We start from the raw sequence: 94,255 nt of genomic DNA on the forward strand, positions 1-94,255 counted from the left end.
CAATTCCCCGACCGACTCCCACTATGACCCAAAGATGAACGGCCGCAACATCTTACACAGTTATCTTGACAGCCCCCATGGTCTTGACAGCCCCCATGGTCAACATCAGCCAGCGCCCGGCCACCGTCGCTGACCGTGCCGTGCCCGGGCATTGGGAGGGAGATCTGATCCTGGGCAGCACTGCCTCGGGCTTAGCGATCGGCACCGTCGTGGAGCGCAGCACCCGGTTTGTGATGCTGCTGCATCTGCCCGACGGACATGGCGCCGAGGCCGTCCAAGAGGCGATCGTGGCCAAGCTGGCCGCGCTGCCCGCGATCCTGCGCAAGACACTGACCTGCGACCAGGGCAAGGAGATGGCCAACCACGCCCAGATCGCCAAGGCCACCGATCTAGATATCTACTTCTGCGATCCGCACTCGCCGCGGCAGCGTGGCACCAACGAGAACACCAACGGGCTGCTGCGTCAGTACTTTGCCAAAGGCACTGACCTGTCGGTGTTTCCGGCCGACTACCTCGACTACGTCGCGGCCAAACTCAACACCCGGCCCCGCCAGACTCTCGGCTGGAAAACCCCGGCCGAGGCCCTCGATGAACTACTCTGCAACCCGTTCAAACCAACAGCTGTTGCATAGAGTCCTTGAAACTGTCCGTCAAAATTCGCGGCCAGGTTACGGTCGCGAAGCGGTGCCGTGACCACCGGTCGTACAGTTAGGCATGTCGCATCCGACGGACCCGGGCCCGCCCACATACCAACCGCCCCCTCCCCAGGGTGGATATCCGCCGCCCTACCCCGGCCGGTACCCGCCGGGGCCCTATACGCCGCCTTACCCGCCAAGTCCTTATCCCGCGCCCTACCCGCCGGGCCCGTACCCGCCGCCGGGCTACGCGCTGCCGCCGCAGGCCCAGACGACCAGCGGATTCGCCGTCGCCTCACTGATTTTCGGTGCGGTCGGGGGAATCCTGCTCAGCGTCATCTTCGGCGTCATCGCGCTGGGCAAGACGAAACCCGGCGGGCAGCGCGGCCGGGGAATGGCCATCGGCGGGCTCGTCCTCTCCGGCGCCTGGGCGGTCGGCATCGCCGTCGTCATCGTGGTGGTCGCCCTGTCGCCGACCAACACGGTCAGCGCGCGCGACATCAAGGTCGGGGACTGCTTCGCCGAGTTGCCCAGGGGCAACCGCATCTCCTCGGTGGACACCACCAGCTGCGACCGGCCCCACGCGGGCGAGGTGGCGGGGATCGTGACCATCCCCGACGGGCCGTTCCCCGGCGAGTCCGGATTCGGTGCCTACGGCAAGGACTGCAAGGACGACCTGGCGTCGTACTCGCCGTCCGCATTGTTGGATCCCGACATCGACCTGGCGATCATGCCGCCCACCCGCGAATCGTGGCAGCGCGGCGACCGCGCCATGGTGTGCGTCGCGACGTTCACCACCAAGCGAACCGGGTCCATCAAGAGCTGAGCGGCCGAAGCGGCTGGTTTTCGCGGATCCCGCGGTACATGCCCCATCGGACGACCCAAGGCATCACCACCCGCTCGACCGACCAGGACGGGAACCGCAACGAATGGCCGGTGGGGAAGAAGACCTCGAGCCCGTTGGGCTGGATGCCCACCAACGAACCCCACCGCCGGCCCGGGGTCCGGAAGGCGCGCAGGTCCCGGCCCGCGAACTCGGCGCGAATGTTGTTCGCTACCAACGCATCTCCACGATTGCGTGCGGAGCTGCGGAGGGGGTCGGTGGCCGCGACGTCCCCGACCGCGAACACGCCCCGATGGCCGGGCACCCGCAGCTGCGGCGTGACGCGAACGAAGCCGCGCTCGTCCAGGAGTTCCGGTGGCAGCCAATCGGTGTTGGGGCGTACCCGGCCGATCGCCCATAGCACCGCGTCGGCGGCAGCCGGGGATTGCCCGGTGCTCCAGTGGACCGGTTCCCCGGTGATTTCCTCACCGCAGAAGCCGTCGGAGATATGGGCGCGATGGCCGGGGTGCACGCCCACGCCCAGGTCGACCAGTCGGTTCCGGATGCGCCGCCACGTCGCCGGGTGATACTCGCCCAGCGCCCGCTCGCCGGGGAAGTAGAGGTCGACCCGCTTGCCCGGCCAGGTGGTCGCGATGTTGACGGCGCTGCTGACCGCGGCCGCTCCGCCACCCACGATGATCACCGAATCCGCGGCGGCCAGCCGGTCATGGGCGGCGCGCAGGTCGGCGCCGATCTCGGTGGGCGACTGCAGGGTCGGGCGCCGCCAGAACCCGTTGCTGACACCCGTCGAGATGACCAGCGCGTCGAACTCCTCGGCCAGGGGGGTGCCGTCGTCGCGCCGGCCCAACACCGTTCGGGCCGCCAGGTCGAGCCCGGTCAGCGTCGCCTGCTCCGTGCGCACGTCGTCCAGGCGGCGGAACTTGTCGAACGGGATCCAGTAGTCGCGGGCCCAGTCCTCGGGGCGGGACAGCCGGACGCCGAGTTCCTGGCCGCTCACCAGCGCGGGTTTGGCGGAGATCCCGACGACGTCGGCGTGCCGGGCCAGGCGGATGGCGGTCAGGACACCGACGTCTCCCAGTCCGGCGACGACGACACGCTTGCGGCTCATGTCCGGATCACGCGCGGCGCGATTCTCTTGTGCGGCAGCGGTTTTCGGTTGGCCAGGCCGGTGCGACGGCATCCATCCGGGCCTCCTTACGCGCGTGGTGGGCAAACTGTAACACGTTCTAGCGACGCGCCATTGGGCGTCGGCCTGCAGGGCGCAGCCCATTAGCATTACCCAGCGGCGGGGTACCGCCACGGCACCGAAAGGAACCGCTCACATGACGACACAGGCCGATGCGCATTACCACAATCCGCAACTGATTCCGCGCCGGCTGCTGCGCGGCGGCCAAGTGCACCACCCGGCCGTCATCGCGGAGGCCCGCAGGCGGGGCCAGGACCTCCAGCTGCGCCTGGCCGACCGGATAACCGCGTTTGCCGGGTCGATGAACTTCGTCTGGCTGCACGCGGCCCTGTTCGGCGTGTGGATGCTGTTCTTGGAACGCAGTCCATGGCCCACCCTGACCCTGGCGGTGTCGCTCGAAGCGATCTTCCTGTCGACCTTCGTGATGATCGGTCAGAACCGTCAGGCGGCGTTCCAGCAGGCCCGGGCCGACCATGACTACCAGATGGAGGACTTGGAGCTGAAGACCAACACCGAGCTCACCCGCGAGATTCACCTCCTCACCCAGGAACTGCACCGGCGCTATATCGGACCGCCGAGTTGACAACGGCTACGACACGCGGCGAAAAGCCTTGCCAGAGCGGGTGGTGGCACGGACAACCGCTCTAATGTGGGGGAGCAAATGTTGGAATTGCAGGCGACGATGCGTCCGCGGGTTGACGCCGCGCTGCGCGCCGCGGCGCGTGCAACCGCACCTCGGCCCGCCGCGGCCAGGCGGGCCGCCAAGGACTTGCAACAAAAGCTCGGGCCGGCGGTCGCGGCCGAGATCCGCTGGGCGTTCACGCCGCCGCGTAACTGGCTGATGGGGGTGGTGGCCAACGTCGTCTTCGCCGCGGCGTGGCTGCTGGTGCAGCCGCTGACGCCGGGCCGCCATCACCATGACTGGGCGGTTCTGGTCGGCACGTACTTTTCCTCGTGGGTCCTCGCGGACGTCACCACCACCAACCTGCTCGGTGCCGACCACTACCGCGTCCAACAGGCGCTGTCCGACGGGGTGCCCTTCTGGCGAGTGCTCCTGATCAAGAACCTGGCACTGCTGACGATCGTGGGGCTGCCGACGTTGCTGACGGCGATGGTCCTCACGCTGTGGTTCCAAACGCCGGGGCGCCTGGCGGTGACCATCCCGACCGTCGCCGTGCCCATCGTGTCCTGGCTGGGCGTCGGGAATTTTTTCTCGGTGCTGCACCCGGTGAGCGTCGAGCCGCTGCTTCGGCGCTGGCGGCAGCGTGGCGATCGTCGCCGCACCGGCGCCTGGATCTTGGCGCTGACGCTGCCCTACGCCCTGTACTACGTCGCCGATCCGATGAACGGCGTCGAGCACCGCCTGCTGTGGACGAAAGTTCCCGCCTTGATCTGGCCGGTGTTCGGGCGGGACACGAAGAGCTTCGTACATCTGGCCATCGCGGTGGCGGTCTGGATCGCGGGAACCGTCGGTGCTCTGGTGTGGGTGCGCAAGCGGGGGGTCCAGATCAGATGAGCCTGAGCTGGCGGAGTCGGGCCCTGCCCGCCGTCATCCGTCTGACGCGGGCCCGCGCATACCGCAGCGCGCAAAGCGCCCGCGATCACATCGATCAGCGCGCGGCGCACCCGCAGTTCTACGGACCCCCGCCGGGGTTGCGCAAGGACGTCAACCTGCACCTGGACCGGGAATCGGTTTGGCCGATCTACACCTTGACAGCGCAGTCGCTGCACGAGCCGCAGCGCACGGTCGTTTACCTGCACGGCGGCGCCTGGGTGAACGAAATCGCTTCACGGCATTGGAAATTGGCGGTACAAATCGCCGCCGACGCGTGCGTCCGAGTGGTCGTGCCGATCTATCCGCTGGCGCCGTTCGCGACCGCGGCCGAGGTGGTCCCCAGGATCGCCGAGCTGGTTGCCGAGAAGGCGATGCCCGACCACAGCGTGTGCCTGGCCGGGGATTCCGCCGGGGGACAGATGGCCCTGTCGGCGGCGTTGCTACTGCGCGACGAGCGCCGCCTGGTCCTGCCCGAAACCGTGCTGATCTCGCCCGTTCTCGATGTGTCGCTGGCCAACCCGTTGATCGATGCGGTCGACGATCCGTGGCTGACGCGGGTGGGACTGCTGGAGTTCGCCAAGCGCTGGTGTGGTGACCTGCCGATGACCGACACGATGGTGAGCCCGCTGAACGCCGATCTGTCCGGCCTGGGACCGCTGACCGTGTTCAGCGGCACCCGCGACATCCTCAACCCCGACGCGCGACTGCTGGCCGAAAAGGCGGCGGCGGCCGGTGTGCAGATCGACTACCACGAACAACCCGGCCTGGTGCACGTTTACCCCCTCACCCCGACGCCCGAAGGCCGCGCCGCGCGAGCGCTCATCGTCGAACGGTTGCGGGCGAACTGAAGTTCATACCGGACAAATTCGGCTCGCCGGTGCAATGATGGGCGTGATCGGCTGAGCCGCAGGTGCATTCATCGCCTTCAGAAGAGAGGGAAACACAATGACCGAACAGCCATCCGCCGGGTGGTACCCGGACCCGAGCGGCCAGCCCGGCCAAATGTATTGGGACGGCCAGCAATGGCACGCCAACGCGCCTGCCGCGGGCGCGGGCGTCGCTCCATACGGTGGCGCGCCGTATGGCGTCGACGCCTACGGACGGCCGCTGTCGGACAAGAGCAAGCTCCTCGCGGGGCTGCTGCAGATCTTCGTAGGCAGTTTCGGCGTCGGCCGCTTCTACCTCGGCTACACCAACGTCGGCATCGCCCAAATCGCGGTGTCCTGGCTGACCTGCGGGATCGGCGCCATCTGGCCGCTGATCGACGGGATCATGATTCTCGTCGGCAAGGTGCCCGACGCGGAGGGACGCACGCTGCGCGACTGAGGCGCACGGCCGGGCCTCGAGCGTGGCCGCGCGTATTCTCGCGTTTGCGGGGGCAGTTCAGTCCACAGGGGAGGATCCGCCGATGACGACGCCCAACCAGCCTGGCTGGTACGACGACCCACGCGACCCCAACGCCCAGCGTTACTGGGACGGCCGGACCTGGACACCGCACCAACAGCGCAAACCCGACGCGCGGGCAGCGCGACCACCGGTCATGCCGCCGCAGCAACCCCCGCCCGCGCCCTCTGCGGCGCCGACCCAGGTCACACCGCTACCGCCCCGGCCGCCCGGGTCTGATCTGCCCTCGGCGGCCCAGACCCGCGCAACGCCGCTGCCCCCGCCGCCGCCTCCACGCGCGTCCGCGCCGACGGCGCCCCCGCGCCCGCCCCTTCCGCCGTCTCAGGCGCCCAATCGGCCGCCCCCGCCGGGATATTCACCATCCGGAGCGCGGCCGGGGCCCGATTTGCCCGCCCAGCCCGGCTCGAACGCACAGTCCGACGGCCTCGCGGCGGTGAGGGACGTGGCGGCCAGGATCTCGGTCCCCGCCTGGATCGTGCTGGGGGGACTGCTCGTCACCGTCATCTCGATATTCCTGCCGTTCGCGACCGTCAGCCTGAAGCTGTTCGGCCGGACTCTGAGTTCGCACGGGGTTGCCGCCGACGGAACGGCGAAGTTCGTCGTCATCCTGCTGGCCGTCGTGGCCGCGTTTTTGGCGTTGCCTGCCGTGTCGGGATCCCGGGTGCCGCCCGCCCGGCTCATTGGGCTCAGCGTGGCGGTCGCCCTGCTGGGTGCCCTGACGTTCGTCTGGTTTCACACCGTGGCCACGAAGAACAACGAGGGCGAAGGCTTCGTCAACGTCACGCCGGCGTTCGGGATGATGGTGTACGCGGCGGCGGTCATCGTCACCGCCGTGGGCGTCGTGTTGCTGTGGATGGAACGGTCGAAGGCGGAACGGGCCTAGAAAGTTCGGGGCGATTCGGTGTCCCGGCCAGCGGTCCTTCGCGCCGCGTCGATGTGACCCGTGTTGTTAATCTGGCGAAATGGACGACAGCGACAAGCGGGTGAAGTCGGCGCTTGCCGCCACCAGTTGGACGCTGCTGGGAATGATGTCCTACGAAGAGGAAGTCTCGGGATACGACCTCAAAAAGTGGATCGATTGGAGTGTCGACCTCTACTACTGGAGTCCGTCCTATAGCCAGATCTACACGGAGCTGAAGAAACTCGAGGGGCTAGGGCTGGTCACGTCGCGCGTCGAGCACGACGAGGGCACCCGCAGCCGCCGGCTTTACAAAATCACCCGGGCGGGGATGGACGCCGTCACCGAGTGGACCAATCACGCACCGGTGGATCCGCCCGTGCTCAAGCACAGCGTGCTGCTGCGAGTCACCTTCGGCCACCTCAGCAATCCGGCTCGGCTGAAGGAACTGCTGCAGGAGCATGTCGCGTTCGCGGAGGCCAGGCACCAGAAGGCGATGGAAGACGCCGAGGGTGCCGAGGCGGAACCGGCCTGGGCGTATTCGGTGATTGCGCTGCGCTGGGCGGCCAAGTACTACGCCGCGGAGCGTGAGTTCGCGCTCGAACTGATGAAGGACATCGACGAGGCCGACACGATCATCCAGAAGGCCGCGAAGAGCGGTTTCGGTAAACCACGGCCCACGCCGGGGTACTGGCGTGAGATCGAGAAGCAGGTCGAGGCCAAGCGCGCGGCTGACTAGCCGGTGCTCGCTGCGTCGAGCGCCGCGATGTAGCCGTAGACCAGCCCCTGCGCGATCGTCGCGCCGGCCCCCGGATACGTCGTGCCAAACGCGTTGGCAGCGGTATTGCCGATCGCGTACAACCCGGCGATCACGCGCCCGTCCTCGCGCAGCACCCGCGCCCGTTCGTCCGCCTTCAGGCCGCCGCAGGTGCCCAGATCGCTGAGCACCATTTTCACGGCATAGAACGGGCCCTTGGTCAGCGGACGCAGGTTGGGGTTCGGGGTTATCGTCGGGTCGCCGTAGTAGCGGTCATAGGCGCTGCGACCCCGACCGAAATCGGGATCCTCTCCGGCGCAGGCGCTTTCGTTGAAGCGAACCATCGTCTGGGCGAACTCCGCCACAGGAACGCCGATCTGCGCGGCCAGGCCGGCGAGGCTGTCGGCCCGCGAGGCGATGCCCGCGTCGTACCACGCCTGCGGGATCGGCATCCGCGGAAACAGTTCCGCGCCAAACACATAGCTGTTGCGGTATTGCTGATCGAAGATGATCCACATCGTTTCGATCGGGCTGCCCGATCGCTCCAGTTCGAGCAACCGTTGACCGAACGTCATGTAATCGGTCGACTCGTTGCAAAAACGGTGGCCGTGTTGGTCCACGATCAGGCAGCCGGGAAGTGACCGCTCGGCGAGCATGACCATGGGTGCCTTACCGGGCAGCGGCGCGACAGCGGGGAACCACCAAGCCTGGTCCATCAAATCGATGTCCGCGCCGAGTTCTTGCGCGGCGCGGATGCCGTCACCGGTGTTGGATTCGGCGCCCAGGCTGAAGTCGGCGCCCAGCGACTCCGACTGGAATTTCCACCGCATCTCCATGCTGTGATCGAAACCCCCGGTGGCCAGCACTACCCCCCGCCGTGCCGTGATTGTCACCTCGCGGCCGTCGTGGCCGACGATCGCGCCGCTCACGCGGCTGCCGTGGCCGTCGAGGCGCATTAGCGTGGTGTTGGTCCACACCGGGATGCCGGCACGCAGCACACCCGCGAACAGCCCGGCCGTCAGGCCCTGGCCACCGGCCGCGTAGCGTCGGCCCAGCAGACGGCCGCCCACGCCCTGTGCCACTCGCTTCGCGAACGTCGGAATGCCCTTACGGGGGACCCGAACCACGAGGTTCATCCAGCGGTAGTCAGCACCCGTCGTCGGGATCGAGACGCCGGCCTCCAGCACACCTGGTCTGAGTCGGGTGCGGTATTCGCCGAGAATCGACGTGTCCAGTGGCCGGCACTCGCAGGTCCGTCCGGCCGCGCTGCCGCCGGGCTTCTCCGGGTGGTAGTCGGAATAGTCGCGGGCCCAGAAGAGCCGCAGCGGCGTCGTGCGGCGCAACATTTCGACCGTCGCGGACACATGAGCGACAAAGCCGGCGGAACGCTCCGCTGGTGCCGACCCATCGACCACCGCGCCCAGATAGGTTGCGGCACGCTCGGCGGTGTCGTTGGCGCCGGCATCGGCCAGCACCGGTCCGGCGGGCAGCCACAGGGCGCCCCCGGACCGGGCGGTCGAGCCGCCCACGTAGGACGACTTCTCGACGATGAGCACCGACAGTCCCAGCTCATGCGCAGCCAGCGCAGCCGACATGCCGGTGCCCGAGCCGATCACCAGCAGGTCGACCACGGTATCGGCGACCGGAAGTCCGGCGGGAATCGTCGTGCTGCGCTGAGTCACGGTGAGAACATATGCCGGGCTGACGCGCCGAAGGAAGAGCCCTCCTGATGAGTGGAACAAGCCGGCCCCATTGCCCGGCCCTTGAGTTGAATAGCGCACATGACTCTGCAGTCCGACGCCGACGAAATTCGGCTCATAGAAGCGCAGGCCACGCCGACGCGGTTCGCCCGCGGTTGGCACTGCCTCGGCCTGGTCAGAGACTTCGGTGACGGCAAGCCGCACGCGGTCAACGCCTTCGGGCAGAAGCTTGTTGTGTTCCGCAGCGGCGACGGCGACATCAACGTCCTCGACGGCTTCTGCAGGCACATGGGCGGTGACCTGTCCCAGGGCGAGGTCAAGGGCAACGAGATAGCGTGCCCGTTCCACGACTGGCGCTGGGGCGGCGACGGGCGATGCAAGCTAGTCCCGTACAGCAGGCGCACTCCCCGGTTGGCCCGTACGCGGGCGTGGCACACGCTGGTGCAGGACGGCATGTTGTTCGTGTGGAACGACCCGGAGCTCAACCCGCCCCCACCCGAGGTCAGCATTGCTCGTATCGAAGGTGCGTCCAGTGACGACTGGACCGACTGGCACTGGTACACCACTGTCGTGAACACCAATTGCCGTGAAATCATTGACAACGTCGTGGACATGGCGCACTTCTTCTATATCCACGGCTCGTTGCCCACGCATTTCAAGAACATCTTCGAAGGACACGTGGCGACGCAGTACATGAACAGTGCGGGCCGCCCGGACCTCGGTGGAACCGAAGGTGCGCGAATGCTCGGTACCACCTCGGTGGCGTCCTACTGGGGCCCGTCCTTCATGATCGACGACCTGACCTATCACTATGCGGACGCCGACCACCACACGGTGCTCATCAATTGCCACTATCCGATCGATGCGAATTCCTTTGTGCTGCAATATGGCATCATCGTCAAAAAATCCGAAGCGTTGCCGGAGGACCTCGCGGTGCAGACCGCGATCAGTCTTGGTGACTTCGTCAAGCTGGGTTTCGAGCAGGATGTGCAGATCTGGCGCCACAAGGCGCGTATCGATAACCCGCTCCTGGTCGAGGAGGACGGCCCGGTCTATCAGCTGCGTCGTTGGTACGAACAGTTTTATGTCGACCTGGCCGACGTGCGGCCGGACATGGTGGACCGCTTCGAATTCGAGCTCGATACCACCCGGCCCTACGAAGCGTGGATGAAACAGGTCGAGGCGAACATGGCCGCCCAGTCATGATGACGCTCGATTCACCCGTCAGCGACGACGACAATCGCCTGGCTGAGATGCCGATGATTCCGGTGGCCTGCCGCGCCTGCGGCGCACAGGTGCTGGCGCGCAAGAGCAGTTGGAACCAGACCAGTGTTCAGTGGACCGCAGACGCGACCGCCCGGTGTGCCGAACGCCTTGACGCGGAACGAATCTCGGCGCCCGGGAGCCGCGGGGTGTTCCTCGCGTGCTCGGCGCTGAGCGAGTCGATTGTCGACGCGGTGCGATGCGGGGCGTTGTCTATCGTCGACGAAACAGTGCGTGCCACAACCTAAATCGGAACTATTTCTTTTCCAGCGTGAACTGGCACAAATCGGTGTAGCCATCGCGGAACAATTCGGCACAACCGGTCAGGTACCTCATGTACCGCTCGTAGACCTCGTCCGACTGGATCGCGATCGCCTCGCTCTTGTGGGCCTCCAGGGCCGCCGCCCACATGTCGAGCGTTCTCTTGTAGTGCGGCCGGAGTCGATGGATCCGGCTGACGCTGAACCCAACCGCCGTGGAATTCTCCTCGACCATTTCCACCGTCGGCAGCCTGCCGCCGGGGAAGATCTCTTCCAGAAGGAATTTGACAAATCGGATATGCCACATCGTCAACGGAAGGTTGCGCTGCCGGATCTGCTCGCGGCTCAACACGACGATCGTATGGAGCAGCATCGTGCCGTCGGCCGGCAGCAGGTTATGGGCCCACTTGAAGAAGGGGACGTGGCGGTCGTAGCCGAAATGCTCGAGCGGGCCGATCGCGACGATCCGGTCCACCGGCTCGTGAAACTGCTCCCAACCCTGCAGCAGCACTCGCTTGGAACGGGGGCTGTCCGATTCAGCGAACAATTTTTCGACATAGGCCACCTGATTCCTGCTCAGGGTCAGGCCGACCACGTTGACGTCGTACTTCTCCAGCGCCCGAAGCATCGCCGAACCCCAACCGCAACCCACGTCGAGGAGCGTCATGCCCGGCTGCAGGCCCAGTTTGCCCAGCGCCAGGTCGATCTTCGCGATCTGGGCCTCTTCCAGGGTCATGTCGTCGCGCTCGAAGTAGGCGCAGGTGTACGTCCGCGTCGGGTCTAGGAATAGCGCGAAGAAGTCGTCGGAAAGGTCGTAGTGAGCCTGTACGTCCTCGAAGTGCGGCCGCAGGCTTTGCGCACTTTGTCGCATGCGTCCTCTCGCAACGGCTCGGGCAGGGAGTCCCTGCAGGCTTCACGCCGGCGCGGGTTCCCCCGCGACTGATCCGCACCATTCGGTAAGGGAGATTACACGTATTGGGCACCGCAGCGAGGTAGCGAAACAGGGCGAATTTTGAATGCGATCGTTGCGCGGCTTTTGATTCTGGGCCCGTGATAATTGGCCGTTGCCATTAGGCCACCGGATCGGCTCCGAATCGACCGGAAGGCACGAGTTCAGGCGTGCGCGCCGCCGTCGATCCGGATTTCCGTGCCGGTGATGAACGCGCCGTCATCGGACGCGACCATGGCGATTACCGATGCCACGGCGCTCGGGTCGCCCAGGATGGGGTTGTCTTTCCCGTGCAGCAGCGGTGTCTGCTTGGCCCAGAGGCCGAGGTCGTACCCCTCGGGCATCTTGTCCAAGGTGCTGAGTGCGAGCGCGGTGGAGACCCCGCCGGGTTGGATGTTTACTGCGCGCAGGCCCTGTTTGGAATATTCGAGCGCCAACGAGTGTGTGAATGACAACACGCCGCCTTTGCTGGCGGCATAGGCCGCCATGTAGGGGTGTGCGAACGACGCCGCGGTAGAGGTGAAGTTGACAACGACGCCGCGACCGGAGTCCAGCAGCGCCGGAAGCGCCTGGCGGGTCATCAGGAAGGTCCCTGTCAGGTTAACCGCCAGGGTGGCGTTCCAGTCGTCCAGCGTGTGCTGGTGGGTGTTGGCGCAGCGCTGGATGGCGGCCGCATTGACGAGCACTTCGAGACCACCGAGTTCGTTCAGCGCCGCATCCACCGCGGCTGTTACCGCGCCCTCGTCGGAAACGTCGAGGACCGCGCTGGTCAGTCGCTTACCGCTGCCCGCATCGTCGGCGGTGGCCGCGGTGCTCGACAGCCCGTCAGCCGAGATGTCGTAGGCCACCACGGTGGCGCCCTCGTCGAGCAACCGGGCCACGGTGGCCTGCCCGATTCCGGAGCCCGCTCCAGTCACGATGACCCGTCTGTCTGCGAAACGATCCATCAGCCAACCCCTTTCGGTCATGCGAGCTGGAAGGCGCTGAGCGGGGCTTCCTCGGGGTAGACCGCCGGGCCGCCAAGGTCGTATGCGGCGTTGAGGGCGCCGACGAACGCCGGATCGTGCAGCGGTTCGCTGGGGATGTCCAGCTTGATGCCCTTGCCCATGAGATCGTCGACCATCATGTCGATTGCCTTGTCGACCGTAAGGTCGTCGGAGCCTTCCATGTTCTTCTTCAGCTCGTCGTAGTCGACGAACACTTCGGCCGACCAGTGCACCAGGAAGCGCAGTTCGTCGGTGTGGTGACGGGCGATCACGTCGTCACCGTTCTTCAGCAACCAATAGTCGGGATCGCTTGGGTCGCCGGTGAACATGGTGTCGAATGCCAGGCCGGCCGGAATTTGTTGGGCCAGTGGACCATTGGCCTCGCCGCGGTGCACCATCATCTCGTTCTGGACCACGATGCCGCGGTTGTTGATTGGCGGCAGGATGCGCTCGGGTTCCTTGAGCGGCCCTTCGGGCCAGTAGGTGAAGCCGCTGCCGGCATCGAGCGAGAACCAGGTGATCACCTGTGCCATCTTGATCAGGTAGTCCTGGAATAGGCCGGACTTGCCCATCACGCTGGTCAGCCAGGTGGGCGCATTCTCGTGCCGGACCCCGCGAAAGCTCGGCGAATCCAGGTGCCCCGGGTCGCGATTGGCGCACGGTCCGTTGATGTTGAACAACATCAGCTGTGGCTTGGCGTATTCGGCTTTCCAGTAGGCCTTGGCGAGATCCAGGAAACGCTCGCTGTAGAAGCAGTCGTGCAGTTGCGGGTAGAGCACCGCACCGTAATTGGCGAGGTAGCCGCGGAAGGTCGGCGTCAGAAACAGATCCAGCGACGGGGTGAATCCTTCGGGGAACATGCCGCTCATCGTCGCCATCAGCTCGTCGGCCGACGCGAAGTGCTGGGCGATGATCAGCTTCCAGGGGCCTTCGGTGCGGACCACGTCGAGCAGACGATCATGCTGGTCGTCGGTGTAGACGTTGTCGATTTCGCGGGGCGGATTGGCCGGCCGCAGCACGTCGGAAAGCTCCATCCGCCGCTCCTCGGTGAGCATCAGCTGTCTCCTTTGCAGTTCTGGATCGACCAATTGTGCGCAGCGTCAGCGCGATGCGGCCGACCGTTGTCCGGTCATCGGGACGTCGAAACGAAGGGGGTGGTTGAACCGTGCCCGCAGCAGCGCGCCGATCTCGGCGATGGCCAGCCGGCCCCGCGCGGTCGCATCGGAGCGCATCAAAAAGCCGTGGTACATGCCGGGATAGCGGGTGCTGGTGGTCTGCACGTCTGCGTCGCGTAGCCGGGCCGCGTACCGCTCGCCCCAGTCCCGGATCGGATCGCAGCCGCCAGTCACCACAATCGCAGGCGGTAGGCCGGACAGATCGGCGGCGTAGGCCGGGACCAGATAGGGATCGGTGGGCGCACCGGCGTCGCCGTCGACGAGCGCGTGCATGTAATCGATGTCGTCGCGCGCGAGTAGCGGTGCATCGGCCAGCGCGCCAACGGAGGACGCGGACATGTCGCGATCCAGCCCCGGATAGAGCAGCACCTGTGCGCAGATCGCGGGTCCGCCGCGGTCCCGGGCGGCCAGCGCGACCCCGGCCGCGAGCGACCCGCCGGCGCTGTCGCCGACCACCGCGAGCCGCTCCCCGTCGACACCCAGTTCGGCGGCATTTCGGGAGACCCATGCGGTTGCCGCGTAGGCATCGTCGAACTGCGCCGGCGGTGGAAACTCCGGGGCCAACCGGTAATCGACGGCCACGACGGTGGCCACCGACGCCGCGGCCAGCTCGCGTGCCAGCGGTTCGAACGAGTAGTTGGAACCCATCACCAGCCCGCCCCCGTGTAGGTAAACCAGCACGGGGCCGCCGGCGTCGGCGGTGGGGTGGTAGATCCGGGCCGGGATGTCGCCCGCCGGACCGGGAATCGCGGTATCGGTGACGACGGCCATTTCTGGCATCGTTTCGGGCAGCGGGGCGGATTCGAGCCCGGCGCGCACCGCGGCCAGCCCGCGTTGTCGCATCGGTGCGACGGGGCCGAACGATGCGACGCGCGCCGCCGCGTCGGGATCCAGTGCGGGCGTTACCATCTCATCGCTTTGTCGTGTCGAAGCGGCTTTCGGTGCGCAGCGCCGGGGGTCGTTGTGAGGCGAGCACATCGGCTCGCTCGGCCATCGCGGCGCCCACCGTGTCGGGGTGGGTGTGTAGGTAGAAGCGTCCGTCTATGGCCTGCCGGAACAACGCCTCGGCGGCGTCCGTCGGGTCCATGGCCGTGCCCTTGAGATCCAGCATCGTGGCGCGTTGCGCCTCGGCGGCGACCACGTCACCGTCGGCGTCGATTCCGCCGGCCGACTCGAAGATGTTGGACGACACGGGACCGGGGAGCACGGCTTGCACGTGAATGTGGTTGGCGTGTCCGGTCGACTCGACTTCCAAGTACAGGCACTCGGTCAATGCCAGCACCGCATGCTTGCTGACGATGTACGGCGCTTGCAACGGAATCGCCACCACCGCCCCCACCGACGCGATGTTCCACACCCACGCCCGCTCGTCGGTCGACATCATCTTCGGCAGGAAAGCGCGCACGCCGTAAAAGACGCCGCCGACGTTGATGTCGATGGTGCGCCGCCAATTGGCTACTGGCGTGTCCCACAGGTAGCCGAGCTGTTCGACCCCGGCGTTGTTGACCAGCAACCGCACCGGGCCGACGTCTCCGTAGACCCGATCGGAAAGGTCCTGCACGGCGTCAGGGTCGCGCACGTCGCAGACGACGTCGACAGCCGCCCCGCCCGCGGCGCGCAGTTCGTCGGCGACCGACGCGGCCGCCGCGCCGTCAATGTCGGCCAGCACCACGGTCATGCCGAGCCGGCTCGCGTGGCGCGCCAAGCCTGCACCGAGGCCGGAGCCGGCCCCGGTTATGACGGCAACCCCGCCGGAAAAAGTTGTTTCGGCGCTCACGAACCCGCGGTGTTGTCGGCGGCCAGCTCCGAGAGCAGCACCGAGTTGGTGGCGTCGAGGACGACGTCCATCTCGGTGAACAGAAGGCCGTTGGCGCCGCGCCGGACGCCGACGTTGACGACCCCGCTGGACACCGCGAATGGCACGAAGTTGGCGATTTGGTTGACGAAGATGTAGAACCGCGCGCGGGTGACGTCACCGTCGGTGCCGGTGCGGTGCACGTTGGTGGCGTGGTGGCGCAATGGGTACGGGCTCTGCCTGCGGTGGTCCGACAGCCATTCCATCACCGCGTCCCGACCATTGAGCTCCGGTGACATCAATTCCTCGAAAAGGCTTGCACCGGAATCGCTTCGGGTCAGATAGTGCACGTCCTCGGCGTAACTGGCCGACATCTCGTCGTAGTGGGCCTCGTCGTAGTGGTACCAGAACCCGGCGATGAACTCCTGCAATTCGGGCAGCGTGATGTCAATGGCCATAGCTTGAGTCAACTCGGCTTGTGCGCCGGTGACAGGCCTGATGCCCGGTCAGTGGAACATGGTGTCGAGTCGGCCGGTGATGGTCGGCTCCTCGTCAGGGCGGCAGGACGGGGCGACAGTGATGCGAGTGTCATCTCGAAGCCCATCCGCAACCCGTATTTCAAGCGGCGGAAGTTGCCGTCCTCCACCCACCGAACGTAGGCGTGTCTGCAGCATTGGATGACAAGTTGGGCTGGCAGCTCGCGGCGAAACGGGTCCGCACCGAGGTCAAACCGCGCGGCAAGAAACTCTGAGATGGGTTCGGCCAGGTTTTGTCCCCAATCAAGCCAGCGCAGTCTGTACTGCGGATCGTTGATCATCAACGCCAGGAACCGGCGGTCTGTCTCGACCTGTCCGCGCTTGGGGACTTCGGTGCTAAACGCCTCCACCAATGTGTCGATGGCATTGCTCGTGGGCGGGGCATGTTGGAGGACTTGAACGCTCAGCCTGCCGAACTCGCGAAACAATGGCATGACGACGTCTTCCTTGACCGGAAAGTGGCGGTGGAAGGTGCGAGGCGCGATGCCGGCCGCCTCAGAAATGCGCTCGACGGTTGCTGAGGTCGAGCCCTCGGACAGGAAGATGTCGCGAGCAGCTATTGCGATGTCCAAGCGGAGCTGCTCCGCGCGCCGTGCGCTCAGCGTCGGCTTGCCGGGCGCACTCACGTCGGACTCCTTTTCCGCGCACGGGCTGAATCGTGCGGGCGCATCGTAACCGAGAGCAATGGCGGACTGTGGCCGACGTGATTCAGGCGGCATGCGGTATCCCACTCAGTGGCCATGTTGAGTGATCCCGTGGTCTCGAGTGTGCCTAACATACTGTTGTCAGATTCTGCCACGCAATACAGAATCTGACAGCAAATCGGCTCCACCGGGTCGCGATCGTCTTGATTCCCGTAGGGGCGCGACATCCGCTACAGAGGAGGAACTCCAATGACCGTGGCAGAAGACGACTTGAACTATGAGGACTACACGCATGACTTCATGGGCAAAGTCGGCAACATTCAGGACTTCTCGAGGGGTTTCCTACTAGGGCTGGCCCGCGTCTTCGAGGACACCCTGAATTTCGTTCCCTACGCTCATGTCACCACCTATGCCCCAAAGGTTGGCATGAACACTGCCATGGACGTGGCCGCGGAGGTGTCACGCGCTGGGATGCGACAGGTGATGCCTATGGGTCGCTTCATCGCACCCCCAGGGTGGGATTGGAAAAATGCCCAGTACCAAGCCATCCCATTCGATGTCCAAACGGAGGACCTCACGAAAGAAGCCCTCATACGGTTGATAAAGACCTACTGGGACCAATACCTCAAGGGACACAACTACTTCATCGATCAATGGACGAAGATCATCCCCGAAGACGAAGTCTGGCTGGGTCTGCCTGACATGTATCAACTAATCATCGATTACGAATACCCCAAGCTGGCCAGGGTGCTCGGAATCGAGCCGGTGCATGTCGTCGACTACCTCAAATTGGCCTGCCTCAGCATCGACGGGACGCTCGGCTACGGCGGTGAGTACATCGTGCACAACCCCGATCACGTGGTCCTCAACATGCGTCGATGTGAAGTGCTGCAGAAATACACCGACGAAGGCCTCTACCCACCGGCACGTGCCTGGATGAACTGCACGTTCGAGCAACGCATTTCCGCACCGTTTTTTCCTGGTTGCAAACTCGACATCAATTTGCCGCCAAAGGATTTCAAGTTCGCCAAGGGCGAGCCGTTCTGCGTGTGGACCTACACGCGCGGTGAGGAAAACCATCGGGCAGCTGCGGCCGCGCCCGACCCCCGGGCCAGCGCGATGAAGAAGATTCCCATCTTCCCGGTCTCGTCCTGACGATTCCGTCGCTGTCAGCCGCGCCTCTATAGGCGACTGGGCTGAAATTGTCCTGAGCCGAAACGTTCTCGCAGCTCCCGCTTCAGCAGCTTGCCGCTCGGATTTTTCGGCAACGAGTCGACGAAAAAGACTCGTTTGGGTGTCTTGAATCCGGCCAGGTGCTCTCGGCAGTGGGCGACGATGTCCTCCTCCGTCAGCGTCGCGCCGTCGCGGGGCACGATGGCGGCGACCACGGCCTCAACCCAGACCGGGTGCGCCAGGGCGAACACCGCAGCCTCTTGAATGCCGCTGTGCCGGTAGAGGACCTCCTCGACCTCGCGGCTGGCAACGTTCTCACCGCCGGTCTTGATCATGTCTTTCTTCCGGTCGACGACGTGCAACAGCCCGTGCTCGTCGTAGAAACCCAAATCGCCCGAGTGGAACCAGCCGCCCCTGAACGCCTCGGCGGTGCGTTCCGGGTCGTCCAGGTAACCCAGCATTAGATGTGGACTGCGGTGCGCGATTTCGCCGACGACGCCGGTAGCGACCGGGACGTTGTCCTCGTCGAGAATCGTCGTCTCCACGTTGGCGACGGGACGCCCGGCCGAACCGGCGTGTGCCCCCTGCTCGTCGGGTCCCAGCGCGGAGGCCAGCGGTGCCATTTCGGTCTGGCCGTAGAAATTCCATAATCTCAGATTGGGCAGGCGTCGCCGCAGCTCGGCCAGCACCTCGACCGGCATCGCCGAGGCGCCGTAGTAGCCCTTGCGCAAGCTCGACAGGTCCACCTGGTCGAACACCGGCGATCGCAGCAGCGAGATCCACACCGTTGGGGGAGCAAAGTAGTTGGTGACCCCGTAGCGCTCGATTGTGCGCAGCACCCTTTCCGGGTCCGGTCGCGGCAGGATGATGCTGGTGGCGCCGAGGTAGACGTCGGTGGCCAGGAAGTTGTCCAACTGCGCGCAGTGATACAGGGGCAGCGAGTGGATCTCGATGTCGTCATGGGCCATCTCGCCGGCGAGGATGGTGCTGACGTACTGCCACATCAGGCTGCGGCTGGTGTGCATGGCGGCCTTCGGATGGGACTCGGTGCCGCTCGTGTACATCAGCCGCACCAGTTGGTCGTCGTCGACGTGCGGGTTGGGCGCTTCGGTGTCGGTGGTCAGCCACCGCGTGAAATCGTCCCAGCCGGACGGGCTGTCGTGCCCGGCGGGCGCCAGAGCCACCCGGGTGCGGACCACGCCGCCCCGCCGCATCGCCTCTTCGGCCGTCGCTACCAAATCCGCTTCGGCAATGAATCCGCTGACCCGACTGTGGCCGAGGATGTAGCCGATCTCCTCGGCGGTCAGCATGAAGTTGACCGGGACGAGGACCACCCCGGCCCGGGTCGTGGCGAACGCCAGCACGGCGTATTGCCAGCAGTTGTGTGACAAAAGCGCGACGCGATCGCCGGGCCCAAAGCCGTTGTTGTGCAACGCCGCCGCGGCACGGTCGACCAGATTGTCGAACTCGGCGAAACTCAGCACGACGTCGCCGTCGATGACCGCGGTCTTGTCCGGATGTCGGCGGGCCGAGCGGCGGGGGATATCTCCGAGCCCGTGGCTGCGCGCCCGCGCGATGATCGCGTCCAGGTCGTGGGACCGCATGCCCGCCACGGTAGGCGCCCATACAGAGTCGCGCGCGGTCGACGTCCCGCTGAGTAGACAGGGACCCGCACATCTGCGCGGACGGCCTCGATACTCGTCGACATGAGCGCTGGTGTCCCCGTCACGACCGAACGCGCCGGACGGGTGGATCTGGATTTGGACGAACTGCGGGCCAACCTGTGCCATGCGGACCCTGGCGTGCTGGTCGCCGTGCTGGCGCAACTGACCGGCGACCCGGCGGTGGTTGACCGGTACGCACCGAAGATCTCTCATGTGCCCGACCCGCCGGAGCAGGCCGGTGTCACCGATCCCGAGACGGCCGCAGCGCTCGTCGATGCGGTGATCGCGGCGCTGCAGTCACCGCGCACCGCCACCGCCGTACCTGCCAATGACCCCGACCTGTTCGCGCGCATCACACCGGTGGCACTTGGGGGAGTGGTTGGCTCCGATTACATCCCGCTGCTGTTGGAGCAGGGCGGGTTCCAGCCGTCACAGCCGGTATTACCGCGAACCGCCAAGCTCCCCGATGGCTTTCGGGTCGCGATTGTCGGCGCGGGCATCGCCGGGCTGACCGCCGCGCTGGAGTTGGCGGATGCCGGCATCGAGTACCAGATCTTCGACCGAAACGACGAAGTGGGAGGCACCTGGTACACCACCACCTACCCGGGCATCGGCGTGGACACGCCTTCTGCGTACTATTCGTTGTCGCGGGATATCAACGGGGATTGGTCCAGTTACTACCCGATGGGCGCGGAGTATCAGTCCTACCTGGTTTCGGTGGCCGACAAGAACAATCTGCGGCAGCGCACCCGGTTCGGTACCGAGGTCGAAGCACTGTGGTGGGACGAAACGAGCCGGCAGTGGCAGATCCACTCGGTGGGCCCCGACGGTGCCCGAGACGTGACGTATGCCAACGTCGTGATCCCGGCCGCCGGCTATCTCAACCGACCCCGTTGGCCGGATTTGACTGGCCGCGAAACGTTCTCGGGAGTTTCGATCCACTCCGCGCAGTGGGATCCCAACCTGGATTTGACGGGTAAGAGGGTCGCCGTCATCGGCGCCGGTTGCACTGCGGTGCAGATCGTCGATGCCTGCGTGGACCAGGTCGCGCACCTGACCGTGTTCCAGCGGCAGCCCCACTGGGTGGCGCCCCGAAGGCGAGCGACCGACGAGGTGCCCGAATACCAGCGCTGGCTGGGCACCCGGCTGCCGTATTACGCGAATTGGATACGGCTCAAATCGTATTGGGGCACGGCGGACAACAACTACCCGGTGATCCTGCATGACCCGGACTGGGCGGCCAAGCACCTGTCGATCTCGCCCGCCAACGACGCGCTGCTGCAGATGTGCCTCGACTACATCGATCGCGTATTCGGCGCCGGCAGCGACCTCGCCCGCAAGGTGACTCCCGACTTCGCTCCCTACGGCAAGCGGATAATCCGCGATCCCGGCGGTTACTACGCTGCGCTGGCACGCGAGCACGTGGACGTTGAGGCCAGCGAGCCCGCTCGGGTCAACGAGGACGGAATCGTGACACCCGATGGCCGACAGATCGATCTCGACGTCATCATCTACGCCACCGGCTACTACCTGGATTTCCTTTCCACCGTGGATATCCGGGGTCGTGACGGTAGGAAGCTCACCGACGAGTGGGGCGACATCCCGCGCGCCTATCGCGGCGGGATGGTGCCCGGCTTCCCGAACATGTTCATTTCCTCGGCGCCCAACTACAGCCCGGGTCACGGGGCCGGCCACAACTTCGGCGTCGAGGTGATGGTGCACTACGTTATGGAATGCCTGCAGTTGATGGCGCTGCGCAAAGCCGCCACCATCGAGGTGACGCGGAGCGCGTACGAGCGCTATGTCGGCGACATCGATGCGACCATGGCTGGCACCGTCTGGTGCCACACCCCCTCCGCCCACACGTACTACCGCTCGGGCGGCGGGCGGATTGTGACCGCTTTCCCATACCGGCTACTCGACTTCTGGCGCGACCATCGTGCTCCGCTCGAAGCGGATCTCACCCTGCGATGAGCCGGTTACTCAGCGGCAAAACGGCTTTGGTGACCGGCAGCAGCCGGGGAATCGGCCGCGCAATCGCCCAGCGCCTGGCCGCCGAAGGCGCCACGGTGGCGGTCACCGCGCGGTCGCACACGCCGTCCTTGTCGGTGCGTGCCGGAACGACCTCCGCGTTCCGGGGCACCATCGCCGAGACGGTTGATCTGATCGGGGCCGCCGGTGGCCAGGCATTCGGCGTCGCCGCCGACCTGGAGGACGCCGAGCAGCGTGACGGATTGGTCGACGCGGTGCTAGACCACACCGGGCGCATCGACATCCTGGTCAACAACGCCGGTTTCGCCGACTACGCGCTGGTCGAGGACATGAGCCTGGAAACGTTCGACCGCACCGTGGAGCACTACCTTCGCGTGCCGTTCGTCCTCACGAAATCTGCTGTGCCGCATATGCGCAAGCAAGGCGCGGGCTGGATCGTCAACATCGGCTCCGTCACCGGCGTGGCGCCGGTGCGACCATATCGGGAATACAACAAGACCTCGGGCGACGTGATCTACGCGGCTATGAAGGCCGGCCTGCACAGGTTTACGCAGGGGGTCGCCGCCGAGCTCCTCGACGCGAACATCGCGGTCAACTGCGTTGGTCCGTCGACAGCCGTGCGTACACCCGGTGCGGCGCAGTTGATTCCGGACGCCTTCCCCACCGAGCCGGTGGAGTACCTGGCCGAAACTGTGCTCGCAATGTGTCACCTGCCGGCGACGGAGCGCACCGGCCTGTTGGCGTTCAGCCTGCACTATCCGTGGTCGCAGCAACTGCCGGTGCACAGCCTCGACGGTAGTGGGTTGCTCCCACCGCTCGAACCGCCGCCGACGGCCAACCCGAATATCCTGCCCGCCGGTCTGTAGCTCACAGCAATCCTGCCGGCGACCCGATTGCAGTGTTGCTTCGGCAGAAACTGTGGCAGACCCGATCACGCACGACGACGTCGGGACATTCGGGATCGAACCATCGGTCCACGTAGGCCCAGTGAATCGGATGCATGAGGTACGCGCCGGTCAGCCCGTTCGGGTCGGTGAAGTGCTGTTCGAACACATGGGTCCAGGCCGACGCGCCGATTGCCGCTTCCACGCGGCTGAGCTGCCAGTCGGTTATCGAGCGTACATACCGAGGCATGAGTCGCAGGTCCGCCTCGAACCGCGCAACGGTCGCCGCGTCGGTACCGGGCACCACGGTCAGCAGCAAGGTGCGATAGACGGTCCCGGGTATCGCTGACCGGCCCGTGCTGGCGGGGCAACCGGAGTAGGTGGCCCCGTTGACGCGACGGACCGCGGGGTCACCGAGGACGTCGTCGAAGAGCGCCGCAACAGAGTCCCATTCGGTCGCATCAGTGAACCGCAGGTGCATGAGGATATCGCCGCCGTTGCGGGCACCCGGGAGCGTCGGTTCCACCAGAACGCGTTCACCGCGTATCTGCGCGGCCGCGCCGCGAAGTGTCGCCAGCACCCGGTCGCGATCTCCCTCGGCGACGTCGAGCAGCCTCGTAACGCTATACATCGCAGAGTCCATCCACGTCGTCCGCGGCCGCTGCGAACGACCGTGATCGATCCTGCACCAATTCGGCAATGCGCGACCACCATTCGCCCAGCGCCGGGTCCGGCCTGCCCTGCCAGGTCATCTCCCACCACGCCGGCACGCTCGGCAGCGTCCAGGTGACGGTCACCGTGTTCGGCTGGTCGTCGAACCAAATGGGCGGGCTGACCAAGACGTCCCGCAGCGTCATCCCGCGATCGCGCGCGCCGGGCGCATACTCCGAGAGGTAGGTGTCGACGAACCGGCGCGCACAGCCCGGCTTGGTGATCACACGGTCGATCACGAAGATTTGGCCGTCTGCCATCACCCGACCGTATGGCACGCAGCGAACGGCGCGCGTTCGGTTCCCGGCCATCGGGATGCGTTAGGCACCTATCGCCGCAACATGTCAGCGAGCGCGGCGGCGGCCTCCTCCCGGGCCCGGTGCGCGAGATCGAGCATCGGCATCGTCATGAAGCCGTGAATGCCGCCGTCATAACGCAATTGGACGGTCGGCACGCCGGCGGCCTGTAACGCCTCCCCGAACATCAGTCCCTCGTCGCGTAGCGGATCGTGCCCGGCGATGACCATCACGGCGGGTGGCAGCCCATCCAGCTCGGCGTTCATGGGTGTTGCATACGGGTGCTCTCGGTCGGCCAGCGACGGCACGTACTGATCCCAATACCACTGCAGCGCTGGCCTCGGGTTGTAGAAACCGTGGCCGAATAACCGATAGGACTCGTTGTGGAAGTTTGCCGCCACAACCGGGTAGATCAGGAACTGGGCAGCCAGCGGGGGATTGCCTCGGTCGCGTGCCATCAGCGCGGTGACGGCGGCCAGGTTGCCACCGGCGCTATCGCCGCCCACCGCCAGGCGGTCGGCTTCGCCGCCGAGGTCGGACGCGTTGCGCGCCGCCCATCGGACGACGGTGTACACATCGTCGGCCGCTGCCGGCCAGCGGTGCTCCGGCGCCAACCGGTAATCCACCGAGATCACCACGGCGAGAACGCGGTTCGCGATGTCACGGCAAAGCGCGTCGTGGCTGTCCAGGTCGCAGAACACGAAACCCCCGCCGTGGGCGTACACAAGAATCGGCAGGCTCGTGTCCCCGATTTCGGGCCGGTAGACGCGGACCGGAATATCGCGGCCGGGCCCGTCGATCATGCAGTCGCGAACCTCGGCGACGGGCTGAGGCTTGGCGGGTGGCACGAACCTGGATCGGATCAGCGCCCGGGCCTCCGCACCGGTCATGGTGTGCACCGGCGGGAAGCCGGCGTCGAGCATCTCGATCACCGGTGCGATCTGCGGATCGAGGGTCACGCGTACTGGAGCGCCGGCCGAACCGGGCGCAACGGCCTCAGCGGCTGCAGCGTCGGCGCGACGCGCTGGGGGCCGTCCTCGACGTTCCGCCAGATGCCCATCGCGGTCATGCGCACGGGCGCGGTCAGTCGCTGGTCGAACATCATGCGGTTCATCGGACCACACACCGAGACGGCGGCCATGACTTCTTGGCCCTCACCCGGGCCCCCGCCGATCGGCGCTGCCACGCAACCGAATCCGAGCAGCGACTCCTCCCGTTCGAAGGCGACCCCGTGGGCGCGCACCTTGGCCAGCTCGACCGCGAGCTGCGCGCCATTGGAAATCGAGTATTTCGTCTTGCGAACCCGCAGATCGAGCTGGGGATCGTCGTCACGGTAGGCCAGGATCGCCTTCCCTACGGCGGTACAGTGCGCGGGCTGGCGACCGCCCACACGGGTGGGTATCCGCTGATCGCCGATCTTGTCCAGGTAGACGACGTCCGCGCCGTCGAGGACCGCCAAGTGCACGACAAGCCCTGTGGCGCGGTGTAATTCGCCGAGCAAGGGGCCGGCCGCCCGCACCAGGCGATCCTGGTGCACGGCCAGCGATCCCAGCTCCACCAGGCGCATGCCCAGCTCGTAATCGCGGCCGCTGCGGCGAAGCCACCGCAGCTGCACCAGGCGCTCTAGCATGCGGTGCGCCGACGACCGCGGCAGGCCGGTGCGGCGCACAATCTGTGCCAGCGTCAGCCGGCCCGGTCCGTCGAATGCGTCGAGGACCAGTGAGATGCGGTCGATGACGGCCGTCGGGGTCTCGACGCTCTTGACGGCTGATGTCATCGGTCCTCCATGTATCTAGCAGGCATATTACTAATAGTCATATAGTTCTAGCACACAGATGTGGCCGCTGTCACGCACGCGGCCGTGAACGTAACGGGACGGCGGAATTTGGCAGGCTTGTTGGGCGGGTGTCGCGACCGCGGCGTGGCGCCAAGCGTTCGAACTGGGTGCCGTTACCTTTATCCGCGGAAGACGTCGAGCGAGCCGACGTGGGCGCGATTGGTCTTCAGCCGTTCCTGCAATTCCCACGTTCCGTCGGAGCGCCGGTGCCACGTGTCCCTGTAGTCGCCGAGCGTGTAAAACCTTGTCGCGGGGTTTGCGTCCGAGCTCAGGTGAACATCGTGGACGTAGGCACGGGTGATCGCGGTGTCGCCGTCGACATCGATGACCACGTTGGCGAGAAGGTGTTGGGTCGGACCGCAATGGTCGAGAAAGCCGCGGATCAGCTCGATCATCGCCGCGCTTCCGCGCAGGCGGCCGGTCCCGAAGTCGCCCTCGGCGTCATCGGCCAAGATCTCGGCGATCGCGGCCCAGTCGCGATCGTCCATCGCGCGGGCGAACTGCTTCAACGCGCGTTCGATGTCACGCTCGTCGAGCAGAATTCGCAGTCGATCGCTGTCCATGGGTCGAGAAGGCTCAGCCCTTGGCGGCCGACCGGCCCGCGCGGCGGCCGTAGAAGCTGCCGTCGCCCAGCGAGATGCCGCTGGCGTAACCCCACGCGGCCAGTCCCGCGGTCGACCGGCCGGCGGCGAAGAGCCCCGGGATGGGCTCGCCGCTGACGTGCAGGACCTCGGCCTCCAATGTGGTCGCCAGCCCGCCCAGCGTGAACCCTCCGGTGTTCTCCCGCAGGTCGATTGCCCCGACCGGGGAACCGATCGGCCTGAGCCACTCGGGCTTCTTGTGCAGGAGTGGATCCTCGCCGCGCGCGGCGCCCTCGTTGTAGGCGGCCACCGTCGCCTGCAGCGAACCGGGGGCCAGGCCCATGTCGCGCTCCAGGTCGGCCACGGTGTCGGCCACCCAGGTCGGCTGGCGCAGCATGAATTTGGGCGACCACGACGCCATCGCCTCCTGCTGCGCGTCGTCGTCGATGATCAGGTACGCGACGTTGTCCTGCTGGTACAGCGTCAGCTGCCCGACCCGGCCCGGGTAGGTGTCCTCGGGGACGTAGCGCTGGCCGCGGCCGTTGACCAGGATGCCGCGCACCAGTTGCTGGGGATCGATGAAGATCGCGACCTCGGTCGCGTCCATGTGGGCCAGATCGGCGCCCAGCGCCTGCGCCATCCGGATCGCCTGCCCGTCGTGCTGCTCGATCGAGGCGGCCGGCCGCCCGGCAATCCGCGGGGCGTACCGCGCCACCATGGCGTCGTTGTAGGCGAAGCTGCCCGTCGCCAGCACCACCCCGCGGCGGGCCCGAACCGTCATCTCGGCGCCGTACTGGCGGGCGCGGAGGCCGACGACCCTGCCATCGGACTCGACGATCAGGCTTTGCACGCGGACGTCGTAGAGCGCCCGCGCGCCGGCCGCCGCGGCCGTCTCGACGAGGGGCTTCATCAGCATGTAGCCCGCGCTGGCTTCGCCCTGCTTCTTGTTCTGCATCTGCGGGACGTGCCCGCGCGGGGCGGGGGAGGCGATGGTGTTGAACGGGTATGCGTTTTCGCCGCCGCTATACATGAGGCCCTGGTCGCCCATCGGCTCCCAGCCGGGCTCGGAGAAAAACTCCGCCTTGAACGGCACCCCGCAGCCGACGAGCCAGTCGAAGTGGGCGACGCTGCCCGCGCAGTAATCGGCGATCCGGTTCTCGTCGGCGCCGGGTCCCATCGCCACGTTGAGGAAGGCGGCCATGTTGTCGACGGAATCGCTGAAGCCGCAAGCCTTTTGCAGCGCGGTGCCGCCGCCGAGGTAGATGAAGCCGCCGGCCATGGCCGCGGCACCGCCCCACGACCCGGTGCGCTCCAAGACCAGCACGTCGGCGCTGGACCGGACCGCCTCGACCGCGGCGGCGGCGCCCGCGACCCCGTAGCCGGCGATGACGACGTCGGCCTCCTGATCCCAGGAGGCGATCGACGATGCCGGGACGGGTGTGACGTCCGCGTCGGGCGTCATAGCCGCATCGCCGCGGGCATCTCGCCGACCCACTGGTGACCCCAGTAGCTGTCCGCGGTGATTTCCTCGGCGGTGTAATACGTTTCGTCGACACGCATGCCGTCGGTGCCGAACTCGATGTCCCAGTCACCCGGCGCGCGGACATAGAACGACACCATCTTGTCGTTGGTGTGGCGCCCCAGCGTGGAGGACAATTGGAACCCCTCGGCGTTGACCCGGTCCAGCGCCTGGCCCACCGCGTCGAGGGTGTCGACCTCGACCATGATGTGAACGACGCGGGGGTCGCGCAGGTGCGCGGCCGGCACGATCGCCAGGCTGTGATGACGCTCGTTGATGCCGAGGAAGCGCACCCGCACCGGACCGAACTCTTTCGGCAACGGCACCCGGAAGGCGCCGCGGGAGCGGAAACCCAGTACCTCGGTGTAGAAGTCGAACAGCGCGTTGGGGTCCATCGCGGGCAGCACGACATGGCCGAGGCCCTGATCGCCGGTGACGAATTTCGCGCCGAACGGCGTGATCACCGGGCTGTGGTCAAGCACCGGGCCGTGGAAAACCTCCAGCGTGTGGCCGGCAGGGTCTTCGAACGCGATCGCCTCTTCGACCCTGCGCTCCTCGGCCTCGTCGACGGAGAGCTGCTTGAACGCGACGCCGGCGCCGTCAAGGGTGGACTTGGTCCGTTGCAGCGCCGCACGATCGCGCACCTCCCAGCCGATGGTGAGCACCCGCTCCGTTTCGCCGGGCACGACGGCGATCCGGGCGGCCCGTTCGTCCATCCGCAGGTACAGCGCCGAGGGGTCGGATCCCTTACCTTCGGCGAAACCTAAGACGTCGAAGGCGAAATGCCGCCAGCGATCGACGTCGTTGGTCGAAATGCTGATGTAGCCAAGGCTTTTGAGGTCGCTCATCGCGTGCTCCTAGTTCGCCGTTAAATCAACGCCCGCAGCGGGCCTTCCGGCGGGTCGATGCCCAGCGAGCTGAGCGCGGACGCGTGATAAGTGGTGCCGGGGACATGGATGGCGTGCATTTGACCGACATGCACGTCTCGCCAGTAGCGTTGCAGTGGCTTGTCCATCCGTGACGCATTGCCGCCCGAACGGGCGAAGATTTCGTCGACCGCCGACACCGCGCGCCAGACCGCACGGACTTGAGTGCGGCGACCGGCCGCGCGGTCCGCGAACGACACCTCCTTGCCGGCGGCGACCATGTCGTAGATGCGGTCGGCGTTGGCGAGCAGTTCCTGGCGGGCGGCGTTGATGTCGGCGGCGGCCTCGCCGACGGCGTACATGACGTACGGGTCGTCCTTGATCGCGGTACCGGTGGCGCCGACTCGCTCCCGCTGATAGTCCAGGTGCGCGGCCAGCGCTCCCTCGGCGATGCCGATGGTCGCCGCGGAGATGCCCAGCGGGAACATCGTCGACCACGGCATCAGATACAGCGGTTCGGTCATGCCGGCCTCACGCTGCGCGGTGCCGTCCATCACCTTGGTCGCGTCCATGGTGCGGTAGGTCGGGACGAACGCGTCCTTGACGATGACGTCCTTGGAACCGGTTCCGCGCAGCCCGACCACATTCCAGGAGTCCTCGACGATTTCGTAATCCTTGCGGGGCAGGATCATGTGCAGCATCTGCGGCGGCATGATTGGGATGCCCTGCTCGTTGCCGAGCATCGCGCCCAGGATGATCCAGTCGCAGTGGTCGGTACCCGAGCTGAACTGCCAGCGGCCGTTGAAGATGTAGCCGCCGTCCACGGGCTTGGCCACGCCCTGCGGCGCGTACGGCGAAGCCATCCAGGTGTCGACGTCGTCGGCCCAGACCTCGGCAGCGACCTTCGGATCGGCATAAGCCAGCTGGTAGGGGTGCACGCCCACCACACCCACGATCCACCCGGCGGCTGGATCCAGGGCCGCCGTGGCCATCACCGTCTCGGCGAACTCGCGGGGGTGGGCCTCGAAACCCTGGTACTTCTTGGTCTGCAGCAACCGGATCAAACCGGCCGCCTTCATGTTCTTCACCGTCTCGTCGGTAAGCCGGCCGATCTGTTCGGCCATGGGCGCCTGCTCACGCAATTGGTCGGCCATTTCTACGACTCGGTCAAGTACCCGCTCGCTCATTTCATCGTCCTAACGTGTGTGGGCTTATGAATGGTTTACCGCAGTCCAGGCACCGACTTGCCGCTGATCCCGATCAGCGGACGAAATTGCGTCATAACCCGGCATAGGTGCCGTTGTCAACGTCGCGGTCGCCGGTCAACGGCCGCGACGACTCCTAGACTTTCGCGAGCAGGCCGGCGTCGATCACGATCTGGGTGCCGGTGATGTAACGCGCCTCGTCGGACGCGAGGAACACGACGGCGTTGCTGACATCGACGGGTTCGACCCAGGGCACCGGTAACAGGTGACGAGCCGGCAGCACCTCGGCGGCGTCCTCCGCCGTCGGATTGTCCAAGTCGGGCCGCAGGCGTCGAAACGTCGCCTCGTTGAGAACCATCGCGGTTCCGACCGCCCCGGGGTGAACGGTGTTGACGCGGATACCCCGCGGTCCGAGCTCGTTGGCGAGCGTGCGTGCGAGCCCTACGACGGCATGCTTGCTGGCCGTGTAGGCGGCTGTGTTGGCCGTGCCCCGAATACCGTTGGTGGAGCTGACAATGACGACGGATCCGCCTCGCTCGCCCCCGTAGCGACCAATATGGGGCACACTGGCCTTGACGGTGTGCCAGACACCGGTGAGGTTGATATCCAGGACCTGCTGCCAGCTTTCGGCGGTGATCTCCCAAGTAGGGGCGCCCGCCGGATGGATTCCCGCATTGGCGACAACCACGTCGATGCGACCGAGTTCGGCGACGGCAGCATCCACCGCGGCCGTCATCGCGCTGAAGTCGCCGACGTCGGCCAGACCCGTCGCGACGCGCACCCCATGCCGTGCGACGGCGCTCGCGGTCTGTTCGAGGTCGGCGGCCGACTCGGGCATGTCCAGCGCGATGACGTCGGCGCCCTCCTCGGCCAACCGCTCACAGTGGCACCGTCCGCTGCCCCGGGCGGCCCCGGTCACCAACGCCACGCGGCCACGCAGACCAGACATCAGGATCCCTTGATCAGTGAAAATCCCTTGTAGCCGGCCTCGGCGACCTCGGTGCAGATGTCGAGATAGACCCCGAAGCCGCCGATGAAAAGCATGAACACGCGCGGCTTCCCGGGGATGTTCGCTCCGAGGTACCACGAGTTGGCCTTGGTAAACAGGGTGGCGTCGGCCCGGCGGGCGCACTCGGTGACCCAGCCATCGACCGCGTCCGGGGTCGCCTCGATCGCGGTGTAGCCGTGGGCGTCGAGGTAGGCGATGCAGTCGGCGATCCAGTTCACGTGGGCCTCGGCGTGCAACACCATGTTCGCCAGCACCGCGGGAGCCCCCGGGCCGCATACCACGAAGAGATTGGGGAACCCGTCGACGCCCAAACCGAGGTAGGTGCGCGGTCCTTCACACCAGTAATCGCGGAGCCGCCTGCCGGCCCGGCCGACGATGTCGATCTTCGCCAGCGCACCGGTCATCGCGTCGAAGCCCGTCGCGAGCACGATCATGTCGACGTCGTAGTGGGCGTCGGTGGTGTTGATCCCGGTCGCGTCGATGGACTCGATCGGTGTGTTACGCACGCTGACCAACTTCACATTGGGGCGATTGAAAGTTTGAAAGTAGTTGGTGTCGGTGCAGATTCGCTTGGTACCGATCGGGTGGTCGTTAGGGATCAGCAGTTCGGCCAGCGACGGGTCGTCGATGACCCCGCGGACCTTCTCTTCGTAGAACTTGCGGGCCTCGTCGTTGGCGGCCGGGTCGACCAACTGGTCCGTGAAGGTCTTGGAGAACAGCACGCCGCCGAGATCCCAGCGCTTCTCGAATGCCGCGCGGCGTTCCTCGGCCGTGGCCTCCATCGTCGGCTTGGGATACGCCACGTGGGGCGAACCGCCGGAGCTGCGCCATGACGCCCGCCGCCGCTTCGCGTAGTTGGCCTTGACCTCGGCCCGGTCGGCATCGGTGAGAGGCCGATTGCCCGCGGGCACGCTGTAATTCGGGGTGCGCTGGAAGACATAGAGCTGGGACGCGGCTTCGGCGATGATCGGGATCGACTGGATGCCAGACGATCCGGTGCCGATGACCGCCACCCGCTTGCCGGCGAAGTCCACCGGCTCGTGGGGCCACGATGCGGTGTGGTGGACATCCCCGGCGAAGGTCTCCAACCCGGGGAAGGAAGGGGTCAGCGCCGCCGACAAGGGGCCGGTTGCCATCAGGCAGAACCGCGCGGTTACCTGCTCGCCGCTATCCGTGGTCACCGTCCAGCGCAGGCTCCGTTCGTCGACTACCGCCGACGTAACGCGAGCGTTCAGCGTCACGTCGCGGCGCAGATCCAGTCGGTCGGCGACCCAGTGGATGTAAGCGAGGATCTCGGCCTGGGTGGCGTACTTCTCCGACCAATCCCACTCCTGCTGCAATTGATCCGAAAACGAGTAGCAATAGTCCACGCTTTCGACGTCGCAGCGGGCGCCGGGATACCGGTTGAAGTACCAGGTACCGCCAATGTCGGGCCCGCTCTCGAACACCCGGACGCTCAACCCCGCCGACCGTAGCTTGTGCAGCGCGTAGAGGCCCGCGAAGCCCGCACCGACGACAACGGCATCTACTTCGGGGGCCATCCGCGGATCACTGGCAGTCTTCACGGGTGTCTACGGTAGGTCGCGGCGGGCACCGTCAGCCGCGATCTCCCGGTGACCGGACGCCGTGATAACGGCCTCCCAACCATCGGAATGACGCCGCCGCCGCTACCGGCCGGCTCGTAAGAATCGCGGTATGCCAGAAGTCGGAAGGCGCGACACTGCCGTGCACGCCGGCGCGCAGGCTGCCACCGTCGAGGTCGCCTTGGACGGCGAGCTCTATCGGTTGCGGTGGCCGCGCGACAAATCCCTCGTGGACACGATGCTCGACGCGCGAATTGACGTGCCACATTCGTGCCGCGAGGGCCATTGCGGCTCGTGCGTGGCGACGGTGCTGTCCGGGAAGGTGGACTTGGTCGGTGGGGATGTTCTCGGACCCCAAGACCGTGCCGAGGGCTTGATCCTCTGCTGCCAGGCGCGCCCGCTCAGTGACCATGTCCGCGTCGAGTTTTAACGCCGCATGACAGGGCGTCTGGCGGGCAAGGTCGCGCTGATCACCGGTGCGGCGCGGGGGATCGGCCGCGCACAGGCGGTGCGGTTCGCGCAGGAGGGCGCCGACATCGTGGCGCTCGACGTGTGCGGACCCATCGATACCGTGGTGGTCCCGCACAGCACAGTCGCCGACCTCGACCGGACGGCTTCGTTAGTCGCGGAGGCCGGTGGTCGGGTGCACACCGAAACGGTCGACGTGCGGGACCTCGCCGCTGTCCAGGTCGCCACCGACCGAGGCGTGCGGCGGTTCGGCGGATTGGACGTGGTGTGCGCGACCGCCGGAATCACGTCACGCGGTATGGCGCTCGAGCTGGATGAAAAAGCCTGGCGCACCATGCTGGACGTCAACCTCACCGGTGTGTGGCACACATGCCGGGCCGGCGCCCCACACCTCATGGCGCGCGGCGCCGGGGCGATGATCCTCACGAATTCAATTGCCGGGTTGCGCGGTCTGGTTGGTGTGGCGCATTACACCGCCGCCAAGCACGGCGTGGTCGGCCTGATGCAGAGCCTGGCCAAAGAACTTGCGCCGCACAACATTCGGGTGAACTGCGTGCACCCCACCAACGTCGACACCCCGCTGATCCAGAACGACGCGGTGCGCGCAGCGTTCCGCCCCGATGTGGACCGGCCGCCGACTCGTGCCGAATTCGCCGAGGCGGCGCGGACCATGAACATGCTTCCGGTTCCGTGGATCGATGCGGTCGACGTGGCCAACGCGGCTTTGTTCCTGGCGTCCGACGAGGCGCGCTACATCACTTCGGTCAGCTTGCCGGTCGACGCCGGCGCCACCCAACGATAGGGGTAATCATGACGGACATCAGCAAATACGGCCCGTGGGCGGTGATTGCCGGCGGCTCGGAAGGGGTCGGTGCCGAGTTCGCCAAGCAATTGGCGGCCGACGGATTCAACCTGGTCCTGATTGCCCGCAAGCCGGCACCCCAGCAGGACACCGCGCGGCAATGCCGCGAGATAGGGGTCGAGGTGCGCGAGCTGGCGGTCGATCTCCTTGACCCCGAAGCAATTTCAGCGATCATGGCCGCGACGACCGATCTCGAGGTCGGCCTGCTGATCTACAACGCGGGCGCGAACACCTGCAGCGAGCCTTTTCTGGATGCCGACCTCGCTGACTTCTCCCGGGTGATCGAACTCAACGTCACCCGGATGCTGCAACTCGTGCAGCACTACGCCCGGCCGATGCGCGAGCGCGGGCGCGGCGGCATCCTGTTGGTCGGCTCGATGGCCGCCACACACGGCTCGATTCGGCAGTCGGTCTACACCGGCGCCAAGGCCTTCAGTCGGCTGTTCGCCGAGAGCTTGTGGCTCGAATTGCGCGAGTTTGGTGTGGACGTGCTCGAACTCGTGCTGGGGGTGACCCGCACGCCGGCCATGGCACGGCTGGGACTGAACTTCGACGTGCCGGGTCTACGGATCTCGGAACCGGTCGATGCGGCCCGCGAGGGACTCGACCACCTGAGCGATGGTCCCGTGTTCATCGCCGGCGGCAACGCCGAGGCGGTACACCAGGGCAGCGGGCCGGACCGCGCCGCGATCGTGTTGGGCGCGCATCGCACCGTGCAGGAACTCCTGGGCCAGAGATGATGCGGCTCGGATTGGCCACCCCGGTGGTGGCCGGGCTGCCTGGTGTCGCAAGCGAGTGGGAGGCGACCGCCTCGGCCGCCGCGCTGGCCAGTATCGCCGAGGCCGCCGACAGGCTCGAGTTCGACTTTCTCACCTGTTCAGAACATGTCGCGGTGCGCTCGCCGATTGCGCTACCCGCGGAGACACCTACTGGGATCCGCTGGCCACGTTGGGATTTATGGCCGCACGGACCACCCGGATACGGTTGACGACATCGCTGGTGGTGCTCGGCTATCATCATCCGTTGGCGATCGCCAAGCAGTACGGCACCTTGGATCGGCTCAGCGGCGGCCGCGTGACACTGGGCGTCGGCGTGGGCTCGATGGCGGCCGAATTCGACTTGCTCGGTGCGCCGTTCACCGATCGCGGCGAACGGGCCGACGACGCGCTGCGCGCCCTCCGGGCATCGCTGTCGCGACCGGAGCCGGTCTACGCTGGCAAGTACTTTTCGTATTCGGGAATCGCGTTGCGGCCGTTCGCGCTTCAATCCCCAATGCCGATCTGGGTGGGCGGCAGGACGCGACGTTCGCTGCGCCGCGCGGTCGAACTGGCGGACGGATGGATGCCGTTCGGACTGGGCCTCGACGATATCGGTCTGATGCTGACGGCCGTCGAGCTTCCCGAACACTTCGATATCGTGCTTGGCACTTGCGGGGCCCTGGATCCCGCTCACGAGCCCGTGCGTGTCCGAGAACACCTGCGCGCGCTGCGTGACGTCGGAGCCACCGCGGTGACATGCTCGGTGCGCGCCCACTCGGCGGCGCACTACGTCGATCAGTTATCAGCCCTACGGGACCTGGTGAAGGATAAGGAAGGAATCGGGTCATGAACGAGATCGACGATCTTGCGGCACGGCTTCGCCATCTCGAGGACGAACGCGACATCTCCCGGCTCATCGCGTCGTACGGCCCGGCCGTAGATGCCGGGGACGCCGACGCCGCCGCGGGACTCTGGGCGACCAACGGCACCTACGACGTCGAGGGCTGGCACATGGACAGCCGGAACGACGTTCATGCGATGGTAAGTTCTGCGTCCCATCAGAATCTGGTGATTAACGGCTGCTGTCACTTCATCGGGCCGAGCGTCGTGACGGTGACCGAAGATTCGGCGGTGGCGGTCGCCGAATCGCTGGTGCTGGTCCGAGATGGGGAGAGCTACCGCGTATGGCGCTCGACGGCAAACCATTTCGAGCTGCAGCGCATCGAGGGGCGCTGGCGGATCACCAAACGCACCAGTCGCGTCCTCAATGGAGATCCAGGAGCGCGCGCTTTGCTGACTGCTGGGCTCGCCGGTGCGGCGGCACCAGCACTGGGTGCGGGGCCAACGTGAGGGTAAGCGGCTTTCGGCCAAAGCCGTCACCTAACGCGCGATCGCGACGGACCCGGCTGATTCAACGGGCGGCCAGTCGTGGCTGATGACAACGAAGCCGGTAGGCCGGCGGGATATGAGTCGCTCGCCGGCTCCGTCCGTCGGCTCATCGATGTTGCCATCCGCACCGAAGTGGACGGTGCCGTCGTTGCGGCGGCAAAAGCGCACATCGATCGCGCGGTAGGGCTATTGAGCGCAGACCTGATGCCCGGCTCATTCGGGGTGCGCCAAGTCGCCGACGGCCAATCGGTGGCGTCAGGAAACGTCGCGATCGGGCTGCGCAATCCCGTCGCACCGCCCCTGGTGATACACCACGACGCGGAAGGCGTTGTGTGGACCGAGGTCACGCTCGGTGCCGCCTACGAGGGTCCGCCCGGTCATGTTCACGGCGGCGTGTGCGCGTTAATACTGGACCACGTCCTCGGTGCAACCGCACATCGCCCGGGACGCCCGGCGTACACCGGCACACTCACCTTGCGTTATCTGCGAGGAACGCCCTTGGGTCTCCTACGTGCGCGAGCGCGCGTGGATCGCATCGACGGCGCAAAGACCTTCGCGGTGGGCGAGATTTCCGACGGCGAGGGAACTACCGTCACCGCTGAGGGCGTGTTCATCACCCCACGATGACGGCCCGTCGAGGCGACATGACAGGTCGGCTCCCGCTGAGCGAAACGTCTAGCGTTCGATAGCTATCGGCTGGGGGGACTATTACGCTTATCGCATTCCCGTCGAGGAGATGAATTCATGGCCGCGCCTGAGACTCTTTCCCGCTACACCGTCATTTCCGCGGATACGCACGCCGGAGCCGACCTCTACGACTACAAGCCTTACCTGCCCCAGGCGTTTCATGACGACTTCGATGCGTGGGCCAAGACCTACGCGAGTCCGTTTGACGATTTGATCATTGCCACGGCGAAGCGCAATTGGGACAACGAGTTGCGCATTTCTGAGATGAACGATGACGGGGTGGCTGCGGAGCTGTTGCTCCCGAACACCGTTCCTCCCTTCTTCCCGACATCTCCCAACATCACCATCTCGTTGCCGCAGACTCGAGACGAGCTCGAACGTCGATGGGCGGGTGTGCAAGCGCACAACCGGTGGCAGGTTGACTTCTGTTCCCTGGCGCCGGTGCGGCGGCGAGGATTGATCCAGGTTTTCCCCAACGATGTGGACGCCGCATTGGACGAAATACGGTGGGGGAACGAGCAGGATTGCTATGGTGGAGTGTTGTTGCCCGCGGTATCGCCAGGCGATCCCAACGTCGCTCCGCTGTTCCACACCCGCTACGAGCCAATTTGGGCATTGTGCAGCGAACTGGATCTCACGATCGTGCAGCACGGGGGTCCAGGAAGTCCGGCGATGCCCATGGATCAGCCGGCATCGAATGCCGTGCTCATCACGGAAATGGCGCTGTGGGCCCAGCGCACCCTTGGGCACCTGATATTGGCCGGGGTGTTCGAACGCCATCCGACATTGCGGTTCGCGCCCACTGAGCAGGGCACCCTTTGGGTGCAACAGCAGCTGATGACCCTGGATTCGATGGTGCCGACGCTGAAGACGGAAGCCGGTAACCGCACCTACGGCATGTTCGGAGGTTCCTCGGTCGATCAGCTAACCCTGACACCAACTCAGTACGTTCAGCGGAACTGCTACCTGGCCAGCGAATTGACCCCCTTCGAATCAGGCATGATCGACTTCATGGGCGCTGACCACATACTTTGGGGAAGCGACTACCCGCACGAAGAGGGCTTCGCCCCGCATTCGAAGCTGGCCATCCGGTGGGCATTGCACGACAGATCCGAAGACGAATGCCGGAAAATTCTCTCCGAGAATGCTCGTCGGCTCTACCGGTTCGACCTCGACGCGCTGGCGCCGATCGCGGCCGAGATCGGCCCGACGGTAGCTGAAGTGCACACGCCTCTTGAGAAGACCGGATATCACGCCCCCGCCGCATTCGGCTACCGCCCGTTCGAGGGAGGGCTCGCGCTGAAGCGCCTCGCTCCCCAACGCCAGTAGACGCGCGGTCGTCTTCGCCGCGCTCGCGAGCGCACCTAGCGGGAGAGGAAAGCTAGCACCACGCTTTCGAACGCCTGCCTGGCCTCGATCATGGCCCAGTGCCCGGAGTTCGGGAAGATGTGCAGCTCTGCGTTGGGGATGGTGCGCATCGGCAGGAGCGCCATGTCGGGTGGGCTCACCCGGTCGTCGCGGCCCCACGTCAGCAGGGTGGGCGCCGCCAGTTTGTGCATGACCGCCCACGGCATCGGCCGGTCGGAGGCGGCCATGCCGGCGTTCATCGCGGCGAACGCCGCCTTCCCGTACATCCGGCGGGCGGCGTCCAGGGCAACGGGATCCGTCGCGAGCGCCCAGCGTTCCTCGATCAGCTCGTCGGTGACCAGCGACTGGTCGTAGACCATAGACTTCAGCCAGTCGACCAGCCGTTGGCGCGTCGGGTCCTCGACGAACTCCTGCAGCAGCCGGATGCCCTCACTGGGACTCGGGCTGAAGATGTTGGTGCCGATGCCGCCGATGGTCACCAGCCGGTCGACGCGATCGGGATTTCCGATGGCGAAGTTGATGCCGACGCCGCCGCCCATCGAGTTGCCGACGATGTGTGTCTTGCCGACGCCCAGCGCGTCCAGGAACGGCCCGACGGTGCCGAACGCCATGACCATCGGGTGGCCGCCGAAGTCGTCGCTGACGCCGAAACCAGGGAATTCCAGGACCAGGCAGCGGTACTGCTCGGCGAATGTCGGCAATATCCCGCGAAAGTTGCGCCAGCCGGTGACCCCGGGACCCGAGCCGTGCAGGAAGAGCAGCGTCGGCGTCGAATCCGGCCCGCAGTCGTAGTAGCGCAATGCGCCCTTCGGAGTTCCGATTTCGCGCAGGTCTTGTTCGACGAGTTCAGAAGTGTTGGCCACGGATGTCACCCTGCCATGCCGCCGCGGCGAGCGGGAGCGGTGTTCCGCCGATCGGTCATCTAAAGTCTCTGGCCATGTCAGGTCGCTTGCTGATCACAGGCGTCGGCGCCAGCGGGCGCTCGTGCGCGGCGCGCGACGAACCCGTCACGCTGCAAGGGGACGCCGGCCGCGGCGGGCTGCGCTATTCGGTGCTGTACGCGGCGCCGTCCCTGCCGTCCGTTGCGGCCGGCGGGCGGGTCGCGGACCTGCTCGACCTGGTCGTCCCGCCCGGCGCGCTGCGCTGGACGATGATCGAGTACGCACCCGGCGCCGAGTTCGCGATGCACCACACGGACACCGTCGATTTCGACGTCGTGCTCGCCGGGTCGGTGGACCTGATCCTCGACGACGGCGCGCACACGCTCGCCGCCGGTGACAGTGCGGTGGTCACGGGCGTCGACCACGCCTGGCGCGCGGGACCGGACGGGTGCCGCCTCGCCGTCCTGACGATCGGCACAGATCTCCCGGCCTGAAACATTAAGCGGCGCAGTCAATCACGGGACGGTCGCCGGCGGCGGGGCGCAATCCATCAATTCCTTCAGCGCCGCGGGAAACGCGTCGGCGAGCTCCCACAGGTCCGAAACGAGGTCTGGGCACGAAATGATGCCGATGCCGAGCCGGCCGTTGAGCGACATGACCGTCACGTTGAGTCCGGCGCCCGCGATGATCGGCCCGAGCGGATACATGGCGTCGATCCGGCACCCCAGAAAGTAGAGCTGTTCCTGCGGGCCGGGCACGTTCGACAACACCAGGTTGTGTGGGGGCTTCTCGGGCAACGGGATTCGCGGCAACAGCTTCATGGCGGCGCCGAACATGGTTTGCCCGGCCACTTGCGTCCAGTCCTGCAGCAGGGTGGGGCCCATCGCGGCGGCATGTTCTTTGGCGCAGGCGTTGGCTTCGGCGATGCTGATCAGTCGCTCGGCCGGGTCGTCGATGTGGGTTTCGAGCCGGCACAGCATCCACGTGGTCTGGTTTCGGCCCGGTCGATCGGACCTGCCGCGCACCGACACCGGCACGCTGGCCACCATCGGGCTGTCCGGCAGTTCGCCCCGCTCAGAAAGGAACTGGCGCAGCGCCCCCGCGCACAGGGCCGTCACGACGTCGTTGATCGTCACGCCGAACCGGTTCTTGACCGTCTTGACGTCGTCGAGGTCCACGGTGGTCAGGGCGACGTTGCGCCGGCGGGTGAACGGGCCGTTGAACGCCGTCGGCGGCGCAGCGAATGGAGCGGCCATGGTGGGCCGGCCGCCCCGGGCGCGCAATACGGTCTGCCCGAGGGTCAGCACGGTCGCCGGCACCACTTTGGCCAACCGCCAGGGCCGCAACGCGGCGCCGATCAACCCCGACGCGGCGATCTGCAGTGGGTTCGCCCCGCCGGTGCGCGCCACCGGGGTGGGCGGCGGCGCGTCGGCCACCCCGCTGCACAGCTGGGCCAGCAGGTTGGCGCCCCCGACCCCGTCGACCACCGCGTGGTGGGCCTTGAGGACGACGGACAGCGCCTCGGTGCCGTGCAGGCCCTCGATGACCCACATCTCCCACAGCGGGCGATCCCGATCGAGGGCCAGGCCCGCGACGTGCCCGCAGATCTCCGCTAACTCCCTCGGCCCACCGGGCGAGGGGAGCGCGACGTGGTGCAGGTGTCGAGAGAGGTCGAAGCTTTCGTCGTCGACCCAGACCGGATGGTCGAAGTTCAGTTGGCTGTCGGCCAGCTTGAGGCGAAATTCGGGCACGGCGTCCACCCGCGCCGCCAGCGCCTCCCGGAACCCCTCGAACGTGTAGCCGCCCGGTTTCGTTTTCGGGTCCAGTTCCACGACACAGCAAACATTCAATGGCTGCGTCGGTGACTCCAGGTACAAAAAGAACGCGTCCAGCCCGCTGAGTCGCTGCATGCCCCGCCCATCTCGTTCGCACGGCCGTGACCCCTGGTCACATGACCGGCGGTCAACCCCGGACCCCGACGGCGCACAGCATCAGAGCAGACCGCAATCTCTTGATGTGATCCCTAATCTGTAGCCGGTTGGCGGCCGTTGGCAAACATCTCGGCGAGACATTTAACGAAATCGCCACCAAGATTCATCTAACCGCCGCGCGGGTCAGCGGGCCATGGTCGAATCCGGGGCCGCCCAGTCGGTCGACACCTTGCGATGCTTGATCAGCCACCGGTCGCCGTCCGGCACGAGCACGTCGCGGTAGCGGCCGAAATGGTCGAGCCCGATCTGGGTGACCACGGTGAAGTAGGACGAGACCTCCGCCCGGTCGGGAGTGAGGCCGGTGAAGAGCACATTGGCGACGTTGTGCCGCACGACGGGCTTGAGGTCGACGTTGCGGGCGACTTTGCCCGTCACGCCGCCGAGGAACGACACGATCTCGGTTCGCCCGCGCAATGGCTCCCGCCCGCGAATCTCGAGGACGCCGTCCGCGCAGAACGTCTCCGCCAGGCCCTCGAGCCGGCCCGCGTCACCCGACCAGTTGTAGCGCGCGAGCGTGTCCCGGATCTGCTCGCGGGCGACCAGTTCCCACGTCTCCACCGTCGCGAGCCTAATCCGCGACAGCCCTGCGCCCCGGGTGCGTTACCTGACGAGATAAGGCCGGAAGCTGCGCTGGGCCGCCGGCGTGACCCCGTTGAGATCGAAGACGGCGATGAGGGCACGCAAGAGGGCGGGGGACCAGTCGTCGAAATGCTGCGCATCCATGCGATCGAGTAACTCGCTGCGCAGGTGCTCGATGCCGGTGGGCTCCTGATGATCGCTCATGTCGTGAACGACGCTAAAAGCGACGTCCGCGGCTTGTACAGCCAACTGGTCAGATTCAAATGTCATTCCTGCCAAATATGAAGCGGGAATGAAACGCCGCGCGCGACGGTATAAGCACGCATGAAACTCAACGACGCCGCGCGCGATCTTATTGGTAAGGGTGCCGACGCCACCTTGGTCACCCTGAATCCCGACGGCAGCCCCCAGGTCAGCGTTGTCTGGGTCGCGCTGCAGTCGACGCCCGACGGGGACGAACTCGTCACCGCGCACCTCGCCGAACACAAGAAGGTGCGCAACGTCCGCAACGACCCCCGCGTCGCCGTCACGATCCTGGCGCTGGACAAGGCGGGCCAGGGCATGCGGCCCTACCTGTCCGTCACCGGTACCGCGCGCATTGTCGAGGGCGGGGCGCCCGAACTCCTGACCGAGCTCAACCCGGTCCTGGGCGACCCGAACATGAAGTTCCCGCCGGACGGCGCGCCGCCGGGATTCCTCACCCGCATCCGCATCGAGAAGGTCGGCGGCATCGGCCCCTGGACGGCCTGACGGCGCCCTGGTCGGCGAGAGTGCATTCAGGGCTTTGGGTGTGCGGTGGCGGTTTTCGGCGTGCACACAGGGCGGGATGTCGGCGATTTTTCCGCCCAGGGCTCACACACGATGCCCACGATTCACACTCAACAACCGAGCACCTCATCTAGCCGGCGTAGCGGCGCAGCAGGCTCCGGGTGCGGGCCCGGCCCTCGTCGGAGGTGTCGAATGCGTAGCCGACGAACTCGTCGACACCCGCCGCGCGCAGTTCGTCGAGGCGTTCCGTAACGGTCGCCTCGTCGCCGATCAGGGCCGCATCCTGCGGGTCGCGGTAGCCCTCGCGATCGAGCATGGCCCGGTATGACGGCAGTTGTCCGTAGAGCACGAACTGCTCGGCGGCTTGGGCGCGCAGCCCGTCGACGTCATCGGTGACCGCGATCGGCAGCGAGGCCGCCACCCGCACCGCGCCCTCCGGGCGGCCGGCCTCGGCGGCCGCATTGCGAAGGGTGGGCCCGACGTGTTCGGCGAGGGTCTTGGGTCCGGTCATCCAGGTCTCCGTCCCCGCGCAGCGCCGACCCGTCAGCCGCAGCAGCTGCGGGCCGAGGGCCGCGATATACACCGGAGGCGTCGGGGCACCGGGAACGCGCACCGATCCGCGGGTGGTCACCGTCTCACCCGTGGCGTTGGCGTCCTTGCCGTCCAGCAAGGGCAGCAGGCCGTCGAGGTATTCGCCGAGTCGGCGCACGGGCTTGTCCCACGGAATCCCCCACATTCCCTCGGTGACCATGCGATGGGTCATGCCCAGCCCGAGGGTGAATCGGCCGCCTGAGATCAAGCTGAGGGTGAGCGCGCGCTGCGCCATCAGCATCGGCTGCTGGTTCTGGATCGGCAGCACACCCGTCGCGACCTCGATCCTGTCCACCTCGCGGAACGCGACCGCAAGGACGGTCAACACGTCTGCCTGCCAAGGCATTTGGGCCACCCAGACCCGCCGGAATCCCTCGTCGCGCAACGTCGCGAGCTCCGACACCAAGTCGTCGACCAGCGACCGCGAGGGGTCGTCGCTGAGAAAGCAATTCACGCTGATTTGCACCCTATGTTCCTCTCTTTCGCCCCCTGAAAGATGCTACTTCCGCTACCGGCAGTAGCGGAATACAGTGGGTGGGTGGCGACCGGCGATGACGGCAGGCACCTGCGCACCTGCCCACTGTGTGAAGCGATGTGCGGCTTGGAAATTCAGGTCGAGGGCGGCAAAGTCACCAGCATTCGCGGCAACCGCGACGACGTCTGGAGCCGTGGGCACCTCTGCCCGAAGGGCGTGTCGCTGGCCGCGGTGCACGAGGACCCGGACCGCATCAGGCACCCGATGATCAAGGTCGACGGGCAGTGGCAGGAGGTCAGCTGGGACGCGGCGTTTCGTCGCTGCACCGAACTGCTCACACCGGTGATCGAAAAGTACGGGATCGGTGCGGTCACCGCCTATACCGGTAACCCACTGGCGCACTCGTTTTCGCTGGCCCGGTATGCCGGCGTGCTGATGGGCATGTCCGGGATGCCGGTCACCTACTCGCCCGGGACCGTCGACCAGTGGCCGAAGAACCTGTCGTCGCATCTGATGTACGGCCTGTGGTGGAACTTCCCCGTGCCCGACATCGAGCGCACCGACCTGATGGTGATCATGGGCGCCAACCCCGCCGCGTCGCAGGGCTCGCTTTTGGCCGCACCCGACGTGATGGGCCTGATCAACGGGATTCGCAAACGCGGCAAGGTGATCGTCATCGACCCGGTGCGCACCCAGACCGCCGCCCAGGCCGACGAGTGGCTTCCAATCGTTCCGGGCACCGACGCGGCGCTGTTGCTGGCCGTTGCGCACACCCTCTTCGACGAGGACCTGGTCGACGCCGGACCGCATGTCGACGGTCTCGACACGATGCGCCGGGTCGCCGCCGAGTGGCCGCCGGAGCGGGTGAGCGCGGTCACCGGCATCGACGAAGACCGCATACGCCGGCTGGCCCGCGAACTCGCCGGCACCGAGCGATCGGTGGTGTACGGGCGAATCGGCCTGTGCAATCAGGAGTTTGGCAGCCTGGCCAGCTGGCTGGTCGACGTGATCAACATTCTGACCGGCCATTTCGACACGCCCGGCGGCGCGATGTTCCCCAAGCCGGCGGCCTGGTCGATCACCACGCAGCCACTGCCCGGCCTGGAGGGCGGCCTCCCGCAATTCGGGCGCTGGCACACCCGGGTGCGCGGCGCGAAGGAGGTTCTCGGGCAGGCCCCGGTGTCGTGCATGGCCGAAGAAATCGCCACACCCGGCGAGGGGCAGCTGAAGGCGCTGATCACGGTCGCCGGCAACCCGGTGCTGTCGACGCCGGGCGGCGACAAACTCGACGAGGTGCTGCCGATGCTGGAAGCGATGATCTCCGTTGACCTTTGGCTCAACGAGACGACGCGGCACGCGGATGTGATCCTGCCCGGGCTGTCCCCGCTCGAGCAGCCACACCACGACGACCTGATCCTCCTCTTCGCGATCCACAGCATCGCCAACTACTCGGCGCCGGTGTTCGACCCGGGTGACCGCCCGCACGAATGGGAGATCCTGATCCGGCTGACCGGCCTGTGCACAGGGACACCGGCCGAGGACGTCGACGTCGCCGCCATCGACGACGGGTTCTTCGACTACCTGGCCTTCACTCAAGGCGTCGACGGCGCGGAGATCCGCAAGCTCTACGATCACGGCGGGCCCGAGCGGATGCTCGACCTCACGCTGCGAACCGGGCCGTTCGGGGACCAGTACGGCAAGAACCCCGGCGGGCTGACGCTGGACATGCTGAAGGCGAACCCGAACGGCATCGACTTCGGGCCGATGGTGCCGCAGCTACCCGACATCCTGGGCACCCCCGACAAAAAGATCCGCCTCGCGCCGCAATACCTGCTCGACGACCTGCCGCGGTTGGCGGCACGCATGGAGCGCCCGGCCGAGCCGCTCGTCCTGGTCAGTCGCCGGCATCTGCGATCGAACAACACCTGGATGCACAACGTGCCCGCGCTGATGAAAGGCAAGGACCGGTGCACCCTGCTGATCCACCCCGACGACGCGGCCCGCTGCGGAGTCGCCGACGGCGACATCGTGACGGTGAAATCGGCGGCCGGCGAGATCAAGGTGCCCGTCGAGGTCACCGACGCGATCAAACCCGGCGTCGTGTCGATGCCGCACGGCTGGGGGCATGGCAAACCGGGCACCCGCATGTCGGTGGCCAACGGTTCACCTGGGGCCAACACCAACGTGCTGTCCCCGCCGACGTTCCTTGACGAGCCCTCCGGCAACGGCGCCCTCAACGGGATCCCGGTGACCATCATCGACGATCAAGCCCGGTTTCGGTCGGCGCAAACGGTTTGAGCGATGCGCGATTTCACAGCTGATCGCTAACCACGATCCAGCGCGCTGCTAACACCGACCCGCACCATGGCGGGATGGCGGCAAACAGGCAATTCATACTGATTCAAACGTTTTTCGCCGCGGTGGCGACCTTCGCTACGCTGGCGCTGTTTCACGCTGTGCAGCCCGATGACACGAAAACCGTTGGAACATCTACGAGTTTAGCGGACCGGAGCTTCGCCACAGATGGCGACGACGACGAAGCCCAACTGCAACAGCAGCTGCAAATTCAACAGGAGATTCAACAGTCCGAGCAACAGGCCGAACAGCAAGAGCAACTCGACCTTCAGGAGGCCCAGCAAGCCGAGCAGCAGGGCCAACAGGTCGAGCAGCAGGCAACCCTGTCGGTTCCCGGAAGCTGAACATCACCCGATCGGTCGAATTGTGTTTCGGCTCACCCCAGCCCGCTTCGGGTGAACCTTTGACACGGCGGCTGTCGTCGGGTGGTTATGACAGCAATAACGTATTCCACATCCGCGAACCACGCCGCCGCGCACGCGCGAGGTGCCCCGCGCATCGCGGGAACCGCGGTGGCCTTAACGCCGCACCGCTACGACCAGGACGAGGTGGCACGCGAGCTCACCGAGTTCGCGGAGCCGGGTTTCATGCGATTCGCGCAGACCACCGGCGTCGACCATCGCAGCCTTGCCCTGCCGCTGTCGAGGTACCCGAAGCTGAGCGGATTCACCGAGGCGAACGACACTTACCTCGAGGTCGCCGTTGACCTCGGTGAGCGTGCGGTGCGTTCGGCGCTGGCCGCGGCGGGCATCGAACCACACGAGGTGGACACCATCGTGATGGTCTCCAGCACCGGGATAGCGGTGCCTACCATCGACGCACGGTTGATGTCACGAATCGGGCTGCGGCCCAACATCAAGCGTGTCCCGCTGTTCGGCCTCGGCTGCGTGGCCGGCGCCGCCGGCATGGCACGGGTCCACGATTACCTGCGCGGCTACCCGGGGGATGTGGCCGTGCTGTTGTCGGTGGAGCTGTGCTCGCTCACGCTGCAACGTGAGGACACCTCGATCCCGGCCCTGATCGGTGTTTCGCTGTTCGGAGACGGTGCGGCCGCGGTGGTCGCCGTCGGCGCCGATCGAATCCGGCCGGGCCGCAACGCCGATCAGGGTCCACGCGTCCTGGCGACGCGCAGCCGCGTCGTTCCCGAGACCGTCGATGTCATGGGCTGGAACGTCAGCTCCAGCGGCTTTCAGCTGGTGATGTCGCGCGACGTCCCGAAGATGGCCGACGACTATCTGCGCGCAGAGGTCGACGGCTTCCTGGCCGACCACGATTTGTCCATCGCGGATGTCTCGACCTGGGTGTGCCATCCGGGCGGTCCGAAGGTGCTCGATTCGATCGAGAGCGCACTGGGTTTGCCGCCGGAAGCGGTGGCCCACAGCCGAAACTCCATGCGGGAGAGCGGAAATATGTCGTCGGCATCCGTGCTTGACGTCCTGCGCCGCACGGTGGCCGAGCCGCCGCCGGCGGGATCGCTCGGGGTGATGCTTGCGATGGGTCCGGGCTTCAGCTTCGAGTTGCTGCTCCTGCAGTGGTGACGGAGTGACCATGTACTACTACCTGTTGATCGTTGCGATCGGCGTCGAGCGGTTGGTCGAGCTCGCGGTCGCACGGCGCAACGCCAAGTGGTCATTCGCGCACGGGGGCAAGGAATTCGGACGCGACCACTACCCGGCGATGGTGAGCATGCATGCGCTGCTTCTGGTTTCGTGCATCGTCGAGGTCTGGACGATGGGCCGCCCGTTCATCGGTTGGCTGGGATGGCCGATGCTCGCCGTCGTGGTGCTGAGCACCGTCGTCCGCTGGCGGTGTGTGGCGGTGCTCGGCAAACGCTGGAACCCGCGACTCATCGTGCTCCCGGGCGCGCCTCTGGTGCGGGACGGGCTGTACCGATGGGTCCGTCATCCCAACTACACGGCGGTCGCGGCGGAGGTTGCCGCGCTGCCACTGGTTCATTCGGCGTGGCTTACCGCGATCGTGTTCAGCCTGGCGAACGCCCTGGTGCTTTCCGTGCGGATCAGCGCCGAGAACGCCGCCTTGGGCTACGCCTAGCGATGTCAGGGAGCGACGGGACGGTTCGTCCACTCCCGGTCGGCCCGGCGCGACGAGCGGAACCAGCCGCCCGCCGCGCCGGTCCCGCCGTCCGTCGGGATGGTGTGGCCGGTGACGAACGCCGACAGCTCCGACGCGAGGAAGAGGATCACGCGAGCCTGGTCCTCGGGCAATCCCATCCGCCCGACCGGCACCCACTGCGGCCACTGCGCCTGCTCGTCCGGGGACAGCCACTGCGAGTACGGGACCTGCAGCGATTCGGTGACGTCAGGGCCGATCGCGTTGACCCGCACCCCGTCTCGACCTACCTGCACGGCCAGGCTGCGCGTGAAATGGATGACGGCGGCCTTGAAGGCGGCATAGACCGGATCCTCGGGATAGCCGCGCAACCCCTCGACCGATGAAACGTTGACGATCGCCCCGGCACGCTGCTCGATCATCGCGGGCAGGAACGCGTGCGTGACGAGAAAAACGTGGTGCAGGTTGATGCGGTACAGGTCGTCCCACAGGCATGGATCGGTGTCGACGAAGCTGCCCGGATGCCGCAACCAGTGGCCCACGTTGTTGACCAGCACGTCCGCCCGGCCGTAGCGATCCAGCACGGTCCGCGCCAGCGCGCTGACCTGGTCCTGGTCCCGGACGTCGGTCACGGCCGCCAGGCCCGAGCCGCCCGAGGCCGCGATCTCGTCGACAACTCGCTCGGCGAGGCCGGCGTCGATGTCGGCGACGACCACCCGGGCGCCGTGCTGGGCGAACAGGCGTGCGGTTGCCGCGCCGATACCACCGCCGCCCCCGGTCACCACCGCGACCCGGTTGGCCAGCAGCGCGCCGGCCTGCATCGCCTCTGTCATGGTCATATCTTGAGGCACCCGGGTCGCGGCGGACGGCTTTACCCAACTTCCGCTGGCACCAAACAGTGAGGAAGCCAACATTTGCCCGGGATTCATCGGGCGTTTTTCCCGATTTGGGCCGGGTATCCCCTTTACCTCTACGAAAGTTGAATACAAATGCTGACCAAGCCAGACCGACGCCGAATATTGCCAAGCCACGCAATGAACCGGCGGGTGCACCATCGGCACAGTCCGCAATCATTTGCGGTGTCGTTGGCCAGTCGGCTTATCGTCAAGAACATAGTGCGCGCATGGGCCATTCAGCCGAATTTGCATTGGCCGCTGGGGTACGTCGACGAGATGGCCGGTTTGCTGCAGCATTTCCCGTCCTCGGCGAGCATCGAACAGCTAAGGCTTGACGGCTGCGCCGCCGAATGGGTTCGCGCACCCGGCGTCTCGTCCGACCGCGCGATTCTCTACTTCCACGGCGGCGCGTTCCTGACCTGCGGCCTCAACACCCACCGATCACTGGTGACCCGTCTGTCGAAAGCGGCGGACGCCGCGGTGCTGACCGTCGGATACCGCAAGCTGCCGTCCCATCAGATCGCCGACGCGATCGAGGACGGAATGTGTGGATTGCGCTGGCTGCAGGACCGCGGCTACGACGGGAACCGGGTGGTGGTGGCGGGCGACTCGGCCGGCGGATACCTCGCGTTCATGACCACCCTCGCCGCCATCCGGACCGGCGTGTTCAGGCCGGCCGGCGTCGCCGCGATCTCGCCGTTCACCGACGCGGACCCCACCCGAAAACTGCGGCACCGCAACGCCCGCCGATGCTCGATGTTCACCCGTGGTGCGCTTTCGATGTTCGCCCGTTATCTCGGCGAAGTGCGCATTCCGCAGGGCAACGGCACGTCCACCCGCCGCGTCGAGTCTCCGGTCGACGCGGACCTCTCCGACTTGCCGCCGGTCGCGATCCATGTGAGCTCCGACGAACTATTGCTTCCCGACGCCGAGCTTATGGCCGAACGGTTGCAATTCAGCGGAGTTCGCTGCGACCTTCACCTGTGGGACGGCCAAATCCACGACTTCCCGTTGGCGGCCGACGTATTGCCGGAAGGCCGACGGGCCATTCGCTATCTCGGCGATTTCATCAAAGAGGTCACCGGGGAAGTGAAGTCCGTGCCGTACGGTGTCGCCGCGGCGGGATAGTCGCTATTCAGGGATAGAAGTCTTTGGCGGCCCCGGATCGGGCCGCCATTCGCGTCGTTGGGGTTTCCTCAAGATCGGGGCGGGGAAGGACGGTTCCCGCTGTTGCTGCCGCTTGGAAGCCGTCGTCTCCAGCGGCATCTCCGTCGCCGTCCCGCACAACCCGAGGTCGTGCCAGGCGTTGACTACTTGGCCTGCAATCGGGCCGGCTGCCGATACAGTTGGTCATCGTGAGCCCACCAGCCCCGCCAGTGCTGACCGTGCGGTACGAGGGATCGGAGCGCACCTTCGCAGCAGGCACCGACGTCGTAATCGGGCGTGATCTTCGCGCGGACGTCCGCGTCGCACACCCGCTGATCTCCCGGACGCACCTCATCGTGCGATTCGACCAGGGGCGATGGATCGCCATCGACAACGGCAGCCTCAACGGGCTCTACGTCCACAACCGTCGCGTGCCGGTCGTCGACATCCAGGACGGCCTGCGGGTCAACATCGGCAACCCGGACGGACCGGCGCTGACCTTCGAAGTCGGCCGCCACCAGGGTTCGGCCGGGCGGCCACCCCTCACCACGTCGATACCGATTTACACCGCGGGCACGCCGAGCGCCCCCGCGTCCCAGAGCCAGCCGCAGCAGGTCGGCACGCCCTGGCCCGGCCAGCCCCAGCAGACGCCGTCGGCTGCGGTCCGCCAGCCGACGCATCCGCCGAGCGCGCCCAGGCCGATCCATCCGCCCAGTGCTCCCCAGCCCATGCATCCGCCCAGCGGGCCGCAGCCGATCCATCCGCCCAGCGGGCCGCAGCCGTGGCAGCCGACCGGTGCACACCCGACGGGAGCGCCCAGCGAACCGCAGCAGGCGCCGAAGATCTACCGGGCACAACCCATGCAGGTGCCGCCCGCTGAGTCCGAGACCGGCCGCGTTGGCGATGCCGCGAACATCGCGACGTCGATGATGAAGATCCTGCGGCCGGGTCGAACCGGGTTGGTGTCGATGCCCGGCGCGGTCAAGATCGGCCGCGCCAACGACAACGACATCGTCATCCCCGAGGTGCTGGCATCGCGCCACCACGCGACCTTGATCCCCACGCCGCAGGGCACCGAGATCCACGACAACCGCAGCATCAACGGGACTTTCGTCAACGGCGCCCGGGTCGATTCGGCCGTGCTGCACGAGGGCGACGTCGTCACGATCGGCAACATCGACCTCGTTTTCGCCGGCGGCACGCTGGCCCGGCGCGACGAGTCCGCGACCGCGACGCGCACCGGCGGCCTCGACGTGCGCGGGGTGACGTGGACGATCGAGAACAACAAGGTCCTGCTCGACGACATCTCGCTGGGCGCCCAGCCCGGGACGCTGACCGCCGTCATCGGCCCGTCGGGGGCGGGAAAGTCGACGTTCGCCCGATTGGTAGCCGGCTACACGCACCCCACCAAGGGCACGGTGTCCTTCGAGGGCCACAACGTTCACGCGGAATACGCCTCGCTGCGCAGCAGGATCGGGATGGTCCCGCAGGACGACGTGGTGCACGGGCAGCTGACGGTGCAGCAGGCATTGATGTATGCCGCCGAGCTGCGGCTGCCGCCGGACACCACCAAGGACGACCGCGCGCAGGTGGTCGCGCGGGTGCTCGAGGAACTCGAGATGACCCAGCACCTGCACACCCGGGTCGACAAGTTGTCCGGCGGCCAGCGCAAGCGTGCCTCGGTGGCGCTGGAGCTGCTGACCGGGCCGTCGCTGCTGATCCTGGACGAGCCGACGTCCGGCCTGGACCCGGCCCTGGATCGCCAGGTGATGACGATGCTGCGGCAGTTGGCCGACGCCGGTCGCGTGGTGCTCGTGGTCACGCACTCGCTGACGTACCTGGACGTCTGCGACCAGGTCCTGCTGCTGGCGCCCGGCGGAAAGACGGCGTTCTGCGGGCCGCCGAGCCAGATCGGTCCGGCGATGGGCACGACGAACTGGGCCGACATCTTCAGCACGGTCGCGGGCGACCCCGACGGCGCCAAGGCCCGCTACCTGGCGCGGACGGGGCCGCCCCCGCCGCCACCGCCGGCGGAGAAACCCGCCGAGATCGGCGACCCGTCGCACACCAGCCTGTTCCGGCAGTTCTCCACGATCGCGCGGCGGCAGGTGCGGCTGATCGTGTCCGACCGCGGCTATTTCGTGTTCCTGGCGCTGCTGCCGTTCATCATGGGCTCGCTGTCGATGTCGGTGCCCGGTGATGTGGGCTTCGGCAGGCCGAACCCCATGGGCGCGGCGCCCACCGAGCCGGCGCAAATTCTGGTGCTGCTCAACGTCGGCGCGGTGTTCATGGGAACGGCGCTGACGATCCGGGATCTGATCGGGGAGCGGGCGATCTTCCTGCGCGAGCAGGCGGTCGGCTTGTCGACGTCGGCCTACCTACTCGCGAAGGTGTTCGTCTATACCGTGTTCGCCGTCATTCAGTCCGCGATCGTGACCGTCATCGCGATCCTCGGGAAGGGCGGCCCGACGCAGGGTGCGGTGGCGCTGGGCATTCCCAACCTGGAGCTGTTCGTCGACGTCGCGATGACGACCGTCGCCTCGGCGATGCTCGGGCTGGTGTTGTCATCGATTGCCAGGTCGAACGAGCAGATCATGCCGCTGCTGGTCGTGGCGGTGATGTCGCAGCTGGTGTTCTCCGGCGGGATGATTCCGGTCACCGATCGCCTCGGGCTGGACCAAATGTCTTGGGCCACACCGGCCAGATGGGGCTTCGCGGCTTCGGCCTCCACCGTTGACCTGCTCAGCCTGCAGGACAAGGTTCCGCAGACGCCGCACGACTCGCATTGGCGTCACACGGCCGGCGCGTGGTGGTTCGACATGGGCATGCTGATATTGCTCTGCGTCGTGTACCTGGGCTTCGTGCGCTGGAAGATTCGCCTCAAGGGCGGCTGAGCCTCATCGGCGTTTGAGTGTGCGCTGGCGGTTTTCGGTGTGCGGCCGGGGCGGTCAGATCGCCATCTTCTCGCCCTGGCTTCACACTGAGAGCCCTGGGTGCACACCCAAAGCACTAGGCGCCTTTTCGCACCGCCTCCTCGGCGGCGGCCCGCATCCGGTCCGACAGCTGAAGCAGGGCATGCTCGCCGACCCCGTGCGGCACCGTGTAGGCAAGCTGCCGTAATTCAAGGGCGCAATCGCGCAACTCCTGGCGGAGGCGGGTCTCAAGGGTGGGCATGGCTTCTTCCTCTACGCGTGGCGGCTGAGAGAAATTTTCTCAGCCGACCCACGGATCCGCGATCGGGGCGAAGCGTTTTTACGGGAGATTGACAGGGTTTTTACATCTGGTGAACGGGATCCAACTCGACGCGCAGCAGTGCGCCCCGGCGCGTGATGCCTTGCGGGGGAGCGGTGGTGCCGCCGTCTGTCGTGACGAAGGCGACGCGTCCGGGCTCGCCGGGGCCGCGTCCCCACGCGGCGCTGGACGGTCCGACGAGCATTTCATCGAACGGGTCGCCGGCGATGTGGCGGACCTCGCTGCCGTGCCGCGGCGCGAGCGGCACCCGATCGATGGTGTTTGCGCGATGCCTTGTGACGTAAGCGAATCCGGCGTCCTCGTCGAGGCAGAAGTCGTCGGCATTATCGATCGCTGCGACGAACTGCGGCGCCCCGGCCGGATCGAGGGTCGATGAATCCACGGGGACGCGCATGAACACCTTCTGCGCGGTTGAGGTGTAGTACAGATAGCCGGTCTGCGCGCCGTAACGCACCCCGTTGACCCCCGGCTGCGGCGGCGGGCGCACGCCGCTGTCGGGATCGTCTCCCATCGTGTCGTCGGCGAGCCATACCCGGGCCGCCGCGCTGCGGGCGTCATCGGCGAGGTCCACGCGCCAGATCAGTCCGGCAAAACAGTCCGCGATCGCCAGTACGTTCGGCCCGAGGAGGCAACTGCCATTGAGGGCGCGGACGCGGTCGTCGAACGTGAACATGAGCTCCGGCGACACCGGCGCTCCGGGCGCCCACCCATTGAAATCGATTCGGGCCAAATGCGATTCATGGGTTGTGTAGCCCTCGGTGAGGCAGACCACGAACACGTCGGGCGCCACCTCCGCGATGCCGGTGATCGGGTGATCGAAGGTGTGCGCCAGGACGGGGTCGGCGACCGCGCCGGGCTCCGTAGGCGGAACCCACCAGAGTTCTTTGTGCACGACATCGGTGACGAGAATCGACCCGTCGGCGCGCACGGCGAGGTTTTCCGGGAAGTACCACTGCGGGAAGAAGGCGACGGGCGTCATCGTGACGGCGGGCAGCGGGGGCAGGGCCATGCTTATTGCGCCAATCCCTGGGCATTGGCCGGGACGTCGAAGGCGCTCAGCGTCATACACACCATGGTGAACCAGCCCAGCAGCACGGCGACGTCCACGATGCCCGCGTCACCGAGCAACTCCCTGGCGCGCCGGTACAGGCCTAGGGGCACGACGCGCGCGGCGACCAATGCCGATGCCAGCTCGTAAATCACCTGCTGGCGCGGCTCGTCGAAAGACGTTGGCAGCCCGGCGATTATCGCTTCGACCCGCCGCGGGTCCAGGCGGCCATCGCGCTCGGCGATGATCTCGTGTTCGTAATTGGCGTATGGGCTGCGCCACCGGGCGTTGACGATGGTGGTCGCGATCTCGATCTCGGCCTTCGTCAGCGTCGACTCGCGCTGGAAGTAGGCACCGGTCGGGACGATCGTCTTCGATAGCGTGGGGTTGGCGAGCCAAATCTTGTGCGGACCGGGAACCAGCCCCCGCAGTTCGCGGGTGAAGTTGTAAGCCTCTTTCATCTCCGGCGACATCTCGCCGACCGGCGTCTCGACGAACCGGCCAAATGTGCCGAAATCTGATCTCTCATCCACCGATCAGAAGTACCGCGGTGCCGGGCTGTCGAAACAGGATCGCCGCGCTACGGCTCAGGGGCGCACCGCGACGAAGGTCTCGTTGGGCACGCCGGCGGCCAGCCCGTCGACGTCGAAGGGTTCGCGCAGACGCGCGTGCAGCTTCGCGGAGTCGAGGAGCAGGCTGATCTCGGCAGTCTGGCGCGCGAAGAGGCGACCGAAAAGCGGGTACAGCCAACGCATCAACGCCCGTTCGGATCGGCTGCACCGCGCCGCGCAGTAGCCGACGTGGCCCAGCTCGTCGGTGAGGATCTCCGTGTAAAGCCGGTCGATCCGCGCCGCCACGTCGGGCTCGTCGGCGAACAACTCGACGCCAACCCGGCGCAACTCGTCAAACATGATGCAGCCCGCCATCTCTCCGGCGCCCACGAACGGGAAACCGATCCGCTCGGGCAGGAAAACTTCCATCTTCACGAATTGCCGCATCACGAACGGCGGCACCACGACCTGGAACGGCAGACCGAACATGTCCAGCACGTAGCTCAAGAGCCGGGTGTGGTAGTGCTCCTCGAGCGCCAGGTACACCCGCTCGGGCGGCTGGTCCGCGCCGCCGATCCGCCCGTACGTATCGCCCAAGTCGACGCCGAATCGCTCCGCCTGGTTCAGTTTCGCGGTGGCCAACAGGAACAGCATCTCGCGGGAGAGCCCCGCCTCGGGTCGGCGGCGGCGCAGATTTCGCAGGAACACGCGCTGATCGATGGGCCGGCTGGAGCGAACCGGGTCGGCCGCCAGCGACGCGAAGAATTCCTCCCGGCTGGACAGCCGGCGATGCAGCAGATCCGCGTCGCCGTCCCGACGCGCGAGAAAGTCCCGATAGCCCTCGATGGCCGTGCTGGTCATGATGCCTCCATTCCGTCGACGATGGTCTTGACGTATCGGTCCAGGAGCGCCACCCGTGACGGGGGCGCCGTTGCCGTGGTGACCAGCAATGCGAACAGCCCGGTCAGGAAGATGGCGCCGAGTTCGCCGGCGTCCGCGTCCGGCGACACCCGCCCGGCGGCCTGCGATTCGGCGATCGCGGCGATGACGAACTCGGCCAGCGGGTGCTCGCCCAGCTCGTCCTCGATCGGGCGCGTCGCGGAGAAGTGCAGCCCGAGCATGTCCCTGAAGACGACCGGACCCAGCCGCTCCTCGGCCGCAAGCACCTGGCGCACCAGCGAAGTAAGCATCGACCTCAGGTCGCCGGGCGCGCCGGTCTCGTTGGCCAGCATGGCCACGATCTTGGACTCTTCGTCGCGTTCCAGCTCGGCCAGCACGTGTTCCTTCGTGGGGAAATGGAAATAGAACGTGCCCCGCGCCACCCCGACCGCCGAAGCGATCGCGGCGACGTCGGTGCCCGCCAGCCCCGACCTCCCGATCTCGGCGACGGCGGCGTCGAACAGGCGAGCGCGCGTCTGCAGCCGCTGCGCCTCCCTCGCGCTCACCACCTGCGTCGCCGACGGCATACGAGCGAACGTACCGGGTTCATTGACGCGCGTCAATGACGACCGTCAACGAGCTGCTGGGAATCGCAAGCCCGGTTAATGGAACGGATATCTGGCGCCGGCCATCGTGGCTGCGCACACTGAGAGGGCACGTCACCTGATGTGGGGCAAAGGGGCCGCCATGGATTTCGAACTCGACGCCGGGCAACGCGCCTGGCTGGCCGAGGTTCGCGAATTCCTCCAGGAGAACGTCACCGCGGAACTGCGGGCCGAACTCGCCGAGCATGACCTTGAGTTCCCCGACGGCGAAGTCGCCCGGTTTCGCCGCAAGATCGGCGAAAAGGGCTGGTTCGGGCTCAACTGGCCGCGCGAGTACGGCGGGCTGGGCCTCGGCGCCGTGCACCAGCACCTGCTGATGAGCGAGTTCGAATACTGGGGCGTGCCCGGGCCCGACCTGACTGTGACTTCGGTGGCGCCGATGATCATGCGGCACGGCACCGAGCGGAACAAATCCGAATGGCTGCCACCGATCGCCAGGGGCGAAATGATCTGTGCGGTCGGCTATTCCGAGCCCGACGCGGGCACCGACCTGGCCAGCCTGCGCACCCGCGCGACGCGCGACGGGCGAGACTGGGTGATCAACGGCACCAAGACCTGGAACAGCGGCGCCCAGCGCGCCACCCACGAGTGGCTATGCGTGCGCACCGACCCGAACGCCGCGCGCCACCGGGGGATTTCCGTCATCATCGTGCCGATCGACAGCCCGGGCGTCGAAATCCGCCCGCTGTACGCGTGGTCGGGCTACCGCACCAACGAGGTGCACTTCCACGACGTGCGCGTCCCCGTCACCAACCTGATCGGCGAAGTCAACCGGGGCTGGACCTACATCACCGGCGCCCTCGACCTCGAGCGCGGTGCGCTGACCAACGCCGGCGATCTGCGCCGCGCCGTCGACGACCTGCACGTCCTGGCGCGAAGCCCGCGCCGCGACGGCTCGGTGCCGGCGCGAGACGGCGCGCTGCGCCGCCGCCTGGCACGAGTCGAGGCCGACGTGGAGGCGGCCACGCTGATGGGCTACGAGGCCGCCTCGATCTTGGACGGCGGCGTTATCCCGACCGTCGAGGTCAGCGTCGAGAAGGTCTTCACCAGCGAGTTGCGCCAGCGCATCGCCGAATTGGCGCTCGATCTCCTCGGGCCGGACGGCCTGCTGGCGCATCGCGGCCCGGACGCGCCACTGGCCGGCAAATTCGAACGGCTCTACCGGGCCGCCCCGCTGATGCGCTTCGGTGGCGGCACCAACGAAGTCCTGCGCGACATCATCGCCCAGCGCGGCCACGGGATGCCGTCGTATGGACGTTAGGCCGACCGCCGAGCGGCGCGAGTTCGCCGCGACGCTGCGCGCGCTGCTGGCCGCGGAGAGCCCGATCAGCCTGGTCCGCGGCCTGACCGAACCGGGCGCGGAACGAAGCACCCCCGCGCTGTGGAAGGCGTTGGCCGACGCCGGTGTCTTCGGGCTGGCCATCGCGCAGCAGCACGGCGGCGCCGGGGGATCGGTCGAAGATCTCGCCGTCTTCTACACCGAGGCGGGGCGCGCCCTGTGCCCGACGACGGCGCACAGCACGATCCAGGCCGCGTTAGCGATCGATCAGCTTGGCCGCCAACCCGCCAGGGCCGAGTGGCTGCCGCGGCTGACAAGCGGCGGCCTTCGCGGCGCGACCGCGCTGTGGAACGCCCGCGACGCCGCCGTCATCACCCCGGTGCTTGGCGCCGAACCCGCCCCGTCCGGTGGCTGGCGGCTCACCGGCACGGCGGACTACGTCGGCGACGCCGACGTCGCCGACGTCGTCGTGGTGTCGGCCGCGGCCGGCGCGCGCACGCTGGTCTTCGTCGCGGACGCGCATTCGAGCGGCCTGACCGTCGAGCCGCTCGCCATGGCCGGCGGCCACCGGGCCTGCACGGTGCGCTTCGACGGCGCGGTCGTCGACGCCGACGCGCTGCTCGGCGACGTCGACCGGCCGGGCCTGCGGCGCGTCGCCAACACCGCGGTGGCGCTGGGATCCCTCGACCTGGTTGGGGTCGGGCAGGCCGTGCTCGATCGCACCGTCGAATACATCAAGCTGCGCCACCAATTCGGACGCCCGATCGCGTCGTTCCAGGCGGCCCAGCACCTGGTCGCCAACATGCACATCGCCTTGGCCGCCGCACGATTGGCCGCGCACTCCGCGGTCTTCTGGCTGGCGCGCGGTCGGCTGGCCACCCGGCAAACGGCGATTGCGCGCATGCACGCCGCCGCCGCGGCCCGGCTGATCACCCGGGACGCCCACCAATTGCACGGCGGGATGGGTTATGTCACGGAAACCGACCTGCACCTGTGGAGCGAACGGGCGCGACTGGGGTCGACGCTCGGCGGGGGAGCCGACGTCGCCGCGGCCTGGCTGGAGGAGAGCATGAATGAGTGAGGACAGCTTGATCGACGCCGAATCGGCGGCGCGCGTCGGCACCGTCGCCGCGTCCGCCACGGGCGAGGTGAACCGGCGCGATTGGCAGCGCTGGGCCGCGGCGGTCGGTGACCACAACCCGCTATGGTTCGACCCGGAGTTCGCCCGGGCCAACGGCTTTCGCGACATCATCTGCCCCCCGCTGTTCCTGCAATACGCCGTCCTGGGTGTCACGCGGCTGGACGGGCTGCGCCCCGACGGATCCTCCGGTGCCGCTTCGGGCAGCCTCGCCTTTCCGCGCGCCCCCAAGCGGATGGCCGGCGGCGAGAGCTTCACCTTCCACCTGCCCGCCTACCACCGCGACCAGATCGAGATGGTCCGCACCATCGAATCCATCGTCGAAAAGCAGGGCCGTTCAGGAAGATTCGTGCTAGTCGCCTGGCACACCGTGTACCGCAACCAGCACGGCGATCTGGTCGCCGAAGCGTCGACGTCGATGATCGCGCGGCCCTAGGAGCGCCATGACCGACCAGGTGTTCTACGAGGACGTCGCCGTCGGCGACCGGATGCCCACGCTGACGGTCACCGTCGACGAAACGCAGCTGTTCTTCTTCAGCGCCGCCACCTACAACGGCCACCGCATCCACTACGACAAGGAGTGGGCCCGCACCGTCGAGGGCTACGACGACGTGCTCGTGCACGGGCCACTGCAGGCGGCACTGCTGGCCCGCGCGATCGGCGACTGGATCGGCGGACGCGGCCGCCTGGTGTCCTTCTCGGTACAGAACCGGGCCGTCGCCTATCCCGGGCAGCCGCTCAGCTTCGGCGGCGAGGTGACGGGCAAGCGCCTCGCCGAGAGCGGCGCGGGCCTGCTGGATCTCGAGATCTCCGGCCGCCGCGACGACTCCGTGCTGATGCCCGGAACGGCGACCGTCGAGCTGCCCCGACGCGGAACGCCGTCGTGACCGGGCTGCGCGGGGAAGCGGCGATCATCGGGATCGCCGAGCTGCCCGCCGAACGGCGCCCGACCGGGCCGCCACGGTTCACCCTCGACCAGTACGCGTTGCTGGCGAAGCTGGTCATCGAGGACGCCGGCGTCGACCCCGGCTGCGTCAACGGCCTGCTTACCCACGGGGTGGCCGAATCGGCGATGTTCGCCCCGGCCACGCTGTGCGAATACCTCGGCATGGCACTGGATTTCGGTGAGCGGGTGGATCTCGGGGGAGCCACCTCGGCGGGAATGGTGTGGCGCGCCGCGGCGGCCGTGGAGCTCGGCATCTGCGACGCGGCACTGGCGGTCGTCCCGGGGTCGGCCGCCCTGCCGCAGTCGCAACGGCGGCCGCCGCCGGCGCCGAATTGGTATGGGGCGTCGTCGAACACCTATGGCTCCCCGCAGGCCGAGTTCGAGATCCCGTACGGCAACGTCGGCCAGAACGCCCCTTACGCGCAGATCGCCCAGCGCTACGCGGCCGAGTTCGGCTACGACGCCGCCGCCGTGGCCAAGATCGCGGTCGACCAGCGCGCCAACGCCTGCGCGCATCCGGGCGCGGTGTTCCACGGAACCCCGATCACGGTGGACGACGTTCTCGCCAGCCCGATGATCGCCGATCCCATCCACATGCTCGAGACGGTGATGCGGGTGCACGGGGGAGCCGGGGTCCTGGTCGCCAGTGCCGACATCGCGCGCCGAAGCCGCAACCGCCCCGTCTGGATCACGGGCTTCGGTGAGCACATCGCGTTCAAAACCCCGACCTACGCCGACGACCTGCTGCGCACGCCGATCGCGCGCGCCGCCGAGAAGGCGTTCGCGATGGCGGGGCTGGACCGGTCCGATGTCGACGTCGCCTCGATCTACGACTGCTACACCATCACGGTGCTGATGAGCCTGGAGGACGCCGGCTTCTGCGCCAAAGGCCAAGGCATGTCCTGGGTTAGCGACCACGATCTGACCTACCGCGGCGACTTCCCCCTCAACACCGCGGGCGGTCAACTGTCCTTCGGTCAGGCCGGGATGGCCGGGGGGATGCACCATGTCGTGGACGGGGCGCGTCAGGTCATGGGCCGGGCCGGCGGCGCGCAGGTGCCCGGCTGCGATGTCGGGTTCATCACCGGCAACGGCGGGATCATGAGCGAGCAGGTCGCCTTGCTGATCCGGGGGGACTAGCGTGACCGTCGAATACCCCGTGCCCGAGCCCACGCCGGTCTCCCAACCGTTCTGGGACGGCCTGCTCCAGCACCGAATCCTGGTGCAGTACTCGCCGTCGCTGCAACGCCACGTCTTCTACCCGCGCAGCCTGGCCCCCGGTTCCCTTGCCGACGACCTGGAATGGCGCGAAATCGACGGCGCTGGAACGCTGTACACGTTCACCGTCGCGCGCCGGCCCACCGGCCCGCCCTGGGCCGACGCGGTGCCGCAACTGCCCGCGGTGGTGGCTTGGGACGCCGGGCCACGGATCAGCACCGAATTGGTGGACGTCGAGCCGGCCGGCATCCGAATCGGAATGCGGGTCACGCCTGTGTTTTACGATCTGCCCGAGAGCGGAATCACCTTGCTGAAGTATCGGCCGGCGTGACCGGCCCAGCGGCGGAGGTCACCATGGACGACCCGATCGACGGCGTCGTGCAGGCGATGCTGCGCGAACTGAACGGCGGATTCCCGCGCGTCGAGACCATGACCGGACCCGAAGCCCGCGCCGCGGTCGCCCAACGACGGATGCCGGTCGAGAACGTCGGCGACGTTCGGGACACCATCGACCACGCGATCCCGGGCCCGGCGGGCGCCCTCCCGGTACGGATCTACCACCCGCACGGCGAACCGTTCGGCCGCCGCCCCGGGATCGTCTTCTACCACGGCGGCGGATTCGTGTTCTGCGACATCGAATCCCACGACGGCTTCTGTCGCGCCCTGGCGCGCGGCGCCCAGGCCGTCGTCGTGTCCGTCGACTACCGCCTGGCCCCCGAACACCCCGCACCCGCGGCCGCGCTCGACGCCTTCGCCGCGTACTGCTGGGTGGTAGAACACGCGGCCGGGCTCGGCATCGACCCCATGCGGACGGCGGTCGCCGGCGACAGCGCCGGCGGGAATCTCGCGGCCGTCACCGCGATCCTGTGTCGCGAACGAAGCGTCTCCCCGCCGGCCGCCCAGCTGCTGCTCTACCCGGCCATCGACCCGTCGTTCGACACGGACAGCTACCACCGCTATGGCACCGGATACTTCAACACCCGCGCCGCGATGCAGTGGTACTGGCGGCAATACCTCGGCGCCGACAGGCTCGTCGACCCGCCCTACCTGGTGGCGCCCGCCCGCGCGGATTCTCATGCCGACCTGCCTCCCGCGGTGATCGCGACCGCCGGGCTGGATCCGCTGCACAGCGAGGGATGCCACTACGCGCACCGGCTGCGCAGCGCCGGGGTACCCGTCGTGCACCGCGATTTCCCGGGACTGTTCCACGGGTTCATGACGATTCAATCCTTTCCGCCGGCGGCCGCGGCGCGCGAAATGGTATGCGGCGACCTGCGCGGGCTCCTCGCGCCGACGCGTTGCGAGGCGACATGACCGATACGGACGTCATCGTCATCGGCGCGGGATTCGCCGGACTGTATGCCGTGCACCGGGCGGCCTCGGCGGGGCTGTCGGTGATCGGCATCGAGGCGGCCCCCGACGTCGGCGGCACCTGGTACTGGAACCGCTACCCGGGCGCGCGGTGCGACGTCGAAAGCGTGGACTACTCATACTCGTTCGACGAGGAACTGCAGCGGAGCTGGACCTGGACAGAACGCTTCGCCGCGCAGCCGGAGATCCTGGCCTATCTCCGCCACGTCGCCGACCGGTTCGACCTGCGCCGCCACTACCGGTTCGGCGTCGACGTGGTCGGCGCCGCCTTCGACCAGGACGACGGGCGCTGGCACGTGCGCACCTCCGGCGGCCAGGAGCACGCCGCACGTTATCTGTTGTGCGCCACGGGCTGCCTGTCGGCGGTGAACCGCCCCGGCATCCCCGGCGTCGACGACTTCGCCGGCGAGGTGTACTTCACGGCCGAGTGGCCCGGTGAGGATCCGGACCTGCGCGGCAAATGGGTGGGGCTGATCGGCACGGGTTCGTCTGGCATTCAAGCGGTTCCGGTCATCGCCGCCGAGGCGGAGCGGCTGGTGGTGTTCCAGCGCTCGGCGAACTACAGCATCCCGATGCCCAACCGCCCATGGTCTCCCGAGGAACAGCAACAGATCCGGGAGGACTACCCGGAGCGCCGCCGGCTCTCGGCCTACGCCTCGGCGGGCACGCCGCACGGCACCTACCACAAGAAGGCGGTCGACACCGAACCGCACGAGCGCCTCGATGCCCTGTGGCGGCGCTGGCGCGAGGGCGGCGTGCTGTTCGCCAAGACCTTCCCCGATCAGAACAGCGACCCGGCGGCGAACGACATCGCAAGGGAATTCGCCGAGGAACGCATCCGGGAAATCGTGCACGATCCCGTCGTCGCCGCCGATCTCATACCGGTCGACCACCCGATCGGGACCAAGCGGATCTGTACCGACGCAGGCTATTACGCGACGTTCAACCGCGACAACGTCCGGCTGGTGAACCTGCGACGCGAGCCCATCGACTCCATCACCCCCGAGGGCGTGCGAACCAGCGAAGCCACCTACCCGTGCGACGTGCTGGTCTTCGCGACCGGCTTCGACGCGCTGACCGGCGCGCTGACCCGGATCGACCCGTGCGGGCCCGGCGGAGTGCGGCTGCGCGACGTCTGGGCCGACGGACCGCTGACGTTCCTCGGCCTGATGGTGCCGGGCCTGCCCAACCTGTTCACCATCAGCGGGCCCGGCAGCCCGTCGGTGCTGGCCAACATGGTGCTGCACGCCGAGGTGCAGATCGACTGGGTGATCGAACTGATGCTCACGGCGCGCCGACTCGGCCTCAGCGAGGTGGAACCGCGCCGCGACGCCGCCGAGGCCTGGACGCGCCACGTGGCACAGGCCGCCGACCAGACGCTGTTCCCCAAGGCTGCGTCGTCGTGGTACCTAGGCGCCAACATCGAAGGCAAGAAGCGCGTATTCATGCCCTACGCAGGCGGATTCGGTAACTACCGGCGGCACTGCGACGCGGTCGCCGCCCACAACTACGGCGGGCTGGTGCTGACCACCCGATGACCGAGACTGTGCAGCAGCTGCTACGCGAGCGCCGCAACGACGACACTGTCGCCGTAGCCCACGCCGACCGGACGTGGACGTGGCGGCAACATCTGGCCGAGGCCGAGGCGGAGGCGGCCGCGCTGATCGGCCTCGCCGGCCCGGCCCGTCCGCTGCACGTCGGCGCGCTGCTCACCAACTCCCCGGCGATGCTGCGTGCCATGGCCGCCGCCGCGCTAGGCGGCTACGTGTTGTGCGGGATCAACACCACCCGACGTGGGCCAGGGCTGCTCGCCGACATCCGCCGATCCGACTGCCAGATCCTGCTCGTCGACGGCGAGCACCTGCCCCTGCTGGAAGGTCTGGCGCTCAACGGAATTCAGGTCATCGACGTGGGCTCGACGCGCTACGCCGACGCGGTCGCCGCGGCCCCGGCCCTCGTTCCGCATCGCGAGGTCACCGCCGCGGACACCCTGATGATGATCTTCACCTCCGGTACCAGCGGCGACCCCAAGGCCGTCCGGTTCGCGCACGGCATGGCGATCATGTGCGGGACCAGCCTGATCTGGCAGTACGACGTCACCGCCGAGGACGTCTGCTACCTGGCCATGCCGCTGTTTCACTCCAACGGGATCGCCGCCGGATGGGCGGTCGCCATCGGCAGCGGCGCCACGATGGTGCCGGCCAAGTTCTCGCCGTCACGCTTCATCGACGACGTGCGCCGCTACCAGGTGACCTACCTGAACTATGTCGGCAAGCCGCTGGCGCTGATCCTTGCCACGCCCGAACGTCCCGACGACGCCGACACCTCGCTGCGGATCGCGTTCGGCAACGAGGCGACCGATCGCGACATCGACGAGTTCGCACGGCGTTTCGGATGCCGCGTCATCGACAGCTTCGGCTCCAGCGAGTTCGCGGTGATCGTGGTGCGCGAGGACGGCGCCCCACCCGGCTCGATCGGCAAGCCCTACCCGGGAGTCAGCATCTACAACCCGCGAACCCTGACCGAGTGCGCGGTCGCGGAGTTCGACGAGCACGGCGCGCTGACCAACTTCGACGATGCCGTCGGCGAACTCGTCAACACCCAGGGCGCCGGACCGTTCACCGGCTACTACAACGATCCCGCCGCGACGGCCGAGCGCATGCGGCACGGCATGTACTGGTCAGGCGATCTGGCCTACCGCGACGCCGACGGCTGGATCTACCTGGCCGGGCGCACCGCGGACTGGATGCGGGTGGACGGCGAAAACCTGGCGGCCGCGCCGATCGAGCGGATCCTGGAACGGCTACCGCAGGTCGGTCAGGTCGCGGTTTATGCGGTGCCCGACGAGCGGGTCGGCGACCAGGTGATGGCCGCACTCGTGCTCCGCGACGAAACCCCTTTGGAGCCAGCAGAGTTCGAGAAATTCCTCGCCTCGCAGCCCGACCTGTCGCCCAAGGCGTGGCCGCGCTACGTGCGGATCAACGACGACCTGCCCGCGACCGCCACCAACAAGATCCTCAAACGGGAGCTGATCGCCGCCGGCATCACCGCGCAGGGCGGGGTGCTGTGGACCCGCGCGGCGCGCGGCACCACCTACAGGGTGACGCCGTGACTCACCCGGCCTCGGCGGGCGCAATCTGGCTGAACTGTTCAGTGGCCGCTAACGCGGGCTTCCACCATTTCGCCAGGGCCAACAATTCGGTGACCTCCTCGTCGAGGGTTGTCGCCCGGGAGCGCAGGACCGTTGCCACGTCGGGAGATCCGGGCGCGGCGCCTGCGGTTTTGGCTCTGGCGGCGTGAGCCAGTTGTAAGGTTTGCGACGCCACGTCGTGTTCGGCGGTTGGCACGGCGTTTGCCTGGAGGAACCGGGCCAGCTCGTGCGGCGCTATGTCGCGGAAATAGGGACGCAGGTGCAGGATGGCGTCGCGGATTTCGATAATGGTTTGGTGTAGCTGCAGCGTGGTCTTTTGAAACCGATAATCGTCGTGGTCGAGGTTGAAACTGCTTTCCGGGACCACCGTTGTCAAGCTTGCCCTTAAGGCGGCCAAGTTTTTCCAGGACCGGCTGGTGGGGTCCAGTCCGAGGTAACGCAGCACTCGCGCTACGAGCGGGACAGCTCCGAAGCCATACACGATGACTGCTATGCAAAAGGCCTCAAAGCCGTGCAACCACAGCCGGAACCTCAGGGTGTCGGTCCAGCCGAGCTGATCGGTCGCGGCCGAGACCAGTGCTTCCAGGCAGGCTGCTGCGGTGAGCACACCGACCAGTAGCCCGCCGACGGCGAGGAAGAGGTCACGTTTCTGCGTGCTCTTTCGCACCTCGGCTGCGAACATCCAAATGGCCCGAACCGCCAGCAGGAGAATCATGGCCGTATAGAAGCTGCAGGCCAAGACTCCGTCCCAGCCGCCGGCGACTTCAAGGGTTTGACCGGCAACGCGGGCACGGGTCGCCGCGGCCAGGTATGCCACGCATAATATGACCGCTGCCAGGCGGTAATAGCGGTGACCGCGGCGCGTTTCGACCGGTGAGAGCCGAGTCCACAACATCGTGAAGCCAATGAATTCGGTGGCGGCGAAAATCATTGCCGCGGAAGATAATTGCTGGGCGGTGGTGACGGTCAACAGGGCCCGTTTGGACAGCATGACTTCAACATCGTGCTCACGCAGGAGCTCGATCAGCAGGATCCAGGCCATCAGATTGCTGTAGTACCTCTCGTAGAGGTTGGTCCTGCACCAGCGGAAGCGCGCGGCGAGAAGCACCGCCATGGCGATGATCACGGGCCAGGCGATGAAGCCTGGGACGGTGGAGGTCATCGCCGATGGAAGAAGGCGCTACGCATCATCATCGACGAGCGTTCGTTGGCTTCGGCGGCGGCGATCATCAGCAGGGAAGCGAACATTTCGGCATCGCGCTCTTGCTCGTTGCCACCATTGCTGCGTCCGAGCACCGCGTGCACGGTTTGAGGATCGATATCGGGCAAGACCTGGCGGCACAGGTCGTGTTCGCGCGCCTTGTCCGGGCCGAAAGCGGGACTTCGGTGGTGACCTAGGAGCATGTGCCCGATCTCGTGGCCCACGATCTGGTCGATGTGGTAGTCGGTGGTCCCGATCTCGTGCAGGATCAGGTCGTCGTTGTCGCGAGCCAGCCATAGTCCGCATGGACTGTCGGCCAGAGCCGCGGTGTCGGTTGGAATCAATCTGATTGGGCGGCCGCGCAATTCGGCCAGATTGCGGATGAAGACGTCCCTGTCCCAGGGGACCGGGATCGGCTGGCGGCGTGCCAGCGCCAAGATGTCACCATTCGAAAGTGTCATTTAGACCTCCCCCTCACCGCCGACTGGGTGCGCGATCGGCGGAAGCCGCTCAAGTTCGCGAACGCGGTCAAGAATCAGGGCCACACTGTTGAGTGCCTGCGGAGTAAGGCCGCTCGCACGCATGGCCAAGTCCCGTACGCCGTTATCACGCAACGCTTGCAGAAGATTGAGTTGGGCATCGATCTGTGCGTCCGGATCGCGATCAATGAGATAGCTGGCCGGTACCCCGAAAAACTCGGCGATGGCGCGCAAATGCTGGACCGTTGGGTTGTCCTTGACTCCGCTTCTCAGCTGCCAGAGGTATGCCGGGCTGATCGAGACACCGGTTTGGGAGGTGATCGCGGCCGCGGCGGCGGCATTCGACAGCGGCGGCGTGTCTGGCCGACGCATGATCTCGAAGAGCTTGTTGAGGCGGGCCGCCAGGTCGCCCTTCTCCACGCCTTGCGCATCCCCGTGGCCGCCCATGTGTACTCCCGTTTATCATGACCGCTATCGGCATGTACTCACGTTACTCAACTGGGGATGGTACGTCGGGCGATACCGGGTGACAAACTTTGGAAGGACACTACATGCTGCACCGGATCGCGCTGTTGGCTATCGCCGCGCCACGGCGGGTCATCGCCGTTGCGTTGCTGATCCTTATCGGGGCATCGATCTTTGGCGCCCCGGTCGCTCCGAGCCTGTCGGTAGGCGGCTTCCGGGATCCGAGCTCGGAGTCGGCCCACGCCAGCGGGCTGTTAACCGACAAGTTCGGTCAAAGCGATCAACAGCTGGTGTTTGTGGTGACTGCGCCCGGAGGTGCCGCCAGCGGTCAAGCTCGTCGGGTCGGCACCAATATCGGCGAACAGCTGTCGCGGTCCCCGTACGTGCTGAACGTGTCCTCGGCGTGGACCGCTGCACCGGAGATCGCGGCCGGGCTGATTAGCAAGGACGGCAAGTCCGGCTTGATCGTGGCCAACCTCAAAGGCGGGGAAAACAACGCGCCGAAATACGCCAAGGCGCTGTCCGATCAAATCGGGGGCGACCGCGACGGAGTCACCGTGCGCGCTGGGGGAATGGCGATGGTCTACGCGCAGGTTAACGATCAGACGCAGCGCGACCTGGTGTTGATGGAATTCATCGCAATCCCGTTGAGCTTCCTTGCACTGGTGTGGGTGTTCGGTGGCCTTCTCGCGGCGGCGCTGCCCGTTGCCGTGGGGTTGATCGCCATCGTCGGTTCCATGTCGATACTGCGGCTGCTGACTTTCACCACGGACGTCTCGATTTTGGCGCTCAACCTCAGCACCGCGCTGGGCCTGGCGCTGGCCATCGACTACACGCTGTTGATCATCAGCCGCTACCGCGACGAGCTGGCCGAAGGAGCCACTCCCAACGACGCACTGATCCGGACGATGGCCACGGCCGGCCGAACCGTGCTCTTCTCCGCGACCACGGTGGCGCTGTCGATGGCCGTGATGCTGTTGTTCCCCATGTACTTCTTGAGATCGTTCGCCTATGCCGGAGTTGCAACCGTCGCATTCGCGGGTCTCGCGGCGATCATGGTGACCCCGGCAGCCATTGTCGCACTGGGGCCCCGGCTGGACTCCCTGGATGTTCGCCGGCTGGCACGTCGGCTGCTGCATCGACCTGATCCGCTGCCGAGACGACCGGAACAGCTGTTCTGGTACCGGTCAACCAAGCTAGTGATGCGCCGAGCGATGCCCGTCGGTCTGGCCGCGCTCGCCGTGCTGCTGCTGCTGGGATTCCCATTCCTGCACGTGAAGTGGGGGTATTCCGACGACCGCCTGTTGCCGCGATCTGCGTCCGCCCATCAGGTGGGCGACCAGCTCCGCAACGGTTTCGCCAACGATTCCGCGCCGCCGATACAGGTTGTCATCCCCAACGCGCGCGACCTGGTTCCTTCCGACCTTGACGGCTACGCTGCCGATCTGTCTCGGGTGCCCGACGTGTCCGCGGTAGCCGCTCCGGCCGGCACCTTCATCAATGGGCACGATGTTGGACCACCGGCGGCCGCGACTGGGATTGTCGGCGGCAGTGCATTTTTGACCGTCGCCAGTTCCGCGCCGTTGAATTCGTCAGCCTCCGACACCCAACTCGACCGGTTACACAAGATGCCGGGCCCCGGTGGCCGGTCAGTCCAGCTCGCCGGCCTCGCGCAAGCCGACCGCGACAGCGTCGAAGCCATCACCTCGCGCCTGCCGCTGGCGGTCGGATTTATCGCTGTCGTCACCTTCGCCCTGCTGTTCTTGCTTACCGGTAGCGTGGTGCTGCCACTCAAGGCGTTGATCCTCAACGTCTTATCGCTGACGGCGACGTTCGGTGCCCTGGTATGGATATTCCAAGAGGGCCACCTTGACGCCCTGGGAACCACGTCGACCGGAACGTTGATCGCCAACACCGCGGTACTGATGTTCTGCATCGCGTTCGGCCTATCCATGGACTATGAAGTGTTCCTGGTGTCACGGATTCGCGAGTACTGGCTGGCATCGGCCCGTAGCAGCGACGCCAACGACGTGTGCGTGGCGTTGGGCGTGGCCCGTACCGGGCGCGTGATCACTGCCGCCGCGCTGGTAATGTCAATCTCGTTTGCCGCGCTGGCCGCCTCGCAGGTGTCGTTCATGAGGATGTTCGGGCTCGGACTGACCCTGGCCATACTCATGGACGCGACCGTGATACGCACCGTACTGCTGCCGGTCTTCATGCACGTGCTGGGCCGGGCCAACTGGTGGAGCCCCAAACCGCTAGCCTGGCTGCACAACCGGATCGGCATCAGCGAATCCGCCAGCCACGCCAGGCACGTGGCGCCCGGTCACTTGGCCGAGGATGAATAGCAGGAGCCGGTCTGTAACGGGCCGTGTGACGCAATCGGGTTACCCGCGTCGTAGGCGCCCTGGACTGAGTCGTCACTCAGGGTCGCTATATCGGCTGCAGCAGAATAGGTTCCGCGGGCAGAGCGAAATGACTCAACCGGCCTCGGCGGGCGTCGGCGCCTCGCCGAAGCGCGCCAACACCAGCGTTCCGCACACGGCCACAACGAATCCCGCGATCACCAGCCAGCCGAGGCCGTCGCGGGCGGAGTCACCCAGCCAGACGACGCCCACGATCGCGGGTGCGATCGTCTCGCCGACGACCATGGCCGCCACCGTGGTCGTCACCGAACCGCGGTGCAGGGCGGAGGTCAGCAGGAGAAATCCCGCTACCCCGCCGCCGGCGCCCGCGTACAGCGCCGGCTGGGTGTAGAACGCGGGCTTGGTCGGGTCGACGACGTCCATCAGGCGCACCGCGATTTCGACCACGCCGAATCCGCTTCCCGCGCAAAGGCCCAGGGCGAGCCCCCGGGCGCGATCATGCAGCCGTCCCGCGGCGGCACCGATGAGAAATATCGCGGCGACCACACCGATCAGCGCCCAGCCGAGTCCGGCCGGGGCGCGCCGAAAGTGCCCGGGACCCGCCGCGCACGCGAGCACGACGAGGCTCACGCAGACCACCGCGACGGCCGTCCATTCCGTTGCGGACAGCCGCGCCGACAGCACCCACGCCGAGACGATGCCGGTGACCGCGATCGAAGCCGCCAGCGCCGCGGCCACGACGTAGATCGGCACCAACCGCAGCGCCATCACCTGAAGCAGAAACCCGAGGACGTCAAGGCCGATGCCGGCGATATAGCGCCACTGCCGGACGGCCCGCATCAGCAGCACCGCGTCGACGCCCGACTTGCTGGCCGGTTCGACCGATCGGGTGGCGACCGCCTGCAATACCGTGGCGGTGCCGTAGCACACCGAGCAACCCAGCGCGAGCAGGAACCCGATGAGCACAGAATGACAATACGAGACGAAGGGATTCTTCGATGATCGGCGTCGAGGGCAAGGTGGTGGCTATCGCCGGCGCAAGCAGCGGGATAGGGGAGGCAACCGCGCGTCTGCTCGCCGAGCGCGGCGCCAGCGTTGTCCTCGGTGCGCGTCGCGTCGATCGCCTCGAAGGGATCGCGCGCGAAATTCGCGAGGGCGGGGGAGCCGTCGTCATTCGCCCGACCGATGTGACGCGCCGCGAGGACCTCGACCAGCTGGTCGCAACGGCGTCGGGTGAATTCGGTTCCCTCGACGTACTGGTGAGCAACGCCGGGATCAGCAAGATCGGGCCGGTAGCGGACCTGGACGTCGATGGATGGTCGGCAATGATCGACGTCAATCTGCGCGGGGTGCTGCACGGCATCGCCGCGGCGCTACCGGTTTTCCGCCGACAGGGCCGCGGCCACTTCGTGACGACCGTATCCACCGCCGGGCTGAAGATCGTCCCCACCATGGCGGTGTACGCGGCCACGAAGAATGCCGTTCGTACCGTCATGGAAGGCCTGCGCCAAGAGTCGACCGATGGCGTCATCCGAACCACTTCGATATCACCGGGATTCGTCGACACCGAGCTCGACGGTTCGATCGACGACGCGGCCCTGCGTGACCAGATCCGGAGCACCATGAGCGACTTCGGTTTGTCGCCCGCGGCGGTGGCGCGCGCCGTGGCATTCGCGATCGAGCAGCCCCACGAGGTCGAGATTGGTGAGATCGCTATCCGCCCCACCGTCCAGGGTTAGCGGCGCACGGCAACTCACATCTGCGAGAGGATGCGGGCGAGCTTGGCGGTGTACTCCGACTCGGAGATCGCGCCGGCGGCGCGCAGCGCCTCCAGTTCCCTGAAGCGCTCGGGAACCGGCACCGGCGGGTCCGGATACGAAGGCGCCGTCGGATGCGCGGGCTGCCGCGTGTCCCGGACGCCCCATCCCGAGCCGAGGTTGACGAGCCGGAGCGCGAAGAGCACACCGCCCGCGGTGATCGGCAGCCCGAGGTAGAGCATCCACCCGAGCGGCACGCCCGCGCGGCTCAAAGCGAAGTAGCGCAAGACCAGCAGCAGGGCGATCAGCGCGCCGGACAACAGGACAGCGGCCTTGGTTTTCATGCGGCAAGTGGAAACCGGGTGGGTGGCTACCGATCCCAACTGCGGCAGAGGTAATCAAGCACCAGGGCGGTGACGACGCCGTAGCCGAAGTGCGGAACCAAATCGCTGATCCAGCCGACGACGCCCCAGGTTCGCGGGTCGGTCACGCCGAGCACGGTCATCGGCCCGTTGGTGCCGATCAAGGCGATCGCCGTCGCGACCAGCGTGGCGACCACGAGGCGCGGGCGCCAGCCCAGCGCGTAGGCCAGCCCGAGGATCAGGCCCATCCCGATCCCCGCGGCATACCCGGTCAGCGCACCCAGGCCGAGCAGCCGGTTGGCCAGGACGTCACCGGATCCCGGCACCGTCAGGCCGAACAGCTTCGCCATCGCCTCGACGGTCCGTTCGGGCGTGGAGCTCGTCGGCCGGCCGCGCACCGCGATGTCGAGATAGGTGATCACGTTGAGCGCCGTGGTACCTGCGGCCCCCGCGGCGGCGCCGCTCAGCAGACCCGGCCACAAGTGGGAAGCCCGTGGGTATTTCATGCTGCCGCTGCCCTCCGCTTGTCGCGATGCGCATCTTCTGAAAAGAAACTACAGTTGACTGCCATGACGAACCGCGTGCGCCGTACGGCAGCCGCGATCTGCGCTGGCGCCGGTGTCGTGCTTGCGGTCGGGCTGGGCGTCACCGGCGCTGGTGAGTCGCCGGGCGGCGCGACGGCCCAGTCCTCGATTGTCGTGCCCGCGCCCGGCGATGGGGGCGGCGCGATACCGGTGCAGCCCGTCGGCGGCGGTGCCTGCGTCATCGGCCTGAACTGTGGCTGCATTCCGCACCGCACCTGTCCCACGCCGCACCCGCATCCCGGTACGGCGGGCGCCAACCAACACGACACTCCGCCCCCGCAAAATCCGTAGCGACCGGGCTTCCTGACCAGGAGCCGGGCGGCTTTCCTATCATTTGCGAATGAGCGCAGGTGGGCTGGATACCGTCGGCTCGCCGGCATTCACCGACGAGGACCCGGCCCTGTTTCGCGCCGCCGGCTGGTGGTCCGATTTGACGCTGTCGGACGCGGTGCGTCAAAACGCCCGGTCGGCGCCGGGGCGTCCCGCCTACGTCGACCATCCCGGGAAGTCGCTGTCATGGCGCGAATTCGACCGTGCCGCAACGCAATTAGCCGAGCTACTGGCCGGTGTCGGTGTGGCGCGCGGTGATCGGGTCGCGGTGTGGCACGGCGACTCCGCCGCCATCCACGTGCTGTTCGTCGCGATCGAACGGTGCGGTGCCGTCGTGGTCGGCATCGGCGCGCGCGCCGGGACCCGCGAGGTCGCCGCGATCCTGCGCAACGCGGGGCCGAAGATTCTGGTCAGCGACGCCCAGCGCGCCGACGCCGCGGTGGGCGTGGCCGGCGAATCCGCGCTGGTCCTGGACGGCGATCCGGGCGCGCTGCGGCTGAACGTCGACGCGGAGCCCAGGACGGTGGCCACGGAGGCACAGCTGGGTCCCGACGACGTCTTCCTGATCAACTCCACCTCCGGGACCACCGGCCTGCCCAAATGCGTCGTGCACACGCAAAACCGTTGGCACTACTTTCACCAGAAGGCCGTCGCCAACGGGTTGCTGACACCGGACGACGTCTTCCTGCCGGTGATACCGACGCCGTTCGGGTTTGGACTTTGGACCAGCCACACGACGCCGATCTACCTCGGCGCCACGGCGGTGATCCTGCCGAGGTTCATCGCGTCCGCGGCGTGTGAGGCGATCGCCCGCCACCGGGTCAGCGTGCTGTGTTGTGTCAGCACACAACTGACAATGCTGATGGCGGACCCGGCATCTCGCGAACACGACCTGAGTTCGCTGCGCGTCGTTTTCGCGGGCGGCGAGGCGCTGCCCTACCGACCCGCCGCGGAGTTCGAGGACCTCACCGGCGCGAAGATCCTGCAGTTCTACGGCTCGAACGAGACCGGGATGCTGAGCGCGACCACGGTCGACGACCCCCGGGAACGTCGGCTGCGCACCGGCGGCCGGATCGTCCCGGAGATGGCGGTTCGGCTCTTCGACGGCGACCGGGACGTCACCGCGACGGGACGCGGACAGCCCGCGTGCCGGGGCCCGGCGACGAGCCTCGGGTACCTGGGCGGGACCGACCACGACAAGCTGTTCACCGCCGACGGGTGGATGCGCATGGGCGACATCTGCGAGATCGACGCGGACGGCTATCTGAGCGTCACCGGCCGGACGTCCGACTTCATCGTGCGCGGCGGGAAGAACATCAGCGCCAGCCAGGTCGAGGACGCCGCCACCACCCACCCCGCGATCGCCGTAGCGGCGGCCGTCGCGATGCCCGATCCGGTGTTCGGTGAAAAGGTTTGCCTTTACGCCGAACTCGTCGAATCGCGGGCCGTCGATCTGCCGCAGCTCGTCGAGCACCTGCTGGCGCTGGGCGTCTCGAAGGAGCTGCTGCCCGAACGGCTCATCGTGGTCGACGAGCTGCCCCGATCGTCCGGCGGCAAGATTGCCAAAGGCCAGCTCCGCGAGGATATTCGAATCAGGATGGAGGCGGATCATGAACGCTCCTAACGCGCGTCGAGGTGGCGTCGAGGTGTGGGCGCCGTCGGTGGTGCCCCCGATCGGCGTCGAGCTGTCCAACGAGCAGGCGCTGGCCGTGGCTTTCCGGCACCTCGCCGGCATCGGCTTCGCGGAAAACATGGCCGGACACATCACCTGGCAGCTCGACGGCCAGACGGACATGTTCGTCAATCCGTGGGGGCTGTGGTGGCAGGAGCTCACCGCCTCGGACATCTGCGTGGTGGACAGCGAGGCGCGGGTGGTCCGCGGTCGATGGGATGTCACCCCGGCCATCCACATCCACACCGAACTGCACCGGGTGCGCGACGACGCCCGGGTCGTCATCCACAACCACCCCTACTACTCCTGCGTGCTCGCCGCGTTGGGCAAGCTTCCCGAACTCGTCCACCAAACCGGTTCGCTCTACCTCGACGACCTGCGCCTAGTCGACACGTACGACGGGGAAGTCGACAGCCCCGCGCGCGCCGCGGATCTCGCCGCGCGCATCGGCGGCGCCAACCTCACGATCCTGGCCAACCACGGCGTCATCGCGACGGGTCGCAACCTGCCGGAAGCCGTGTACCGGGCAGCATCGATTGAACGGGTCTGCAAGCTGGCCTACGACGTCATGCTCACCGGCCGGGAACCGGTGAAGATGAACTGGTCGGACATGGCCGGCATACAGCGGTCCCTGATCGAACGCGCCGCCGACGTGTACTGGGCGGGGGCGGCCCGGATGACCATCAAGGCCGATCCCGATGTCCTCACGTGATGCGCGTGAAACGTGGGCGTTGCGTGTGTCCCCTGGGCGCGTTTCAGCCCAGATTCCCGCCCTGGGCGCACAGTCAAAGCCGTCTGCGCACACTCAAGCGCCCTGCCCCACGAGGAGACTGACGAGTGAAATCCATCGATGAGCTGGCCGGCGACCTGAACTTCACCACCGCGAAGACGGGCGGCGACCGCTCGGTTACCTTCCTGCCCGATCCGCCCCGCGCGCCACGGCGTTACACGGTGATCTCGGTGGACGACCACATCGTCGAACCGCCCGACACCTTCACCGGGCGCCTGCCTCGCAAGTTCGCCGACCGCGCCCCAAAAGTCGTGGAGACCGGCACCGGGGGACAGACCTGGGTGTACGACGGCCGGGAACTGCCCAACGTCGGATTCAACGCCGTCGTCGGGCGGCCGGTGGCCGAGTACGGCTTCGAGCCGGTCCGGTTCGACGAGATGCGCAGGGGCGCATGGGATATCCACGCGCGCGTCAAAGACATGGACCTCAACGGCATCTACGCCTCGCTCAACTTTCCCTCGTTCCTCCCGGGGTTCGCAGGCCAGCGGCTGCAGCAGGTCACCACGGACCGCGACCTGGCGCTGGCGTCGGTGCGGGCATGGAACGACTGGCACCTCGAGGTCTGGGCGGGCTCGTATCCCGAACGCATCATTCCCTGCCAGCTGCCGTGGCTGCTGGACCCCGAACTCGGCGCGAAGATGATCTATGAGAACGCCGAACGCGGCTTTCACGCCGTCACTTTCAGCGAGAACCCGGCGATGCTCGGGTTGCCCAGCATCCACTCCGGCCATTGGGACCCGATGATGGCCGCGTGCGCCGAGACGGACACCGTCGTGAACCTGCACATCGGCTCCTCCGGCTCCTCACCGTCCACCACCGACGACGCGCCGCCGGACGTCCAGGGCGTGCTGTTCTTCGCCTACGCCATTTCCGCGGCGGTCGACTGGCTGTACTCCGGCCTGCCCAGCCGGTTCCCCAACCTGAAGATCTGCCTGTCCGAGGGCGGAATCGGCTGGGTCGCGGGCTTGCTGGACCGCCTTGACCACATGCTCAGCTACCACGCGATGTATGGCACCTGGCAGGCCCTTGGCGAAAGCCTCACTCCCGCAGAGGTTTTCACCCGCAACTTCTGGTTCTGTGCGGTGGAGGACAAATCGTCGTTCGTGCAGCGCGATCGGATCGGCGCTGACAACATCATGCTGGAGGCCGACTACCCGCACTGCGACTCCACCTGGCCGCACACTCAGGAGACGATCCACGAACAGATCGGCGATTTGCCCCCGGACGTGATCCGAAAGTTCAGTTGGGAGAACGCGTCTCGGCTGTACCGGCATCCTGTGCCGGTCGAGGTCCAGCGCAATCCCGATGCTTTCTAGGCCTTTTCGTGCTGAGGCTCGTGGGGACACGGGCAACCACTGTCGCCGCGCGCCGAAAGGTGGTGCGACGCGCCCACCGGCGCCGACACGGACGCCAGCGACACGTCCCTCGGGCACGACGGCTCCGCGATCCAGTTCATGAACTGCCAGATGGCGGCCACCAACGTGATGAGCAGCAGCGCCGTCGCGACCGCGTGGAACACCAGGTAGTAGCAGTATCCGGACGGGGAGTGCGGTGAACCATCGCCAGCGGCAACCGTTTTGAACGTCGCAATTCCCATCAAGACAGCCTCCCTCTTCGACCCAACGGCATCGACCCCGACAACAACTGCTCGTTAGTCCTTCGGAGCGAGGGCTCGACCGGATGGCGAACACGTCGCATTGACCGAACACAATGCGCAAAAGCTCTGGTCGCGGCAGTCTCGGGCGTGCGTTTTGAACTGTCGGGCTCTGGGTAGCCGACCGGGGACGTCGGTCCTCGCGTTCAAAGCCCGACGGTCAGACAAGCAGTGGGATTGGCAGGCGAATGAACACCCTCGCGTTGCTGGCCGGCCGCTACGAGGTGCGCAGCAGGCTGGGCCTGGGCGGCATGGCCGAAGTTCGCGACGGCTGGGACACCCGACTGAACCGGCCCGTCGCCATCAAGCTATTGCACCCGGTGTTCAACGCGCAGCCCGACATTCGGAAGCGATTCGACGCGGAGGCGCGCGCGGCCGCGGCGCTGAACCATCCGAACATCGTGGCGGTTCACGACTGCGGCGAGCACGACGGCATACCTTTCATCGTGATGGAGCGGTTGCCGGGCAGTTCGCTGGCCGACCAGATCGCCCGCGGTCCCCTTCCGGTCCCGCACGTCCGAGCCACCCTCGACAACGTTCTCGCCGCGCTGACGGCCGCGCACCGCGCGGCGATCCTCCATCGGGACATCAAGCCCGGAAACATCCTGGTGGGCGCCGACGGCGAGGCCATGAAGGTCGCCGACTTCGGGATCGCCAAGACCCACGAGGCGGTCGCCCACACGATGACGGGCCAGGTCTTCGGCACCATCGCCTACCTCAGTCCTCAGCGGCTCGCCGGGGCGCCCGCGACCGTCGCCGATGATCTCTATGCCGTCGGGGTGGTCGGCTATGAGGCGCTCGCGGGGCATCGCCCCTTCCCGCAGGAGAACATGGGCGCCCTGGCCCGCGCCATCCTGCATGACCGACCGCCGCCGCTGGCCCTGCTGCGACCCGACGTCGATTCCGCGCTGATCACCGCGATCGAACGCGCGATGGCGCCCGATCCGCGACAGCGGTTCGGCCGCGCCGAGGAGATGCGGGGCGCCCTGCACGGTCGTGGGGCGGCCGTGGTGGGGATGCCCGTCGCGGCGCCGCCGCGCCCGCCGACGAAGGTGCTCGAGGCGCCCCTGCCGGCGCGGAATCCGCGGCCGGGGGGCCGGACGAAGAAACTGATCGTCGCCGCGGCCATCCTGGCGGCGATGATCGTTGTCCCGTTTGCGATCGCTTCCGACCCGGCGCCCTCGAACGCTCCCGCCAAACCGGTGACGACGAGCACCCCGTCGCCGGTGCCGGTACCGGTGAGCAATCCGGTTCCGCCGGACCCTCCCACGGAACAACCGCCGCCTCCGCCACGGCATGGCCCCGGCAAGGGGCATGGCAAGGGACACGGCGGCGATTAGGCCGCCCAACCCCACGAGCACAATGCGCAAAAGCTCAAAATCGCTCGTTGAGCGGGTATTGCGCTGTGAACAAGGTGTCGAGACCCCTCGACCGAGACACCGACCAGGAGCGCGCCGTGTTCACTCAGCCGGAACTAACTACAGGATCAAACGCCTACAGCGGGACGCCCGCTGCGCTTCCGCAGCGACTGCCCACGAGGCGGGTGGGCTATCCATGCGGCGCCGGCGCCGGCCCGCCCGTGGCGCGGCCAGTCGACCGCCGGCGGCAGGCTCGAATGTTATGAGCGTGCAAATTCTTTTCGTTTGCTGTGCGGGAACGCCCGAGGCTCGCTAACGTCGGGCCATCGCAATTGGCTGACATCTCCGCCCCGGGGCGGAAGGGAACTGGAGGTTGCCCGATGAGGAAGATCGTTGCCGCCGGTGCTTTGGCGTTCTGTGGGCTGCTGACCACCGGCGTCGGCATCAGTAACGCCGAAGAGATTCAGGTCGAAGGCAACTACGCGACCCAGGCCGCGTGCGAGGTGGACGGCCCCCACGTCGAGGTCAACCACCCCGGCACCTTCACCCATTTCTCCTGCGTTCAGCATTCCGACGGCCTCTGGTACCTGTATCTGAGCAACTGATTTCCCGGCCGCGGCCGGTAGCCGGTCAGAGGTCGGAGGCCAACCGCCGCAGGATGTCCGCGGCGGGCTCGGCGGTGGCGTGCCGATACCCGGTGCCCGCCCACAGGTGGACGTAGTCGGGCTTGCCCGCCGCGGCGGCGGCCTTGCGCATCGGGCTGGTGAGGTAGTGAATCGCCGGGTAGCCCAGCGGCGCCTGCGCCTCGTGGGCGTCGATGAACGCGTTGCGCAGGCCGCGGGCCGGCCGGCCGGTAAAGGCCCGGGTGATCACGGTCTCGCTGTAAGCCGGATCCATGAGGGCGGCCTGGTGGGTGGCCGAGGCGCCGCTTTCGGTGGCGCGGAGCAGAACCGTTCCGACCGCGGCCGCCACGGCGCCGGCGCGGATCACGTCGGCCACCGCGGCCGGAGTGGCGAGGCCACCGGCGGCCATCACCGGCAGCGGTACCGTCGCGACGATCTGCGCGACGAGGTCGACGATCGGGACCGGTGTCAACGGCCTGCGGGGCGAGAGCGTGCCCGAATGCCCGCCGGCCGTCGCTGCCTGCACGGCGAGCATGTCGACCCCGGCGTCGCGCGCCTGCGCCGCCTCGTCGGGCGTCGTCACGGTCTGCACCACAACGGTATTGGCCTTCTTCAGGGCGGTGATCACGTCGCGCGGCGGTATCCCGAACGTGAACGACACCAACGGCACCGGGTCGTCGAGCAGCAGCGCGATCTTCTCGTCGAAGCGGTCGGTGTCGTCGATCGGCTCGGTTGGAAGCGTCAGACCGAACTGATCGGCCTCCTTTTGGACGATCGCTGCGTAGGCGCGGTAGCTGTCGGGGTCGACGGGCAGGGGATTGGGCGCAAAGAGGTTGATCCCGAACGGAATTCCCTCGGCACGCACCTTCTTGATCTCCGCCTCCACGGCGTCGACGGTCTTGTACCCGGCCGCCAGCATGCCGAGGGCCCCGGCCTGCGTCGCGGCCGACACCATCGCCGGCGTGGTCGGCCCGCCGGCCATCGGGGCGGCGACCAGCGGTATCGACATCTCAAACTGTTCCAGCATCGCAGTCCCCCTTCGAGTCCGGATCACACCTGCCCTGAGAATATCGGCGAAGCATTGCCATTCCATCCCGGCGCCTGACCTGACAGGATGCTTCACCGTGAAGCGGCCCAACTTTCTAGTCATCGTGGCGGACGACCTCGGATATTCCGACATCGGTGCGTTCGGCGGCGAGATCAATACGCCGAACCTGGACCGGCTGGCCTATGCCGGCGTCCGGTTTACCGACTTCCACTCGGCCCCGGCGTGCTCGCCCACCCGGGCGATGCTGTTGACCGGCACCGACCACCACATCGCGGGCATCGGCACGATGCTCGAGGTGGCGATCCCCGAGTTCCGCGGCGCTCCCGGCTACGAGGGCTACCTCAACGACCGGGTCGTGGCCCTGCCAGAGCTGCTGCACGACGCCGGGTATCTGACGCTGATGTCGGGCAAGTGGCACCTGGGCGACACCATCGAAACGTCGCCGTGGGCCCGCGGGTTCGAGCGCTCGTTCGCCTTGCTGCCCGCCGGCGCCAGCCACTACGGCCCCGCGGTGGGCGGCGGGTTTTCGCCCGTGGCAACGCTTTACACCGAAGATGACCAGTTCGTCACCGTTGGTGACGACTTCTACTCCTCCGACTTCTACGTCGACACCCTGCTGCGCTACTTCCGCGAGCGCTCCGACGAGGATGACCGTCCGTTCTTTGCCTACCTGCCATTTCAGGCCCCACATTGGCCGCTGCAGGCGCCGGGCGAGACCATCGCGACCTATCACGGCCGCTACGACGCCGGGCCCGACGAATTGCGCGAGGCCCGACTGGCGGCGTTGAAGAAGCTCGGACTGTGCCCGCCCGACGTCGAGGCGCACCCGGTCGTGGCCGACGGCGCCCCCGAATGGGCCGACATGAGCGACGACGAGCGCGCGCGTTCGGCCCGCAGCATGGAGGTCTACGCCGCCATGGTGGACCGGATGGATCAGAACATCGGCCGGGTCATCGACTATTTGTCCGACACCGGTGAACTGGACAACACCGTCGTGATCTTCCTGTCCGACAACGGCGCGGAGGGTGCGATGGTCGAGGCGATGCCGTTGCGCGGCGCCCAGATCGTCGCGCAGATCGAAAAGTACTGTGACAATAGTCTCGACAACCTGGGCGGGCCCACCTCGTTCATCTGGTACGGCCCGCGCTGGGCGCAGGCGGCCACCGCGCCGTCGCGACTGCACAAGGCGTTCACCACCGAGGGCGGGATCCGGGTGGTGGGCTTCGTGACCTGGCCCGGCTTTGCCCGGCAGGCCGAAATCGGCACGGCCTTCACGACGGTCATGGACATCGCGCCGACGGTGCTCGAGCTCGCCGGTGTCGCGCACCCGGGCACCGCATACCGGGGCCGCGACGTCGCACCCATGCGGGGCCATTCCCTGGTGCCATACCTGTCGTGCGAAAGCGAAGCGGTCCACGGCGTGGACACCGGCACCGGTTGGGAGTTGTTCGGGCGCAGGGCGATCCGTCAGGGCGACTGGAAGGCGGTTTATCTGCCCGCACCGTACGGTCCGGGCGCCTGGCAGCTGTACGACCTGTCCGGCGACCCGGGCGAGATCGAGGATCTGGCCGCCGAGCGGCCCGACAAGCTGGCCGAGCTGCTGGCGCTCTGGGATCGCTATGTCGAGGAGACCGGCGTGATCCTCGACCCCATCTCGGTGTTCGACGTCGACCTCTAGAAGCGGATTTCTTCGATAGCCGTGGCGGGTTGCGCCCGAGTGCTAGCGTCGGCTCCGTGTCAGCTGACGGCAACCCCATCCGTATCGGCATCTTGGGCGCGGCCCGCATCGCGCCCCTGGCGGTCGTCAACCCCGCAAAGCAACACAGCCAGGTCGAGGTGGCCGCCGTGGCGGCCCGCGACCCGGCGCGTGGGCGGGACTTTGCCGCCAAGCACGGCATCCCGCGGGTGCACGACAGCTACGACGCGCTGATCGCCGACCCGACCGTCGACGCGGTCTACAACCCCCTGCCGAACGGCCTGCACGGCCGGTGGACGCGGGCCGCGCTGGACGCCGGGAAGCACGTCCTGTGCGAAAAGCCTTTCACCGCCAACGCCGCCGAGGCGCGCGAGATCGCCGCGATCGCCGCGAATTCCGATCGGGTGGTGATGGAGGCCTTCCACTATCGCTACCACCCGCTGACCCGCCGCGTCGAGGAGATCATCGCCTCCGGCGAGCTGGGCAAGCTGCGAAGGGTGGAGGCCGCCATGTGCTTCCCCCTGCCCAGGTTCTCCGACATCCGGTACAACTATTCGCTTGCCGGCGGGGCGCTGATGGACGCCGGGTGCTACTCGGTCCACATGGTCCGCACCTTCGGTGGTTCGACGCCGGAAGTCGTCTCCGCGCGGGCGAAATTGCGCGATCCGCAGGTCGACCGGGCCATGACGGCCGAGGTGAAGTTCGCCGGCGGGCACACCGGCCGGGTCCGTTGCTCGATGTGGTCGTCGCGGCTGCTGCAGATCAGCGCCCACGTAGTGGGCGAACACGGTGAGGTGCGGGTCTTGAACCCCGTGTTGCCCAGCGCTTTCCACCGGCTCACGATCCGATCGCACGACGGTCGACGCGTCGAGCGCTTTTCGCGCCGCACCACCTACGCCTATCAGCTCGACGCCTTCGCCGGGGCGGTGCTGCGCGGGGAACCGGTCAAGACGACCCCCGAGGACGCGATCGAAAACATGACCGTCATCGACGAGATCTACCGGGCCGCGGGGCTTCCCCTACGCAACCCGAGTTGATCCTCCGGTGCATGCGTTCGCCTGCCCGCGGTGTCGCGGCTACGCGCCCTTCGAATCGATGCGCTGCCCGAATTGCTCGGCCGAGCTTGGATTGCATGTGCCAAGCCGCGCGATGGTCGTGACCTCCTCCGGTGCGGCCGTCGTCGACGGCGAAGTCTGGATTCGGTGCACGAGGTCGGCCACCCTCGGCTGCAACTGGTTAACCCCGGAGCGCCAAGAAATCGGCGGCGAGCAGGGGCGATGCCTAGCCGATTCGCTGATCCGCCGAGAGCCCGAAGCGGACGACACCATCGCGCTGGAAAAGCTCGTGTCCACCGCGCGTGCGCTGCGTCGCTTGGTATATCAGCTCATCGACATCGGGTTGCCGATCGATCCCTACTGGCGGAAGGACGGCGGGCTGGCGTTCGACCTGCTGTCCAGTTATAGCGGCGGCGAGCGGGTGGTGATCGGACACGCCGACGGGGTGATCACCATCGACCTGGTGGAGTCGCTCGACGCCTACCGTGAGGCGCTGCGGGTCAATCTCGGCGAGCCCTATCGCACCATGCTCGGTCACTTCCGCCACGAGATCGGCCACTACTACCAAAACGTCCTGGTGGAACAGGATCCCGGCGCCGCTCGCTATCTCGACGAATGCCGCGAGATCTTCGGCGACGAGCGCGCGGATTACCAACACGAGATGGCACGACACTACAAATTCGGCCCCCCGCGGGACTGGGGCGACTCCTACATCTCCGAATACGCGACGATGCACCCGTGGGAGGACTTCGCCGAATGCTTCGCGCACTACCTGCACATCGCCGACACCATGGCCACCTCTCGCGAGGCCGGGATGGTCCTCCACGCCGACAGGGTCCGCTTCTCGGTGCCGCGCGATATTGTTCCGCTCGCCTCGTATGACGCTGCGCCGATCGAGCATCTGCTCGAAGACTGGAAGTGGTTGGCGCTGTTCTTCAATCAGGTGAACACCGCCATGGGCAAGAACCCGCTCTACCCATTCCACATCCCGCCTCCGGTGGTCCGCAAGCTGGCATTCGTGCACAAGGTGATTCGAGGGACCGCGCGGCAGGGGTAGGCAAGGAGAGCCGGACGGGGCGGGAAGGCCGGGACGTCGAGAAGCGCGCCTCGGGGCCCGTCGCCCCCACGGCGGCCTGATAACTCAGGAGATCTCGGACAACAAGCGCCGCGCCGCCTCGACGCAAGGGCGGAGGCGATCGATCGGGCTGACGCCGGCCAGCGCCAAAGCCCTTCTCGGGACTTCGATTTCGATCACGATATCGGCGGGCAGCGCGGAAAGGATGTCGTGGAGCGGCAATTCACCCTCGCCGGGAACCATGCGTTCGAACATGGCTTCCTCCATGTAGTTGTCGCCCCGCGGCGCCAGCGTCGTGTCGTTGACTTGGGCATACCCGATGTGGTTGGGGTCCATGGCCGCGATGTCCGCGGCGGTCGAGCCGGATCGCACCAGATGCATGGTGTCGATCAGCAACCGAAAGTCGGCCCGCGCCACGTGTTCCCGGGCGGCCAGCGCGGTGGGCAGGTCGCCAATCGTGAGCCCCGGCACCGGTTCGACGACCGTCTGGATGCCGCGCTCGGCGGCCAGTTCTGTCAGGATCGCGAACTGGTCGAACGTGCGGCCGAGGTCGGGGTCAAGGCTCACCACGTTGATCCGCGGCACGCCGAGGTCGGCCAGCGCGTCGAGATCGCCCGCGAAGTCCCGCATCTCGGCGCCGGGCAATACCAGAAACCCGTCGCCAAGCGAGATCGTGACGCCACGGTTGTCCATCGCGGCCCGCACGTCTCGCCGCAGCGGCGCGTCCTTGAGGGAGAACGGCGGATAGCCGAGCGCTACCAGCGGAAGCCCCCGCACAACCGCCGACATGTACCTGCACCCGAGGTCCGCGGTGAGATCGACGAATTCCACTGGGGGAAGGCCGAAGCCGCCGAGGAATCCGACACCGAGGCGGTCCATGCTAGGCGGGGCGGCCGGCCAATTGGGCCAACTGGTCTGCGGCCTGGGCGTTTTGGGTGGTCAGCGCGATCTTTCCGGAGGTCACCTGTTCTTCGATGATCGGCGCCTCCAGAACCAGATCGTCGCGGATGAAGGCCACGTGGTCTTGCAGGTGGGTGGCGGTGAACGTCGCCCAGGCCGCCGCGGACGCCGGATCCATCGTCAGGCTCACCTCAAAGAAGCCGGACGTCAGGGACGCCGGCGGGTCCACGTGCGTCAGCGCCAGCCGCATCGTCTCGGGACCCAACGTGTAGAGCGTGGTCCGGGCGAGGTCACAGGTGACCAGCACGCTGGTCGGCGCCACCGGGCTGCCCGCATTCGTGGCGGGGCACTTGTTGGGCGTCGTCGGCTGCGACTTCTGCACCGGCCGAACCGGCAACGGCTGGATGCTCACCGCGGGGGGCGGCGGTTGGGTGCTCGTCGGGGCCGCGGCGGTGGTCGGCGTCGTGGCGGGGGTGTGCCGTGGCGTCGAGTGGCACCCGCACGTCACCGCACCGAGCAGCAGGGCGCAGGTGAGGCCGCGGGCGCCCACCGAGCGCTTGATCATCGCACCACAGTTTCATCCGAGGACCCGTCGCGTTCGCGCGACACGCCCTTTACGGACACTACAAATATAGAGTAGTCTCCCGCTTCGGATACCCCGCAATGGACAAACGACGAAAGCCCAACCCCACCGAACGCCGCCGCGACCTGTGCGACGCGGCGATCCATCTGCTGGCCCAGGAGGGCGCCAAAGGGTTGAGTCATCTCAAGGTCGACCGCCAGGCCCGGGTCCCGGACGGCACGACCTCGTTCTATTTCCGGACCCGATCGGCGCTGCTGCGCGCCGCGGCCGAGCGGCTGGCGGAGCTGGATTTGGCGACGTTGCAGTCCGTGGCGGACGTGGCCGAGCGTCCCGACGGACAGCGAGACCACCGGTCGCCGTCGCGGTTGTCGCAGGTGGTGATCCAGGCCGGGAACGAACCGCAATTGTCGCGAACCAGGGCCCGCTACGAGCTGACCATGCAGGCCACCCGCGACCCGGCGGTGGCGGCGATCCTGCAGCAGGCCACGGACGCGTTCACCAAGCTGCACCGCGAAATCCTGGTGCAGCTCATGCCGCGCGGCGCCGACCTGGAGCCGGCCGTGGTCGAGGACCTGAGCAACATCACGCTCACCTTCATCAACGGTTTGCTGCTGCGCTTCGCCCATGGCGACCGAATCATCGACAGTCCCGAGCAGCTCGACGGGATCCTGGCGGCCATCGCCACGGGCATCCTGAAGAACCCCAACAAGGGCCGGCTGACGGAGACCGGCGGGTCGTCGGCGCAAAGCCTTGCCAGAGCACCCGCCATATGATTCTCTACGAGAATAGAGTAGGCGCAACGTATTTAAGCGAAACGTATAAATTGTTCGGCCCGATTCCGTCGCCGACGGACAGCTCAGTGGATAGGTGAAAATGCAGGCGCTAGGAGGGATTTCGTGACGGCGAGCACGGACAGTGATGTTCATTTCGACCCGTACGACGTCGAGCTGATCGCCGACCCGTATCCCATGTTCGCGCGCCTGCGGGACGAGGCGCCGCTCTACTACAACGCCGAATACGACTTTTATGCGCTGAGCCGCTACGCCGATGTCAACAAGGCCCTGATCGACAACGGCACCTACAGCTCGGCCCGGGGCGTGATCCTCGAGTTGATCAAGGCCAACCTCGAAATCCCTTCTGGCATGCTGATCTTCGAAGACCCCCCGATCCACGACGTGCACCGCAAGCTGTTGTCGCGGATGTTCACCCCCCGCAAGATCAACGCGCTGGAGCCGATGATCCGGGACTTCTGCGCGCAGCTGCTGGATCCCCTGGTGGGGTCGGGGCGATTCGACTTCGTCACCGATCTCGGTGCGATCATGCCGATGAAGGTCATCAGCATGCTGCTCGGGATTCCCGAGGAAGATCAGGAATACATCCGCGATCGCGGGAACGCCCAGCTACGCACCGAGCCCGGCAAGCCGATGAGCGCCGCCGAGCACGGCCTGTCGGTGGGCGAGCAGTTCGAGGCCTACATCGACTGGCGTGCCGAGCATCCGTCCGACGACATCATGACCGAGCTGCTCAACGTGGAGTTCGTCGACGAGACCGGCACCACGCGGCGGCTCACGCGCAGCGAGATCCTGGTGTACCTCAACGTCGTGGCCGGGGCGGGCAACGAAACCACGACCCGGCTGATCGGTTGGGCGGGCAAGGTACTCGCGGAGCACCCCGATCAGCGCCGCGAGCTCGTCCAGGACCCCGGCCTCATCCCGCAGGCCATCGAGGAGCTGCTGCGCTACGAGCCGCCGGCTCCGCACATGGCGCGCTACGTGACGCGCAATGTCAGCCTGTATGACCAGACCGTGCCGGAAGGCAGCGTGATGATGATGCTGCTCGGGGCGGCCTGCCGCGACGAGCGCCAATTCGGGCCCGACGCAGGCGAATTCAACATTCATCGCCCCACCCGCCCGCACCTCACGTTCAGCGTCGGAGCCCACTTCTGCCTGGGCTCGGCGCTGGCCCGGCTGGAAGGCCGGGTTGCCCTCGAGGAAATCCTCAAGCGCTTCCCGGAATGGGAGCCCGATCTGGCCAACGCCACGCTCAGCCCTACGTCATCGGTGCGGGGCTGGGAGACCCTGCCAACCGTGGTGCCGTGATGACGGGCCGGGTAGAGGGGAAGGTCGCCTTCATCACCGGCGCTGCCCGGGGGCAGGGCCGCAGTCACGCGGTGCGCCTGGCCCAGGAGGGTGCCGACATCATCGCGGTCGACGTCTGCGGACCCATCGACAACCTGGCCTACCCGCATTCGACCCCCGAGGACCTCGCGGAAACCGCCGATCTGGTGAAGGCTCACAACCGCCGCATCGTGACCGCACAAGTCGACGTGCGTGACTACGACGCGCTCAAGGCGGCCGTCGACGGCGGGGTGGAACAACTCGGCCGCCTCGATATCGTCGTCGCGAACGCGGGCATCGGCACCTTCGGCAACAAGCTGCACAAGATTCGGGAGAACGTCTGGCAGGACATGATCGACGTGAACCTTTCGGGCGTCTGGCACACCGTGAAAGCCGGTGTGCCACATATCATCGCCGGCGAACGGGGTGGCTCGATCGTGCTCACCGGCTCGGTCGGGTCGCACAAGGCCATGGCGTACACCGGCCACTACATCGCCGCCAAGCACGGGGTGATCGGGCTGATGCGCGCCTTCGCCGTGGAGCTGGGCCAGCACATGATTCGGGTGAACTCGGTGCACCCCAGCCAGGTCAACACGCCGATGACCATGAACGACGTGACGTTCCGCCTGTTCCGCCCGGACTTGGAGAATCCCGGACCGGAAGACTTTGCGCCGTTCTCGCAGATGACCCACACGCTGCCGGTGCCCTGGGTGGAAGCCGCCGACATCAGCAACGCCGTCCTGTTCCTCGCCTCTGACGAATCCCGTTATGTCACCGGCGTTTCGCTACCCGTCGACGCGGGAGCTTTGCTCAAGTAGAGAAAGTGGAGACCGATGCCTGAGTACGACTACGAGAAGCTGAAGAAGGAAGCCGAGCAGTACATCAAGTTCGAGAAGGACAAAAAGAACAGGATCGCCTACATCACTTTCGACCGTCCCGACGCGCAAAACGCCACGACGCTGGGCATGCGGCAGAACTACGCCGACCTGATCCACAAGTGCAACGTCGACGACGAGGTCAAGGTCGTGGTGATCCGCGGCGAGGGCGAGGATTTCGGTAGCGGCGGCGACCTGCCCGAGCAACGCCCGATGCTGGAGAATCCGGGCCTGCCGTTGCTGCACGAGCTCGCGATCAACGACGACGACGTCAAGTACCCGCCGGGCGGGTCGTACCGCTACCTGTCCACCGTCACGGACTTCTACGCCAAGGCGCGCGCGGGAAACCGCCCGCTGCAAGAACTTCGGAAGATCAGCATCATCGAGGCGAAGGGCTACTGCTACGGGTGGCACTTCTATCAGGCCGGCGATGCCGATCTGGTGGTGTCCTCGGACGACGCCCTGTTCGGCCACCCCGCCTTCCGGTACGTGGGCTGGGGCCCCCGCCTTTGGTGGTGGGCGGAGACGATGGGCCTGCGGAAATTCTCCGAAATGCTTTTCACCGGGCGGCCGTTCAGCGCGAAAGAGATGTACGACTGCGGTTTCGTCAACAGCGTGGTGCCCCGCGAGAAGCTCGAAGAAGAGACGCTGAAATACGCGATGGCGTGCTCGCGCTCGCGTCCCACGGACACGGTGGCGGTGCAGAAGACCTTCCTGGAGCTCTACAAGCAGCACAAGGGCGAGTACTTCGGCAGCCTGCTCACCGGCATGGTCGAGGGCATGCTGCCGCTGATCCAAAACGACGCACAAGAGGTCGACCTCACCGAGGGCACGTTCGAAAAGGGCCTCAACAACGTGGTGAAGGACAATGACCTGAACTTCCCGCCGGAGTGGCGCCTGAGCCGCTCGGGACGGAAGAAGCCCTGACCGTTTCGAGGGGCCGTCCATGTCCGCGTTGACGGGCTTTCGGATCGTCGAGTTGGCCGAGACGGTCGCGGGGGAGTACTGCGGAAAGCTGCTCGCCGACTTCGGTGCCGAGGTGATCAAGGTCGAGGCGCCCGAACGCGGCAGCCGCACTCGCGCGATGGCGCCCATCCTTGCCGACGGCCCCGAGGGCAGCGCGCTGTTCGCCTACCTCAATACGAACAAGCGCTCCGTCGTCATGGACGCCGAGCGCCTCGATGACCTGATCGCATCGGCCGACGCGGTCATCGAAGACGGGATTTCTGGGGCCGCGGGCCGTTCGGAACGGCATCCGTCCGTCGTGTTCTGTTCGATCACGCCATTCGGCGCCGAGTTCGATAACGCCAAGAGCCTCAACGTGTTCCACGCCAGCGGGTGGGGGTATCACACACCCAGCCACGCCGATCCAGCCAAACCGCCGCTGCAGGGTCCGGGGCGGTTCCTGGCGGACTACGAGGCGGGCCTGGACGCGGCGCTGTGTGTCGCGTCATCGCTGTTCGGTCGGCTGCACACCGGCCGGGGAGAGTCCATCGACATCTCGCAGCACGCAGTGCTGGTCTCGCGCGCGGACTGCATCCTGGGCCGATTCATCACCGGGGAGGTTCCCGCCGAAGGGCGCCGCGACGACTACGACCAGGCCGGCCCCGCGTCGTTCTTCGCCTGCGCCGACGGCTTCGTCTACCTGTACATGACCAGCCGCGCCCACTGGACGGGACTCAAGGAACTCATGGGTCATCCGGACTGGCTGGATGCCTTCGAGGACGACTGGCTGGAGTTCTCGGTCACGACGGAAAAGGTCGAGGCGTTTCGGCGGGGTTTCGCCGCGTGGGTGCGGGACCTGACCAAAGAGTCGGCGGCCGATCGCGCGCAGCGCCTCGGGGTGCCGTTGGTCCCGGTCAACGAGGCCGCCGATCTGCACCAGTCGCCGCAATACCGCCACCGTGGGTTCTTTCAGGAGATGACCCACCCCGCGCTGGGTGACGCGGCGTATCCCACCGTTCCGTACGCGCTGGGCGCGTCGCCGGCTCGAATCACCTCCGCCGCACCCACTCTCGGCCAGCACAACGACGCGGTCCTGGGCGGCCTGGATGTGCCGCGCACGCCGCCGACGGTCAGATCGCCCCAACTCAAGCCGCCGAAGCGCCCGCGGGGCGGCCCACTGCAGGGCGTCCGCGTCGTCGAGCTCACCAAGGTGTGGGCCGGCCCGTACGCCGGTAAGCTCCTGGCACAGTTGGGTGCCGAGGTGATAAAGATCGAAACGGCAACCGCCCCCGAGGAAATGCGGGCCTACGGCGGCACCGACATCGACCACGCCCCATACTTTCTCAGCATCAACCACGAGATCCTCAGCGTGGACCTCGATATCAAGTCGGACGAGGACATGGCGCGGCTGCGCGAGCTGATCGCGCGCAGCGACATCGTCATCAACAACCTGCGGCCGGGCGCGATGGAGCGCCAAGGCTTGGGCTACGAGCAGCTCAGGGCCATCAAGCCGGACATCATCTCGGTGTCGATCAAGATGTGGGGCAACGACGGGCCGCTAGGGCATCAAACCGGTTACGCCCCATGCTTTGCCGCGCTGGCCGGGCTGGCGTCGCTGGTCGGCTACCCGGGTGGACCGCCCCTCGGCACGAGCATGCGCTACGGGGATTCCACCGTCGGAGCCGCCGCTGCGTACGCCGCCGTGGTGGCGCTGTTGCACCGGGAACTCAGCGGCGAGGGCCAGTTCGTCGACGTGTCGGCGGTGGAGACGCTGTCCTCGATGGTCGGCGACTGCCTGCTCGAGCAAAGCCTCACCGCAGAACGTTTGGGGCGCAACGGCAACAAACATCCCGACCTGTGCCCACACGGCTGCTACCCGTGCCACAGCGATTCCTGGATCGCGGTGGCCGTGGCAGACGACGCCGAATGGCGCCGGCTGTGCGACGTGTTGGGCGCCGAGGCGTTGGCCGGCGATGCACGTTACGCCACGATGGAGGCCCGGCACCGCCACGCCGAACCGCTGGACGGCGAGCTCGCCGGGTTCACCCGTGATCACGACGCCGAGGAGCTGGCGCGACGACTACGGGCCGCGGGAGTGGCGGCTTGCAAGAGCGCTACCGTGATCGACGTGATCGGCGATCAACGCCTTTGGGACCGCGAGCTGTTTCGCTTCGTGACGGATCACCGCGAAGGCCAGCGCCCGATAGTGGGGCCGTCGTGGCGGATGACGCACTGCCCGGCTCGAATCGAGCGCGGCGCACCGGACTTGGGCGAGGACACCGGCTACGTCTTGGGGGAGATCCTGGGTGCGGGATCCCCGACGGGAGGCGGACGGTGACGACGCTGGCGAAAACCGTCGCCCTGGTTACCGGCGCCAGCAGCGGTATCGGGGCGGCAACGGCGAAGGCGCTGGCGGCAGAAGGCGCCGCGGTGGCCCTCCTGGCCCGCCGTGCCGACCGACTCGCCGATCTGAAGGCCGAGATCGAATCAGCCGGTGGCACAGCGCTGGTCGTCACCGCCGATGTGACCGACGCCGAGGGCGTAGCCGCGGCCGTGCAGCGCACAGTCGCCGAGCTGGGGCGGCTCGACACCGTGGTGAACAATGCCGGCCTGATGCGGTCCGGGCCGGCGACCGACGCCCACCTGCAGGATTGGGACGACATGGTCGCGGTCAATGTGCAGGGTGTCCTCTACGTCACCCGCGCCGTGCTCCCGCACCTGATCGAGGCGGCCGGCAACTCACCGCGCGGCGTCGCCGATCTGGTCACCATCAGCTCCACCGGCGGCTGGGTGGCCCGACCCAACACCGCGGTGTACTCGCTCACGAAATTCGGGGTGAACGCGTTCAGCGAGGGCATCCGCCAAGAGCTGCTCGAAAACCGGGTGCGCGTCGGCGTGGTGGCTCCCGGAACCGTCGACACCGAGATCTTCAGCCACCTTCCCGCACCCGCACGGGAGGCGGTCGCGCGCCAGACGGCCGGCATGGTCAAGTTGCGGCCGGAAGACATCGCCGACGCGGTGCTCTACATGGTGACCCGCGATCGGCGGGTCGCCGTCAACCACATGCTGGTGCGCGCGGCGGAACAGACTTGGTGAGCTACGGCGAGCAGTCCGGCCTCGCGATCCCGGCCGACCCCAACGCTTTACGCGACGCCGGCGCGCGGTTCCTGACCGAGGCGTTTCGGGCTTCGGGCGTGCTCGCCGACGGTAACACCGTCACGCGGATATCGGAGTTCCGCGAGGTCGCCGGGGGTAGCACCGGACGCAAAGTCGAGCTGTCGGTCGAATACGACCGACCACAACCGCATTTGCACACCGACCTGTTCGTCAAGTTCTCGCGCGATCTCGAAAACCCGGTGCGCGACCGGGGAAGGACGCAAATGGAGCCGGAGGTCCGGTTCGCCGCCCTATCGCGGACACCCGGATTTCCCATCGCCGTGCCCACGGTGCAATTTGGCGACTACGACCGTCAGACCGGGACGGGAATCCTGATCACCGAACGAATCCCCTTCGGCCGCAACGGCATCGACCCGCAGTATTACAAGTGCCTGGACTACGACATGCCGGACCCGCTCGGCCACTACCGCGCGCTGCTCAGCGCGCTGGGCCGGCTCGCGGGAACTTACGGATCCGGACGCCTACCGGAGTCGCTGGCGTCATGCTTTCCGCTGGACATACGGGCGGCGACGGTGGGTGACCGAGCCCCGTTCAGCGCCGAAAAGTTGGACCGGCGCGTGTCCCAGCTGACCAGATTCATCGAAACTCACCCCGGGCTGGTGCCCGCCAATGTCGGCTCGCCGGAGTTCTTGGCGCGCCTCCGCGCCGAGGTGCCGCGAGTCGCGCGTCACGAGCACACGATCACGAGCCGACTGACCGACGACCCCGACTACGTCGCGCTGTGCCACTGGAACGCCAACATCGACAACGCCTGGTTTTGGCGCGACGGCGACGGCGTTTTGCGCTGCGGCCTGCTGGACTGGGGATGCGTGGGCCAGATGAACATGGGCATGGCCATCTGGGGCGCGATGTCCGGCGCCGAAACCGACATGTGGAACCAGCATTTCGACGAACTGCTGCGTCTGTTCGTCGGCGAAGTCGAGCGCTGTGGCGGCCCGCGCCTCGATCCGGACCGGCTGCGACGGCACACGCTGCTGTACGCGGCGGCGATGGGCGTCGCCTGGTTGCTGGACGTGCCGGCGCTGATCCGTGCGCGATTCGGCACCGACGCACCGGAGAGCCGGCTGGATCCGCGCATCAAGGACGACGAGAACGTGCGTGCACCCCTGCAGATGCTCGCGAACCTATTAAACCTCTGGGAACGGCACGGCATGGAATCCCTTGTGTCACTTTAGTTTCTGTGGTCACAGATGGGCGTTTGTTGTCGGTGGGTGTTTCTACGATTTGGGGTATGGGTGCGAGTAGTCGTGAGGAGATCGTCGAGGTTTTCGACGCGCTCGATCATGACGTGAAACGCTTGTGCGATTCGTCTTTTGACGCGTTGACCACCCCGGAACGACTCCGGGTCCTCGAGCGGGTGGAAGCCGCGGCGCGCCGGCTGCGCGCCCCGCAGCACACGCTGATCAATCAACTCGCCGCTCAGGCCGGCCCAGAAGAACTCGGCGGCACCCTGCGCGGCGCGCTGGCCGACCGGCTACGCATCACCAAGGCCGAAGCCTCCCGGCGCATCGACGAAGCCGAGGATTTAGGGGAGCGTCGGGCGTTGACCGGAGAAGCGTTGGCCCCCCAGCTGAGCGCGACGGCCGCCGCGGTCCGCGACGGGCGCATCGGCGACACCCACGTGAAGGTGATCCGCAGCTTTTTCGCCCACCTGCCCGCCGAAATCGACCCCGCCACCCGGGAAGCCGCCGAGGCCGACCTGGCCGACAAGGCCCGCGACTATCGCCCCGACGAGCTGGCCAAATACGCCAAACGGATCATGGACTGGCTCCACCCCGACGGCGACTTCACCGACGCCGAACGGGCCCGCAAACGCAGCATCGTGCTCGGCCACCAAGACTTCGACGGCATGTCCCGCCTCAGCGGCCTGATCACCCCAGAATTACGCGCCGCGATCGAAGCGATGCTGGCCAAGCTGGCCGCCCCCGGCACCGCCAACCCCGACGACGAAACCCCGGCCCTCGACGACAGTCCCGACCAGGACGCGATACGCCGCGACACCCGATCCCAAGCTCAGCGCAACCACGACGCCTTCCTCGCGGGCCTGCGCGCCCTGTTCGCCTCCGCAAAACTGGGCAGCCACAACGGCCTACCCGTATCGATCGTCGTCACCACCACGCTCAAAGAGCTCGAGGCCGCCACCGGCAAAGCCCTCACCGGCGGCGGCAGCGTGGTGCCGATGTCCGACGTCATCCGCTGGGCCGCCCACGCGCATCACTACCTGGCGATCTTCGACCACGCCAAACCGCTGGCGCTCTATCACACCAAACGCCTGGCCACCCCCGCCCAACGCCTCATGCTCTACGCCCAACACCGCGGCTGCACCAAACCCGGCTGCGACGCCCCGGCCTACCACAGCCAGGTCCACCACATCCACGGCTGGACAACCACCCACCGCACCGACATCGACGACCTCACCCTGGCCTGCGGACCCGACAACCGCCTCGCCGAACA

At 67.0% G+C, this 94,255-nt stretch carries 94 protein-coding genes and 3 pseudogenes; 56 read left to right on the plus strand and 41 right to left on the minus strand.

The features are described 5' to 3' along the window. Nucleotides 1-92: 92 nt before the first annotated feature. Nucleotides 93-632: pseudogene (locus tag AWB92_RS00710) on the plus strand (IS30 family transposase); the annotation flags it as partial. An 82-nt stretch (nucleotides 633-714) separates the two neighbouring features. Beyond that, on the plus strand, nucleotides 715-1,461 hold the full coding sequence (locus AWB92_RS00715; protein WP_085183623.1) for a DUF4190 domain-containing protein: 747 nt from the start codon (nucleotides 715-717) through the stop codon (nucleotides 1,459-1,461). Here AWB92_RS00715 and AWB92_RS00720 read toward each other — a convergent pair. After that, nucleotides 1,451-2,587, minus strand: coding sequence for an FAD-dependent oxidoreductase (locus AWB92_RS00720; RefSeq protein WP_085183624.1), 1,137 nt, complete (start codon nucleotides 2,585-2,587; stop codon nucleotides 1,451-1,453). The two genes, AWB92_RS00715 and AWB92_RS00720, sit on opposite strands and share 11 nt — an antisense overlap. A 214-nt stretch (nucleotides 2,588-2,801) precedes the next feature. Between AWB92_RS00720 and AWB92_RS00725 the strand changes: the two genes are divergently transcribed. The 6 genes from AWB92_RS00725 (at nucleotide 2,802) to AWB92_RS00750 (ending at nucleotide 7,261) form a co-directional block, all read left to right on the plus strand. After that, the gene (locus AWB92_RS00725) at nucleotides 2,802-3,248 is read left to right on the plus strand and encodes a DUF1003 domain-containing protein (protein WP_085183625.1); all 447 of its coding nucleotides are present in this window, start codon (nucleotides 2,802-2,804) and stop codon (nucleotides 3,246-3,248) included. 78 nt (nucleotides 3,249-3,326) lie between these two features. Beyond that, the gene (locus AWB92_RS00730; RefSeq protein ID WP_085183626.1) at nucleotides 3,327-4,181 is read left to right on the plus strand and encodes a hypothetical protein; all 855 of its coding nucleotides are present in this window, start codon (nucleotides 3,327-3,329) and stop codon (nucleotides 4,179-4,181) included. After that, on the plus strand, nucleotides 4,178-5,068 hold the full coding sequence (locus AWB92_RS00735; RefSeq protein WP_085183627.1) for an alpha/beta hydrolase fold domain-containing protein: 891 nt from the start codon (nucleotides 4,178-4,180) through the stop codon (nucleotides 5,066-5,068). Before AWB92_RS00730 ends, AWB92_RS00735 begins: the two co-directional genes overlap by 4 nt. A gap of 97 nt (nucleotides 5,069-5,165) precedes the next feature. Further along, entirely contained in the window at nucleotides 5,166-5,546 is a 381-nt protein-coding gene (locus AWB92_RS00740; RefSeq protein ID WP_082973249.1) for an NINE protein, read from the plus strand. A gap of 82 nt (nucleotides 5,547-5,628) precedes the next feature. After that, nucleotides 5,629-6,507 (plus strand): DUF2510 domain-containing protein, encoded by an 879-nt coding sequence (locus AWB92_RS30985; protein ID WP_085183628.1) that lies wholly within the window; start codon nucleotides 5,629-5,631, stop codon nucleotides 6,505-6,507. Between the two features lie 79 nt (nucleotides 6,508-6,586). Next, complete coding sequence (locus AWB92_RS00750; protein WP_085183629.1) at nucleotides 6,587-7,261, plus strand: PadR family transcriptional regulator; 675 nt, start codon at nucleotides 6,587-6,589, stop codon at nucleotides 7,259-7,261. Here the strand turns inward: AWB92_RS00750 and AWB92_RS00755 are convergent. Beyond that, nucleotides 7,258-8,961, minus strand: a complete 1,704-nt coding sequence (locus tag AWB92_RS00755) for a 3-ketosteroid-delta-1-dehydrogenase (RefSeq protein WP_085183630.1) — start codon at nucleotides 8,959-8,961, stop codon at nucleotides 7,258-7,260. The two genes, AWB92_RS00750 and AWB92_RS00755, sit on opposite strands and share 4 nt — an antisense overlap. Nucleotides 8,962-9,060: 99 nt before the next feature. On the opposite strand from AWB92_RS00755, the gene AWB92_RS00760 reads away from it, so the two are divergent. After that, the gene (locus AWB92_RS00760) at nucleotides 9,061-10,185 is read left to right on the plus strand and encodes a Rieske 2Fe-2S domain-containing protein (RefSeq protein WP_085183631.1); all 1,125 of its coding nucleotides are present in this window, start codon (nucleotides 9,061-9,063) and stop codon (nucleotides 10,183-10,185) included. Then, nucleotides 10,185-10,490: a ferredoxin gene (locus AWB92_RS00765; protein ID WP_085183632.1), complete on the plus strand. Its 306-nt coding sequence runs from the start codon at nucleotides 10,185-10,187 to the stop codon at nucleotides 10,488-10,490. Before AWB92_RS00760 ends, AWB92_RS00765 begins: the two co-directional genes overlap by 1 nt. A 7-nt stretch (nucleotides 10,491-10,497) precedes the next feature. Here AWB92_RS00765 and AWB92_RS00770 read toward each other — a convergent pair whose 3' ends face one another. From AWB92_RS00770 to AWB92_RS00800, 7 genes are all read right to left on the minus strand, one after another. Then, a complete protein-coding gene (locus tag AWB92_RS00770) occupies nucleotides 10,498-11,373 on the minus strand; it encodes a cyclopropane mycolic acid synthase family methyltransferase (protein ID WP_085183633.1) in 876 nt (291 codons plus the stop codon). A 242-nt stretch (nucleotides 11,374-11,615) separates the two neighbouring features. Then, entirely contained in the window at nucleotides 11,616-12,398 is a 783-nt protein-coding gene (locus tag AWB92_RS00775; protein WP_085183634.1) for an SDR family oxidoreductase, read from the minus strand. Nucleotides 12,399-12,415: 17 nt separating this feature from the next. Further along, nucleotides 12,416-13,492: a hypothetical protein gene (locus tag AWB92_RS00780; RefSeq protein WP_085183635.1), complete on the minus strand. Its 1,077-nt coding sequence runs from the start codon at nucleotides 13,490-13,492 to the stop codon at nucleotides 12,416-12,418. 45 nt (nucleotides 13,493-13,537) lie between these two features. Then, nucleotides 13,538-14,521, minus strand: coding sequence for an alpha/beta hydrolase (locus AWB92_RS00785; RefSeq protein ID WP_085183636.1), 984 nt, complete (start codon nucleotides 14,519-14,521; stop codon nucleotides 13,538-13,540). 1 nt (nucleotide 14,522) lies between these two features. After that, on the minus strand, nucleotides 14,523-15,389 hold the full coding sequence (locus AWB92_RS00790) for an SDR family NAD(P)-dependent oxidoreductase (protein ID WP_085183637.1): 867 nt from the start codon (nucleotides 15,387-15,389) through the stop codon (nucleotides 14,523-14,525). Next, nucleotides 15,386-15,865 carry a nuclear transport factor 2 family protein gene (locus AWB92_RS00795; protein ID WP_085183638.1) on the minus strand — a complete coding sequence of 160 codons (480 nt, stop codon included), beginning with the start codon at nucleotides 15,863-15,865 and terminating at the stop codon, nucleotides 15,386-15,388. The genes AWB92_RS00790 and AWB92_RS00795 overlap by 4 nt, the downstream gene beginning before the upstream one ends. Nucleotides 15,866-15,873: 8 nt before the next feature. Beyond that, nucleotides 15,874-16,569, minus strand: coding sequence for a TetR/AcrR family transcriptional regulator (locus AWB92_RS00800; protein ID WP_241523330.1), 696 nt, complete (start codon nucleotides 16,567-16,569; stop codon nucleotides 15,874-15,876). A gap of 267 nt (nucleotides 16,570-16,836) precedes the next feature. On the opposite strand from AWB92_RS00800, the gene AWB92_RS00805 reads away from it, so the two are divergent. Further along, nucleotides 16,837-17,742: a hypothetical protein gene (locus AWB92_RS00805; protein WP_085183640.1), complete on the plus strand. Its 906-nt coding sequence runs from the start codon at nucleotides 16,837-16,839 to the stop codon at nucleotides 17,740-17,742. 26 nt (nucleotides 17,743-17,768) lie between these two features. Here the strand turns inward: AWB92_RS00805 and AWB92_RS00810 are convergent, their stop codons facing one another. Beyond that, entirely contained in the window at nucleotides 17,769-19,364 is a 1,596-nt protein-coding gene (locus AWB92_RS00810) for an acyl-CoA synthetase (RefSeq protein ID WP_085183702.1), read from the minus strand. 102 nt (nucleotides 19,365-19,466) lie between these two features. Here AWB92_RS00810 and AWB92_RS00815 point away from each other — a divergent pair, with 102 nt between their 5' ends. Beyond that, nucleotides 19,467-21,398, plus strand: coding sequence for an NAD(P)/FAD-dependent oxidoreductase (locus AWB92_RS00815; protein WP_085183641.1), 1,932 nt, complete (start codon nucleotides 19,467-19,469; stop codon nucleotides 21,396-21,398). Then, nucleotides 21,395-22,282: an SDR family oxidoreductase gene (locus tag AWB92_RS00820; protein ID WP_085183642.1), complete on the plus strand. Its 888-nt coding sequence runs from the start codon at nucleotides 21,395-21,397 to the stop codon at nucleotides 22,280-22,282. Before AWB92_RS00815 ends, AWB92_RS00820 begins: the two co-directional genes overlap by 4 nt. 1 nt (nucleotide 22,283) lies before the next feature. Here AWB92_RS00820 and AWB92_RS00825 read toward each other — a convergent pair whose 3' ends face one another. The 10 genes from AWB92_RS00825 to AWB92_RS00870 all read right to left on the minus strand — a co-directional run bounded on the left by AWB92_RS00825 (nucleotide 22,284) and on the right by AWB92_RS00870 (nucleotide 31,889). After that, nucleotides 22,284-22,931 (minus strand): Dabb family protein, encoded by a 648-nt coding sequence (locus tag AWB92_RS00825; protein WP_085183643.1) that lies wholly within the window; start codon nucleotides 22,929-22,931, stop codon nucleotides 22,284-22,286. Beyond that, nucleotides 22,924-23,271, minus strand: a complete 348-nt coding sequence (locus AWB92_RS00830) for a hypothetical protein (RefSeq protein ID WP_085183644.1) — start codon at nucleotides 23,269-23,271, stop codon at nucleotides 22,924-22,926. Before AWB92_RS00830 ends, AWB92_RS00825 begins: the two co-directional genes overlap by 8 nt. A gap of 68 nt (nucleotides 23,272-23,339) precedes the next feature. Next, nucleotides 23,340-24,266 carry an alpha/beta hydrolase gene (locus AWB92_RS00835; RefSeq protein WP_085183645.1) on the minus strand — a complete coding sequence of 309 codons (927 nt, stop codon included), beginning with the start codon at nucleotides 24,264-24,266 and terminating at the stop codon, nucleotides 23,340-23,342. Then, nucleotides 24,263-25,084, minus strand: coding sequence for an IclR family transcriptional regulator (locus tag AWB92_RS00840; protein WP_085183646.1), 822 nt, complete (start codon nucleotides 25,082-25,084; stop codon nucleotides 24,263-24,265). The genes AWB92_RS00835 and AWB92_RS00840 overlap by 4 nt, the downstream gene beginning before the upstream one ends. A gap of 179 nt (nucleotides 25,085-25,263) precedes the next feature. Further along, nucleotides 25,264-25,707 carry a nuclear transport factor 2 family protein gene (locus AWB92_RS00845; RefSeq protein ID WP_173817317.1) on the minus strand — a complete coding sequence of 148 codons (444 nt, stop codon included), beginning with the start codon at nucleotides 25,705-25,707 and terminating at the stop codon, nucleotides 25,264-25,266. Nucleotides 25,708-25,720: 13 nt separating this feature from the next. Continuing rightward, nucleotides 25,721-27,187, minus strand: coding sequence for an FAD-dependent oxidoreductase (locus tag AWB92_RS00850; RefSeq protein WP_085183647.1), 1,467 nt, complete (start codon nucleotides 27,185-27,187; stop codon nucleotides 25,721-25,723). Then, nucleotides 27,184-28,092 carry a biphenyl-2,3-diol 1,2-dioxygenase gene (gene bphC / locus AWB92_RS00855; RefSeq protein ID WP_085183648.1) on the minus strand — a complete coding sequence of 303 codons (909 nt, stop codon included), beginning with the start codon at nucleotides 28,090-28,092 and terminating at the stop codon, nucleotides 27,184-27,186. The genes AWB92_RS00850 and bphC overlap by 4 nt, the downstream gene beginning before the upstream one ends. A 20-nt stretch (nucleotides 28,093-28,112) precedes the next feature. Continuing rightward, nucleotides 28,113-29,297 (minus strand): acyl-CoA dehydrogenase family protein, encoded by a 1,185-nt coding sequence (locus tag AWB92_RS00860; RefSeq protein ID WP_085183649.1) that lies wholly within the window; start codon nucleotides 29,295-29,297, stop codon nucleotides 28,113-28,115. A 154-nt stretch (nucleotides 29,298-29,451) separates the two neighbouring features. Further along, the gene (locus tag AWB92_RS00865) at nucleotides 29,452-30,264 is read right to left on the minus strand and encodes a mycofactocin-coupled SDR family oxidoreductase (RefSeq protein WP_085183650.1); all 813 of its coding nucleotides are present in this window, start codon (nucleotides 30,262-30,264) and stop codon (nucleotides 29,452-29,454) included. Next, the gene (locus AWB92_RS00870) at nucleotides 30,264-31,889 is read right to left on the minus strand and encodes an NAD(P)/FAD-dependent oxidoreductase (protein WP_085183651.1); all 1,626 of its coding nucleotides are present in this window, start codon (nucleotides 31,887-31,889) and stop codon (nucleotides 30,264-30,266) included. The genes AWB92_RS00865 and AWB92_RS00870 overlap by 1 nt, the downstream gene beginning before the upstream one ends. A 130-nt stretch (nucleotides 31,890-32,019) precedes the next feature. Here AWB92_RS00870 and AWB92_RS00875 point away from each other — a divergent pair, with 130 nt between their 5' ends. The 7 genes and pseudogenes from AWB92_RS00875 (at nucleotide 32,020) to AWB92_RS00905 (ending at nucleotide 37,400) form a co-directional block, all read left to right on the plus strand. After that, nucleotides 32,020-32,337, plus strand: a complete 318-nt coding sequence (locus AWB92_RS00875; RefSeq protein ID WP_085183652.1) for a 2Fe-2S iron-sulfur cluster binding domain-containing protein — start codon at nucleotides 32,020-32,022, stop codon at nucleotides 32,335-32,337. A gap of 6 nt (nucleotides 32,338-32,343) precedes the next feature. Further along, nucleotides 32,344-33,177, plus strand: a complete 834-nt coding sequence (locus AWB92_RS00880) for a mycofactocin-coupled SDR family oxidoreductase (protein ID WP_085183653.1) — start codon at nucleotides 32,344-32,346, stop codon at nucleotides 33,175-33,177. 8 nt (nucleotides 33,178-33,185) lie between these two features. After that, complete coding sequence (locus AWB92_RS00885) at nucleotides 33,186-33,977, plus strand: SDR family NAD(P)-dependent oxidoreductase (RefSeq protein ID WP_085183654.1); 792 nt, start codon at nucleotides 33,186-33,188, stop codon at nucleotides 33,975-33,977. Further along, a pseudogene (locus AWB92_RS00890) lies at nucleotides 33,977-34,845 on the plus strand (LLM class F420-dependent oxidoreductase). The gene AWB92_RS00885 and the pseudogene AWB92_RS00890 overlap by 1 nt, the downstream one beginning before the upstream one ends. Next, entirely contained in the window at nucleotides 34,842-35,345 is a 504-nt protein-coding gene (locus AWB92_RS00895; RefSeq protein ID WP_085183655.1) for a nuclear transport factor 2 family protein, read from the plus strand. Before AWB92_RS00890 ends, AWB92_RS00895 begins: the two are co-directional and overlap by 4 nt. A 78-nt stretch (nucleotides 35,346-35,423) precedes the next feature. Further along, entirely contained in the window at nucleotides 35,424-36,011 is a 588-nt protein-coding gene (locus AWB92_RS00900; RefSeq protein ID WP_085183656.1) for a PaaI family thioesterase, read from the plus strand. Between the two features lie 117 nt (nucleotides 36,012-36,128). After that, on the plus strand, nucleotides 36,129-37,400 hold the full coding sequence (locus AWB92_RS00905; RefSeq protein ID WP_085183657.1) for an amidohydrolase family protein: 1,272 nt from the start codon (nucleotides 36,129-36,131) through the stop codon (nucleotides 37,398-37,400). A gap of 35 nt (nucleotides 37,401-37,435) precedes the next feature. Here the strand turns inward: AWB92_RS00905 and AWB92_RS00910 are convergent, their stop codons facing one another. Then, nucleotides 37,436-38,302 (minus strand): alpha/beta fold hydrolase, encoded by an 867-nt coding sequence (locus tag AWB92_RS00910; protein WP_173817318.1) that lies wholly within the window; start codon nucleotides 38,300-38,302, stop codon nucleotides 37,436-37,438. A 74-nt stretch (nucleotides 38,303-38,376) separates the two neighbouring features. Between AWB92_RS00910 and AWB92_RS00915 the strand changes: the two genes are divergently transcribed. Then, complete coding sequence (locus AWB92_RS00915) at nucleotides 38,377-38,814, plus strand: cupin domain-containing protein (protein ID WP_085183658.1); 438 nt, start codon at nucleotides 38,377-38,379, stop codon at nucleotides 38,812-38,814. A gap of 21 nt (nucleotides 38,815-38,835) precedes the next feature. On the opposite strand, the gene AWB92_RS00920 is transcribed toward AWB92_RS00915, so the two are convergent. The 3 genes from AWB92_RS00920 to AWB92_RS00930 all read right to left on the minus strand — a co-directional run bounded on the left by AWB92_RS00920 (nucleotide 38,836) and on the right by AWB92_RS00930 (nucleotide 41,160). After that, the gene (locus AWB92_RS00920) at nucleotides 38,836-40,230 is read right to left on the minus strand and encodes a wax ester/triacylglycerol synthase family O-acyltransferase (RefSeq protein WP_085183659.1); all 1,395 of its coding nucleotides are present in this window, start codon (nucleotides 40,228-40,230) and stop codon (nucleotides 38,836-38,838) included. Between the two features lie 204 nt (nucleotides 40,231-40,434). Then, complete coding sequence (locus AWB92_RS00925; RefSeq protein ID WP_085183660.1) at nucleotides 40,435-40,869, minus strand: nuclear transport factor 2 family protein; 435 nt, start codon at nucleotides 40,867-40,869, stop codon at nucleotides 40,435-40,437. A 42-nt stretch (nucleotides 40,870-40,911) separates the two neighbouring features. Then, on the minus strand, nucleotides 40,912-41,160 hold the full coding sequence (locus AWB92_RS00930; protein ID WP_085183661.1) for a hypothetical protein: 249 nt from the start codon (nucleotides 41,158-41,160) through the stop codon (nucleotides 40,912-40,914). A 54-nt stretch (nucleotides 41,161-41,214) separates the two neighbouring features. Here AWB92_RS00930 and AWB92_RS00935 point away from each other — a divergent pair, with 54 nt between their 5' ends. Further along, on the plus strand, nucleotides 41,215-41,640 hold the full coding sequence (locus AWB92_RS00935) for a PPOX class F420-dependent oxidoreductase (protein ID WP_068183865.1): 426 nt from the start codon (nucleotides 41,215-41,217) through the stop codon (nucleotides 41,638-41,640). Nucleotides 41,641-41,788: 148 nt separating this feature from the next. On the opposite strand, the gene AWB92_RS00940 is transcribed toward AWB92_RS00935, so the two are convergent. Further along, the gene (locus AWB92_RS00940; protein ID WP_085183662.1) at nucleotides 41,789-42,715 is read right to left on the minus strand and encodes a TIGR03564 family F420-dependent LLM class oxidoreductase; all 927 of its coding nucleotides are present in this window, start codon (nucleotides 42,713-42,715) and stop codon (nucleotides 41,789-41,791) included. Nucleotides 42,716-42,787: 72 nt separating this feature from the next. On the opposite strand from AWB92_RS00940, the gene AWB92_RS00945 reads away from it, so the two are divergent. The 4 genes from AWB92_RS00945 to AWB92_RS00960 all read left to right on the plus strand — a co-directional run bounded on the left by AWB92_RS00945 (nucleotide 42,788) and on the right by AWB92_RS00960 (nucleotide 47,131). Further along, the gene (locus tag AWB92_RS00945; RefSeq protein ID WP_142281890.1) at nucleotides 42,788-45,022 is read left to right on the plus strand and encodes a molybdopterin-dependent oxidoreductase; all 2,235 of its coding nucleotides are present in this window, start codon (nucleotides 42,788-42,790) and stop codon (nucleotides 45,020-45,022) included. A 74-nt stretch (nucleotides 45,023-45,096) separates the two neighbouring features. Further along, nucleotides 45,097-45,423, plus strand: a complete 327-nt coding sequence (locus AWB92_RS00950; RefSeq protein ID WP_085183664.1) for a hypothetical protein — start codon at nucleotides 45,097-45,099, stop codon at nucleotides 45,421-45,423. Between the two features lie 168 nt (nucleotides 45,424-45,591). Continuing rightward, nucleotides 45,592-46,617 carry a 3-oxoacyl-[acyl-carrier-protein] synthase III C-terminal domain-containing protein gene (locus tag AWB92_RS00955; RefSeq protein ID WP_241523331.1) on the plus strand — a complete coding sequence of 342 codons (1,026 nt, stop codon included), beginning with the start codon at nucleotides 45,592-45,594 and terminating at the stop codon, nucleotides 46,615-46,617. A 10-nt stretch (nucleotides 46,618-46,627) separates the two neighbouring features. Next, on the plus strand, nucleotides 46,628-47,131 hold the full coding sequence (locus tag AWB92_RS00960) for an isoprenylcysteine carboxyl methyltransferase family protein (protein ID WP_085183666.1): 504 nt from the start codon (nucleotides 46,628-46,630) through the stop codon (nucleotides 47,129-47,131). A gap of 5 nt (nucleotides 47,132-47,136) precedes the next feature. Here the strand turns inward: AWB92_RS00960 and AWB92_RS00965 are convergent, their stop codons facing one another. Next, nucleotides 47,137-47,982, minus strand: coding sequence for an SDR family oxidoreductase (locus AWB92_RS00965; protein WP_085183705.1), 846 nt, complete (start codon nucleotides 47,980-47,982; stop codon nucleotides 47,137-47,139). 201 nt (nucleotides 47,983-48,183) lie between these two features. On the opposite strand from AWB92_RS00965, the gene AWB92_RS00970 reads away from it, so the two are divergent. Together AWB92_RS00970 and AWB92_RS00975 are read left to right on the plus strand one after the other, a co-directional pair. Next, the gene (locus tag AWB92_RS00970) at nucleotides 48,184-49,173 is read left to right on the plus strand and encodes an alpha/beta hydrolase (protein WP_241523332.1); all 990 of its coding nucleotides are present in this window, start codon (nucleotides 48,184-48,186) and stop codon (nucleotides 49,171-49,173) included. A 218-nt stretch (nucleotides 49,174-49,391) separates the two neighbouring features. Beyond that, on the plus strand, nucleotides 49,392-52,085 hold the full coding sequence (locus tag AWB92_RS00975) for an FHA domain-containing protein (protein WP_173817319.1): 2,694 nt from the start codon (nucleotides 49,392-49,394) through the stop codon (nucleotides 52,083-52,085). Between the two features lie 115 nt (nucleotides 52,086-52,200). Here AWB92_RS00975 and AWB92_RS29960 read toward each other — a convergent pair whose 3' ends face one another. The 5 genes from AWB92_RS29960 to AWB92_RS00995 all read right to left on the minus strand — a co-directional run bounded on the left by AWB92_RS29960 (nucleotide 52,201) and on the right by AWB92_RS00995 (nucleotide 55,508). Beyond that, the gene (locus AWB92_RS29960) at nucleotides 52,201-52,365 is read right to left on the minus strand and encodes a hypothetical protein (protein ID WP_173817320.1); all 165 of its coding nucleotides are present in this window, start codon (nucleotides 52,363-52,365) and stop codon (nucleotides 52,201-52,203) included. 100 nt (nucleotides 52,366-52,465) lie between these two features. Then, the gene (locus AWB92_RS00980; RefSeq protein ID WP_085183667.1) at nucleotides 52,466-53,452 is read right to left on the minus strand and encodes a hypothetical protein; all 987 of its coding nucleotides are present in this window, start codon (nucleotides 53,450-53,452) and stop codon (nucleotides 52,466-52,468) included. Nucleotides 53,453-53,454: 2 nt separating this feature from the next. After that, nucleotides 53,455-54,024: a carboxymuconolactone decarboxylase gene (locus tag AWB92_RS00985; RefSeq protein ID WP_085183668.1), complete on the minus strand. Its 570-nt coding sequence runs from the start codon at nucleotides 54,022-54,024 to the stop codon at nucleotides 53,455-53,457. A 54-nt stretch (nucleotides 54,025-54,078) separates the two neighbouring features. Next, a complete protein-coding gene (locus AWB92_RS00990) occupies nucleotides 54,079-54,903 on the minus strand; it encodes a hypothetical protein (RefSeq protein WP_085183669.1) in 825 nt (274 codons plus the stop codon). After that, nucleotides 54,900-55,508: a TetR/AcrR family transcriptional regulator gene (locus tag AWB92_RS00995; RefSeq protein ID WP_085183670.1), complete on the minus strand. Its 609-nt coding sequence runs from the start codon at nucleotides 55,506-55,508 to the stop codon at nucleotides 54,900-54,902. The genes AWB92_RS00990 and AWB92_RS00995 overlap by 4 nt, the downstream gene beginning before the upstream one ends. Before the next feature lie 160 nt (nucleotides 55,509-55,668). Here AWB92_RS00995 and AWB92_RS01000 point away from each other — a divergent pair, with 160 nt between their 5' ends. From AWB92_RS01000 to fadD1, 9 genes are read left to right on the plus strand one after another with little or no spacing between them, the layout of a single operon-like run. Continuing rightward, nucleotides 55,669-56,847 carry an acyl-CoA dehydrogenase family protein gene (locus AWB92_RS01000; protein ID WP_085183708.1) on the plus strand — a complete coding sequence of 393 codons (1,179 nt, stop codon included), beginning with the start codon at nucleotides 55,669-55,671 and terminating at the stop codon, nucleotides 56,845-56,847. Next, nucleotides 56,837-57,946, plus strand: coding sequence for an acyl-CoA dehydrogenase family protein (locus AWB92_RS01005; protein ID WP_085183671.1), 1,110 nt, complete (start codon nucleotides 56,837-56,839; stop codon nucleotides 57,944-57,946). Before AWB92_RS01000 ends, AWB92_RS01005 begins: the two co-directional genes overlap by 11 nt. Beyond that, nucleotides 57,939-58,439: a MaoC family dehydratase N-terminal domain-containing protein gene (locus AWB92_RS01010; protein WP_085183672.1), complete on the plus strand. Its 501-nt coding sequence runs from the start codon at nucleotides 57,939-57,941 to the stop codon at nucleotides 58,437-58,439. The genes AWB92_RS01005 and AWB92_RS01010 overlap by 8 nt, the downstream gene beginning before the upstream one ends. A 7-nt stretch (nucleotides 58,440-58,446) precedes the next feature. After that, a complete protein-coding gene (locus tag AWB92_RS01015; protein WP_085183673.1) occupies nucleotides 58,447-58,890 on the plus strand; it encodes a MaoC family dehydratase in 444 nt (147 codons plus the stop codon). Continuing rightward, nucleotides 58,887-60,089, plus strand: coding sequence for a thiolase family protein (locus AWB92_RS01020; protein WP_085183674.1), 1,203 nt, complete (start codon nucleotides 58,887-58,889; stop codon nucleotides 60,087-60,089). Before AWB92_RS01015 ends, AWB92_RS01020 begins: the two co-directional genes overlap by 4 nt. Nucleotide 60,090: 1 nt before the next feature. Continuing rightward, entirely contained in the window at nucleotides 60,091-60,498 is a 408-nt protein-coding gene (locus AWB92_RS01025) for an OB-fold domain-containing protein (protein WP_085183675.1), read from the plus strand. Continuing rightward, nucleotides 60,495-61,481, plus strand: coding sequence for an alpha/beta hydrolase (locus AWB92_RS01030; protein ID WP_241523333.1), 987 nt, complete (start codon nucleotides 60,495-60,497; stop codon nucleotides 61,479-61,481). Before AWB92_RS01025 ends, AWB92_RS01030 begins: the two co-directional genes overlap by 4 nt. Further along, nucleotides 61,478-63,076, plus strand: a complete 1,599-nt coding sequence (locus tag AWB92_RS01035) for an NAD(P)/FAD-dependent oxidoreductase (protein WP_085183676.1) — start codon at nucleotides 61,478-61,480, stop codon at nucleotides 63,074-63,076. Before AWB92_RS01030 ends, AWB92_RS01035 begins: the two co-directional genes overlap by 4 nt. Next, nucleotides 63,073-64,650, plus strand: coding sequence for a fatty-acid--CoA ligase FadD1 (gene fadD1, locus AWB92_RS01040; RefSeq protein WP_085183677.1), 1,578 nt, complete (start codon nucleotides 63,073-63,075; stop codon nucleotides 64,648-64,650). The genes AWB92_RS01035 and fadD1 overlap by 4 nt, the downstream gene beginning before the upstream one ends. Nucleotide 64,651: 1 nt before the next feature. Here the strand turns inward: fadD1 and AWB92_RS01045 are convergent, their stop codons facing one another. The 3 genes from AWB92_RS01045 to AWB92_RS01055 are packed head-to-tail and all read right to left on the minus strand — an operon-like array spanning nucleotide 64,652 to nucleotide 66,816. Then, nucleotides 64,652-65,851, minus strand: coding sequence for a DUF6545 domain-containing protein (locus tag AWB92_RS01045; RefSeq protein ID WP_085183678.1), 1,200 nt, complete (start codon nucleotides 65,849-65,851; stop codon nucleotides 64,652-64,654). Continuing rightward, entirely contained in the window at nucleotides 65,848-66,327 is a 480-nt protein-coding gene (locus AWB92_RS01050) for a hypothetical protein (RefSeq protein ID WP_241523334.1), read from the minus strand. Before AWB92_RS01050 ends, AWB92_RS01045 begins: the two co-directional genes overlap by 4 nt. 24 nt (nucleotides 66,328-66,351) lie before the next feature. Continuing rightward, complete coding sequence (locus AWB92_RS01055) at nucleotides 66,352-66,816, minus strand: helix-turn-helix domain-containing protein (RefSeq protein ID WP_085183680.1); 465 nt, start codon at nucleotides 66,814-66,816, stop codon at nucleotides 66,352-66,354. 104 nt (nucleotides 66,817-66,920) lie between these two features. On the opposite strand from AWB92_RS01055, the gene AWB92_RS01060 reads away from it, so the two are divergent. Further along, nucleotides 66,921-69,182, plus strand: coding sequence for an MMPL family transporter (locus tag AWB92_RS01060; protein ID WP_085183681.1), 2,262 nt, complete (start codon nucleotides 66,921-66,923; stop codon nucleotides 69,180-69,182). Nucleotides 69,183-69,314: 132 nt separating this feature from the next. Here the strand turns inward: AWB92_RS01060 and AWB92_RS01065 are convergent, their stop codons facing one another. Continuing rightward, nucleotides 69,315-70,166 (minus strand): DMT family transporter, encoded by an 852-nt coding sequence (locus AWB92_RS01065; RefSeq protein ID WP_068183916.1) that lies wholly within the window; start codon nucleotides 70,164-70,166, stop codon nucleotides 69,315-69,317. A 32-nt stretch (nucleotides 70,167-70,198) separates the two neighbouring features. On the opposite strand from AWB92_RS01065, the gene AWB92_RS01070 reads away from it, so the two are divergent. Continuing rightward, nucleotides 70,199-70,939 (plus strand): SDR family oxidoreductase, encoded by a 741-nt coding sequence (locus AWB92_RS01070; protein ID WP_085183682.1) that lies wholly within the window; start codon nucleotides 70,199-70,201, stop codon nucleotides 70,937-70,939. Nucleotides 70,940-70,953: 14 nt separating this feature from the next. On the opposite strand, the gene AWB92_RS01075 is transcribed toward AWB92_RS01070, so the two are convergent. Together AWB92_RS01075 and AWB92_RS01080 are read right to left on the minus strand one after the other, a co-directional pair. Continuing rightward, complete coding sequence (locus tag AWB92_RS01075; RefSeq protein WP_085183683.1) at nucleotides 70,954-71,301, minus strand: SHOCT domain-containing protein; 348 nt, start codon at nucleotides 71,299-71,301, stop codon at nucleotides 70,954-70,956. A 26-nt stretch (nucleotides 71,302-71,327) separates the two neighbouring features. Next, nucleotides 71,328-71,825: a hypothetical protein gene (locus tag AWB92_RS01080; protein ID WP_085183684.1), complete on the minus strand. Its 498-nt coding sequence runs from the start codon at nucleotides 71,823-71,825 to the stop codon at nucleotides 71,328-71,330. 63 nt (nucleotides 71,826-71,888) lie between these two features. Here AWB92_RS01080 and AWB92_RS01085 point away from each other — a divergent pair, with 63 nt between their 5' ends. From AWB92_RS01085 to AWB92_RS01100, 4 genes are all read left to right on the plus strand, one after another. Next, a complete protein-coding gene (locus AWB92_RS01085) occupies nucleotides 71,889-72,194 on the plus strand; it encodes a hypothetical protein (protein ID WP_085183685.1) in 306 nt (101 codons plus the stop codon). A 49-nt stretch (nucleotides 72,195-72,243) separates the two neighbouring features. Further along, nucleotides 72,244-73,857, plus strand: a complete 1,614-nt coding sequence (locus tag AWB92_RS01090) for a class I adenylate-forming enzyme family protein (RefSeq protein ID WP_085183686.1) — start codon at nucleotides 72,244-72,246, stop codon at nucleotides 73,855-73,857. Further along, the gene (locus tag AWB92_RS01095; protein ID WP_085183687.1) at nucleotides 73,844-74,617 is read left to right on the plus strand and encodes a class II aldolase/adducin family protein; all 774 of its coding nucleotides are present in this window, start codon (nucleotides 73,844-73,846) and stop codon (nucleotides 74,615-74,617) included. Before AWB92_RS01090 ends, AWB92_RS01095 begins: the two co-directional genes overlap by 14 nt. Before the next feature lie 125 nt (nucleotides 74,618-74,742). Then, complete coding sequence (locus AWB92_RS01100) at nucleotides 74,743-76,011, plus strand: amidohydrolase family protein (protein WP_085183688.1); 1,269 nt, start codon at nucleotides 74,743-74,745, stop codon at nucleotides 76,009-76,011. Here the strand turns inward: AWB92_RS01100 and AWB92_RS01105 are convergent. Beyond that, nucleotides 76,008-76,292, minus strand: coding sequence for a hypothetical protein (locus tag AWB92_RS01105; protein WP_085183689.1), 285 nt, complete (start codon nucleotides 76,290-76,292; stop codon nucleotides 76,008-76,010). The two genes, AWB92_RS01100 and AWB92_RS01105, sit on opposite strands and share 4 nt — an antisense overlap. A gap of 245 nt (nucleotides 76,293-76,537) precedes the next feature. Here AWB92_RS01105 and AWB92_RS01110 point away from each other — a divergent pair, with 245 nt between their 5' ends. Further along, entirely contained in the window at nucleotides 76,538-77,689 is a 1,152-nt protein-coding gene (locus AWB92_RS01110) for a serine/threonine-protein kinase (RefSeq protein WP_085183690.1), read from the plus strand. A 398-nt stretch (nucleotides 77,690-78,087) separates the two neighbouring features. After that, nucleotides 78,088-78,312: a hypothetical protein gene (locus tag AWB92_RS01115; RefSeq protein ID WP_068110900.1), complete on the plus strand. Its 225-nt coding sequence runs from the start codon at nucleotides 78,088-78,090 to the stop codon at nucleotides 78,310-78,312. A 25-nt stretch (nucleotides 78,313-78,337) separates the two neighbouring features. Here AWB92_RS01115 and AWB92_RS01120 read toward each other — a convergent pair whose 3' ends face one another. Beyond that, on the minus strand, nucleotides 78,338-79,357 hold the full coding sequence (locus AWB92_RS01120) for a nitronate monooxygenase (protein ID WP_085183691.1): 1,020 nt from the start codon (nucleotides 79,355-79,357) through the stop codon (nucleotides 78,338-78,340). Nucleotides 79,358-79,454: 97 nt separating this feature from the next. Between AWB92_RS01120 and AWB92_RS01125 the strand changes: the two genes are divergently transcribed. The 3 genes from AWB92_RS01125 to AWB92_RS01135 are packed head-to-tail and all read left to right on the plus strand — an operon-like array spanning nucleotide 79,455 to nucleotide 83,186. After that, nucleotides 79,455-81,056 (plus strand): arylsulfatase, encoded by a 1,602-nt coding sequence (locus AWB92_RS01125; protein ID WP_085183692.1) that lies wholly within the window; start codon nucleotides 79,455-79,457, stop codon nucleotides 81,054-81,056. Between the two features lie 56 nt (nucleotides 81,057-81,112). Next, complete coding sequence (locus tag AWB92_RS01130) at nucleotides 81,113-82,111, plus strand: Gfo/Idh/MocA family oxidoreductase (RefSeq protein ID WP_085183693.1); 999 nt, start codon at nucleotides 81,113-81,115, stop codon at nucleotides 82,109-82,111. 7 nt (nucleotides 82,112-82,118) lie between these two features. Further along, entirely contained in the window at nucleotides 82,119-83,186 is a 1,068-nt protein-coding gene (locus tag AWB92_RS01135; protein WP_085183694.1) for a putative zinc-binding metallopeptidase, read from the plus strand. An 84-nt stretch (nucleotides 83,187-83,270) separates the two neighbouring features. On the opposite strand, the gene AWB92_RS01140 is transcribed toward AWB92_RS01135, so the two are convergent. Together AWB92_RS01140 and AWB92_RS01145 are read right to left on the minus strand one after the other, a co-directional pair. After that, complete coding sequence (locus AWB92_RS01140) at nucleotides 83,271-84,083, minus strand: TIM barrel protein (protein WP_085183695.1); 813 nt, start codon at nucleotides 84,081-84,083, stop codon at nucleotides 83,271-83,273. A 1-nt stretch (nucleotide 84,084) separates the two neighbouring features. After that, nucleotides 84,085-84,669, minus strand: a complete 585-nt coding sequence (locus AWB92_RS01145) for a preprotein translocase subunit SecD (protein ID WP_241523335.1) — start codon at nucleotides 84,667-84,669, stop codon at nucleotides 84,085-84,087. Between the two features lie 98 nt (nucleotides 84,670-84,767). Between AWB92_RS01145 and AWB92_RS01150 the strand changes: the two genes are divergently transcribed. The 8 genes and pseudogenes from AWB92_RS01150 to AWB92_RS01185 all read left to right on the plus strand — a co-directional run. Continuing rightward, nucleotides 84,768-85,460 (plus strand): TetR family transcriptional regulator C-terminal domain-containing protein, encoded by a 693-nt coding sequence (locus AWB92_RS01150; protein WP_085183696.1) that lies wholly within the window; start codon nucleotides 84,768-84,770, stop codon nucleotides 85,458-85,460. Between the two features lie 123 nt (nucleotides 85,461-85,583). Beyond that, complete coding sequence (locus tag AWB92_RS01155) at nucleotides 85,584-86,786, plus strand: cytochrome P450 (RefSeq protein ID WP_085183697.1); 1,203 nt, start codon at nucleotides 85,584-85,586, stop codon at nucleotides 86,784-86,786. Further along, complete coding sequence (locus AWB92_RS01160; RefSeq protein ID WP_085183711.1) at nucleotides 86,786-87,622, plus strand: mycofactocin-coupled SDR family oxidoreductase; 837 nt, start codon at nucleotides 86,786-86,788, stop codon at nucleotides 87,620-87,622. The genes AWB92_RS01155 and AWB92_RS01160 overlap by 1 nt, the downstream gene beginning before the upstream one ends. Nucleotides 87,623-87,637: 15 nt before the next feature. Continuing rightward, entirely contained in the window at nucleotides 87,638-88,606 is a 969-nt protein-coding gene (locus AWB92_RS01165; protein WP_068110875.1) for an enoyl-CoA hydratase/isomerase family protein, read from the plus strand. Then, a pseudogene (locus AWB92_RS01170) lies at nucleotides 88,570-90,962 on the plus strand (CoA transferase). The gene AWB92_RS01165 and the pseudogene AWB92_RS01170 overlap by 37 nt, the downstream one beginning before the upstream one ends. Beyond that, a complete protein-coding gene (locus AWB92_RS01175) occupies nucleotides 90,959-91,720 on the plus strand; it encodes an SDR family NAD(P)-dependent oxidoreductase (RefSeq protein WP_085183699.1) in 762 nt (253 codons plus the stop codon). The pseudogene AWB92_RS01170 and the gene AWB92_RS01175 overlap by 4 nt, the downstream one beginning before the upstream one ends. After that, complete coding sequence (locus AWB92_RS01180; RefSeq protein WP_085183700.1) at nucleotides 91,714-92,976, plus strand: hypothetical protein; 1,263 nt, start codon at nucleotides 91,714-91,716, stop codon at nucleotides 92,974-92,976. Before AWB92_RS01175 ends, AWB92_RS01180 begins: the two co-directional genes overlap by 7 nt. A gap of 56 nt (nucleotides 92,977-93,032) precedes the next feature. Further along, nucleotides 93,033-94,255 (plus strand): HNH endonuclease signature motif containing protein (locus AWB92_RS01185; protein WP_085183701.1); only part of this gene is annotated, 1,223 nt, incomplete at its 3' end.

Origin of the sequence: Mycobacterium sp. IEC1808 (assembly GCF_002101935.1) — a bacterium.
Lineage (GTDB): Bacteria > Actinomycetota > Actinomycetes > Mycobacteriales > Mycobacteriaceae > Mycobacterium.

Bases quoted from the DNA above. Each gene is read 5' to 3' on its own strand.
- AWB92_RS00715 (WP_085183623.1), top strand. From the start codon at position 715: ATGTCGCATCCGACGGACCCGGGCCCGCCCACATACCAACCGCCCCCT.
- AWB92_RS00720 (WP_085183624.1), bottom strand. From the start codon at position 2,587: ATGAGCCGCAAGCGTGTCGTCGTCGCCGGACTGGGAGACGTCGGTGTC.
- AWB92_RS00725 (WP_085183625.1), top strand. From the start codon at position 2,802: ATGACGACACAGGCCGATGCGCATTACCACAATCCGCAACTGATTCCG.
- AWB92_RS00730 (WP_085183626.1), top strand. From the start codon at position 3,327: ATGTTGGAATTGCAGGCGACGATGCGTCCGCGGGTTGACGCCGCGCTG.
- AWB92_RS00735 (WP_085183627.1), top strand. From the start codon at position 4,178: ATGAGCCTGAGCTGGCGGAGTCGGGCCCTGCCCGCCGTCATCCGTCTG.
- AWB92_RS00740 (WP_082973249.1), top strand. From the start codon at position 5,166: ATGACCGAACAGCCATCCGCCGGGTGGTACCCGGACCCGAGCGGCCAG.
- AWB92_RS30985 (WP_085183628.1), top strand. From the start codon at position 5,629: ATGACGACGCCCAACCAGCCTGGCTGGTACGACGACCCACGCGACCCC.
- AWB92_RS00750 (WP_085183629.1), top strand. From the start codon at position 6,587: ATGGACGACAGCGACAAGCGGGTGAAGTCGGCGCTTGCCGCCACCAGT.
- AWB92_RS00760 (WP_085183631.1), top strand. From the start codon at position 9,061: ATGACTCTGCAGTCCGACGCCGACGAAATTCGGCTCATAGAAGCGCAG.
- AWB92_RS00765 (WP_085183632.1), top strand. From the start codon at position 10,185: ATGACGCTCGATTCACCCGTCAGCGACGACGACAATCGCCTGGCTGAG.
- AWB92_RS00770 (WP_085183633.1), bottom strand. From the start codon at position 11,373: ATGCGACAAAGTGCGCAAAGCCTGCGGCCGCACTTCGAGGACGTACAG.
- AWB92_RS00775 (WP_085183634.1), bottom strand. From the start codon at position 12,398: ATGGATCGTTTCGCAGACAGACGGGTCATCGTGACTGGAGCGGGCTCC.
- AWB92_RS00780 (WP_085183635.1), bottom strand. From the start codon at position 13,492: ATGCTCACCGAGGAGCGGCGGATGGAGCTTTCCGACGTGCTGCGGCCG.
- AWB92_RS00785 (WP_085183636.1), bottom strand. From the start codon at position 14,521: ATGGTAACGCCCGCACTGGATCCCGACGCGGCGGCGCGCGTCGCATCG.
- AWB92_RS00795 (WP_085183638.1), bottom strand. From the start codon at position 15,865: ATGGCCATTGACATCACGCTGCCCGAATTGCAGGAGTTCATCGCCGGG.
- AWB92_RS00805 (WP_085183640.1), top strand. From the start codon at position 16,837: ATGACCGTGGCAGAAGACGACTTGAACTATGAGGACTACACGCATGAC.
- AWB92_RS00810 (WP_085183702.1), bottom strand. From the start codon at position 19,364: ATGCGGTCCCACGACCTGGACGCGATCATCGCGCGGGCGCGCAGCCAC.
- AWB92_RS00815 (WP_085183641.1), top strand. From the start codon at position 19,467: ATGAGCGCTGGTGTCCCCGTCACGACCGAACGCGCCGGACGGGTGGAT.
- AWB92_RS00820 (WP_085183642.1), top strand. From the start codon at position 21,395: ATGAGCCGGTTACTCAGCGGCAAAACGGCTTTGGTGACCGGCAGCAGC.
- AWB92_RS00825 (WP_085183643.1), bottom strand. From the start codon at position 22,931: ATGTATAGCGTTACGAGGCTGCTCGACGTCGCCGAGGGAGATCGCGAC.
- AWB92_RS00830 (WP_085183644.1), bottom strand. From the start codon at position 23,271: ATGGCAGACGGCCAAATCTTCGTGATCGACCGTGTGATCACCAAGCCG.
- AWB92_RS00840 (WP_085183646.1), bottom strand. From the start codon at position 25,084: ATGACATCAGCCGTCAAGAGCGTCGAGACCCCGACGGCCGTCATCGAC.
- AWB92_RS00845 (WP_173817317.1), bottom strand. From the start codon at position 25,707: ATGGACAGCGATCGACTGCGAATTCTGCTCGACGAGCGTGACATCGAA.
- AWB92_RS00850 (WP_085183647.1), bottom strand. From the start codon at position 27,187: ATGACGCCCGACGCGGACGTCACACCCGTCCCGGCATCGTCGATCGCC.
- bphC (WP_085183648.1), bottom strand. From the start codon at position 28,092: ATGAGCGACCTCAAAAGCCTTGGCTACATCAGCATTTCGACCAACGAC.
- AWB92_RS00860 (WP_085183649.1), bottom strand. From the start codon at position 29,297: ATGAGCGAGCGGGTACTTGACCGAGTCGTAGAAATGGCCGACCAATTG.
- AWB92_RS00865 (WP_085183650.1), bottom strand. From the start codon at position 30,264: ATGTCTGGTCTGCGTGGCCGCGTGGCGTTGGTGACCGGGGCCGCCCGG.
- AWB92_RS00875 (WP_085183652.1), top strand. From the start codon at position 32,020: ATGCCAGAAGTCGGAAGGCGCGACACTGCCGTGCACGCCGGCGCGCAG.
- AWB92_RS00880 (WP_085183653.1), top strand. From the start codon at position 32,344: ATGACAGGGCGTCTGGCGGGCAAGGTCGCGCTGATCACCGGTGCGGCG.
- AWB92_RS00885 (WP_085183654.1), top strand. From the start codon at position 33,186: ATGACGGACATCAGCAAATACGGCCCGTGGGCGGTGATTGCCGGCGGC.
- AWB92_RS00895 (WP_085183655.1), top strand. From the start codon at position 34,842: ATGAACGAGATCGACGATCTTGCGGCACGGCTTCGCCATCTCGAGGAC.
- AWB92_RS00905 (WP_085183657.1), top strand. From the start codon at position 36,129: ATGGCCGCGCCTGAGACTCTTTCCCGCTACACCGTCATTTCCGCGGAT.
- AWB92_RS00915 (WP_085183658.1), top strand. From the start codon at position 38,377: ATGTCAGGTCGCTTGCTGATCACAGGCGTCGGCGCCAGCGGGCGCTCG.
- AWB92_RS00920 (WP_085183659.1), bottom strand. From the start codon at position 40,230: ATGCAGCGACTCAGCGGGCTGGACGCGTTCTTTTTGTACCTGGAGTCA.
- AWB92_RS00930 (WP_085183661.1), bottom strand. From the start codon at position 41,160: ATGACATTTGAATCTGACCAGTTGGCTGTACAAGCCGCGGACGTCGCT.
- AWB92_RS00935 (WP_068183865.1), top strand. From the start codon at position 41,215: ATGAAACTCAACGACGCCGCGCGCGATCTTATTGGTAAGGGTGCCGAC.
- AWB92_RS00950 (WP_085183664.1), top strand. From the start codon at position 45,097: ATGGCGGCAAACAGGCAATTCATACTGATTCAAACGTTTTTCGCCGCG.
- AWB92_RS00960 (WP_085183666.1), top strand. From the start codon at position 46,628: ATGTACTACTACCTGTTGATCGTTGCGATCGGCGTCGAGCGGTTGGTC.
- AWB92_RS00965 (WP_085183705.1), bottom strand. From the start codon at position 47,982: ATGACAGAGGCGATGCAGGCCGGCGCGCTGCTGGCCAACCGGGTCGCG.
- AWB92_RS00970 (WP_241523332.1), top strand. From the start codon at position 48,184: ATGAACCGGCGGGTGCACCATCGGCACAGTCCGCAATCATTTGCGGTG.
- AWB92_RS29960 (WP_173817320.1), bottom strand. From the start codon at position 52,365: ATGCCCACCCTTGAGACCCGCCTCCGCCAGGAGTTGCGCGATTGCGCC.
- AWB92_RS00980 (WP_085183667.1), bottom strand. From the start codon at position 53,452: ATGGCCCTGCCCCCGCTGCCCGCCGTCACGATGACGCCCGTCGCCTTC.
- AWB92_RS00990 (WP_085183669.1), bottom strand. From the start codon at position 54,903: ATGACCAGCACGGCCATCGAGGGCTATCGGGACTTTCTCGCGCGTCGG.
- AWB92_RS00995 (WP_085183670.1), bottom strand. From the start codon at position 55,508: ATGCCGTCGGCGACGCAGGTGGTGAGCGCGAGGGAGGCGCAGCGGCTG.
- AWB92_RS01000 (WP_085183708.1), top strand. From the start codon at position 55,669: ATGGATTTCGAACTCGACGCCGGGCAACGCGCCTGGCTGGCCGAGGTT.
- AWB92_RS01005 (WP_085183671.1), top strand. From the start codon at position 56,837: ATGGACGTTAGGCCGACCGCCGAGCGGCGCGAGTTCGCCGCGACGCTG.
- AWB92_RS01010 (WP_085183672.1), top strand. From the start codon at position 57,939: ATGAGTGAGGACAGCTTGATCGACGCCGAATCGGCGGCGCGCGTCGGC.
- AWB92_RS01015 (WP_085183673.1), top strand. From the start codon at position 58,447: ATGACCGACCAGGTGTTCTACGAGGACGTCGCCGTCGGCGACCGGATG.
- AWB92_RS01035 (WP_085183676.1), top strand. From the start codon at position 61,478: ATGACCGATACGGACGTCATCGTCATCGGCGCGGGATTCGCCGGACTG.
- fadD1 (WP_085183677.1), top strand. From the start codon at position 63,073: ATGACCGAGACTGTGCAGCAGCTGCTACGCGAGCGCCGCAACGACGAC.
- AWB92_RS01045 (WP_085183678.1), bottom strand. From the start codon at position 65,851: ATGACCTCCACCGTCCCAGGCTTCATCGCCTGGCCCGTGATCATCGCC.
- AWB92_RS01055 (WP_085183680.1), bottom strand. From the start codon at position 66,816: ATGGGCGGCCACGGGGATGCGCAAGGCGTGGAGAAGGGCGACCTGGCG.
- AWB92_RS01060 (WP_085183681.1), top strand. From the start codon at position 66,921: ATGCTGCACCGGATCGCGCTGTTGGCTATCGCCGCGCCACGGCGGGTC.
- AWB92_RS01070 (WP_085183682.1), top strand. From the start codon at position 70,199: ATGATCGGCGTCGAGGGCAAGGTGGTGGCTATCGCCGGCGCAAGCAGC.
- AWB92_RS01075 (WP_085183683.1), bottom strand. From the start codon at position 71,301: ATGAAAACCAAGGCCGCTGTCCTGTTGTCCGGCGCGCTGATCGCCCTG.
- AWB92_RS01080 (WP_085183684.1), bottom strand. From the start codon at position 71,825: ATGAAATACCCACGGGCTTCCCACTTGTGGCCGGGTCTGCTGAGCGGC.
- AWB92_RS01085 (WP_085183685.1), top strand. From the start codon at position 71,889: ATGACGAACCGCGTGCGCCGTACGGCAGCCGCGATCTGCGCTGGCGCC.
- AWB92_RS01090 (WP_085183686.1), top strand. From the start codon at position 72,244: ATGAGCGCAGGTGGGCTGGATACCGTCGGCTCGCCGGCATTCACCGAC.
- AWB92_RS01095 (WP_085183687.1), top strand. From the start codon at position 73,844: ATGAACGCTCCTAACGCGCGTCGAGGTGGCGTCGAGGTGTGGGCGCCG.
- AWB92_RS01105 (WP_085183689.1), bottom strand. From the start codon at position 76,292: ATGGGAATTGCGACGTTCAAAACGGTTGCCGCTGGCGATGGTTCACCG.
- AWB92_RS01110 (WP_085183690.1), top strand. From the start codon at position 76,538: ATGAACACCCTCGCGTTGCTGGCCGGCCGCTACGAGGTGCGCAGCAGG.
- AWB92_RS01115 (WP_068110900.1), top strand. From the start codon at position 78,088: ATGAGGAAGATCGTTGCCGCCGGTGCTTTGGCGTTCTGTGGGCTGCTG.
- AWB92_RS01120 (WP_085183691.1), bottom strand. From the start codon at position 79,357: ATGCTGGAACAGTTTGAGATGTCGATACCGCTGGTCGCCGCCCCGATG.
- AWB92_RS01140 (WP_085183695.1), bottom strand. From the start codon at position 84,083: ATGGACCGCCTCGGTGTCGGATTCCTCGGCGGCTTCGGCCTTCCCCCA.
- AWB92_RS01145 (WP_241523335.1), bottom strand. From the start codon at position 84,669: ATGATCAAGCGCTCGGTGGGCGCCCGCGGCCTCACCTGCGCCCTGCTG.
- AWB92_RS01150 (WP_085183696.1), top strand. From the start codon at position 84,768: ATGGACAAACGACGAAAGCCCAACCCCACCGAACGCCGCCGCGACCTG.
- AWB92_RS01160 (WP_085183711.1), top strand. From the start codon at position 86,786: ATGACGGGCCGGGTAGAGGGGAAGGTCGCCTTCATCACCGGCGCTGCC.
- AWB92_RS01165 (WP_068110875.1), top strand. From the start codon at position 87,638: ATGCCTGAGTACGACTACGAGAAGCTGAAGAAGGAAGCCGAGCAGTAC.